The sequence below is a fragment of the Mesorhizobium sp. M1217 genome (genome assembly GCF_040318275.1).
Lineage (GTDB): Bacteria > Pseudomonadota > Alphaproteobacteria > Rhizobiales > Rhizobiaceae > Mesorhizobium.
Genome location: NZ_JAMYMA010000014.1, coordinates 57672 through 171282, shown reverse-complemented (window position 1 = coordinate 171282; position 113611 = coordinate 57672). Strand labels below are relative to the sequence as shown.

The 113611-nt window shown below is 60.1% G+C and carries 103 protein-coding genes, 1 tRNA gene and 10 pseudogenes (1 of these 114 running past the window's edge); 51 read left to right on the top strand and 63 right to left on the bottom strand.

The window, feature by feature from the left end; translation table 11 throughout:
* From NKH37_RS23295 to NKH37_RS23225, 15 genes are all read right to left on the bottom strand, one after another.
* A protein-coding gene (locus NKH37_RS23295) for a glycosyltransferase family protein (protein WP_353041476.1) crosses the window boundary here: on the bottom strand, window positions 1-789 show its 5' portion. The gene continues 192 nt to the left of window position 1, outside the view; the window shows 789 of its 981 coding nt (coding positions 1-789); the start codon lies at window positions 787-789; the stop codon falls past the left edge of the window.
* A 159-nt stretch (window positions 790-948) separates the two neighbouring features.
* The gene (locus NKH37_RS23290) at window positions 949-2247 is read right to left on the bottom strand and encodes an O-antigen ligase family protein (RefSeq protein ID WP_353041474.1); all 1299 of its coding nucleotides are present in this window, start codon (window positions 2245-2247) and stop codon (window positions 949-951) included.
* 170 nt (window positions 2248-2417) lie between these two features.
* On the bottom strand, window positions 2418-3170 hold the full coding sequence (locus NKH37_RS23285; RefSeq protein WP_353041472.1) for a class I SAM-dependent methyltransferase: 753 nt from the start codon (window positions 3168-3170) through the stop codon (window positions 2418-2420).
* 5 nt (window positions 3171-3175) lie between these two features.
* Window positions 3176-4339 carry a glycosyltransferase gene (locus tag NKH37_RS23280; RefSeq protein WP_353041470.1) on the bottom strand — a complete coding sequence of 388 codons (1164 nt, stop codon included), beginning with the start codon at window positions 4337-4339 and terminating at the stop codon, window positions 3176-3178.
* A complete protein-coding gene (locus tag NKH37_RS23275) occupies window positions 4336-5661 on the bottom strand; it encodes a polysaccharide pyruvyl transferase family protein (protein WP_353041468.1) in 1326 nt (441 codons plus the stop codon). Before NKH37_RS23275 ends, NKH37_RS23280 begins: the two co-directional genes overlap by 4 nt.
* A 4-nt stretch (window positions 5662-5665) precedes the next feature.
* A complete protein-coding gene (locus tag NKH37_RS23270; RefSeq protein ID WP_353041466.1) occupies window positions 5666-7213 on the bottom strand; it encodes a lipopolysaccharide biosynthesis protein in 1548 nt (515 codons plus the stop codon).
* A gap of 174 nt (window positions 7214-7387) precedes the next feature.
* Complete coding sequence (locus NKH37_RS23265; RefSeq protein ID WP_353041510.1) at window positions 7388-7885, bottom strand: acyltransferase; 498 nt, start codon at window positions 7883-7885, stop codon at window positions 7388-7390.
* A 104-nt stretch (window positions 7886-7989) separates the two neighbouring features.
* A complete protein-coding gene (locus tag NKH37_RS23260; RefSeq protein WP_353041464.1) occupies window positions 7990-9162 on the bottom strand; it encodes a glycosyltransferase family 4 protein in 1173 nt (390 codons plus the stop codon).
* A gap of 46 nt (window positions 9163-9208) precedes the next feature.
* A complete protein-coding gene (locus NKH37_RS23255; protein WP_353041462.1) occupies window positions 9209-10327 on the bottom strand; it encodes a hypothetical protein in 1119 nt (372 codons plus the stop codon).
* 63 nt (window positions 10328-10390) lie between these two features.
* Window positions 10391-11158, bottom strand: coding sequence for a glycosyltransferase family 2 protein (locus NKH37_RS23250; RefSeq protein WP_353041460.1), 768 nt, complete (start codon window positions 11156-11158; stop codon window positions 10391-10393).
* A gap of 22 nt (window positions 11159-11180) precedes the next feature.
* Window positions 11181-12275 (bottom strand): GDP-mannose 4,6-dehydratase, encoded by a 1095-nt coding sequence (gmd, locus tag NKH37_RS23245; protein ID WP_353041458.1) that lies wholly within the window; start codon window positions 12273-12275, stop codon window positions 11181-11183.
* 100 nt (window positions 12276-12375) lie between these two features.
* The gene (locus tag NKH37_RS23240; RefSeq protein WP_353041456.1) at window positions 12376-13569 is read right to left on the bottom strand and encodes a sugar transferase; all 1194 of its coding nucleotides are present in this window, start codon (window positions 13567-13569) and stop codon (window positions 12376-12378) included.
* Between the two features lie 200 nt (window positions 13570-13769).
* Entirely contained in the window at window positions 13770-15089 is a 1320-nt protein-coding gene (locus NKH37_RS23235; protein WP_353041454.1) for a UDP-glucose dehydrogenase family protein, read from the bottom strand.
* A 147-nt stretch (window positions 15090-15236) separates the two neighbouring features.
* Window positions 15237-15827, bottom strand: coding sequence for a transcription termination/antitermination protein NusG (nusG, locus tag NKH37_RS23230; RefSeq protein ID WP_353041452.1), 591 nt, complete (start codon window positions 15825-15827; stop codon window positions 15237-15239).
* A 356-nt stretch (window positions 15828-16183) separates the two neighbouring features.
* The gene (locus NKH37_RS23225) at window positions 16184-16774 is read right to left on the bottom strand and encodes a biotin transporter BioY (RefSeq protein ID WP_353041450.1); all 591 of its coding nucleotides are present in this window, start codon (window positions 16772-16774) and stop codon (window positions 16184-16186) included.
* Window positions 16775-16888: 114 nt separating this feature from the next.
* Between NKH37_RS23225 and NKH37_RS23220 the strand changes: the two genes are divergently transcribed.
* Window positions 16889-17878 carry an MBL fold metallo-hydrolase gene (locus NKH37_RS23220; RefSeq protein ID WP_353041448.1) on the top strand — a complete coding sequence of 330 codons (990 nt, stop codon included), beginning with the start codon at window positions 16889-16891 and terminating at the stop codon, window positions 17876-17878.
* On the opposite strand, the gene NKH37_RS23215 is transcribed toward NKH37_RS23220, so the two are convergent.
* Both NKH37_RS23215 and NKH37_RS23210 read right to left on the bottom strand, forming a co-directional pair.
* Window positions 17811-18596 (bottom strand): DUF1499 domain-containing protein, encoded by a 786-nt coding sequence (locus NKH37_RS23215; RefSeq protein ID WP_353041446.1) that lies wholly within the window; start codon window positions 18594-18596, stop codon window positions 17811-17813. The genes NKH37_RS23220 and NKH37_RS23215 overlap by 68 nt on opposite strands.
* An 83-nt stretch (window positions 18597-18679) precedes the next feature.
* Window positions 18680-20308: a fatty-acid--CoA ligase gene (locus tag NKH37_RS23210; protein ID WP_353041445.1), complete on the bottom strand. Its 1629-nt coding sequence runs from the start codon at window positions 20306-20308 to the stop codon at window positions 18680-18682.
* A 176-nt stretch (window positions 20309-20484) separates the two neighbouring features.
* Here NKH37_RS23210 and NKH37_RS23205 point away from each other — a divergent pair, with 176 nt between their 5' ends.
* Both NKH37_RS23205 and NKH37_RS23200 read left to right on the top strand, forming a co-directional pair.
* Window positions 20485-20871 (top strand): hypothetical protein, encoded by a 387-nt coding sequence (locus NKH37_RS23205; RefSeq protein WP_353041443.1) that lies wholly within the window; start codon window positions 20485-20487, stop codon window positions 20869-20871.
* A 125-nt stretch (window positions 20872-20996) separates the two neighbouring features.
* Entirely contained in the window at window positions 20997-21386 is a 390-nt protein-coding gene (locus tag NKH37_RS23200) for a DUF427 domain-containing protein (protein WP_353041441.1), read from the top strand.
* Here the strand turns inward: NKH37_RS23200 and NKH37_RS23195 are convergent, their stop codons facing one another.
* Complete coding sequence (locus NKH37_RS23195; RefSeq protein WP_353041439.1) at window positions 21387-22124, bottom strand: polysaccharide deacetylase family protein; 738 nt, start codon at window positions 22122-22124, stop codon at window positions 21387-21389.
* Between the two features lie 139 nt (window positions 22125-22263).
* Entirely contained in the window at window positions 22264-23217 is a 954-nt protein-coding gene (locus NKH37_RS23190; protein WP_353041438.1) for a glycosyltransferase family 9 protein, read from the bottom strand.
* On the opposite strand from NKH37_RS23190, the gene NKH37_RS23185 reads away from it, so the two are divergent.
* Window positions 23196-23453 (top strand): hypothetical protein, encoded by a 258-nt coding sequence (locus NKH37_RS23185; RefSeq protein WP_353041436.1) that lies wholly within the window; start codon window positions 23196-23198, stop codon window positions 23451-23453. The two genes, NKH37_RS23190 and NKH37_RS23185, sit on opposite strands and share 22 nt — an antisense overlap.
* Before the next feature lie 360 nt (window positions 23454-23813).
* Here NKH37_RS23185 and NKH37_RS23180 read toward each other — a convergent pair whose 3' ends face one another.
* The 4 genes from NKH37_RS23180 to ppdK form a co-directional block, all read right to left on the bottom strand.
* Window positions 23814-23987 (bottom strand): hypothetical protein, encoded by a 174-nt coding sequence (locus NKH37_RS23180; protein WP_353041434.1) that lies wholly within the window; start codon window positions 23985-23987, stop codon window positions 23814-23816.
* 164 nt (window positions 23988-24151) lie between these two features.
* A complete protein-coding gene (locus NKH37_RS23175) occupies window positions 24152-24319 on the bottom strand; it encodes a hypothetical protein (RefSeq protein ID WP_353041433.1) in 168 nt (55 codons plus the stop codon).
* Between the two features lie 498 nt (window positions 24320-24817).
* Window positions 24818-25003: a hypothetical protein gene (locus NKH37_RS23170; protein ID WP_254820493.1), complete on the bottom strand. Its 186-nt coding sequence runs from the start codon at window positions 25001-25003 to the stop codon at window positions 24818-24820.
* A gap of 193 nt (window positions 25004-25196) precedes the next feature.
* Window positions 25197-27878 carry a pyruvate, phosphate dikinase gene (gene ppdK, locus NKH37_RS23165; RefSeq protein ID WP_353041431.1) on the bottom strand — a complete coding sequence of 894 codons (2682 nt, stop codon included), beginning with the start codon at window positions 27876-27878 and terminating at the stop codon, window positions 25197-25199.
* 192 nt (window positions 27879-28070) lie between these two features.
* On the opposite strand from ppdK, the pseudogene NKH37_RS23160 reads away from it, so the two are divergent.
* The 7 genes and pseudogenes from NKH37_RS23160 (at window position 28071) to NKH37_RS23130 (ending at window position 35135) form a co-directional block, all read left to right on the top strand.
* Window positions 28071-28408 (top strand): annotated as a pseudogene (locus tag NKH37_RS23160) (VOC family protein).
* Between the two features lie 121 nt (window positions 28409-28529).
* A tRNA-Gln gene (locus NKH37_RS23155) sits at window positions 28530-28604 on the top strand.
* 633 nt (window positions 28605-29237) lie between these two features.
* Window positions 29238-31427, top strand: a complete 2190-nt coding sequence (locus NKH37_RS23150; RefSeq protein WP_353041429.1) for a calcium-binding protein — start codon at window positions 29238-29240, stop codon at window positions 31425-31427.
* 393 nt (window positions 31428-31820) lie between these two features.
* Window positions 31821-32612 (top strand): annotated as a pseudogene (locus tag NKH37_RS23145) (IS630 family transposase); the annotation flags it as partial.
* A 309-nt stretch (window positions 32613-32921) separates the two neighbouring features.
* On the top strand, window positions 32922-33581 hold the full coding sequence (locus NKH37_RS23140) for a TylF/MycF/NovP-related O-methyltransferase (RefSeq protein WP_353041427.1): 660 nt from the start codon (window positions 32922-32924) through the stop codon (window positions 33579-33581).
* A 158-nt stretch (window positions 33582-33739) separates the two neighbouring features.
* Window positions 33740-34012, top strand: a complete 273-nt coding sequence (locus NKH37_RS23135; protein ID WP_353041425.1) for a hypothetical protein — start codon at window positions 33740-33742, stop codon at window positions 34010-34012.
* Between the two features lie 376 nt (window positions 34013-34388).
* Window positions 34389-35135, top strand: a complete 747-nt coding sequence (locus tag NKH37_RS23130) for a hypothetical protein (RefSeq protein WP_353041508.1) — start codon at window positions 34389-34391, stop codon at window positions 35133-35135.
* A 209-nt stretch (window positions 35136-35344) separates the two neighbouring features.
* Here NKH37_RS23130 and NKH37_RS23125 read toward each other — a convergent pair whose 3' ends face one another.
* Window positions 35345-35938: an acyltransferase gene (locus NKH37_RS23125; RefSeq protein ID WP_353041506.1), complete on the bottom strand. Its 594-nt coding sequence runs from the start codon at window positions 35936-35938 to the stop codon at window positions 35345-35347.
* An 81-nt stretch (window positions 35939-36019) separates the two neighbouring features.
* A complete protein-coding gene (locus tag NKH37_RS23120) occupies window positions 36020-36733 on the bottom strand; it encodes a hypothetical protein (RefSeq protein ID WP_353041423.1) in 714 nt (237 codons plus the stop codon).
* A 146-nt stretch (window positions 36734-36879) separates the two neighbouring features.
* Here NKH37_RS23120 and NKH37_RS23115 point away from each other — a divergent pair, with 146 nt between their 5' ends.
* The 10 genes and pseudogenes from NKH37_RS23115 to NKH37_RS23070 form a co-directional block, all read left to right on the top strand.
* The gene (locus tag NKH37_RS23115) at window positions 36880-37044 is read left to right on the top strand and encodes a hypothetical protein (protein ID WP_353041422.1); all 165 of its coding nucleotides are present in this window, start codon (window positions 36880-36882) and stop codon (window positions 37042-37044) included.
* A 722-nt stretch (window positions 37045-37766) separates the two neighbouring features.
* Window positions 37767-38954 (top strand): magnesium transporter, encoded by a 1188-nt coding sequence (locus tag NKH37_RS23110; RefSeq protein WP_353041420.1) that lies wholly within the window; start codon window positions 37767-37769, stop codon window positions 38952-38954.
* 141 nt (window positions 38955-39095) lie between these two features.
* Window positions 39096-39980: a SulP family inorganic anion transporter gene (locus tag NKH37_RS23105; RefSeq protein WP_353041418.1), complete on the top strand. Its 885-nt coding sequence runs from the start codon at window positions 39096-39098 to the stop codon at window positions 39978-39980.
* Entirely contained in the window at window positions 39956-41239 is a 1284-nt protein-coding gene (locus tag NKH37_RS23100; protein WP_353041416.1) for a cyclic nucleotide-binding domain-containing protein, read from the top strand. The genes NKH37_RS23105 and NKH37_RS23100 overlap by 25 nt, the downstream gene beginning before the upstream one ends.
* A 312-nt stretch (window positions 41240-41551) precedes the next feature.
* Window positions 41552-42823, top strand: coding sequence for a tetratricopeptide repeat protein (locus NKH37_RS23095; RefSeq protein WP_023722243.1), 1272 nt, complete (start codon window positions 41552-41554; stop codon window positions 42821-42823).
* A gap of 11 nt (window positions 42824-42834) precedes the next feature.
* A complete protein-coding gene (locus NKH37_RS23090) occupies window positions 42835-43647 on the top strand; it encodes a FecR family protein (RefSeq protein ID WP_031195034.1) in 813 nt (270 codons plus the stop codon).
* Window positions 43648-43737: 90 nt separating this feature from the next.
* Window positions 43738-45708 carry a CHASE2 domain-containing protein gene (locus NKH37_RS23085; RefSeq protein ID WP_353041414.1) on the top strand — a complete coding sequence of 657 codons (1971 nt, stop codon included), beginning with the start codon at window positions 43738-43740 and terminating at the stop codon, window positions 45706-45708.
* 746 nt (window positions 45709-46454) lie between these two features.
* Window positions 46455-46700, top strand: coding sequence for a type II toxin-antitoxin system VapB family antitoxin (locus tag NKH37_RS23080; RefSeq protein WP_023722247.1), 246 nt, complete (start codon window positions 46455-46457; stop codon window positions 46698-46700).
* Window positions 46700-47128: a type II toxin-antitoxin system VapC family toxin gene (locus tag NKH37_RS23075; RefSeq protein ID WP_353041412.1), complete on the top strand. Its 429-nt coding sequence runs from the start codon at window positions 46700-46702 to the stop codon at window positions 47126-47128. The genes NKH37_RS23080 and NKH37_RS23075 overlap by 1 nt, the downstream gene beginning before the upstream one ends.
* Window positions 47129-47285: 157 nt before the next feature.
* Window positions 47286-47950, top strand: a pseudogene (locus NKH37_RS23070) (IS5 family transposase); the annotation flags it as partial.
* A gap of 24 nt (window positions 47951-47974) precedes the next feature.
* Here NKH37_RS23070 and NKH37_RS23065 read toward each other — a convergent pair.
* Genes NKH37_RS23065 through NKH37_RS23035 form a run of 7 tightly spaced genes read right to left on the bottom strand, consistent with a single transcriptional unit; the run spans window position 47975 to window position 54230 of the window.
* A complete protein-coding gene (locus NKH37_RS23065) occupies window positions 47975-48766 on the bottom strand; it encodes a sugar isomerase domain-containing protein (protein WP_023722251.1) in 792 nt (263 codons plus the stop codon).
* A gap of 29 nt (window positions 48767-48795) precedes the next feature.
* On the bottom strand, window positions 48796-49566 hold the full coding sequence (locus tag NKH37_RS23060; protein ID WP_031195039.1) for a GntR family transcriptional regulator: 771 nt from the start codon (window positions 49564-49566) through the stop codon (window positions 48796-48798).
* Window positions 49563-50438 carry an ROK family protein gene (locus NKH37_RS23055; protein ID WP_353041410.1) on the bottom strand — a complete coding sequence of 292 codons (876 nt, stop codon included), beginning with the start codon at window positions 50436-50438 and terminating at the stop codon, window positions 49563-49565. Before NKH37_RS23055 ends, NKH37_RS23060 begins: the two co-directional genes overlap by 4 nt.
* Complete coding sequence (locus NKH37_RS23050; protein WP_353041408.1) at window positions 50435-51172, bottom strand: PIG-L deacetylase family protein; 738 nt, start codon at window positions 51170-51172, stop codon at window positions 50435-50437. The genes NKH37_RS23055 and NKH37_RS23050 overlap by 4 nt, the downstream gene beginning before the upstream one ends.
* Entirely contained in the window at window positions 51169-52002 is an 834-nt protein-coding gene (locus NKH37_RS23045) for a carbohydrate ABC transporter permease (RefSeq protein WP_352593153.1), read from the bottom strand. The genes NKH37_RS23050 and NKH37_RS23045 overlap by 4 nt, the downstream gene beginning before the upstream one ends.
* A 2-nt stretch (window positions 52003-52004) precedes the next feature.
* Entirely contained in the window at window positions 52005-52937 is a 933-nt protein-coding gene (locus NKH37_RS23040; protein WP_353041407.1) for a carbohydrate ABC transporter permease, read from the bottom strand.
* Window positions 52938-52964: 27 nt separating this feature from the next.
* Complete coding sequence (locus tag NKH37_RS23035) at window positions 52965-54230, bottom strand: extracellular solute-binding protein (RefSeq protein ID WP_353041405.1); 1266 nt, start codon at window positions 54228-54230, stop codon at window positions 52965-52967.
* Between the two features lie 328 nt (window positions 54231-54558).
* Here NKH37_RS23035 and NKH37_RS23030 point away from each other — a divergent pair, with 328 nt between their 5' ends.
* From NKH37_RS23030 to NKH37_RS23015, 4 genes are all read left to right on the top strand, one after another.
* Window positions 54559-55851, top strand: coding sequence for an ABC transporter substrate-binding protein (locus NKH37_RS23030; protein ID WP_353041403.1), 1293 nt, complete (start codon window positions 54559-54561; stop codon window positions 55849-55851).
* A gap of 43 nt (window positions 55852-55894) precedes the next feature.
* Window positions 55895-56785, top strand: a complete 891-nt coding sequence (locus NKH37_RS23025; protein ID WP_353041401.1) for a carbohydrate ABC transporter permease — start codon at window positions 55895-55897, stop codon at window positions 56783-56785.
* On the top strand, window positions 56782-57654 hold the full coding sequence (locus NKH37_RS23020; RefSeq protein ID WP_352484392.1) for a carbohydrate ABC transporter permease: 873 nt from the start codon (window positions 56782-56784) through the stop codon (window positions 57652-57654). The genes NKH37_RS23025 and NKH37_RS23020 overlap by 4 nt, the downstream gene beginning before the upstream one ends.
* 167 nt (window positions 57655-57821) lie before the next feature.
* Window positions 57822-58502, top strand: coding sequence for a hypothetical protein (locus tag NKH37_RS23015; RefSeq protein ID WP_352494300.1), 681 nt, complete (start codon window positions 57822-57824; stop codon window positions 58500-58502).
* Window positions 58503-58542: 40 nt separating this feature from the next.
* Here the strand turns inward: NKH37_RS23015 and NKH37_RS23010 are convergent.
* The 8 genes and pseudogenes from NKH37_RS23010 to NKH37_RS22975 all read right to left on the bottom strand — a co-directional run.
* A pseudogene (locus NKH37_RS23010) lies at window positions 58543-59056 on the bottom strand (DUF6088 family protein); the annotation flags it as partial.
* 60 nt (window positions 59057-59116) lie between these two features.
* Window positions 59117-59995: an SMP-30/gluconolactonase/LRE family protein gene (locus tag NKH37_RS23005; RefSeq protein WP_352549452.1), complete on the bottom strand. Its 879-nt coding sequence runs from the start codon at window positions 59993-59995 to the stop codon at window positions 59117-59119.
* 35 nt (window positions 59996-60030) lie between these two features.
* Window positions 60031-60993, bottom strand: a complete 963-nt coding sequence (gene kce / locus NKH37_RS23000; protein WP_352791784.1) for a 3,5-dioxohexanoate:acetyl-CoA acetone transferase — start codon at window positions 60991-60993, stop codon at window positions 60031-60033.
* Complete coding sequence (locus NKH37_RS22995; protein ID WP_352813373.1) at window positions 60990-61937, bottom strand: 3-hydroxyacyl-CoA dehydrogenase; 948 nt, start codon at window positions 61935-61937, stop codon at window positions 60990-60992. The genes kce and NKH37_RS22995 overlap by 4 nt, the downstream gene beginning before the upstream one ends.
* Window positions 61938-61946: 9 nt before the next feature.
* Window positions 61947-62753, bottom strand: a complete 807-nt coding sequence (locus NKH37_RS22990) for an SDR family oxidoreductase (RefSeq protein ID WP_023722268.1) — start codon at window positions 62751-62753, stop codon at window positions 61947-61949.
* A gap of 13 nt (window positions 62754-62766) precedes the next feature.
* Window positions 62767-64839, bottom strand: coding sequence for an ABC transporter permease subunit (locus tag NKH37_RS22985; RefSeq protein WP_353041398.1), 2073 nt, complete (start codon window positions 64837-64839; stop codon window positions 62767-62769).
* On the bottom strand, window positions 64836-66374 hold the full coding sequence (locus NKH37_RS22980; RefSeq protein ID WP_023722271.1) for a sugar ABC transporter ATP-binding protein: 1539 nt from the start codon (window positions 66372-66374) through the stop codon (window positions 64836-64838). Before NKH37_RS22980 ends, NKH37_RS22985 begins: the two co-directional genes overlap by 4 nt.
* 72 nt (window positions 66375-66446) lie before the next feature.
* Entirely contained in the window at window positions 66447-67574 is a 1128-nt protein-coding gene (locus NKH37_RS22975; protein ID WP_023722272.1) for a sugar ABC transporter substrate-binding protein, read from the bottom strand.
* A gap of 232 nt (window positions 67575-67806) precedes the next feature.
* Here NKH37_RS22975 and NKH37_RS22970 point away from each other — a divergent pair, with 232 nt between their 5' ends.
* Window positions 67807-68487: a GntR family transcriptional regulator gene (locus NKH37_RS22970; protein ID WP_023722273.1), complete on the top strand. Its 681-nt coding sequence runs from the start codon at window positions 67807-67809 to the stop codon at window positions 68485-68487.
* 140 nt (window positions 68488-68627) lie between these two features.
* On the opposite strand, the gene panC is transcribed toward NKH37_RS22970, so the two are convergent.
* Both panC and panB read right to left on the bottom strand, forming a co-directional pair.
* Window positions 68628-69587, bottom strand: a complete 960-nt coding sequence (panC, locus tag NKH37_RS22965; RefSeq protein ID WP_352549442.1) for a pantoate--beta-alanine ligase — start codon at window positions 69585-69587, stop codon at window positions 68628-68630.
* A complete protein-coding gene (gene panB, locus NKH37_RS22960; protein ID WP_023722275.1) occupies window positions 69584-70420 on the bottom strand; it encodes a 3-methyl-2-oxobutanoate hydroxymethyltransferase in 837 nt (278 codons plus the stop codon). The genes panC and panB overlap by 4 nt, the downstream gene beginning before the upstream one ends.
* Before the next feature lie 448 nt (window positions 70421-70868).
* Between panB and NKH37_RS22955 the strand changes: the two genes are divergently transcribed.
* Together NKH37_RS22955 and NKH37_RS22950 are read left to right on the top strand one after the other, a co-directional pair.
* Entirely contained in the window at window positions 70869-71180 is a 312-nt protein-coding gene (locus NKH37_RS22955) for a hypothetical protein (protein WP_023722276.1), read from the top strand.
* An 817-nt stretch (window positions 71181-71997) separates the two neighbouring features.
* Window positions 71998-72372, top strand: a complete 375-nt coding sequence (locus tag NKH37_RS22950) for an FCD domain-containing protein (protein ID WP_352593159.1) — start codon at window positions 71998-72000, stop codon at window positions 72370-72372.
* Window positions 72373-72525: 153 nt separating this feature from the next.
* Here the strand turns inward: NKH37_RS22950 and NKH37_RS22945 are convergent, their stop codons facing one another.
* Complete coding sequence (locus tag NKH37_RS22945) at window positions 72526-72828, bottom strand: hypothetical protein (protein WP_352484671.1); 303 nt, start codon at window positions 72826-72828, stop codon at window positions 72526-72528.
* Window positions 72825-73487, bottom strand: coding sequence for a nucleotidyltransferase domain-containing protein (locus NKH37_RS22940; RefSeq protein ID WP_352484673.1), 663 nt, complete (start codon window positions 73485-73487; stop codon window positions 72825-72827). Before NKH37_RS22940 ends, NKH37_RS22945 begins: the two co-directional genes overlap by 4 nt.
* 307 nt (window positions 73488-73794) lie before the next feature.
* Here NKH37_RS22940 and NKH37_RS22935 point away from each other — a divergent pair, with 307 nt between their 5' ends.
* Window positions 73795-74058 carry a hypothetical protein gene (locus NKH37_RS22935; protein WP_023722282.1) on the top strand — a complete coding sequence of 88 codons (264 nt, stop codon included), beginning with the start codon at window positions 73795-73797 and terminating at the stop codon, window positions 74056-74058.
* A gap of 55 nt (window positions 74059-74113) precedes the next feature.
* Here NKH37_RS22935 and NKH37_RS34075 read toward each other — a convergent pair whose 3' ends face one another.
* Both NKH37_RS34075 and NKH37_RS22925 read right to left on the bottom strand, forming a co-directional pair.
* Window positions 74114-74704 (bottom strand): hypothetical protein, encoded by a 591-nt coding sequence (locus NKH37_RS34075; RefSeq protein ID WP_502895956.1) that lies wholly within the window; start codon window positions 74702-74704, stop codon window positions 74114-74116.
* Between the two features lie 229 nt (window positions 74705-74933).
* Complete coding sequence (locus NKH37_RS22925) at window positions 74934-75347, bottom strand: Ros/MucR family transcriptional regulator (protein ID WP_023722284.1); 414 nt, start codon at window positions 75345-75347, stop codon at window positions 74934-74936.
* Between the two features lie 83 nt (window positions 75348-75430).
* On the opposite strand from NKH37_RS22925, the pseudogene NKH37_RS22920 reads away from it, so the two are divergent.
* A pseudogene (locus NKH37_RS22920) lies at window positions 75431-76291 on the top strand (IS5 family transposase); the annotation flags it as partial.
* A gap of 201 nt (window positions 76292-76492) precedes the next feature.
* Here NKH37_RS22920 and NKH37_RS22915 read toward each other — a convergent pair.
* On the bottom strand, window positions 76493-78079 hold the full coding sequence (locus NKH37_RS22915) for a serine hydrolase (RefSeq protein WP_353041396.1): 1587 nt from the start codon (window positions 78077-78079) through the stop codon (window positions 76493-76495).
* Window positions 78080-78633: 554 nt separating this feature from the next.
* Here NKH37_RS22915 and NKH37_RS22910 point away from each other — a divergent pair.
* Window positions 78634-79251 (top strand): alpha/beta fold hydrolase, encoded by a 618-nt coding sequence (locus tag NKH37_RS22910; RefSeq protein ID WP_352958801.1) that lies wholly within the window; start codon window positions 78634-78636, stop codon window positions 79249-79251.
* A gap of 24 nt (window positions 79252-79275) precedes the next feature.
* Here NKH37_RS22910 and NKH37_RS22905 read toward each other — a convergent pair.
* Window positions 79276-79682: pseudogene (locus NKH37_RS22905) on the bottom strand (molybdopterin cofactor-binding domain-containing protein); the annotation flags it as partial.
* Window positions 79678-80094: pseudogene (locus NKH37_RS34070) on the bottom strand (DHA2 family efflux MFS transporter permease subunit); the annotation flags it as partial. The pseudogenes NKH37_RS34070 and NKH37_RS22905, both read right to left, overlap by 5 nt.
* Before the next feature lie 228 nt (window positions 80095-80322).
* On the opposite strand from NKH37_RS34070, the gene NKH37_RS22900 reads away from it, so the two are divergent.
* Window positions 80323-81720 carry a cytochrome B6 gene (locus tag NKH37_RS22900; protein WP_353041504.1) on the top strand — a complete coding sequence of 466 codons (1398 nt, stop codon included), beginning with the start codon at window positions 80323-80325 and terminating at the stop codon, window positions 81718-81720.
* Between the two features lie 56 nt (window positions 81721-81776).
* Window positions 81777-82379 (top strand): DUF4142 domain-containing protein, encoded by a 603-nt coding sequence (locus tag NKH37_RS22895; RefSeq protein ID WP_352885128.1) that lies wholly within the window; start codon window positions 81777-81779, stop codon window positions 82377-82379.
* 344 nt (window positions 82380-82723) lie between these two features.
* On the opposite strand, the gene NKH37_RS22890 is transcribed toward NKH37_RS22895, so the two are convergent.
* The gene (locus NKH37_RS22890) at window positions 82724-83434 is read right to left on the bottom strand and encodes an IS110 family transposase (protein WP_502905998.1); all 711 of its coding nucleotides are present in this window, start codon (window positions 83432-83434) and stop codon (window positions 82724-82726) included.
* Window positions 83435-83951: 517 nt separating this feature from the next.
* Here NKH37_RS22890 and NKH37_RS22885 point away from each other — a divergent pair.
* Entirely contained in the window at window positions 83952-84140 is a 189-nt protein-coding gene (locus tag NKH37_RS22885; RefSeq protein ID WP_023718729.1) for a hypothetical protein, read from the top strand.
* Between the two features lie 313 nt (window positions 84141-84453).
* Here NKH37_RS22885 and NKH37_RS22880 read toward each other — a convergent pair whose 3' ends face one another.
* Entirely contained in the window at window positions 84454-84672 is a 219-nt protein-coding gene (locus NKH37_RS22880) for a KTSC domain-containing protein (RefSeq protein WP_023722567.1), read from the bottom strand.
* A 313-nt stretch (window positions 84673-84985) separates the two neighbouring features.
* Here NKH37_RS22880 and NKH37_RS22875 point away from each other — a divergent pair, with 313 nt between their 5' ends.
* The 3 genes from NKH37_RS22875 to NKH37_RS22865 all read left to right on the top strand — a co-directional run bounded on the left by NKH37_RS22875 (window position 84986) and on the right by NKH37_RS22865 (window position 86423).
* Window positions 84986-85195, top strand: a complete 210-nt coding sequence (locus NKH37_RS22875) for a hypothetical protein (protein WP_023722566.1) — start codon at window positions 84986-84988, stop codon at window positions 85193-85195.
* Between the two features lie 418 nt (window positions 85196-85613).
* Window positions 85614-86126, top strand: a complete 513-nt coding sequence (locus tag NKH37_RS22870) for a DUF2231 domain-containing protein (RefSeq protein WP_023722565.1) — start codon at window positions 85614-85616, stop codon at window positions 86124-86126.
* Between the two features lie 99 nt (window positions 86127-86225).
* Entirely contained in the window at window positions 86226-86423 is a 198-nt protein-coding gene (locus tag NKH37_RS22865) for an RNase H family protein (protein ID WP_352589231.1), read from the top strand.
* Window positions 86424-86518: 95 nt separating this feature from the next.
* On the opposite strand, the pseudogene NKH37_RS34065 reads toward NKH37_RS22865, so the two are convergent.
* Window positions 86519-86723: pseudogene (locus NKH37_RS34065) on the bottom strand (spore coat protein U domain-containing protein); the annotation flags it as partial.
* Between the two features lie 24 nt (window positions 86724-86747).
* Window positions 86748-87401, bottom strand: a pseudogene (locus NKH37_RS22855) (IS110 family transposase); the annotation flags it as partial.
* A gap of 1730 nt (window positions 87402-89131) precedes the next feature.
* Between NKH37_RS22855 and NKH37_RS22850 the strand changes: the two are divergent.
* Both NKH37_RS22850 and NKH37_RS22845 read left to right on the top strand, forming a co-directional pair.
* Complete coding sequence (locus tag NKH37_RS22850; protein ID WP_352589225.1) at window positions 89132-90001, top strand: MBL fold metallo-hydrolase; 870 nt, start codon at window positions 89132-89134, stop codon at window positions 89999-90001.
* 342 nt (window positions 90002-90343) lie between these two features.
* Entirely contained in the window at window positions 90344-90796 is a 453-nt protein-coding gene (locus tag NKH37_RS22845) for a YidB family protein (RefSeq protein ID WP_353041394.1), read from the top strand.
* 187 nt (window positions 90797-90983) lie between these two features.
* Here the strand turns inward: NKH37_RS22845 and NKH37_RS22840 are convergent, their stop codons facing one another.
* Window positions 90984-91169, bottom strand: coding sequence for a hypothetical protein (locus NKH37_RS22840; RefSeq protein ID WP_352494310.1), 186 nt, complete (start codon window positions 91167-91169; stop codon window positions 90984-90986).
* Window positions 91170-91990: 821 nt separating this feature from the next.
* Here NKH37_RS22840 and NKH37_RS22835 point away from each other — a divergent pair.
* Together NKH37_RS22835 and NKH37_RS22830 are read left to right on the top strand one after the other, a co-directional pair.
* On the top strand, window positions 91991-92575 hold the full coding sequence (locus NKH37_RS22835) for a PHB depolymerase family esterase (protein WP_502905997.1): 585 nt from the start codon (window positions 91991-91993) through the stop codon (window positions 92573-92575).
* A 16-nt stretch (window positions 92576-92591) separates the two neighbouring features.
* Window positions 92592-92942: a hypothetical protein gene (locus tag NKH37_RS22830; RefSeq protein WP_023722557.1), complete on the top strand. Its 351-nt coding sequence runs from the start codon at window positions 92592-92594 to the stop codon at window positions 92940-92942.
* Window positions 92943-93128: 186 nt separating this feature from the next.
* Here NKH37_RS22830 and NKH37_RS22825 read toward each other — a convergent pair whose 3' ends face one another.
* The gene (locus tag NKH37_RS22825; RefSeq protein ID WP_352484681.1) at window positions 93129-94211 is read right to left on the bottom strand and encodes a sensor histidine kinase; all 1083 of its coding nucleotides are present in this window, start codon (window positions 94209-94211) and stop codon (window positions 93129-93131) included.
* 398 nt (window positions 94212-94609) lie between these two features.
* Between NKH37_RS22825 and NKH37_RS22820 the strand changes: the two genes are divergently transcribed.
* Entirely contained in the window at window positions 94610-95143 is a 534-nt protein-coding gene (locus NKH37_RS22820; protein ID WP_023723255.1) for an alpha/beta fold hydrolase, read from the top strand.
* Between the two features lie 273 nt (window positions 95144-95416).
* Window positions 95417-96343, top strand: coding sequence for an ArsR/SmtB family transcription factor (locus NKH37_RS22815; protein ID WP_352589216.1), 927 nt, complete (start codon window positions 95417-95419; stop codon window positions 96341-96343).
* A 429-nt stretch (window positions 96344-96772) separates the two neighbouring features.
* Here NKH37_RS22815 and NKH37_RS22810 read toward each other — a convergent pair whose 3' ends face one another.
* Window positions 96773-97696, bottom strand: coding sequence for a glycoside hydrolase family protein (locus NKH37_RS22810; RefSeq protein WP_352589214.1), 924 nt, complete (start codon window positions 97694-97696; stop codon window positions 96773-96775).
* A gap of 420 nt (window positions 97697-98116) precedes the next feature.
* On the opposite strand from NKH37_RS22810, the gene NKH37_RS22805 reads away from it, so the two are divergent.
* The 3 genes from NKH37_RS22805 (at window position 98117) to NKH37_RS22795 (ending at window position 100783) form a co-directional block, all read left to right on the top strand.
* Window positions 98117-99289 carry a glycosyltransferase family protein gene (locus tag NKH37_RS22805; protein WP_352814156.1) on the top strand — a complete coding sequence of 391 codons (1173 nt, stop codon included), beginning with the start codon at window positions 98117-98119 and terminating at the stop codon, window positions 99287-99289.
* A gap of 2 nt (window positions 99290-99291) precedes the next feature.
* The gene (gene glf, locus NKH37_RS22800; RefSeq protein WP_023717096.1) at window positions 99292-100434 is read left to right on the top strand and encodes a UDP-galactopyranose mutase; all 1143 of its coding nucleotides are present in this window, start codon (window positions 99292-99294) and stop codon (window positions 100432-100434) included.
* 259 nt (window positions 100435-100693) lie between these two features.
* Window positions 100694-100783 (top strand): hypothetical protein, encoded by a 90-nt coding sequence (locus tag NKH37_RS22795; protein ID WP_352494395.1) that lies wholly within the window; start codon window positions 100694-100696, stop codon window positions 100781-100783.
* Window positions 100784-100832: 49 nt separating this feature from the next.
* Here NKH37_RS22795 and NKH37_RS22790 read toward each other — a convergent pair whose 3' ends face one another.
* The 3 genes from NKH37_RS22790 to NKH37_RS22780 form a co-directional block, all read right to left on the bottom strand.
* Window positions 100833-101999: a beta-glucosidase gene (locus NKH37_RS22790; RefSeq protein ID WP_023717094.1), complete on the bottom strand. Its 1167-nt coding sequence runs from the start codon at window positions 101997-101999 to the stop codon at window positions 100833-100835.
* Window positions 101996-102268 (bottom strand): cell division topological specificity factor MinE, encoded by a 273-nt coding sequence (gene minE / locus NKH37_RS22785; RefSeq protein WP_353041391.1) that lies wholly within the window; start codon window positions 102266-102268, stop codon window positions 101996-101998. Before minE ends, NKH37_RS22790 begins: the two co-directional genes overlap by 4 nt.
* 293 nt (window positions 102269-102561) lie before the next feature.
* Window positions 102562-103086, bottom strand: a complete 525-nt coding sequence (locus NKH37_RS22780) for a YciE/YciF ferroxidase family protein (RefSeq protein WP_352494317.1) — start codon at window positions 103084-103086, stop codon at window positions 102562-102564.
* A gap of 784 nt (window positions 103087-103870) precedes the next feature.
* Here NKH37_RS22780 and NKH37_RS22775 point away from each other — a divergent pair.
* From NKH37_RS22775 to NKH37_RS22760, 4 genes and pseudogenes are all read left to right on the top strand, one after another.
* Window positions 103871-104797 (top strand): NAD(P)/FAD-dependent oxidoreductase, encoded by a 927-nt coding sequence (locus tag NKH37_RS22775; RefSeq protein ID WP_023717091.1) that lies wholly within the window; start codon window positions 103871-103873, stop codon window positions 104795-104797.
* Between the two features lie 1596 nt (window positions 104798-106393).
* Window positions 106394-106560 (top strand): annotated as a pseudogene (locus NKH37_RS22770) (PIN domain-containing protein); the annotation flags it as partial.
* 150 nt (window positions 106561-106710) lie between these two features.
* A complete protein-coding gene (locus tag NKH37_RS22765; RefSeq protein WP_353041502.1) occupies window positions 106711-106995 on the top strand; it encodes a DUF982 domain-containing protein in 285 nt (94 codons plus the stop codon).
* Window positions 106996-107178: 183 nt separating this feature from the next.
* Window positions 107179-107838: a PTS sugar transporter subunit IIA gene (locus NKH37_RS22760; RefSeq protein ID WP_353041389.1), complete on the top strand. Its 660-nt coding sequence runs from the start codon at window positions 107179-107181 to the stop codon at window positions 107836-107838.
* Window positions 107839-107958: 120 nt separating this feature from the next.
* Here the strand turns inward: NKH37_RS22760 and NKH37_RS22755 are convergent, their stop codons facing one another.
* Both NKH37_RS22755 and NKH37_RS22750 read right to left on the bottom strand, forming a co-directional pair.
* Window positions 107959-108315 carry a hypothetical protein gene (locus NKH37_RS22755; RefSeq protein ID WP_353041387.1) on the bottom strand — a complete coding sequence of 119 codons (357 nt, stop codon included), beginning with the start codon at window positions 108313-108315 and terminating at the stop codon, window positions 107959-107961.
* A gap of 346 nt (window positions 108316-108661) precedes the next feature.
* Entirely contained in the window at window positions 108662-109486 is an 825-nt protein-coding gene (locus NKH37_RS22750; protein WP_353041385.1) for a 5'-3' exonuclease, read from the bottom strand.
* A gap of 829 nt (window positions 109487-110315) precedes the next feature.
* On the opposite strand from NKH37_RS22750, the gene NKH37_RS22745 reads away from it, so the two are divergent.
* Complete coding sequence (locus NKH37_RS22745) at window positions 110316-110603, top strand: hypothetical protein (protein ID WP_352483875.1); 288 nt, start codon at window positions 110316-110318, stop codon at window positions 110601-110603.
* A 153-nt stretch (window positions 110604-110756) separates the two neighbouring features.
* Here NKH37_RS22745 and NKH37_RS22740 read toward each other — a convergent pair whose 3' ends face one another.
* Window positions 110757-111071, bottom strand: a complete 315-nt coding sequence (locus tag NKH37_RS22740; RefSeq protein WP_023717084.1) for a hypothetical protein — start codon at window positions 111069-111071, stop codon at window positions 110757-110759.
* Window positions 111072-111529: 458 nt separating this feature from the next.
* Complete coding sequence (locus NKH37_RS22735; RefSeq protein ID WP_352908438.1) at window positions 111530-113371, bottom strand: HipA domain-containing protein; 1842 nt, start codon at window positions 113369-113371, stop codon at window positions 111530-111532.
* Window positions 113372-113611: the final 240 nt, after the last annotated feature.

The window sequence follows — 113611 nt, the reverse complement described above, 5'->3', positions numbered from 1 at the left end:
GGCATCAGAAATCAGCAGCGCGCCGGCACCCATCGTTTCGAAACAGCGCATATTGCCGCGGTCCGGGCCCGCCATGTCGATTGAGGCGTTTACCACGACCTTCGCCCTTCCGAGTTCGGCATACATGGCGCGGCCGAATACCGGAGGCGCACTGACGGTGCGAATCATGCGCGGCCGGCGGACCGCTCGCAAAGGGCCGAACCAGCCAAGCGGTGTCTCGGCGAGCGGTGTATAGCGCGACAGATCCAGATGGAAAACGACCTTGCGGCGGTCGGAGAGTCGCGCGACGGTTTCCAGAATCTGTCGTCGACGCTGGTGATGGCGGCTATAGCCGCCGAAGAAGAGCACATCGACATCCCTGCTCCGGTTTGCGGCAACGGCATCGAGCTCCGGATCGTGGGCGGGAAAGAAGTGAGCCGTCTTGGCCCCCTGCTCTTCCCAGAGTCTTCGCATTGACGGGAAATTGCAAACGACGAGATCATATCCCGAAAAATCGATCCTGCCAGGCGCAGCGCGCCAGGCAATCTTTCGCTTCACATGCCCCGGCAGCCGACGCACGAAAGAGCCGTCGTAACGAAATGGATCAAGATTGTAGAAGATGTCGGACTTGTGATGCTCGATCTGCGCAAGAAGGATATCGGCCAGCGATGCGTCTTCGCCCAGCCCGTTTTCGATCGCCCATGCCAGTTGCAGCGATTCGTCATCTCCGTTCGTGAAAAACGCTTCCGGGCTGCCGGCGAGCGCCGGCAGCAGAATATGCGACGCCCCGTAGCGGTCGTTCAAAAACACTTCTCTTTGGCGTTCAAATCCGCGAACTCCCTCCGTAAGCCCAGTGAGTCTGGCCCGATAACTTGTCGAGATGCCAGAATTTTGAAAAATACGCATGGCAGTTCCTATTTGAATTTGGTCTCGGGCACGGCATTTAGCCGATATGCCGGAACTTCCACCTTAGTAAGCGCGAATTTCCGCATTGCGAGCTTTGGCCAGGAATCCCTGATATCCATACCAAAACGATATCGTCAGAGCGGAGGTGACCCAGAAAACTGAATTTCCCCATAGGCTGCCGCTTGCCATGCCGGCGATCGCTTCCCTGATGAACAGCACGGCGGCCAGCACCGCAGCGAGCGGGAATTTGCCGGACCGAATGATACCGACCGTCGATCTGAGCGCCAGGACTATGTGAGCCGCAAATGGCAATGACCCCAGCGCGCCCATCGCCATCAGGGATTCAAGATAGATGTTGTGGGGATAGAAGTTGAACTCCATCTCGACTGCATATCGCCCGAACACCGGATTTTCTAGAAACTGTCTCCAGGCTCCAGCGAACAATTGGCTGCGTATCATTGTGGATTGATCGGCATCCACGTTGATCGTCTGAAGTCTCGCAATGACAACGTCGATGAGCTCCACGCCGCTGGTCGCCAAAATTGCCATGGCGACAACCAATGCTCCCAAAACGGCGAACAATCTTTTTGAACCTTTAAGCAATAGTATGTAGACCAATATAGATCCAGCGCCAGAAATATAGGCACCACGAGACTTCGAGAATACAACAACAAGCAATAACATCGGTCCAAGCACTATAGATTGGATCGTCAGTTTTTTTGTCTTTCCCAAGATAAGGAAATAGTATATCAAAAATGCGAAAGCTGTATGCCCCATCGCTATGGGGTTTATTTTGTCTATAGACATCCTCTCGCCTTGGGCCGCGAAGAGCACGTCTCTATTGAGATAGAGCCCAATCAGAAAGACGACGCAAAGCGCGTTCATGACAAGGATCATATCTGTGTTTCTTATGCCCCTATCCATCGATGCGATAATAAGCGTTGCGCCGACACTGGACACCACGAAAACACTGAATACCATCATAGGACCAGGCGATATGTTTATCGAAGACAAGTAAACATTCTCAACAAGTCTGCACAGATAAAGGACAAAAAAGAGCTTCATTGGAAGAAGCGCGGCCGTTGACGACCTCAATTTTGACGGAAGAAGCACATATGAGCCAAACGTTATCAGAACGATGGCTAACCTTACAAGGATCGACCCGGTACTTCCCTCTGGATCAAACCTGTTTACCCACCCGGCAAAAGCGTACACGCCACAGATTGCGAGCGCGAACGCCGTTGCAGGAGAAAACAAAATGCGCCGGTCAACGTAACCTTTCAAATGTGCAAATCGGGGGCCAAACCCTCCTCGAGCGAACCCGGCCGGTGTGTCGTAATGAGTTTTGGCTCTCTGAGTCATGGGACTACTCCACCCACGGCAAACCTAACGCGATTGGCGCACGCAGATTTCTGAATGTCCGCCATGCACGTAACGGAACGTTTGCGTCTCGCTTCTGCGCGGTTGATGAATCGAGCCCGACAGCTGTCGACGACACTGGTCGGAGGCGCAGTATTCGGCGGTTGTGCAATCTAACTTCCCCTCGAAGCCGACGGGGCTGATGGTTTTTCAGCTACCAGTAGATAACCCATCGGCATGCTCTCGCGCGTCGCCAGCCCTAATTTCTCGACTGGAGGCAACGCTCGCATCAGCCTGGTAAGCCAGTAGACAGAATCGGCAATCCAGGGCCGAGTTGACACCGCCTTCGTGGCAAGATCGGAAAGAACATCTGTGACGCCGCCGTAGGATGACAATTCGATTGTGCTTAAGCCAGCCTTCACCGCCATCCGGTCCAATGCAAAGCGTGTATAGCGATGGTAATCATGGGGGACTTCGTGCAGCCAGTAGAGAAAGGGTGCGCCGACTATCAACTTGCCGCCAGGCCTCAAGGCCCGAGCTGCACTGTCGAACAAAGCCTGCGGGGTATGCAGATGTTCGATGACGTCGCTGGCAATCACCGTGTCGAAACTCCCTTCCTCCAAGGTCAATTGCTCATTGAGGTCCGCGAATAGGTCGACATAGGCAAAGCCATGTGTGCTACCCGGCCAATCGACGCAGAACACATCACTGACATAGTCGCGGTAGATCCCGTAAAGCGGAACGGCCCCACAGCCCAAATCGGCGAGACGGCCCTTAGCATGAGTAGCGATCGCAGTGGCGTAGACGGATGCCAATCGATCGGCGATCAAGCGCGACCGCGCCGGTACCTCCTTGCGATTCGAGCGCCAAACTCCTTTATCCGTTCGTTCGAACTTTGTGGGCTTCCACAGGTCGACATTTTTCATAGAACCTAGCCTTCAGCGAAGTCGAGAGGTTTCGCCACGGCCGGCAGCATCATGGCATGTCGAAGGCGATCGCGCGTGTGCCGTTGCGTGAAATGATCCAGCACACGCCGCCGCCCGGCATGCCCCATCTCGGCAGCACGGCGAGGCTCTTCCAAGAGGCTAGCAAACGCCTTTGCCGTGCTTTCGACATCGTGTTCGTCTACAAGTATGCCGGTCTCACCATCGACAACAGCCTCTGGAATGCCGCTGTGACGTGTCGCCACAACGGGGAGCGCGCTTGCCATGGCCTCCAGGATCGATACGGGCAGGCCTTCCATATCCCCATTGCGGGCCGTCACGGAATGTTGCACGAAGATTGCAGCGTCCTGCATCATCCCCTGAACAAACTCTGTGCTTTGATAGCCATGGAAGACGATAGCGTCCGACAGGTTTTCCTGCCTAACCAATGCCTCGCATCGCGCCATGAGCGGCCCATCGCCAACCAAATCAAGCCGTACCCCGGGAAACCTTGAAGCGATCCGGGCGAACGCCTCGATCACCAGGTGCGGTGATTTCTTTTCAACAAACCGCCCTACGAAAAGGAGCCTACGGCTTTCGCGCTTCGATGATGTGAAGCGCTCGGGCAAAACTCCGCATGGACTGACATGCAGTTTCTCATTCGGACAGCCTATTTGAAGCAGGCGATTGGCGATGAAACGTGATGGCGTGATGATCCCGTCAGCGCTGGCGAAGAGACGTTGGTAACGACGTCGCCACAAGTGCTTCCTAGGCATCACGGTAGAATCCGCCCCATGGGCATGGGCGTATAGTCGCACGCCAGCGCGGCGACAAGCGGGAGCAAACAGCGCACCCATCGTCAGATACTCGACAAGGGCGGCCTCCACATTGTGGGCCTTGAAAAATTCAACAACTCTGTCTTCATCCCTCCTCGACATCCCATCACGGACATACGCAAGCCAGCACAGGCGCGTCAAATTGGCGACGCGGGCAGGTAGCCGGCTAAGCGGCGACGGCCCCGGAACCCCGGAAAGAACTGGATAGCCGAACTGATCGGAGCCATCGGGCCCCTGGCAGACGAGCACAGTCTCACCGGGCGCAAGGTGGCGAACATGATCTCGGATAAAGGTCTCGGAAGGCGTATTGAAGAATTGCGAAACAACCGCAATCATGACACCGTCTCCGGCTGCAATTCCACCGGTGCAAATCTGTTTTTGAGAATACCGACAGTGGATTGAGCACTGTCACGCAACTCCAGCGCCCCCCGCCATGATTTTTCTGTTATCGATTCCTGATCCTGCCACCAGAGCTCGACAAGAGCGCGAAAACTATCCGGCTCAATCTTATCGATGAAAGTTATGTATTCCTGCAAATCAAGCGACTGGAAAAGATCCGCGGTTTTCCTCTCATAGCAAATCGGCAAGACTGGAACGCCGCGGCACAGACACAGAATGCACATATGCATGCGTGTGCAGATAGCGCCATCGAATTCATCGATCTTGCGAAGCAATGTTTCAGTGTTCCTGAACTGCGAATCGACGACTACGCTGTCTCGAATGTGATCTGGTACGTATTTCAAGACATCTCGCGCCGTGTCCGAGTCGTTGAAACGATACTCAGGAATCCCCTGACAAGTCGAAACAAACGTCACTTCGGCCCCAGCCTCTTCCACGAGCCACGTTGCGGCCCGAGCTACCGACTGGTGGTACTTCGCTCGGCCAACCTCCAAACCTCGTTCCCCGAAATCCGCCCATGGCCGCACCGAAACGGCGATCCTTGGCCGCCGTCCCGGCGTCGCAGCCCGCGATGCTGCGCGACGTTTCTCGATCTGGTTCTGGTCCGTCAGAACGAAAACGCTGTCTGCCACTGTCTCAATGTTACCTGTGTATCCGGTGAGCTCTTTCGCAAAAGCCATGGATTTTTGGTCTCTGACCAGTATGAGTGGGCTTTTTCTCAGAACGATAGCAAGTCGGCGGAAGATGCGATCGTCGCCAAACGGACCCATAGATTGCGTGAAAAAAATGGGCGGCTTTCCGAGATAAATGTCTCTCGCATATTCTGGCAGACGGAGTGCAACCGACCCTAGATGTTTCTTCGAAAGGTACGTGCCACCCGTCGAAACAATAAGATCTGCGGCGATGTATTCTCGCAAAGCCCGAGCCACCGTTCCTCCATATCCAAGATATTTCAACCATCGAAAATACCGCTCAACAAAAGTCATTGCGATTACAATCGAATAAATCAACTTGAACTCTAGCCGTCCTTTGGTCAATCTATTCACCAACCGAACAGCTATGCTCTTACGAATCTGCGCGGAAGGAAAACAAATAAATTTGCTTTCCGGATAATACTTTGCAGCGACTTTCTCGTCCATGTCCGCAAAAACGACCTCAACATCGTCTCCGAACGCGGTCCTGAGAATGCGTTTTGTTGCGACTTGGATCGCGGCGTCTCCGCCGTTCAAAAAAACCGTTGTTTCAACAATTATTTTCAACGATTTAGGTCCTCTGACGTTCGTCTTTGTCCAGAAAAAGCCGCATGTCCCCTAACATGGAGCCGGCGAAACGATACGGAGCAACGACAAAAATTGCATAGATTGCGATCGTGATTGTCGAGTTCAGCACGATGTTGCCCCCGGCTGGCAGAGATAAGGTGTCAGATGAGAGGCCGAACGAATTCCCCGGAAAGTGAAACAAGGCGACGACCGCAACATAAGCAAAGAAGAAGGGCGCCGCCGCCTTCACAAGGTCCGCAAATCTAAGCTTTGTATCTCTTGTTGCATAAATCCAAAGTACTGGGGTAAATACCCATGACGTGATAGACCACGCAAGCGCAACTCCAGAGGCACCCCATTGAACAGCAAATAAGAAGGCCGCAAAGCGAATAGCCGACGAAAATATAGAAAAAATAAATAGCTCGCGAGCTCGACCCACAGAGATGAGCGCCCAGCCGCCAAACTGACCGGAAATACTTGTAATGAGGGACAACGAAAGTACCATCAAAATAGTGCCGGACTTCGACCAGTTCTCTCCATAAACGAGCGCTACAATTTGTTCCGCATTGATGGTAATGAGGATACACAATATCGTGTTCATCATGAGTGTAAGTCGCATAGCACTGAGGTAGGTTCTAGCCCACTTGTCGGGCTGGGTTTGGAGTCGGCTCAGCATTGGAATGATAACCGAGCCAATTGGTCCACTGACGAGCGTTATCGGCAACATGAACAAAGAATACGCGCGGGTGTAGAATCCGAGTTCGCCGGGACCGGATTTCCAGCCGATCAGTACATTGTCAGATTGGCGGTTGATGTAGTTTGTGAATTGGGATCCACTGTAATGGATTCCAAAATTAATGGCCGATCTTGCATTTTTCCAATTCGCGACCTTGGTCGGACGCCAAGGTGACAGCATCCACTGGGCGACCGTGCCAACCAAAGCCGTGGTGAGCGTCGCCGCAGCGAGGGACCAGTATTTAAAATCCCAGCCCCATGCCATTGCAATACCGACAGCAAATCCACACAAGAGACTGCCAAGATTCACACTTTGCAAGGACATCCAACGCATGTTGCGAACCAACAGCGCTTTGTGCTGCGCACCTGTCGCAGTGATCGGGATGGCTATCGCCAGAACCAGGATAAGGTGAAAAACGCGAGAGTCATTAAAGAGCCAGGTTGCGACCGGCGCCATCAGCCATGTCAGCGGCATGAGAGCGAAACCGACGCCAAGATTGACGAAAAATAGAGCGCTGATGGTGTCATGATCAACCTCCTTGCGCTGGATGGTCACCATCGACAGACCCAAGTCGGCGAAGACTCCGACAAACGCCGTGGCGGATGCTGCCATGGCCACCAAACCGAAGTCATCGGGCTGGAGCAAACGTGCCATCAGCGCCATGTAGCCGATTTGTGTGAGAAGAATTAAAGCCTGGGTGCAGAGGGCTATGATCCCTCCAGATGCCGTGCGTCTCCCGAGATCCCGCGTTAAATGCTCATTAGACAGTGCTGAATCTATCGATGTATCAGAACGATCGGATGGGCCCTTCGTCACAATAACCGTCCACTGCGCAATTGTCGGCTGGCCACGGGGCCATTCGCGTAGCTATGTGGCATATGCCGCAATCTGCTTCGCCCGCCCCCTTTAGCGAAACAACATACTATGGTCATGCAGGACGTTATCACCAAACGTTGCCGGCCATCGGGGCGATGTTGACGAAACAGTTCATCATTCAATCGACCCCGCATGCGCCAGTACCAGGGACCGTATGACCTTGCAGGGCACGCCACCCGCCAGGCAATCCCGCGGGATGTCGGAGGTGACGACGCTCCCTGCCGCAATGACCGAGCGTGCACCAATTCTCACCCCTTTCAGAACGGTCACGTTGGCGCAGAGCCAGACATCGTCCTCGATCACGATTGGCCCGGAAAGAGTACCCCGCCCTTGCCGCCGATCCAGATAGTCGACGGCGTGAAAGTCGGTGTCGAAAATATTGCAATTCACTCCGACCAGAACATTATTTCCAATAGCAATGTTCTCGACACAAAAAATAGACGCTCCAGAAATCCCAACATTGTCTCCTATGGAGAGTTTTCCTGACGACCCAACAACCAGCTGAGTGGGATGATTTATGCCGGCTCGATTGAACCTGGATTTGCTGACGATAGTTACGCGATCTCCGATCTCGAGGACGCCCGCCCCTCCTAGCCCAATTGGCCCGAGCACGGACAAGCCACGAGGCCTCTTCCTGCGCCTCACCGCAAACTGAAGCGTTGCAAGTGCGTTCCAGAACAGGCGCTCACTTCGATCAAGTAACTTAAAGGGAGACATCAACGGCCTGATTCTGACAGATCGCGATAAAGCATTTGAATTGCCGCGACGTTTTGATCGATGTGGAACCTGGCCATTGCGAACTGGCGTGCGCTCCGCCCCATAGCGAGCCGGGTATCGCGCCGGCAGAGTTTTTCGATGGCTTCGAGAAGACCGTCGGAAGAGGACATTTCAAAGCTCAAGCCGGTTCTATCTTCTTCGATCAGCTCAAGCAAATTCGGCAAGCGGGTCACCAAGCCCGGGCGTCCCGCCGACGCTCCCTCGAAAATGCACCGAGCACTGTGACTTGTCAGAAAAGGTGCAATGACGACGTCACTGGCCGTGAGAACGGGAACGATGTCATCTATGAATGGCATGGCGCTGCACCGGCGGCTTGCGTTTATCGCCTCCAATGCTGCTTTTCCATAGCCTTCTTCGTTTTTTCCAAAACCTGCAAATACAAACCGAGCGCATTCGGGAAGGTTTGTCTCAAGCGAGTTGACCGCCTGTACGAACGGCAGAATGCCATTCGACTCCGCAATTCGTGACAGTGAGAGGAATATGACATCGCCATCTCCCCATCCAAATTTCCGCCTCAACTCAGCAACGCCTTCGTCCGGCGTACGGAAGAGACTGCTATCGACACTATTGTAGACAACCGATGCCGGGCTAGCGGAAGCGCCGACGCTATCCAGACCTGCTATATCGATAGCAACGAAATAGTCGACGTGCTTCTTATTTAAGTGGCGAAGAATGTTACCCCACCAGTTGTGCAGGATCGGTTCACGGACATGCGCAATAACGGGGATTGAGGGGTCGGCGCTATGCGCACCCTTGGCGGCGGCTACCATACAGGTGGAGTTCAGGTGAACAATGTCCGGCCGTATGTCACGGACTAGCTTCCTCGCGCACCTGACGAGAAGTGGAAAGGACAGAATCGCGTGTATCCTCGATTTCACGTCCTTGCAGGGCGCGACTGTCGATCCGTGGAAAGGACGAATGTCCCTTTCCTCGATTACCTCTGCCCCAGCATCTTCGAACAGTTGGCGGACGCCAGAATTACCTGGGCGAAGCGGCATCGCAACTATTGGAGAGAATTCTTTGCGATCGAGCGATTTTATCAACAATGCCAAACTCTTCGGCGCACCTCCCAGCGCGGTCGCATGATGAAAGTACAATACTTTCTTCACCATTTATGGGCAGCCACAATGACGCGGTCCGGGTTTGTAAGTGAAGACATCAGGCTTGGTCATGCCGCTCCCTCGAAGAATTCGGCGTCGGTATGCGTAACCCGTCCAAGGCGCGCAATGTGGAGGAGATGAAATCATTGCGCCACGACCCGATCCTGATCTCACGTTCTTTTGCTGCCACCGTTCCCCGGTCTGCCTTGGCAATCTTGTTTAGCTCAGTTGCCGCCGCATCACAGTCGCCAAAATCGATTGCGTGGACCGGAGCGTCTAGCTTCCGAGCTGCCGTCTCGATCAGGGAGCCACGGCGCACGATCGCGGGAACGCCAAATTGCAGCGCCCGGCCAAAAACTCCCGACGCCTGATCGTATCTCGGATCGTAGCAGGCCCACACTGCGTCGGCGACGCCATACAGGCTTTCCCACTCGGCATCGGTGAGCCGCCGGTCAATATGAATTCCCCCTATCGATCTGAACCGTGAAGCCAATGCCTGCTCCGAATTCGCCGTCCCAGCGCTTATGAAACACAGCCGTCGGGCGATATCCGGATTGGCCTCGAGAATTTCGACCATGAAGGCAAAGCCTTTGTGCACCGAGGCGGCACCAAGCCAGCAGACAATTGGCCGACCAGCAGCCAGGCGGTGGACTTCAGTCGCCACCGGCGTATCGCCGGGTTGCCTCAGGATGTAACCGTCGTGCATGTCCCACCACTGCGGATCATGGAGCCCGACATCAACAACGCTGCCGTATTCCGGAGCCAGACTGAGGGGTATGATACTCGCGACCGTGACCTTTGGCGCACGCTTCAGAACAACAAAAATGCTTTTCTTGAAAAACCGCTTGAGGCTGAAGGCTCCGAAGCAGGACTGCGGTCCTAAGAACAATGCAACGGTCGCCCTTCCGAGAGCCGCCCGCCGAAGAGCTATCGAGACAAAAGAAACCAAATCGTCATCGAGGGTCGCAAAAAACAGATGATCGGCCGCCAGCAGTCTTTTTTTAAGAGCCCGTGACATTGGCCCCATTACAGGAGACAGGCCCAAAACCGGTCCCAGCAGGTCAACATAAGACTGCCTGTGTCCTGAACCCGATCTCACATATATGATACCCATGCTTTGGTGGCGAGGCTCTGCTGCACTTCCGATATCTGCATTGGACGGCTTGCTGTCGTTCACGGCGTACCGTCCCGCTTTACTGCGTCCGATAAAATGCCGCCCCTATCGACCACCGCCAGGTCTCTAGCCCTTCGACTTGAGAGGTTGTTTCGACAAGAATTGTCCCAACTTCCGTGCCGGCTTTGCAATAAGCGCATAATCGACCGGACCTGATCCGAGCCACCGGCGTCGGGAACGTAGCGCTTCCAGATTATGCCCGATATGCGAACGGAAGCTCCTTGTGCTGGCGCCTCCGACCATCATGTCGACGAGGATCTGATCGATTGTCGCGATCCTGAATCCATGGAGCTCGACGGCTCTCAGCATCCAGTCGTAGTCGGAGGAGACTTTGAGCGTCAGATCGAACGGCCCGTTCTGTTCGGCAACGGCGCGGCGGACATAGAAGGTCGGGTGGGCAGGCATCCAGCCGGAGCGGAACCCATCACTGGGTCTTGGCTCTGCTCGCCAGCGGCGGACCACTCGCTTGCTTTGATGGTTTTCAACGAAGTCGAGGTGGCCGTGGACAATATCGCTTTCAGCAAGCGCCTCGCTGATCTTGCCGAGCACGGAAGCGTCGTGAAATGCGTCGTCCGCGTTAAGGGCTCCAATCGCCTCACCCCTACAAAGTGCCAGCCCCTTGTTCAACGCGTCATACATGCCGCGGTCGGGCTCGCTGATGACCTGCAACCCTTGCCCAGCATAGGAGCGGACAATCGTGAGCGTTTCGTCGGTCGAGGCACCGTCGACGACGATCAGTTCCTTGTCCTGGTGATCCTGGGCAAAGAAACTGTCGAGCGTGTGACGAATTGTTGCCGCCGAATTCCAGCAGACCGTTAGAACGGAAATCTTCATGTTCGCGGGGGACTCGTCGCGACTACCGGGCCGCTTTGCGATTGTGCTCTTCGTCAAGCCGGCGATGCTCGAATTCGCGCGCCACCACCTTGAGGTCGGATTGAACCATCTCGCGCACCATCAAATCAAGCGACGTCGTCGCCTTCCAGCCAAGGATCCGTTCGGCCTTCGAAGGATCACCGAGCAGCAGCTCAACCTCGGTCGGCCGGAAATAGCGCGGGTCGACCTCGACCAATATCCTGCCGGTTTTCGTGTCGACACCCTTTTCGTCAACCCCGGAACCGTTCCACTGAATGCGGACCCCCACTTCGGCGAAGGCAAGCTCGACAAATTTCCGAACCGAGTTCTTGACGCCGGTTGCCAGCACATAGTCGTCCGGGGTTTCATGCTGGAGGATCCTCCACATGCCTTCGACATAGTCGCGCGCATGCCCCCAATCGCGCTCGGCCGAGAGATTGCCGAGGTAGAGCTTGTCCTGTAGGCCGAGGCTGATGGCAGCGGCGGCTCGGGTGATCTTGCGGGTCACGAATGTTTCGCCGCGCATCGGGCTCTCGTGATTGAACAAAATACCGTTGGAAGCGTGAATGCCATAGGCTTCGCGGTAGTTAACCGTGATCCAGTAGCCATAGATCTTTGCCGCCGCATAGGGTGAGCGGGGATAGAAAGGCGTCGTCTCCCGTTGCGGGATCTCCTGCACCTTGCCGTAGAGTTCGGACGTCGATGCTTGATAGAAACGCGTCTTTTTTGTCAAGCCAAGCAGCCGGATGGCTTCCAGAAGCCGCAATGTGCCGATCGCGTCGGCATTCGCCGTGTATTCCGCGGTCTCGAAGCTCACTTGGACATGCGATTGCGCCGCGAGATTGTAGATCTCGTCCGGCTGCACTTCCTGGATTATGCGGATCAGGTTCGTCGCATCGGTCATGTCGCCATAGTGCAACGAAAAATTGACGCCGGTTTCATGAGGGTCCTGATAGAGATGATCGATACGGCCCGTATTGAAAGACGACGAACGCCGCTTGATGCCGTGGACTGCATATCCCTTGGCGAGCAGGAGGTCGGCGAGATAAGCACCGTCCTGGCCGGTGATGCCCGTAATTAGCGCGGTTTTTCGGCTCATTTCATATCCTTCGGCAGCTTTAAACACATGATGGCCAAGCATTGTCCTGGCGCTGTGTTCGACAGATAAATTTTGATGGAGGCAAAATTCAGCACGGTCTCTATCGAGATCCGAACCCACTTAGCAGAGTCTTCAACGTTCTCAACACGATGACGAAATCAAGCCACGGCGAGAAATTCTTGATGTAGTAGAAATCATAGTGCAGCTTCTCTGTCTCGTCGTCGTCTTCCGACACATATCCTTGATTCACTTGAGCCCACCCGGAAATTCCGGGACGGACGATATTTCGGTAGCGATAGAATGGCAACGCTACCGAATAATGGGATGACAACACTGTCGCCTCAGGGCGAGGCCCGATCCAGCTCATTTCCGAACGAACGATATTTATCAGCTGCGGCAGTTCGTCAATTCTGCTTCTGCGAAGGAAGCGACCTAGCCGGGTAACCCTGCTGTCACCCGGCTTGGTGACGGCGAGACTGCGAACGTTAGCCGCCTCAGGTTCACTGACGGTCATCGTCCGGAACTTGTAGACCGTAAATGACTTTCCGCCGAAACCGAGGCGCTCCTGGCGAAATATGGCGGGTCCGGGAGATTCCAGCCTGATTAACAGCGCGATCAACAACAGGAAGGGCGCCAGCACGATCAGCGCCAACAGCGCACAGACCCAGTCGATCGCCTGCTTGATCTTGATATAGGCCTGGTTGGGATTAATTGAACCCAGCGTGTTTTCGGATAAATGCTCGATTTCAACGCGACCGGTCAGCGATTCAGTGATTTGCTTGACATGGTAGACCGGAACTCCCGCAAGCGCCCGGTCGGCAATGTAGCGCTCCCAATCGTCGGACAGATCCGCGCGCAGATCGGCAACGACGCCGTTGACGCGATCAATGATCATGTCAGGGGAGACAAGCCAATGCCAGTTCACCCCGCCTATCTCCTCCAGACGACCAACGGCGCCGCCTGGAACCACGGCAAGACTGTACGGATCAAGGCGCCGGCTTACGATGGTCAAGACAAAGTACCAGAGAATTGACAACGTTAAGCTGCTGACCGCCTGAAAACCACTATATTCAATCCGAAACAAAAAAATCACCAGATAAACAAACCCATAAGCCAATGCAAATGTTGGAAATATGTAACCAGACGCTGCGATACCCGGGAAATTACCTACACGTCGGAAGGAAAAATAGCCTATTGTATGCGCAACAACGCCTGCGACGATTGTAATCTGTAGGTTTGAATAAAATAGAATTGATGAATCAAATAAAATCCTGGTAAGAACAGGGAGCAACATTGCGAATGCCAAACCGCCCAGGAGTTGAAACCTGACCCTGTGCACAAGGTGCCGCTGTCGCGGCCGATTCATCATGACTATGTTCAAGTTAAAACGCTCTCTTGCGGACTGTCGGGTCTAAGTTTCTGCCAAGTGCGCTCTGGCTGCTTCCGTTGTTTTCTGCGAAACCCAGGCAATTCGAACTCCAGGTAGCCGGACGTTCACCTGACAAGATGCCGCTCTCGGCCAACGCTGGAATAGGTTATCCCTTCCTTCACGACGTCCTCGCCGCGATAGACGTTTCGCAGGTCGACCATCACCGGCGTCGCCATGACTGCACGAAGCCGCTTCAGATCCAGTGACCGAAACGCGTTCCACTCGGTGACGATGACGATCGCGTGCGCGCCGTCGGCCACAGCGTAGGCGCTTTCCCCGAATTCAATGCCCTCGATCATCTTGCGCGCCTGCTCCATGCCGACCGGATCATAGGCCTTGATCGAAGCGCCTGCATCCTGGAGTGCCTGAATGATAGCCAATGAGGGGGCGTCGCGCATATCGTCGGTGTTCGGCTTGAACGTAAGGCCGAGGATACCGACAGTCTTGCCGCGCACAGAGCCGCCGCAGGCCTCAACCACCTTGCGCGCCATCGCCCGTTTGCGCTGGTCGTTTATCGAGACCGTCGTTTCTATCAGCCGCACCGGGCTTGCCGCGTCCTGCGCGGTCTTGACCAGCGCCAGCGTATCTTTCGGGAAACAGGAGCCACCGTAGCCCGGCCCGGCATGAAGGAACTTTGCGCCGATGCGGTTGTCCATGCCGATGCCGCGCGCGACATCCTGCACATCGGCTCCCAACCGCTCGCACAGATCGGCAATTTCGTTGATGAAGGTGATCTTCATGGCCAGAAACGCGTTGCCGGCATATTTGGTAAGCTCAGCCGTACGCCGGCTCGTATAGAATATCGGCGCGACATTCAACGAGAGCGGGCGGTAGATCTCGCCCATGACGGCTTTCGCCCGTTCTGCATCGGTCCCGACAATGATGCGGTCGGGCCGCTTAAAATCCTCGATGGCCGATCCTTCGCGAAGAAATTCCGGATTGGAGACCACCGCAAAATCGGCGGCGGAATTTTGCTCGCGGATGATCCGTTCCACCTCATCACCGGTACCGACAGGGACGGTCGATTTTGTCACCACGACCGTAAACCCCCTGAGCGCACGCCCAACTTCGGCGGCCGCATCGTAGACGAAGGACAGATCGGCGTGCCCATCGCCGCGCCGTGACGGCGTGCCCACGGCAATGAAGACGACATCCGATTGAGAAACCGCATCGGCCAGATTGTCGTCGAAACGCAAGCGGCCTTGCGCGGTGTTGGTGGTGACGAGGTCGTCGAGCCCTGGCTCATAGATCGGTATCTTGCCGAGTTTGAGCATGGCAAGCTTTTCCGCATCACGATCGACGCAGCAGACCTGATGGCCAAAGTCGGCGAAGCAGGCGCCCGAAACGAGCCCCACATAACCGGCACCAATCATTGTTATCCGCATATCGCGTACCCCCAATCAGCGCCGAGGCGATCTCGCCGGACAGCGCCCACTCCCTACCAAAGGACGGCTACCGCACTCCCGGGTGAAAACCCGAGAGCCGATCCTACAACAATTTGCATCGCCTCGCCGCACCCTCGGTGCTTACGACTATGCGATGGCGACGAGATCCCTGGCATCAAGGTCGACAGGGATCTCGCCATTCATGATGGCAACCAGAACCCGGGCCCTTCCGGCTGGATCGAGCCGGTCAAGGCGCCCGATCATTTCCGCGAACGGGCCGGAACGGATCCGAACCGGAGCACCGGCTGCGAGGCCGCCGCTGAAATCGAGCAGGCCATTCCTGCCGGTCAACCCAAGGAGGCGTTCTATCAGACCCGAGGGGACCGGCAAAGGCCGGTCGCCTTGCATGACGAGGGAACGCACACCAAATGTTCCGTTGATCGAGCGCCAACGTTGCAATGCGACGTCAAGGGCGATGAACATATAACCGGGGAAATAAGCCGCAACTCGTGTTTCGAGCCGCCGGGCATGACGCACGGTTTTCTCGCAGCGAGGCACAAAGGGCTGGAATCCCTGGATCCGGAGATGCCGCTCGGCGACATGCTCCTTTCCGGGAAAGACGCTGGCCGCGTACCAGCGAGTTGCCGGCGCAGCGGTCGGCTCAGGCGACAGGGTTGTTGCCTTGCTCGTTGTTTTTTCGACGCTACTCACGTGTCTTCTTTCGGCGGTCTGCGGCATGATCTAAAGGTCAACGGCTAGGACAGTGCGTGGATACCAGCAAGCAACCAAGCCACTAGAGTCAAGGCGGTTGGGTTAAGAATTTCCTACAAATTGTCCGGAAGTTTAGCCGTGCCTAAATAATCATCGGGCCGCTTTCTTTTTCAGCTGGCGAAGATGCTATGTCGAGCAATTTATTTCCATACGTAGGTGCTTGGTTACGCTGGTCGTGCCGAATCGCCCGTTTGTTCTGGTACATAGTCCGTCGACTTGAAGCTAGTGTGACGGGCTCGCCGAGTCATGGGGTTCAGGCGACAACATGGTGACAGCGATGCAACGTGCAGTTCCGTTCTGACGTCAGTTCCGCTCGACCGGCTTCACGACCGCTTCAGCAGCGACCAGACAGCCGGCACCAGGCTCGCCGCCAGCGCAACCTTGATCAGATCGCCGACGATGAAGGGCACCACCCCGAACTGCCAGGATTTTTCCGGGCCGATCAACAGCGCCAGCCAGGCAAAGCCCATTGTCATCATGACGATCTCGGCCACCAGCATGGCATTGAAGAGCTTGATAGGATGGCGATCCCAGCCACGGTCGGCAGCCCAGCCGACGATCGCCGCCATCACGACGAAGCCGGCTAGATAACCGCCGGTCGAACCGAGCATGTAAGCGATACCGATGCCCTTTTCGGGCGTGCTCTGGAAGACCGGAAGGCCCAATGCGCCCTCAGCCATGTAGAGAAGCAGCGTGGCGACGCCTAGGCGCATGCCAAAGGAGGCGGCGATCAGGAAGACGGCGAGCGTCTGCATCGAGATATCGACCGGTCCGAGCATGACCTTGGTGTTGGCAGACAAGATCAGCAGCAGCGTTCCGGCGATCGCCAGCAAAAGCTGTCCCGCCAAGCGGGCCACGCCCTTTTCAGGCAAAGCGAGAGAAATGAGCGGACGCATCGTCGTTGCAATTGCCATGGTCTTCCCCGTTCCGGATTGCCGCCGAACGCGGCCTTGCGTTTTCCTATATTGGCTTCCGTGCTATGCGGCAATCGGTTTTGCCCTCCCCCCAAAAAAGGTCGCGACGTTCACATGGCGCTGAAATTCGATACACGCTTCGATCCGGCCTACGGCAAAGGTGTGACCATTGCGCCCGACGTACTTCGGATCACCGCCAAGAACCCCAGCCCGTTCACCTTTCACGGAACCAACAGCTATATCGTCGGGCGCGAGACGCTGGCGGTGATTGATCCCGGCCCGTATGACGAGGCACATCTTCGAACACTGCTCGAAGCGATCGGGACCAGGCCGGTCAGCCATATCTTCATCAGCCACACGCATCGCGACCATTCGCCGCTGGCGGCGCGGTTGAAGCAGCATACCGGTGCGGTGGTTCTGGCGGAGGGCCGGCATCGCCCGGCGCGGCCGTTGCGCACCGGCGAGGTCAATCCGCTCGATGCCAGCGCCGACACCGACTTTGTTCCTGATATCGCGCTGCCGGACGATATGGTGATCGACGGCGACGGCTGGGCGATCCGGACGGTGCTGACGCCCGGCCATACCGCCAATCACGCGGCCTTCGCGCTGGAGGGAACCGGCATCCTTTTCTCGGCCGATCACGTCATGGCGTGGGCAACCACGATCGTCGCGCCGCCGGATGGCGCGATGGCCGACTACATGACTTCGCTCGACCGACTGATCGAACGCGATGACCGGCTGCTGCTGCCCGGTCATGGCGGGCCGGTGACCGAGCCGCGCAACTTCATGCGCGGATTGAAAACGCATCGCAAAATGCGCGAACGGGCAATTCTGCAGCGGATCAACAGCGGCGACGGGACGATCAAGGACATGGTGGAGGCGATCTATCGAGACACCGACCCGCGCCTGCATGGCGCGGCCGGCCTGTCGGTGCTTGCCCACCTGGAAGACCTGGTGGCGCGCGGCTTGGTCCACACCGATGGCGCGCCGGCTATCGACGGCATCTATTCGCCGGCAACGCAGCACACTTCGGATATCATTCCGCCGGCGCCACGCCCACCTGGCCGGCGACTTCCTGGTCGAGTTCGGCAAGGAAATCGGTGATGCGCGCTGCATTGTCGCCAAGGTCGTAGCGGCCGTAACGCGAGGCCGAGCGCATATCGACGATGACCGCATCGCCGTCGTCGCTCACGCGGATGGCGACATCGGCGGGAAGGCCAAGCAGGAAGCTCTTTGCCAGCGCATCGACCGTCACGTCGCTTTGCCCTGCTGCGTCTGGAAACGGCGCCGTGAGCTGCCAGCCGCGCCGATCGAGTACGGTTTTGACCGCCTCCAGAACGCGATCGAAAGGCAAGGTGTAGCTGCGCCCGGTAACAAGCGGATAAGCTTCGATTTGCAGGCGCTGCTCGCCGGGTGTCGGCGGCAAAAGCTCGTTCATATCCTTTGTCCGGGTAGAAAAATCGAGCGCCGGCGGGTCGTCGAAATCCGTCGAGATGTCGCGCAGCGGCGGATAGGTCGCCGCCCAATAGGCCGCGACAGCGTAAGGGATGAGCACCAGAAGCGCCAGCAAGGCGCCGGCGGTCAGGTCTTGGCCGCCGCGATCACCGAAGTTCCACAATCGCGCAAAGGCAAATCCGGCAAACAGAAGCGCAAACGCTGCCAGCAACGCGACGATGCCGAGCACCCATAGGAAAGCTTGGGTCTCGACGAGGTCATAGCGGTGGCCGATGAGAGCGGTCAGCAGCAGGATCGCCGAAAACGCGCCGGCGCGTCGCGACCAACCGGCAGCCCTCGACGTTTTTCGCTCGGGAATTTCCGTCATTGTTTTCCGCCCTGCCCCAACCCGAACACAGGCATAGTGCCTTTCAGCGGCCGCTTGAAGGCGCAAAGACGCCGCATCTCCGGTCAATCCGTCGGCAGGTGATAGTCCCGGAACTGCTGGCGCAAGGTGATCTTCTGGATCTTGCCGGCAGCGGTGTGTGGGATTTCGCCGACAAAGGCGACGTCGTCCGGCATCCACCACTTCGCCACCTTGCCGTCCATGAAAGCGAGAATATCCGTCTTGGTCGGCTCCCTGCCCGGCTTGCGCACGACCACCAGCAAAGGCCGCTCGCCCCATTTCGAATGCGGAATGCCGATAGCGGCGGCTTCCGCGACGTCGGGATGGCCGACCGCGAGGTTCTCGAGTTCGATGGTCGAGATCCATTCGCCGCCCGACTTGATCACGTCCTTGGCGCGGTCGGTAATCTGCATATAGCCTCCGGGGTCGATGTGCGCGACGTCACCGGTATCGAACCAGCCGTCTTGATCGAACTGTTCGGATCCGATGCCGCCATAATAGGCGCGCGCGACAGCCGGCCCGCGGACCTTGAGCCGGCCGAAGGTCTTGCCGTCCCATGGCAGTTCGTTGCCGGCGTCGTCCGTCACCTTCATTTCGATGCCGAACGGTGTAAAGCCTTGTTTCTGCTGGACGCCGAGGCGAGCCTCGCCCTTCAGCCCGGCGTAGTCCGGCTTCAGGGTGCACAGCGTGCCGAGCGGCGACATCTCGGTCATGCCCCAGGCGTGGACGACCTGGACATCGTAACTGTCCTGGAACTTCGTCGTGAGCGCGCGAGGACAGGACGAGCCGCCGATGACGACTTTCTGCAGATGGGGTAGTTTCTTGCCGGTCTCTTCCAGATGCTGGAGGAGCATCATCCACACCGTCGGCACGGCGGCGCTGAAGGTCACGTGCTCGGTGTCGAGCAGCTCGTAGAGCGAAGCGCCATCCATCTTGCAGCCGGGCATGACCAGTTTGGCGCCGACCATCGGCGCGCTCTGGGCAAGGCCCCAGGCGTTGGCGTGAAACATCGGTACGACCGGCAATATGGTATCGCGCGACGACATGCCCATGGCGTCGGGCATCGCGGCGATCATGGCGTGCAGCACGTTCGAACGATGGCTGTAGAGGACGCCTTTCGGGTCGCCTGTCGTGCCCGAGGTGTAGCACATGCCGGCGGCGGTGTTTTCATCGAATGTCTTCCAGGCGAAGTTGCCGTCGGCTTGAGCAAGCCATTCTTCGTAGGCAACGACATTGGACAGCGCAGTCTCCGGCATATGCGCCGTGTCGGTCAGCACGACAACCTGCTTCAGCGACTTGACCGCGCCGGCGATCCTTTCGAGCAGCGGCAGGAAGGTCAGGTCGACGAAGATCGCCTTGTCCGCGGCATTGTTCATGATCCAGGTGATCTGTTCGGGAAAGAGCCGCGGGTTGAGCGTGTGATAGATGGCGCCGACACCCATGATGCCGTACCAGGCCTCGATGTGGCGCGTGGTGTTCCAGGCTAGGGTCGCGATGCGGTCGCCAAGCCCGAAACCGTCACGCTCGAGCCGCTCGGCAACCTTCAGGGCACGATCATGGATTTCGGCATATGTGCTGCGCACGATTGGCCCTTCGATCGAACGCGACACGATCTCGCGGTTGCCGTGCTGCCGCTCGGCGTTGTCGATCAGCTTGTGGCAAAGCAGCGGCCATTCCTGCATCAGCCCGAGCATCTTGTTCCTCCCGATATTTTTTTCGCCATTGTGGAGCGAACCGGCGGATTGTCCAGTCAGGACCGGGCTGGGGCGGTGCATGGAGCCAAATGAGGCCGAATTCGCCACAATCCGGCCATGCTCGGCGTTAACGTTGATTAACGGCGGGGCGCGATTGGCGAATGAAAGAGGTTCGCATGGACGCGCAGCTCGACGACAAAGCCCTCGAAAATACGCTTGCCGAAAGTCTGGCTGATCTGGTGGCAGCCGATGTCGCGCAGGCCGATCTGGTGCCCGACGCCAAAACCGTTTCCGAAGATGAATTCGTTGAGGTCGTTGGTGGCGCCCTTGAAGCGGTCGGCGGCACGCTCTTGTTCAAGATGTGCGTCGAGAACGAGGGCGAAGGCCAGCACGTCGCTGCCGCCTGCGTCGGCGACGGCGGCAATCGCCAGTTCCTGCTGCTCACCTTGCCGACCAGCGGTGGTGCCCTGAAGGTCGAGACCACCTCGAAAAGCACCAATCCGGTAGCCGGCATTGCCGCCGCCTATGCCGGGTTGATGGACGCATTCCAGGCCGCCGCCTGATTTTAGGCGGGATACCGGAGGAAAGCGCAAGACTGCCACCGGCGGGCGACGCCCGCCGGTGGCTGGAAGGTCTTGCGCAACGCGCCTGCCAGACACATCTTGGGGTTGAGGCAAGGAGATCCGACATGGACCAAATCGCAAATCCATCACCCGGCTTTCAGCGCAATCCGGGCAAGGTCATCACCATCGAGCCTTACAAAGGCACCGTGACGGTGCGCGCCGGCGATGTCGTCATCGCTTCGTCCAGCAAGGTAAAAGTGCTGACCGAATCGCCGTATCCCCCGGTTTTCTACATTCCGTTCGGCGACATCGACTTCAAACAGCTTGGCAAGACCGAACACTCGACCCATTGCCCCTACAAGGGCGACGCCAGTTATTGGAGCGTGCTGCCCGCCGGCGATGCAGGCAAGGATGCGATGTGGGCCTATGAGCGGCCTTTCGACGAGATGGCCGATATCCGCGATCATGGTGCGTTCTATCCAAACAAGGTGACCATCGAGGCCACGCCCGACTGATCAGTCGGTGGTGCCTTCATCGCCGACGCCGTCGGCATCGTCGAGCCGCACGAAGGTGAGGCCCTTGGCCTTCAGCGCCAGAAGTCCCTGCACAACGCCTTCGCCGGCGGCATGGGTCGGCTGGTTGATGTGAGCGATGATGACGTCGCCGTCCTCTGCCGCGGCAATGCGCCGGGCGGTCTCTTTTGCGCCGAGCAATGAGCCGCCGTCGCCGTTGACAGAGAATCCGGCGATCTTGAAACCAAGCTTGCGTATCATTGCGATTGCCGACGGGCTGTATTCGGCGGTTGCGCCGCGAAACCATTTCGGGGCCGGTTCGCCGGTCACGGCAAGAGCGGCAGCACCCGATTCGACCTCGGCCAGCACGGCCTCCGGGCTGCCGGCACTGCGGATACCGTAGATCTTTTGCGGCGTGTCGACGGCCGGGATGTGGCGGCCGCCATGGTTTTCCAATTCAAACAGTTCGGGATGCGCCCGCATGATCTCGACGGCGGCGGCGTTGTGCTTCAGCCAGATGCCGGTGACGAAAATGGTGGCAGGAATCTTGTTTTCCACCAGCGCCGAGAGAATCCGTGCGTCGGTCCTTCCGCCGCACGCATCGAGCGTCAGCGCGACGCGGCCGCTGCCCGCCTCGGCCCTGATGTGCAGCGTCGGTGCGACGAGCAACTGGGCGTGGCCAGGGGAGACAGCCCACAGCGATATCGCAATGGCGCAAAAATACTTTTGGAACGGGCGCATCGATTATTTCCAGGCCGGCCGGATCAAAGTTGAAGCGGCGACCCCAAGACCGGCATCAAGGCGGAAATCGGGACGATGCCCCTGCAAAAGCGTCGGCAGCGGCAATTTGACCGCCGGCCTGACCTTTGGCAAGCCGAGATCACAATGCGTGCTCCACGTCCTTAACCGTACGTGAAAGGATCGCGCGCACCGCGTCGACCACCGCTTTGACCTCAAGTCGCCAGACGCAGCAAGTCTTGCTCGGATCGGGGCGGCGGCACAGGTCCCTGGCTATGCATTCGCAAGGCATGGAGGGCCGCAGCGTAACACTGGCCACGCCGACAGGACCCCAGACGGCGGGGTCGGTCAGCCCGAAGAGGCCGACAACCGGCGTTCCCGCGGCGGCGGCCATGTGCATCGGGCCACTCTCGTTCCCCAGAAACAGCCGTGCCTGGCCAAGGACCGCCAGCAGAGTTGCCAGCGACAGCGCCCCGACTACGTTGACGACCGGCGAAGCGGCCTTGGCGACGATGCGCTCGGCAGATGCCCGCTCACCGGGGCCGCCGACAAGCAGGAAGTCCAAGCCGGTCTGTCGCGAGAGCTCGTCGATCGCCAGCGCAAAACGTTCCGGTTGCCATTGCCGCCCCCGGAAGCTCGCTCCCGCATGAACGGCTATGAAAGCGTTGCGCCGGAGATGATGCCGATCGAGAAGCGCCAATGCCTTGGCGGTCTCCAGCGGCAGCGGCTCAATCTTTGGGACCGGCGCACGTAACTCCACGCCAAGCGCCTCAAGCGGCGAAAGATAGCGATAGAGATAATGCTGGCCACCAAAGCCAAACGGTTTGGCCAGGATGTTGGCGGGCTGGCGTTCCAGCCAGCGCAATGGTTTTTCTGGAGGATCATATCCGACGCGGGTCTTGGCGTTGACGAGCCTGACGATGATGCGTGAGGTTTTGGAATCGGCTAGGTCGATGGTCAGGTCAATCGGAACCGGCGCAGAGCGCGCACCATCGCGTAAAGCTCGCGACCACGCTGCACAGGGGTGCCACGCATCCGTGCACGATGGAACGCCACCACGTCCGAGGCGATGCCATGAGCCATCAGGTACCGGCAAAAGTCCGCCTCGCAAAGGAACACGATCCTGGCCCTTGGATATTGGAGGCGCAGGTTACTGGCGAGCGCGGAGGCGAGGACAAGATCGCCGATGAATTCGTCTGGAGGATGAAAAACAAGCCGACGTGCGTGGGCGGGTCTGCAACATCTGTTTCTGGCACCGGGGCGGCTTCGGGAGCCGGAAACTGGGCAGAAACGATGTCGGGATTTGGAGCCGTCACGCGCACGTTCGCGTGAATTTGGTAACAAATCGGTAAGGTCAGATGCTGGCGGACTGCAACTCTTATCTGCGGCCGTTCTTTGTAGCCTGCAGCGCCGCTTGCGCGGGGCATCTATCGGTTCCAGATCGACCAGATTAAGTCGAGGCGGCGATCCAAGACTGGCATCACGGAACCAGGTTATAGTGCGTGCTCCATCTCCTTGATCGGTGAAAGAGCTTACGCAGTGCGCCACAAACTGCTTGACCTGTTCGCGCTCAACCAGCGGCACTGTTCTTTGGCGACACAGTTAAAAATCGCTCGTGCGTGGCTTCACGACAGGCCTTGCTCGAACTCTGACTTCCGCCCAAACACTGATCATGGTCAGAACGAGGTGGATTCACCGGAGGTTGTCCCGCGGCTTCTGCTGAGGTTCCTGGCTTTTCGACCACCAGACAAAATACAGCGAGCCCATCTTCATCACAGGCACGCGGCGGTCGCGTTCCCGGGCTCGCAACTCACGATAGGTCTTCATCTTCAGAGTGCCGCCCGGCAACCTGATACGCACCGCCATCGGTCCAACTCCCGTTGTGCAACGCAGCAATTGTGTGCAATGCGGTAAGTAGAGACCTTCCGTAACGGAAGAGTCAACAGCAGCATCATCAACTTATTTTGCGAGCTGGCCGGCGGAGGCTTCGCGGTGCCGGGCGGGCAGGCGCATGCCCGGACGAAGGAGCTTCATCCTGGCGAGTGATCGTCAATCAGGCGCTGGCGGTTCGACCACCAGGTGAAATAAAGCCGGCCGATCTTGACGACGGGTATGCGGCGGGCGCGCTCGCGGTCGCGCAATTCGCGGTACACTTTCACTTTCAGTGTGCCGCCCGGCATTCTGATACGTACTGCCATCGCTTCCGCCGCCCCAAATTGTGCATTGCAGCATCAAAGACCTTCCGTGGCGGAAGAGTCAACGCCCGCCCGCCGACTTTTTCTGGGACTTGGCGAGCGGTCTTCGGAGGTTAGGCGCGCAGGTGGTGATCCCTTCACCGAGGGTCATGCCCAGCCGGGATCGTCCGGTGCGCGGGCTATTTCCTGGGCGAGGATTTGTTGGGCGAGGATGGGCGATCGGACATCCCGCTCGGCCACCAGATGAGGAAGTAATTGCCGACCTGCCAAACCGGCACCTCGCGCTTCTGCTCGCGCCGCCGCAGCTCGTCCCTTTTCTTGATCTTCAAAGTCCCGCCCGGAAGCCTGATTCTTATCGTCACGTGTCCTCCCCCTACCCCCAAGGTACGAACGATAGACGGGAACGGTTTCATCCCGGCTAAGCAATTTCATCCAGGTCGAGCAATTTCGGGCGCGGTGGACGCAGGTACCGGGACCGGAGCGACATCGCCGGAACCGGCTTCATTTGAAGAAATCCGCAATGCCGTTGATGGCCAGCACCGCATAGACGATCGGTCCGGCGATAAACGCACAATAGAGGCACAGGATCGCCGCCAGTACCAGCAGCAGCGGCTTGTCGCGCCCGACGGCGCGGAGCTCTGACTTCACCGTCCAGCGCGCCGCAGCGGTTTGTTCATCATCAGACATGCTCACCATCCCGCGGCCATTTCACACGGCGGGCCGAAAACATCAACCTTCCTTGGTGCGCGGAAGAATCCATTAGCCAGTGCTGCAAATAGACCGCCACGCTCGCGGCGCGTGCCATGTTCCGATGTCAGGCGGCGGACATTTCTAGGATCGATGGTTTGTCAGCGTCTCTGTCCGACATCTTCGGTTTGGTCTATTCACGCGCCGGCTTTTTTGCAGCCTGCACTGCTGCTTGCGCAGCAGCCAGCCTGGCGATTGGCACGCGGTAGGGTGAGCACGAGACATAGTCGAGGCCGACCTTCTCGCAGAAATGGATCGACGCCGGGTCGCCGCCATGTTCGCCGCAAATGCCGAGCTTGATGTCGGGCCGCGTCGCCCTGCCCTTCTCTGCCGCCATCCGCACCAGCTCGCCGACGCCGTCTATGTCAAGCGACACGAACGGATCCTGCTCGATGATGCCTTTTTTCCGGTAAGTCTCGAGAAACGAAGCCGCATCGTCGCGCGAGATGCCAAACGTAGTCTGGGTCAGATCGTTGGTGCCGAAGGAGAAGAATTCGGCCGCCTCGGCGATGACGTGGGCGCGGATCGCGGCGCGCGGCAGTTCGATCATCGTGCCTGTCAGATAATCGATCCTGACGCCGGTCTCCTGCATCACGCTTTTGGCGACGGCGTCGATGCGAGCCTTGACGAAGTCGAGTTCCTTCACCAGCCCGACCAGCGGCACCATGATCTCCGGCACCACCAGCGCGCCGGCCTTCCTGCCGACCTCGATGGCCGCCTCGAAAATGGCGCGCGCCTGCATCTCGGCGATCTCGGGATAGGAGACGGCAAGCCGGCAACCGCGATGGCCGAGCATCGGATTGAACTCGTGCAGCGCCTCGGTGCGGCGCCGGAGCTTGTCCGGGGACACGTTCATGGCAGCGGCCACCTCGGCCACCTCCTCTTCGGATTTTGGCAGGAATTCGTGCAGCGGCGGATCGAGCAGTCGGATCGTCACCGGCAGCCCCGCCATGATCTCGAACAGTTCGAGGAAATCCGAGCGCTGCATCGGCAACAGCTTGGCCAGCGCCGTTCGCCGGTCCTTTTCCGTATCGGCGAGGATCATCTCGCGCATGGCAATGATGCGATCGCCGTCGAAGAACATGTGCTCGGTGCGGCAAAGCCCGATGCCTTCGGCGCCGAAGGAGCGCGCCATGCGCGCATCGACCGGCGTCTCGGCATTGGTGCGCACCTTCATGCGGCGCGCGCCGTCGGCCCATTCCATGATGGCGGCGAAATCGCCTGAGAGTTCGGGCTGCAGCATCGGCACGGCGCCCTTCAGCACCTGGCCGTTGGAGCCGTCGATGGTGATGATGTCGCCCTTGCGGAAGGTCGCGCCCATCGCCATCAGCGTGCCGGCCTTGTAGTCGACGCGCAGCGAGCCCGCGCCCGAAACGCAAGGCTTGCCCATGCCGCGCGCCACCACGGCGGCGTGGCTGGTCATGCCGCCGCGCGTTGTCAGGATGCCTTCGGCCGCATGCATGCCGTGAATGTCCTCGGGGCTGGTCTCGATGCGCACCAGGATCGCCTTGCGGCCTTGCGCCTTGGCCTCCTCGGCGTCATTGGAGGAAAAGACGACCTCGCCGGTGGCAGCACCCGGCGAAGCCGGCAGGCCGACGCCTATGATGTCGCGCGCCGCCTTCGGATCAATCGTCGGATGCAGCAACTGATCGAGCGAGGCCGGATCAATGCGGGCGACGGCCTCCTCCTTCGAAATCAGTCCATCCCTGGCCATGTCGACGGCAATCTTCAGCGCCGCTTTGGCGGTGCGCTTGCCGGACCTGGTCTGCAGCATCCATAATTTGCCGCGCTCGATGGTGAATTCGAGATCCTGCATGTCGCGGTAGTGCTTTTCCAGGCGGTCGGAGATACTGACGAAAGCCTGGAAGGCGTCCGGCATCAGTTTCTGCAGCGACGGCTTGTCGGAGCCGGCCGCAATGCGCGCCGCCTCGGTGATGTTTTGCGGCGTGCGGATGCCGGCAACGACATCCTCGCCCTGCGCATTGACCAGGAACTCGCCATAGAGCTGCTTTTCGCCGGTCGACGGATTGCGCGTGAAGGCAACGCCGGTGGCCGAGGTATCGCCCATATTGCCGAAGACCATGGCCTGGACATTGACCGCAGTGCCCCAGCTTTCGGGAATGTCGTGCAGGCGCCGATAGGTGATCGCGCGGTTGTTCATCCAGCTGGAAAACACCGCGCCGATGGCGCCCCAAAGCTGCTCGTGCGGATCCTGCGGAAACGGCTTGCCGAGCTCCTCCTCGACCTTCGCCTTATAGAGCGCAATCACGCCTTGCCATTCGACGGCTGTCAGCTCGGTGTCGAGCTCATGGCCAAGCCCGCCCTTCTGGTCTTCGAGGATTTCCTCGAACACCTCATGGTCGAGGCCCATGACGACATCGGAATACATCTGGATGAAACGGCGGTAGCTGTCATAGGCAAAGCGCGGATCGCCTGAATCGGCGGCCAAGGCTTCGACCGTCTCGTCATTCAGGCCGAGATTGAGCACGGTGTCCATCATGCCTGGCATCGAGGCGCGCGCACCTGAGCGAACCGACACCAAAAGCAGTTTCGAGGGATCGCCGAAACGGCGCCCGGTCAGCCGACCGACATGTTCGAGCGCGACCGCAACGTCCGCTTCGAGCGAAGCCGGGTACGTGTGGCCGTTGGCGTAATAGGCGTTGCAGACTTCGGAGGTGATGGTGAAGCCCGGCGGCACCGGCAGGCCCAGGCTGCACATTTCGGCCAGGTTGGCGCCCTTGCCGCCGAGCAGATTGCGGTCGCCGGCACGGCCTTCCGCGGCGCCGTCGCCAAAAATGTAGACCCACTTGGTCATGCTTGCTCCCCGGTTGCAGGAGATTGGAAATACTGGCAAATCGAGCGATATGATGCTGCAGTGCGAAAGGCAAGGCATCGACCAAGCCGGCCGGCCTCTACAATCGATTAATGAAAAGCGGCGTCGAAAAGACTTGCTTTTTGGAAGGCTTTGTTGTAGAACATAAGGAGAACAAATGGCAGAACGACGAGAATGACCGGCAAGCTCGATTATCTGGAAATGCCAGCGACAGGCGGAACGCTGGACAGCTTGAAGGCTTTCTACAGCGCGGCCTTCTCATGGTCGTTCACCGATTACGGCCGACCTATTCAGCTTTTGCCGAAGGGCTGGACGGCGGTTTTCAGGCGGATGGCCAAGATGCGCCGGCCAAGCCGCTGCCCGTGCTCTATTCCGAAAGGCTGGAGGAAACATTAAGCGCCGTCGAGAATGCCGGCGGCACCGTCGTCAAGCCGATCTTTTCATTCCCCGGCGGCAGGCGGTTCCATTTCGTCGATCCGGCCGGCAATGAAATGGCTGTCTGGGGTGAATAGGTCCGTCAAAGTGACGATTGCAAAACTGGTGAATCGGTCGCGCATAGTCGATATGTCGGCATTGAGCTTTCTCCCGGCTCGTCCTATAAGGCCGCGCGCACAGCGGGCACGCTCCGGCTGTTGGGGCGTCGCCAAGTGGTAAGGCATCGGTTTTTGGTACCGACATTCCCAGGTTCGAATCCTGGCGCCCCAGCCAGTTCTCCAATTCTGACGATCCCCCGAGTCGTAATCTCAGTTGCAGACACCTTGGTCGCGGACTGGGATCTGCGGTATCTGTCCACAACAAATTGGTGTCTCCGGCAGAGAGCGCGATCCGGCTGGCATCTTAGTTAATGTCGGCTCAATTGGCCGGCAGTCAAATGCATCTTGTGGAGAAAAGCAGTTTTTCTACCCCGGCTTGGCGTTCGATCTTATAGTTTAGACTTTTATAATCCAAAACATCAGATTTTTTCGTTTTTCTGAAGAGTGTCAGCACCTCCAACACGTCTTCATTGATAATATTCATAGTCGTAAAGTAATTTTAATAAAAATTTAAATTGTTTGTTAAATAAACTATTGAGTATAATTGTGTATTATCGGCGATAGATAAGATGTCATCAAAATATCGACAAACATCCCTCAGAAACAACGTGAGCATCTCTGCAATCAAATTCGTTTTTTATCCCACAAGGCCGACTATCCGGAAATATATTTTTCGACGCAATGTGACAATCCGGCCACCGATCAACCATTCTATCAGGGCGTGCAGGTATGTGATTTGGCGCTAATATACACCTTCTAGTAGGCAGACATTCGCGGGGCGCTATCGAATCAAAATGAGGGATTATGGATGGCGACTCTCCATTACACGTCGGGCGGATCCGGCACGGACATTGCAAAAGCCGGATTCAATCTGGCTAGCGTGCAATATGTTGACCAAGTCAACGAGCTGCCAGAGGGCATGAAAGGCTTGGTCTACCTCGACGAGGCCAACGGCGTAACCCAATCCTTTATCGACAAGGTTACTCCTTTCCTCGGCAATCCGAACGTATTTGGGTTCTTCCTGGTTGACGAGCCGGATCCCACCGGCCAATGGGGTACCTACGCCTCCGCAGCGAATCTGAAGGCCGAATCCGATTGGATCCATGAGCATTTCCCAGGCGCCAAGACCTACATCACAATGATGAGCCTGGGGACGTCGGCGAATCCGGATTTTAGGGGCACGTACAATCCCGCCAATACGGGTATCGATTACTACGGCATAGATGTCTATCCCGTCCGCACGGATGGCCCGGTCGACTACAACATGATCGATAAATTCGTCGCCGCCGCTCAGGCATCGGGCATCCCGACGAGCCAGATCGTTCCGGGCTACCAGGCGTTTGGAGGTGGCGAGTATAACACCGACATGGGTGGCAAATATGTGGTGCCCACCGCCGCCCAGATGCAGACCATGATGGAGCACTGGGCCAAGCTGGTTCCGTCACCCGCCTTCGACTACGCATACGCCTGGGGTTCGCAGCGAGGCGACACAGCGTTGGAGAGCTCTTCGGAACTGCAGGCCGTTTTCCGGGAACACAACCTTGCAACGACGGGGACCACTCCGCCTCCCGTCGACACAAGCGACACCCTGTATGGCACCAGCGGCGACGATGTGTTTCACGGGGCCGGCGGCCACACAATGATCGGCTATGGCGGCAATGACACCTATTATGTCGATAACATCCGCGACAAGGAGATTGAGGCAGCGGGCGGCGGTACCGACAAAGCATTCGCCTCCGTAAGTCATGCGCTTGCGGCCGGCTCCGAGATCGAGCTTCTCGCCACCAACAATGCATCAGGCACGGCGGCAATCAACCTCACCGGCAATGAGTTCGCCCAGACCATCCAGGGCAATGCCGGCGCGAACGTCATCAACGGCCTCGGCGGCGCCGACACCATGACCGGCTATGGCGGCAACGACACCTATTATGTCGACAATGCTGCCGACAAAGTGGTCGAGGCCGCCGGCGGCGGCTCCGACAAGGTGCTCGCCTCGGTGAGCTATGTCCTTTCGGCCGGCTCGCAGATTGAGCTCCTCGCCACCACGAACCCGTCCGGCACGACGGCGATCAATCTGACGGGCAACGAGTTCGCCCAGACCATCCAGGGCAATGCCGGCGCCAATGTCATCAACGGCGGACGCGGCGCGGACACCATGATCGGTTATGGCGGCAACGACACCTATTATGTCGACAATGCTGGCGACAAAGCGATCGAGGCGGTAGGCGGCGGCACCGACAAGGTGATCACTTCAGTGAGCCATGCGCTTACCGCCGGCTCGCAGATCGAGCTTCTCGCCACCAGCAACCCGTCCGGCACGGCGCCGATCCACCTCAACGGCAACGAGTTCGCCCAGACCATCCAAGGCAATGCCGGTAGCAATGTCTTCAATGGCCTCGGTGGTGCCGACACGATGGTCGGCTATAGCGGCAACGACGGCTACTATGTCGACAATGTCGGCGACAGAGTGATCGAGGCGGTAGGCGGCGGTCGCGACAACATAGCCACCACGGTGAGCTATGCGCTTGCGGCCGGCTCGGAGGTCGAGCTTCTCGCCACAAGGTATCCCTCCGCCACCACGGCAATCAACCTAACCGGCAACGAGTTCGCCCAGACCATCCAGGGCAATGCCGGCGCGAACATCATCAATGGTGGCGGCGGTGCCGACATCTTGACCGGTAACGGAGGCAATGATGCATTTGTGTTCAACAGCGCTCTTGGAGCCGGCAATATCGACAAGGTCACCGACTTCAACAAGCTCCAGGACAAGATCCAGCTCGACGACGCCGTTTTTGCCGGCCTTAAGTTGGGCGGCCTTTCATCCGATGCTTTCTTTGCTGGCACGGCTGCGCATGACAGCTCCGACCATATCATCTACAACAGCTCAACCGGGGCGCTCTCTTTCGACAGCGACGGGATCGGTGGCGCAGCTCAAATACAGTTCGCCACTCTCTCTCCAGGTCTGTCGCTTGCAGCAGGTTCGTTCCTTGTGATCTGAACGACCCGGAACGGCGGCCCTTCGAGCCGGTCCGCCGCTCTATCTTTGTTCAAGCACCGGATTCAAAGCTGGGCGCCCATTCCGGGCCGACGTTTACGCCCGGAAACTCCATCGGAGCACCCGCTCAGCCGATCCAGTCGCGCCGGCGATCCCGAGGACCACTCTTGGTTGAAAGTTGAGGGTTTCTGCTGAAACAGCAAGTGGTGGATGCGTCTTCGTACCTCGCCTCTATCTTCGTCTTTCAGACGAGACAGCAGCGAGCCCGCCGCCTGCGGAGCTTGGGCCGCAACTCGCCGTGACGGAGCAGCTCTGGCATTGTTTGCCAGTGGATTGATCGATACGGAGGAGTTCGGTTTTGGATTCCCCTTTGCGCTGGTCGTGCGAAGCTTGTGAATGCGCACGGGTATCAAGATCGACGTCACAACCTTTGACAAGAAGCGGCTTGAGGCCATCACCGCCGCGCGGAGTTCGCCTCAGAAGCATGTTTGGCGCGCGAAGATCATCCTCCTGAGCGGGGATGGCTTGGGAACCGTGGCGATCATGGCGGCGACCGGAAAGTCGAAGACCTGCGTCTGGCGGTGGCAGGAGCGCTTCATGACAGAGGCGTCGAAGGCCTCCTGCGCGGCAAGACCGGGCCCCCCGGGATCGCGCCGCTGGACAAACGTCTAGTCGACAAGGTCGTGACGTTGACGTGGAGCCGCCGAAGCGGGAAGCGACACTGGACCGTCCGCGCCATGGCCAAGGCGGCGGGTATCGCCGCGTCGTCGGTCGTGAAGATCTGGCACGATCATCGCCTTGCGCCGCACCGCTGGCGCAGCTTCAAACTGTCGAACGACAAGGCCTTCGCCGAGAAACTGCACGATGTCGTCGGGCTCCACGTCTCGCCGCCGGCCCATGCCGTCGTGCTATCGGTTGACGAGAAGAGCCAGATCCAGGCGCTCGACCGAACCCAGCCGGGGCTGCCGCTGAAACCGGGACGAGCCGGTACGATGACGCATTGACTGTAAGCGCAACGGCACCACCACCCTGTTTGCCGCACTCAATGTGCTCGCCGGCTCGGTCATCGGCCGCAATATGCAGCGCCACCGCCATCAGGAGTTCATCCGCTTCCTCAACGCCATCGAGGCCGAGCTCCCGCCCGACAAGGCCGTCCACGTCATCCTCGACAATTACGCCGCCCACAAACCTGGGGCCAGGCTGTCGGGCTGCTCGTTGCGCTAGCGGAGTCCAATTTCCATAAAAAGGACGGTCCCAGCCAAGAAGACCAATTGCAGCCCAGCCCGGCACATCCGTGGACGCTCACCAGCGGAGCAATTGTTGCGGCCGGCTCGGCCCGAGCCGACATCGTGTCGGATGGCTGCCGTCTCCGATCGAACCGCTGCGGCTCACTTTGCCTCTCCGGGGGTGCTTGCGAATCCCGAGGCTGCTGTCTAGCATCGTACGATGTTATCAGGACTCACCCGACACCTCGTTAAGAATGCGAACAGGCTTAGAGTGCCGGCCATCGCCCGCTCGGTGCAGCGCGCCCGTCTGACGTATCTTTCGGACGCAAAGTTTATTAGCCTTCGCGATGCAATCAGGCGGCTGAGGCGTGAAAAGGTCCCCGGCGATTTCATCGAATACGGTATCGCACTCGGTGGCTCCGCAATCTTCATCGCGTCCGAACTCGACGGAGGCCGTCATTTCCACGGCTACGATGTGTTTGGCATGATTCCGAGCCCGACTGAACAGGACGACGAAAAATCCAAGGCCCGCTACGAGACCATCCGGTCGGGACGATCCAAAGGCATTGGCGGTGATACCTATTACGGGTATCAAGGCGACCTATTCGATAAGGTGAGTGCCAGCTTCAAGGACTTTGGCGTCCCGGTCGATGGCGAAAAGATCGTCCTTCACAAGGGCTTGTTCGAAGACACGGTGCACTTTCATCCGGAAACCAGAATAGCCTTGGCCCATCTCGATTGCGATTGGCACGATCCGGTCAAATTCTGTCTTGAGCAGACCCTAGAGGTGTTGAGCCCAGGCGGGCTCATGATCCTGGACGATTACAATGACTACGGCGGATGCCGGACGGCGACCGATGAATTCGTTGCTGGCCGCGCTGACTGCCGTCTGATACGAACCCTCCCTCACGCCGTGATCCAGCGATTATAGGTCGCGTCCTGGTTTGCGCAGTTCACCTCGCCGAGGCCGATCCGGGCGCCGAGCCTTGGCATGTCATCAGGCGCCGGGCGACGCCCTGGAACCTCATGTCCATAGCCGACGCTAGGGCAGGTTGATGTTTTCGACCCGCCGTACGAAATGGTCGCGGGATGGTGCGCATGTCTGATGATGAACAAACCGCTGCGGCGCGCTGGTCGGTGAAGTCCGAGCTCCGCGCCGTCGGTCGCGCAAGCCGCGGCTGGTGCTGGCGGCGATCCTCTGCCTCTTGTGCGTTTATCGCCGGACCGATCGTCTGTGCGGTGCTGGCCATCAACGGCATTGCCGGACTTCTTCAAATGAAGCCAGTTCCGGCGATCTCGCTCCGTTCCGCCGCGCCGCGTCTATCGGCCCCGAAATTGCTTGAAGAGGAAGACCTATCGTGAGTTGCGAACCCGGGAACGCGACCGGCGCGTGGCTGTCATGAAGATGGGCTCGCTATATTTTGTCTGGTGGTCGAAAAGCCAGGACCTGCATCAGAAGCCGCAGGACAGCGGACGGTAGCGCCGGGAATTGGGCCGACGTCTCGGCCTCGACGATCAACCCGAGCCGAAACACTCTCTCCCACAGGATTTCTGGTCGAATTGCCGTGCCATGTTGGTGCGACCTCGAGCGGCTCCCGGCAGCAATTCTTATGACGCCTTTTCGGCGATTTAAAACGGCGTCCAGAGTGGCGGACGCGGGCGTTTTGCAAGCTTGCAAACCGCCGCCGCTTGCCGCAAATAATTGGCCGCGGGCGGGCGATCAAGGAGTCATCCATTGATGAATGTCCTGTCGCGCACGCATGCTTTCCTTCGCTCAAGCCCGCTCCGCTATTATTTTCACCTCGCAAAGGCTCGCCTTGCCGGGTCTCCGCAATCGGACGAAAGTGCGATCCTGTCGCAGATTGCTGGCCAAAGCCCGAAAACGTTCTTGGAATTTGGTTTCCATCCGACGGAATACAATTGCATTGGGCTTAGCGAATTCAGAGGTCTGCTGGTCGACGGCGACGCAACGACCGTGCGGTTGGCGCGCTCGCTGCTTCCAAAGCGGATCGAAGTGCGCCAGAGCTTCATTGATCTCGACAACATCAAAAGTCTCGCCACGCATTTTCCGCAGCTTGGCGTGCTTTCCGTCGACGTCGATGGAAACGACTACTGGTTTCTGCAAGCCTTGTTACCAGTGCGTCCGGCCGTTATTGTCGTGGAATACAACGCCAGTTTTGGCCTCAATCCCGTCACAGTGCCCTATGATCACGCGTTCGATCGCATGGCCAAGCACGACAGCGGCTGGTATCATGGCGCGTCGATCACCGCCCTGACGAAACTCTGCAAGGATCACGGATACAAACTGGTCGCGGTTTCGGCCGCTGGCGGCAACGTGTTCTTCTTACCTGACGGATCCGACATGCCGGGACTGGAGCCCGCCCAAGCCTATAGAGAGAGCGCACTGCGCAACCGCTGGTCCGGAACTACGGCTAAAGACCAATGGGAGCGTATCAAGCACATGCCCTTTATCGAAGCCCCGTAGACCGAGACGAATAGATGTACACTGGACCACCGCTTCGCTTCACCATCAACGCGATTGATGACGAGCGCCAGCTTTCAATGCCCATTGCGACCAGCGCAGACGAAACAGAGATGCGCGAGCATTTCAAAGAGATTTGCTCGAAAATGCCTCAAATGCATGTCGCGCTATACGATGGCATAGCGCTCCTAGATGAACGGTACCCAAAGGCATCATTTCACTAGGTCGGCCGGGCGCACCAACGCGTCGGCCGGGACGTTGGATCGAACAATCGACCCGGCCGAGATAATCGCCCGATCGCCGATGGTGACGCCCTTCATAATCATGGCACTATTGCCGATCCATACATCATTCCCGATCGTGATAGGAGCCGAACGGATCCCAGGGTCGATGCGCGGGTGACCTTCCCTGAAAATGGCCTGCATCTGCGCAAAACGCTTCTGGGGGTCCATCGGATGCGAATTGGTGTCGTGGATCGCGACGCCCCATGAGACGTGCACCCGCTTCCCGATCTTGATCCCCACCGGGTCCGACGACCAAATCGTTGAGCCTGGGCCAAGATAGAACCAATCATCGATTTTGATCCGACCCTCGTGGGCAAAGACCTGCAAATGTCCATCTAAATGGCTGTCCGCGCCGATCAAGACGCGAGACCGGTCGCCGCGGATATTGAAGATTTCCGCCCCAGCGCCGAACTTCGTGCGCTGCCCGATGACGGCATTTTCCCTAGCAGCGCCCGTGGCGATCCATGACCAAAAGCGGCGGCGAAGACCTAAAACGGTGGAGAAGACGCGCATCGCGAACATCTGCCACACGGGATCATTCCAGTCTAGGGCTCCGAAGAAGCCCTGGCGCGCCGGGCAGTTTGACCCTCGTCTTGCCCGGGGTCATCCGGAATGATGGAGAGTTTCAGTTTGGTCATGACGGATCCTTCGACGACGCTCCCGGTCAGCATCAAAGCGTCCGACGATGCGCACTAAATCGCGGAAGGCTGAGCGGATTTGCGGCCATGGGAATTCGGAGTATTCCTCCCAGGCTTCGCCCTCGCGCAACACGGCATCGAGCTTTCCTGCCACACCGGCGAGACTCGTGGCGGCAGTCGTTGAGAACATTTTCAGCAGCTCCTGCGCCCGCTCGCCAGCCTCGCGCTCGGCCTTCAGCAGTGCGGTGTAACCGGTCCCCTCGGCAGCCGCAGCCCAGCGTGCCTGATGCAGGGCGAAATCAGCCTCGGCCTTCTTGCACAGAGCCGCTGAATTTCGGTCTTTGCCGAGCACGTCTTTGAGCGCCTCGACAGAATGGACCGTCAGTTCCTCGCCCGTGGTTAAGCGGACGGTCGCGCAGGGAAAGCCGACACTCTCGACGAGCTCCGCTTCCAAACGCTGCTGCCCGCGGCAAAGGCGCTCGGTCAGCTTGTGGGCTTCCTCCCATTCCCGCCATAGCTCCAGCGCCGGGTCAGAAGGCAAATTCGTCCTTCCGGTTCCAGCGTCGCCTGCGCACGCGCTACCTTCAAGGACCAATGCCGTGCTAGCCACCACTGTTCCCGCAAGTAGTCGCCTGCGGGTGACGTAAGGCAGAGTCGTGGTATTGTCGGAATCACCCATAATCCGAGCTCCAATCAGCTTGGGTTGTGGTCAGGCTGACTGGAGTGTTGGCGCACTCTGGTCAGCCGTTGAACGTGCCGTGCACGTGCGATGCACGTGCATATATATGCGCCTTTTGAAACTAAATATCAAGCCGCAGAGCGAAAATGACGAAAAAACCGTTCACCACCCGCCTTGACCCGCCGGTGCTGGTCTTGGCGCAGCAGCTTGCAGAAGCGGAGCGGCGTTCTGTTACTTCGGTGATAGAACTTGCGTTGATCGAGTATGCGGAACGGCGCGGAATCAAGATAAGCGGGAAGGAAAAGGATTAGTCAAAGCCAACTGGCGGACGCCGGCTATGAGGTCGAGGGTCTTCAGTCACAGTTCGACAGCTCGACGCATCCCCAATACGGGTGGCCTGTCAGGTGAGATGGCAATTGCCGAGCCGATGCCACTCTCGAAACGAGTCTTCGTTCGCCCCCAGGTGCGATCGAGCGGTCTACCGCTGTGATCAGTGGGCCTACGTTAACGCGGACGGACCGAAACGACGTCGAGTCTCACAAAGCAGGCTGCCTGCCCCGGACCTGCAAGCTCTCAAGAGCACCTCTCGTTCCGGACAGACTTCATACAGAGAATCCTTTTCTCAGGCTAAACTATTACGGCTTCACGCAAATCACCTTGTCATCCTGGCGAATTCATCAGCCTCAGAGCTGGTGGAACTGGCAAGATGCGCCGCATGAGGCAAATCATTCGAACGTCAGAGGCCCTGCCTCTGCAGAGTTTCCGGGTTTTAAGTTTCATTGGTGCGGCGTGCTCGCAGAGCCTACGAAAAGACCGGTGAAGTTCGCAACACGTTGAATTCTCGGCGACACGCAGAGGTTACAGCCCGCCTGTATGCACCCGCAATGGCTCAGATTTGTCTGGGTACGGTCTACTCGGCGCCTGGAGAAGGCGAAGATTCCCAGATCGAGGCGCTTAGGCCACTGCGCCAGGGCGGAGCGATCAGATTCGTGTCATACCGTCAGAGGCAAGACACTCGCAATTGGGGGAACAGATGAAGGAAGAGAACGACGTTGAGAAGCTGGTGCGCACGCTGCGTGCTCGAGCACCTGATGACGCGGCGGTATTGCTGGCCCGAGAGTCTCCCGAGTTCATTCGGGACACACTAAAGTTGTTGCCGGACCGGCACGCCCGTAAGGTGGCGGAGCATTTACCGCCGCATATGCGGCCTATCAAGCCTCATGGCGATGGCAAGGACCTCGCGATCCCCGAGTCGCTCGTCGAGCTGATCGACCCGATTCCCGCCAGCGTTCCTGTCGGCACGACTGTAGCCGCCGCAGTGGAGGCCGTCAGACGCACCCAGGTGCCGACCGAGCTCACTTATCTCTACGTCACCGACCAGGGCGACAAACTGGTTGGCCTCGTAGTCCTGCGCGATCTGATGCTGAGCGAACCCGACGCAACCGTGGATCAGATCATGCTGCCAAAGCCGTTCGCCCTCCCCGTCGGTCTGTCCTTGAGCGACGCCTGCAAGGCTGCGGTACGCCGGCACTACCCTGTCTATCCAGTGGTGGACGCGGAGGACCGGCTGCTCGGGCAGGTCCGTGGCTGGCGCTTGTTCGAGCAGCAAATCATCGAGATTTCTGCCCAGTCGGGCCAGATGGTGGGTGTCCAGAAGGAGGAGCGTTCTTTCACGCCGCTGTTTTCAGCCTTCCTGAAGCGTCATCCGTGGCTGCAGCTCAACCTGCTGACGGCCTTCATGGCCGCTTTCGTGGTCAGCTCGTTCACAGGCACGATCGAGAAGATTGTCGCTCTGGCGGCATTCCTCCCGGTCCTGGCCGGGCAGAGCGGAAACACCGGCTGCCAGGCACTGGCTATGACGCTGCGTGGCCTTGCCTTGGGCGATGTGGATAAACGACCGAAACTGCACCTGGTGATGAGGGAGGGTGCGCTCGGGATCGCCAACGGCGTGCTCGTCGGCCTTGTGGCGGCTGCGGCCATGTGGTTCTACGCCTCGCGGCAACCGGAGTCGGCGGCCCAGGCGCCCATGCTGGCACTTGTGATCCTGCTCGCAATGTCCGGATCGTGCCTCATGTCCGGAATCTCCGGCGTGCTGATCCCGCTGGGCCTGCGCCGGGTCGGCGCCGATCCGGCCGTAGCTTCGGCGATCTTTCTCACCACCGTGACCGATATCGTAGGCATGGGCCTGATGCTCGGGCTGGCCACCATGCTCGTGCTGTAGTTTGAGCGTGTCCGCCGATGCGCGTCCTACACAAGGACGCGGTCGGCGGGATCACCACCGTGAGATCTTGTGGGGCTTTGAAACGCCGTGACTGAACAGGTTGCGATACAGACGGATTTTGCGCGTAATTTAAGCGCAGGGATGGGCTTTCTGGCCCAGGAACTCACCGCGGGCGTGACGACCGCGGGCGTAGCATTGCCGATGTGCGTCTCCTCCGGCGTCCTTGCCCTATCACCGCTCGGCGCAGATCGGGTGGCGGAAGGCGCCCTTGCCGGCGTCATCGCTGCCATTGTCGGCGGCATTGTCGCGTCCGCATTTCAACGGTCGTGCTTCGTGACGACCATGCCCAGCAACTCGCTGATCCAGGCGAGCCTGCTGGGATCCCTGTTGGTCGCTCTCGACGGCAACACGACACAAGCGCTGCTTGCCTTCGTCGGTTGCGTGATGCTGACCGGCCTATGGATGATGCTTATCGGCGCAACCGGACTCGCCCGGATCGTCAAGCTTGCCCCCCATCCGGTTGTCGCCGGGTTCGTCTCGGGCGTCGGAATCCTGGTCATCAAGAGCCAGACGCCGATGCTTCTCGCGGTCTCCTCCTGGAGCGGCATCGTGGCGGCGGATTTCAGCCTGGCCACGGTCACAAGACTTCCATTCGGTCTTGCGCTGATCGCGGCCATGGCGATGATCACGCGGCTTGCGCCCAAAGTTCCGGCGCTGCTTGCCGGCCTGATCATCGGCTATGTAATCTACCATGCTGCCCGTCTGTGGGCGCCCGACATTGAGCTCGGGCCCGTTATCGGATCGATCGATATAGAGGGCTGGGCACCGGTAAGCATGATCGAAGCTGCCTCAACGCTCCGGCTGGGGCTGAAACATATCTGGTGGACCATGATTGCGGGCTCGTTGACCTTGGCGATCGTGGGAACGCTCGACACCGTCTTTACCCTGCGCCCTGCGCGCAATCTGGCCGACATTCAGGCCGCGCCCTTGTCGGGCTGGGCATGGCCAATCTTGTCTCTCCCATGATGGGCGGGCTGTTCGTATCCACGTCGGCCGCGCTGACCGCCGCCAACTACCGTGCCGGCGGGCGCATGCGCACCTCGACGTTTGCGAGCCGGGCGGTGCTGCTTGCGGCCATCCTTGCGTTCCCGAATCTGATCTTCTCGATGCCGCTGGTTGTGCTGTCCGCCATTCTGGTCTTCGTCGGCATCAATACCATCGACCGTTGGGCACTGCGGACGGCGCGGCAGGCACTTCTCGGCGACAGCGCGGTGGGCCGCAGCCAGGCACGGCGCAATATGGCCGTGGTCGCCGCTGTGGCGCTCGCCACAGTCCTTGGCCAACCCGTTATCGGCGCCGTGGTCGGCGTGGCGCTGGCCTGCATTGTCTTCATGATCGAAATGAGCCGACCGGTGGTGCGGCGCAAGGAGATCGTCGGCAAGACGCGCTCCAGGCGCATCCGCTCCACTGCTCAGACCGAGTTGCTGGCGATTCACGAGCGCGAGCTGGCGGTCCTCGAGCTGCAGGGCGTGCTGTTCTTTGGCAATGCCGATGAGCTCGCGGAGGAAATTGACCGCCTGCCCAGCGTGGTGCGAGTGATCATTCTCGATTTCCGCGCCGTCAGCGACGTCGACGCCTCCGGCGCATTGACCTTGCAGCAGATCTCCGCTCGCAGCGCCCGGCGTGGTCAGCGATTGTTCTTCAGTGATCTCGGGGATGCCGAGGCCCTGGAGGAGTTTACGTCACAAAGCGATGGGCCCAACATCTACCCCGATCTCGAGGCAGCGCTGGAGCGCTTCGAGGAGGAAATCGTCGAGTGCACGGACAGTACTGCCCGCTCGGTGATAGCGGTGCCGCTCGAGCGCACCGATTTCGGCATGACCATGGCGCCGGAAGATTTGAAGGTGCTGATGAGCTATCTCGACCACGTCGAGTTCCCCAAAGGCGCCGTGCTGTGCCGCGCTGGCGATCAGGCGGACCGACTGTGGATGCTGACGCGCGGTTGTATCAGCGTCTGGGTGGATGCGCCGGGCGGACGGCGGCGGCTGGCGAGCATCGGGGCTGGATGTACTGTGGGGGAAATGGGCTTCCTGACCGAGCGACCGCGCTCGACCGACGTGATCGCGGACGAGGACGTTGTTGCCTATGAGCTGGCCTCGTCTGCCGCCAACAAGATATCAAAGGCCAAGCCGCATATCGCGCAAGCCGTGTTGAGAAGCATTGCCCGCCAGCTCTCCGATCGCCTCCGCAATGCGACGGAAGACCTTCGGATGAGCCATATGTGACATCGATGGGGCAGGCAGCGCCCAAACGCGTGCAGAATCACGCGAACTATATTGATCTTGAAGCACACTAGTTTCGTTAGCGGGCGATGAGTTTTGTTAGTTTCTATCGCTACGGAATACTTCAACCGATACAGCAACGCCGATAAGATGTTTTGGCAAGCAGCGCAGCCGAAATACGAATTAACTCGATAGTTTGTTGCGCGGCTGCAACAGCTGTTGAAAACTCGGACGATTTCGTCACAGGTCAGTCGCCTTTTTCTTGTAGTCGTGCTAAATCGTTCGCACTAGTCGGGTTTGGGGTGGGTTCTCGGCATGCAATCTTCGTTTCGGACGATCGTCGGCTGCGCCGCAGCGCTGCTTTGTACCGGCGAATTGCCGGCCGGCGCGCAGGGTCTTTTTTCGGCCTATGAGGATGCTTTTTCAGCCCGCATCGCCAGTCCGGCCGACAACGGAACGCTCGCCCAATTCGTCACGGTTGCCGTTAACGCCGGGCAGTACGATCAGGCGATCTCGTCAATCGAGCAGTATTTGATCAAATATCCCCGCGATGCGCGCGCCCGGCTGGCGGCCAGCCGGTTGTACTATCATGTCGGCTCCTATGAATTGGCTCGGCGGCAGGTGCAGTACGGCATGGAAGTCGGCGGCCTGACCGCAAGTGAGCAGCAGGAAGCTGTTCGCCTGCTCGCCCGCATCGAGCGCGCGTTGCGTGGCGTCACCTGGGAACTCGCCCTGACCGGCGGCGTGTTCAGCGCATTTACCGATTTTGGGCCCGGCGGGGCGCAGGACGACGACAGCTTCGTCTCGCCCTATGGGCGGGCGGAAGGCTTTGTCCGATGGGACCTCGGCACGCCAAGTGCCGACGCTCTCGTTCTTTCGGGGTCATTGACGGCGACACAGCGCTTTTTCACGCCAGACCTGTCGGTTCCGGGTGGCAAGGAGACCTTCATCCACGGCAACGCCGCGATCACCTGGGACAAGGGATTACCCAACAGTGGGATCGATTCGCTGCGCCTGCTGCTTTCGGCGTTCACAGTTACGGATCGCTTCGACAGCGATATCCAGGAAACCGGCATCGGCGTCAGTGGGCGCTTTCTTGTGCGCCCGACGGTCGAGACGACGCTCTTCGCCGGTGGCGGCTACATCGATCTAGGCGCCTCGCAAGGCATTTTCGCCGATAGCAGGCTTTTCTATGAGGCAGGCGGCAGCTACCGCTTCCGCAATGGCCAGGCGCTCGGACTGCGCTTTGTCGGCTCGAATGACTTCGCCTCCGGATCTGAAATCGGCCGCAGCTACACGGGCGAGGTCCGCTATGGCGGCCTGTTGATGAACGTACCGGATCTTTTCGCATGGTCGCACCAGGTCGCTTTCTCGGCCGGACATAGCGACGCTCCCGATCTGTCCATCGGCATCGGCACAAGTATCAAGAGCGACTTCTGGCGCATTGCCTCGGAAAGCGATTTTCAGCTGACGGAGTCGCAGAAGATCAGCGTCGATCTTGCCTATCGCGAAACCAACTTCGACATCGCCAGCCGCGACCGAAAATCGTTCGAAATGCTCATGAGCTACACGTTGACGCTCAATTGAAAGAGGCCGCGATGAGGACCCCGTACCGTCAGATCGCCATTTTTGTCGCCTGCCTTGCCTTTGCGGCACCATCTGCCGCTGAAACGGTCGGGTCGATGACGGCCTACCAGACCAACATCGTCCGCAACAACGGCGGGACAATGAACGTCGGCGCGGGCGTCGAACTCGGCGACCAGCTGCGCAGCAATCCCACTGGTCTTGGAATGCTGGTGTTCCGGGACGAATCGAGCGCCAAGATTGGTCCGAACACCAGCCTGACGATCGATGAATTCGTCTACAATCCGGGATCCGGATCGGGAAAGATCGACATCGGGATGAACAGCGGCCTGGCCCGATTCTATGGCGGCCAGGTTTCGAAAGGCGGCGTCATGCAGGTTGCGACGCCGCACATGGTGCTCGGGGCCAGAGGCGGCATCATCGAAGTGCTGGTGGCAGCCGGCCAGACCGTCGGCATACTGCGCGCCGGCCGCATGACCTGCACGATGAATGGCAAACGGCTGGTCATCACAAACCCGGGCTTCGCCTGCACGTCGGAAAATGGCAAGCTGCTGACCGGCTACGGCGGAATCGACACCTTCCCGATATTGGACAGCATCGACCGGATTGCCGGCACCGGCCTGCCAGGCGCACCGGGTCCGGGATTGGACGTAAGCGCGCTTTGTGCGTCGGCACTCGGCGGCTCGCTCAAGGTCTGCGAGTCCAGCGATGGCGCATTGCCAGGAGTGGTCATGGAGTTCCCCGACAGCCCAACGCCACCTGCCGGGGGCGGGGTGAAGGATGAGGGCGATGGCGATGGCGAGGGCTGCGACTACTACTGCAATTAGGCCCGGCCGCACGACATGAGCCTTTTGGCCGGTTGGCGCTGGGCTGATTGGCGGCAAGCTGGCAGGCGCAAAATATCCGGCCTTGTGGTCGTGCTCCTGCTGCTCGCTTGCCATTTGACTTTTGACGGGCCGTTGTCGCGCCTGCGTGAGCGGACGTACGACTTCTACCAGTTTCTCGCCCCACGCCAGGCGACGAGCAATCCTGTCGTGATCGTCTCGATAGACGACGCCAGCCTCAAGGCACATGGGCGATGGCCCTGGAACCGTGGCCTCTTGGCCGATCTGGTCGATGGCATCACCGCATCCGGCGCGGCGGTGGTCGGGCTTGCGCTGGTACTCCCCGAGGCCGACACCTCGCCTGAGGGCATCGGCGGAGACAAGCGCCTGGCAGCGGCGCTGGCGAAAAATCGAACGGCGCTTGCCGTCAGCCTAGGCAATGAGGCGACGGTTTCAGAAGCAGAACCCAAAGCCGGCTGGTCGATCGTCGGGCAGGTACCCGATACACTTCCCGGCTTCACCGGCCTGACCGGCTCGCTTGCCGAATTCTCGAACGCCGCCGCGGGCCTCGGCGTGATTCGCACCTTGCCCGATCCCGACGGCGTACTGCGCCATGTGCCGCTGCTGTGGCTTCGCAATACCGCTCAAGGCGTGCAGCTGTGGCCGTCCTTCGCGCTCGAGCTTCTGCGCCTTTACGCCGGGCAGGACGGCTACATAGCCCGGATGAATGCCGCCGGGTTCGACGCACTCAGGATGGCCGGCGCCATCGTGCCGCTCGAGCCGGAGGGGAGCATCCGCCTCTGGGAAACCGCCACGGATACGCCCCGTATATCTGCCAGCACTATCCTTTCGGGCGGCAGTGATCCGCGGCTGCGGGACGCCATCGCCATTGTCGATCTGTCGGCCGTGGGACTGACGCAGTACCTGCCCACCCCGACACGTCCAGCGCGACCAGGCGCGGACATCCACGCCGATGCAATCGGCCAGATGCTTGCCGGGCGCTACCTGGCAGAGCCAACGCACGCGCGTATGCTCGAGCGGCTCTGGTTTGTCCTCAGTGCCGTCGTTTTCATCGGGCTTTCCGGAGTGCTCGCCGGGCGCGTCGTGCTTGGTGCCCTGGCTCTCGTGCTGCTGGCCGTCACGCCGTTCGTGTTCGGCGCTCTCGAATACAGCCTGCAGGGTGCACTCTATGACCCGCTGCAGCCGGCGCTTGCGACGATCCTGGTAGCCGGCTTCGAAGGCTATGTTCTCTACAGGCGCAGCGAGCAGCGCCGGTCCACCCTGGCACGGCAGTTCTCCCAGTATCTGTCGCCCTCCGTGGTGCAACGCCTCGCAAGCTCGGACACCGAAGCGATCCTGTCCGGCGAGAAGCGCGAGATCACGATCCTGCTCAGCGACATACGCGGCTTCACGACGATGAGCGAACAACTCGATACCCAGGAAATCGCCAAGGTGGTCAATCACTTCCTCGGCATTGCGACCGATGAGATCCTCAAGCGCGACGGCACTATCGACAAGTTCATGGGCGATGCGGTGCTCGCCTTCTGGAACGCGCCGCTTGATCAGCCGGACCATCGCGAGCGCGCGCTCGACGCGGGGCTTGCCCTGATCGAACGGGTGAAGCGTGAAGACGCCGCCTTCGCCGCGGACGGCCACCCCTCCATCGCAATCGGCGTCGCCATCGAGACCGGCATCTGCTCGGTAGGCAATTTCGGCTCCGAACGGCGCTTCGATTACACCGCGATCGGCTCCCCGGTGAACCGCACGGCACGGCTCGAGTCGACGACCAAGAAGCTGGGCATCCCCCTGGTGCTTGGTCCCGGCTTTGCGGCAGGAGCATCGATGCCGGTCGTCCAGGCAGGCGCCTTTGAGCTCCAGGGTTTCAAGGGCGAGGTGCCGGTTTTCACCGTTCCGGAGATGCAAGCTGCTCACCAAGGTTTGAGCCGCGAAGTAGAGAGCCAACGTGGTGAGCAATCTGGCGCCCCTGCCGTGGTGGTTGGTTCGCCGCCATCCGTGCAAATGGCACCGCCTGATCTTGCACCCCGAACCCGAAGCACACGCTGACCGGATCCAGCGGATCGCAGGGGTGCCGACCTGCTTTGTGAACTAATACTGCTGGGGAAGCCTAGGTGTCATCAAACGGCCCTTTAATTGCGGGTGGCTGTCAATCCGGATCAGCGCGACAGCCGATGAGACGCGGATAGACGGCGAAGGGATCCGTCGAGGTAACCCCGGCAATGATTGTCGAGGCCGCCGAATTTTCGAGCGAGAAGATAGGCCGTGTTATCCAGTTCACCACGAATGGCAGCACGGCTTCGTTGAGTTAGCCGACGCCATCATGTGGAGGCAGCGCGTGGTTCCGATTGTTTATCCTCGCCGCCGGATCATGCGCTCGGGATGTTCCCAAGAGCATCCAGCCGTAGCACTCCCCGAGCTGCCCTAATGAGAGAGTTCGCTGGGCCGGGATTATGGCCGTTATGAACCTGACGCAATCGATGCAGCGCTGGCCTCGTCCGGGCGCGTGGGCGGTCTATCGACATCAATCGGTCGCCGCGGATGTTGGGATGCGCAGGCGTCGGCGTACGTAGCACCGATGCGCCTTGGGCATGTGGGCGTTGACAGTGACATGGCCGCAGCGACGTGTTTCAGACGCCGAGCAATTCCAAGGACTGAGCACCAGAACCGAACCTTCCGACGGATTTTCGCGAGCTGCATTCCTCCCTCCCCTCCTTATCAAAACCGCCGCTCGCGAATTCGCTGGCCAGTATATCTGCGATATGATATACATATATCACTCAGAGGATATACAAATGCCGCTCTTCATTCGCGATCCCGACGTCGATGCCATGGCCGTCGAGCTGCAGCAGATTACCAACGCGCGCAGCAAGACCGAGGCCGTCAGAACCGCGTTGCGCCATGAGATCGAGCGCAACCGCGGCAGCGTCCCGCTGCGCGAGAGACTTGCCAAAGTCAAGGAAATGGCGCGGCGGATCGGGCCGGCCAACCCTGATTTCGATATGAAGAAATTCACCGACCAAATGTGGAGCGACGACTGATGTTCGTCGATGCCTCGGTGATCGTTGCCATCCTGAACGAGGAACCTGGCGCGGAAGAACTGGAAAAGCGGCTCGCGGCCGCGACCAAGCCGCTGTATATCTCCCCGCTCGTCCGGTTCGAGGCAGTCCAGGGTCTCGCGCGAGCATCGGCCGAAGCCATCAAAAAGAACGCCAAGCCCACGGCCGACATGCTGGCGCAAGCCCGTGAGACCGTCGACGCCTTTTTGATCGAGATCGCCGGCAAGGAAATCATGATATCCGGCGACATCGGCGACCGGGCGATCGAAGCCAGCATGAAATTCGGCAAAGCAGTCGGGCACAAAGCCGATCTCAATTTCGGCGATTGTTTTGCCTACGCTTGCGCGAAGGCTCACCGGCTTGCCCTGCTTTACAAGGGCAATGACTTTTCACAAACTGATCTGGCGTAAGGCTTTCCTGGCCTTGCATCGCGGCGCGAGAGCCGATGGGCCCTTTTGCATGCTTTGGGCGAATCGTCGTCTTTCATGGTTAAATGCAATATTACGAGGAACGTTCGCTGCAGCACTGGTTTTCTTCGGCACGATCACCGTCCAGGCACAGCGGGCAGACGGCATCTTCTGGGTGCTGCGATCGGGTGCGCCATGCCGCGATCTTCCAGGGGGCGATACGGCCCACGCACCACCTGCTACAATCGCTTCGTTCGATGGCGGAAAGCAGGTGTGTGGGACCGCCTCATGCATGGCATCACCAAAGCCCACGATGCAACGGTGCAGATGATCGATACCTCCATTGTTCGCGTCCATCAGCAAGGCGCGACAGCAAAAAGGGGGATCGAGATTATTGTCTCGGTCGTTCCCGATGCGGGCTGACGACCAAAGTCCATGCTCTTGTCGACGCCGAAGGCAGGCCGATCAAGCTGACGCTCACGGCAGGTCAAATGAGTGACATCGCCTACGCAGCGGACTTGATCAAGGATTTGCCCGAGGGTGCCATGCTGCTCGCCGACAAGGGCTATGATGCCACGCCTTGCGCAATGCCGTCACCGAGCAAAAGGCATGGGCCAACATCCCGCCCAAGGCCAACCGCAAGGACCCGATGTGCTTCAGCCCCTTTCTCTACAAGGCCCGCAACCTCGTCGAACGTTCTTCAACAAGGCCAAGCAGTTCCCTCGCATCGCAACTCGATATGACAAGCTGGCAGAAAACTACCTTGCTGCCCTGAAACTCGTGTCAACTCGCATCTGGCTACGCGGTGATGAGTCTACGTCCTAGCGTTTTGCGTGCCCTGCCCGGTTGTCATTCGCCGCGCATGGTCGCCTGGAACGTCGGCAGGTGCTTCTTCTGCGCCTCGAGCATTTTCTCGCGATAGACGCCATAGATGACGTCGGTGTCGTGCAGTGTGACGCCGGCAATTGTCGGCGAGGCAAAAACCGGCAGTTCGATGCCGCGTTTCGAAAGCGCCTCGGCGGTGCGCGCGATCAGCTCATGCGCCAGGATCATGGCAAGCACGGTCGACGAACCGGAGACCGGCCGGCTCCAGCCCTCGACCGGCACGATGGCATCCTCGATCGGCGAGCAGGTGTCGATGACAAGGTCGGCGGCATCGGCAAGCCGTTTGCCGGAAGAGTGCGTCGCCGGCTTGTCGAGATTGTTCTTGCTAGTTATCGCAACGACGAAGATGCCGCGTTTTTTCGCATAAAGCGCGGTGTCGATGCCGGACGAATTGCGGCCGCTGTGGCCAAAGATGATGATCGAATCGCCTTTGTTCAGCGGCTGGTGGTCGAGGAATTTCTCGGCGTATTTCTCGGTCCGCTCCAGCCACAGAAGTTCGCGCACGCCGCCGGCGCCGAGCACGTTATGCCACATGACACGCGGGTCGGTCAGCGGATTGAAGCCGACATAGCTGCCGTAGCGCGGAAACACTTCCTGGACCGGCAACACCGAGTGGCCCGAGCCGTAAAGATGAACCAGCCCGCCGCTCTCGAGCGTGTCGGCAAAGCGGCTGGCCGCTTCGCCAAAGGCTTCGGCATTGGCTTTCGAGGCCTGTTCGATGAGGGCGGCAAGGCGGGGTATGTAAAGATCGGACACGTCGGTACTCCTGTTATGGGTCGGCTGGCTCAGCTTCTTGCGGTTGGCGCGGCGCGACCGGCACGCAGCGTCGAGCGGATTTCGTAGCGGTCGCCACGCATCACCGAGACGGTGAATTCGAACGGGCCGCGCTCGTCGGTGGTGATGCGCTCGACCACGAAAGCGGGGCTCCCCGCAGGCAGATCGAGCAACTCGGCATCCGCCGCCCCGACAGCGCCGACACGGTAGTTTTCGCGCGCTGCGACCGGCACGATGCCGTAATGGCGTTCCAGCGCTTCGTAGAGCGAGCCTTGCAGCAGGCCGGCATCGAGAAAGCCCGGCACGCGCGCGGCCGAGAGCTGCGCAGTCTGAATACCGATCGGTTCGTTGTTACCGAGCCTGAGCCGCCGGATGCGCACCACCGGGTCGCCCTCCTCGATCTCCAGCGCTCCGGCCGCGGCGGCATTGGCGGTGGTCAGGCTGCAGTCGAGCAAGCGCGAGCCGGCGACCACGCCCATATTGCCCATTTCCTGCGTGAAGCTGGTGAGTTCGCGGGTGCCGGCGACCAGCGTGGTGGAGCGCACGAAGGTGCCACGGCCATGTTCGCGCCTGAGCAGCCCGTGCTCCTCAAGATTGCGCAAGGCGTGTCGCAGCGTGATGCGGCTCACCCCGAACAAGGCGCACAGTCTGTCTTCGGCCGGAATCTGGTCGCCGGTCGCCCACTCGCCACTCTTGACGATGGCGCGGATGGCCTCTTCCACCTGATACCAGAGCGGCTCGGGCCTTCTGCGGTCGGGCAGATGGAAGCTCGCTTGACTCATCTTATCTGCCTCCACTGTGCTCCGGCGAGACCAGCCAGCGAGGCGCCGACGAGACCGGCGCGGGAGCCGAATTCGCCGGACCGCAGAACGACGTCGCGCAGATGCGGCGGCAACTGACGCCGCAATGCCGCAAGCAGCGGCGGCCCTATCACGTCCAGCGCATCGGCAAGCCCGCCGGAAATCAGGATCGCCTGCGGATCGAGCAGCGCGACCGCACCCGCAAGGGCAGTGCCCAGCCGGCGCGCCGGCAGCTCCAACGCGTCAAGTGCGGCCGTCTTGCCAGCCCGCGCGGCCTCGATCAGCCTGCCGCCATTGGCCAGCCCGATCTGGCGCGCCGCGGCGTCGAACGCCCGCCCGGAAGCGAAGCGCTCCAGCCAGCCGCTACGGTCCTCGCCTTCATCCTCGATGTCGGCGCAGGCCCAGCCGAATGAGCAGGCGCCGCCATATGCGCCGGCAACGATGCGATTATTGGCCAGAACGGCGGAGCCGATGCCGGTGCCGATCGCCAGCAGGATGGCATCGGACAGGCCCTTTGCGGCACCTTCGATCGCTTCGGCCAGCATGGCGATCTGTGCGTCATTGGCAACGGCAACGCGCAGACGAGGAAACAAGGCCGCGATGTCGATGCCGTCGAGATAGGGCAGGTTCGGAATCCAGCGGCAGACCGAGCCCTCGACAAGTCCGGGCACCGCGAGCCCGAGGGCGTCGACCGGACCGGCCTCGGCGCGCAAGGCACCGATACGGGCGACGAAGGCATCCAGGCTTGTCGGCGCAGGCTCGCGGCTCAGCATCTCCAGCCAGCGAACATCGCCGCTATGGATTGCGGCGCGCAAATTGGTGCCGCCAAGATCGATAGCCAGAATGCGTGTCATCGAGAGCCGCTCCGATTGGCCGGCGCGAACAGGCCACTGCCGGCTTGCCAGGACTGCGGGGCCGCCGCAAAACCCTGCGCGTAGCGCGTGCCGCGCAGGCAGCCGCGAAGCCGATAAAGCGCACTGTAATAATCGACGTAGGGGAAACTGCTCAGGCCGCGTGCCAGTTCGTATTCCCGCACCGCCTCGCTCCAGGCCTCGAAGCCGTCGCTGACGTCGACGAGGTGTTCGGGGCGAAAGCCTTCGTCGTCCTCCCAGTTTTCGCCGAACAGCAGCAGTTGCGGTGTGTGTGCAGCATGGTCGCGCTTCAGCGTCGGCAATGCCGCAAAAAAAATACCGGTCTGTGTCAGTCGGGCCGCGGCGCGATGGTCCTTGTGCCAGCTGCCATGCCAGTGAGTGATGACGATTTGCGGCTTCAACTCGCGCACAACATCGCAAACCTTGAGCGCCGTCTCGTCGTCGCAAGGCAGGAAGGCGTCGTGCAGCCCGAGACTGCGCATGGCAACGCCCAGCCTGGCTGCGGCCTTTGCGGCCTCCTGCTCCTTCTGGACGCAATAGTACTCGGGGGCGAGGCTTGGATGGCCCTGCTCGCCCATGCTGAGATGCAGGAAGGTGACTTCGGCACCGCCTTGCACCGCCGCCGCCGCCAGTGGACCGGCAATCACCTCGGCATCGAAGGCATGCGCCCCGACGACCAGAATCGAGCGTGCGGCATAGACCTTGTCCTCGATCATTTCGCGCCTCCCCCGGAGCCGACGCCCTCGCGAATCTGGCGGGCAAGCAGACAGTACATGATCAGGATGGGCGCCATGGAGATGGCAAGCGAGGCGAACACGAGGCCCCAATCCGTGCGGAACTGGCCGACAAACACGCTGATGGCCAGCGGCACGGTCTTGTAGCGGTCGTCGAAGATGAAGATCAGCGGGAAGAAGAAGTCGTTCCACACGGCGATAGCGGTGAAGATGGCGACGATCGATACGGCTGGCTTCACCATTGGCAGCACGATCTGGAACAGAATGCGCGCCTCGCCGGCCCCATCCATGCGCGCAGCCTCGTCGAGCTCGGACGGCAGTACCCGCATGAAATTTGCGAAGATGAAGACGGCGAAGGGAATGCGGATGGCCGAATAGACAAGGATCAGGCCGATCAGCGAATCGAGCAGGCCAAGGTTGCGCATCAGCGTGAACAGCTCCACCGAGGCAAGCCGGATCGGCAGCATGATGCCGGACAGGAACAGGCCGAGCATGATACCGTTCCAGCCCAGCCGATAGCGGCTCAGCGGATAGGCGGCCATTGCCGACACGATAATCGTCAGGATCACCGCACCGCCGGTGACGATCAGGCTGTTGATGAAATTCTGGCCGAGATCGGCGCGCGTCCAGGCCGCAACGAAATTGTCGAAGGCAAAGCTTTGCGGCAAGCCGAGCCTGTTGTCGTAGATCTCCGCCGTGGTCTTGAAACAGGAGACGACGAGAATATAGAGCGGCAGCAGCACCGCTGCGGTCCACAGGACCAGCGCCGTCCAGCCGGGCAGCCGAACAAGCTGTCGAGGGATGGCGAGCATATTCACAGTTGCACCGTGCGGCGGTCGAAGAAGCGCAGCATCACAAGCGTGCCGATGCTGAGGATGAGAAACAGCAGCGTTCCCAGCGCAAGCGCCAGGCCTATATCGGTGATACCGACCGCGCCTTCGGCGCCGAAAGCGAGCCGGTAGAAATAGGTCACCAGCGTGTCTGTGGAATAGCTCGGATTGCCCTGCACGCCTTGCATGACATAGACGATGTCGAACTGGTTGAAGGTGTTGATGAACGACAGCGTCGTCAACGTGCCGACGGCCGGCATCAGCAAAGGCAGGGCAACCGAGACCAGCATGCGGCCGCTGCCGGCGCCATCCAGCCTGGCAGCCTCGAATATCTGGGACGAAATCTGCCTGAGGCCGGCGGTGTAGATCAGCACCGGCAGGCCCATCCAGTTCCAGGCGTCGACGGCGATCAGCATCACGAGTGCCGTGTGGCTGTTGCCGAGAACCGTCAGGCTGCCTTGATGCAGGCCAAGGCCGTTGAGCATCCATTCGATGGTGCCGCCGGGCGCCAGCAGCAGCCGCCACAGGGCGCCGACGATGACCGGGCTCAGCACCGCCGGGAAGAAGAAGACCGACTGGAAGAAGGCCGCCCCTTTGGCGCGCAGGAACAGCAGCCAGGCCAACAGCAGACCAAGGCCGTTCTGGAAGAGCATGACGCCGAAGAACCAGGCGACGTTGTGCCAGAGCGCTCCGTAGAGCCGCCCACCGCTCGGGAAAACGAACAGGCGGGTAAAATTCGACAGGCCGGCGAACTCCAGCATGCGCAGGCCCCTCCAGACGAAGAAGCTGCCCCACAGCGACATCAGCAGCGGATAAAGGACAAACAGCGCATAAACGGCCAGTGCCGGCACGATGAACAGCACGGCCATGCGCTGCTGGGTGCGCTGAAGGCTGCTTTTGCGGCGACGGGCGATCATGTGCTGTTTCGCGCAGGGTGTGACGGCCTACTGCTTCGGCTTGAACCAGCTGCTGACGGCGGCCTGCATGTCCGCCGCCAGCTTCTGCGGCGTGATGTTGCCTTCGACCATGTCGATGATCTCGGACTGCAGGATCGAGGAGGCCGTAGGCGTCTGCCAGCGGAAGCCGACAAGCGTCAGATAGGGTGTGGAATTCTTCGACATCTCCATCATCGTGGCGAGTACCGGGTCCTTCACGGTGACGTCGGTACGGGCCGGCGGCCAGCCCAACTCGTCGGCGAAGAGCTGCGCGAACTCGGCCGAAGCCATGAAGTTGAGCACCTTGATCGCTGCCTCCTTGTTGGTGCTTTCAGAGACCAGACCATAGGAGCCGTCTGAAAAGGCCGAGGTGTAGAGCTTGGTGGCAGGATTGTCGGCGGGGAACGGGAAGATCGAGAATTTCAGCTTCGGGTTCTGCGCCTTGAAGCTGCCGTTCTCGAACGAGCCGCCGAAGAACATGGCCGCCTTGCCGCCGATGAATTGCTGTGTCGAGGTGGTGTAATCGACCCCGGCAAAGCCGTCGGAGAAATATGGCTTCAAGTCGGCATAGCGTTTCAGGGCAGCCACGTAGCGCGGATCCTCGAAGGTCGCCTTGCCGCTCATCATTTCGTCGTAGAAGCCCGGGCCATAGATGGTCGGGCCGACAACACCGACGCCGATCTCCAGCGCCCAGGCGGAGCCGTTGGCACCGCCGGCGGCTATTGGCGTTATCCCCGCCGCTTTCAGCTTCTCGCAGGCGGCGACGAAATCTTTGTAGGTCTTGGGAATGTCGATGCCCTGGGCGGCGAAGATGTCTTGATTGTAGAAGACGCCCATCATCGGCACCGAATAGGGCACGCCATAGATCTTGCCGTCGGCAACGCCACGAGCGCCGCCCAGCGCGCTATCGGGCATGTTCTTCAGCTCCGGCACGCTGTCGTCGAGCGGGTCGAGATAGCCACCCTCGATGAATGGTTGCAGTTCGCCGTAAGCCTTGAGCTGAGCGATATCAGGCCCGCGGCCGCCACGCAGCGCCGTACTCAGCCGGTTCTGGTAGTCGGCGTCGGGGGTGAACTGGATGTTGACCTTAATGCCGGGAGTCTTGGCCTCGAAGGCGTCGAAGATGCGGCGCATCGCAGCCTCGTCCTCGGTGCGCCAGCTCCACAGGGTCACGGTGTCGTCGGCCTTGGCCGGCAGTGCGGTGAAGACCCCAGTGCAGACCGCGGCAAACCCGCCGATCAGGCCGAGTGCGGCGCGTCGATGAATTGAAAGCATGCTCAGTCTCCCATTCTTGTCGATATTGTCATCCCCACGGCGGTTCAAAAGCCGCAAGGCAGTCATAGCTTTTCTCATGTCATTATAACGACATGACTTGGACCGCAAGTGCCTTGCGGTATGTTCGGGCATGGCCGGCAGCGGAGAATCATCTCGAACTGTATCAGATAATTTCTTGTTTTCACGATGTAATCTTGCATGCTTGGTTGACCGCAGTAAGAAAACGCCGCAACACAGGCAGGAGCTCTCCACGAAGATAGCGCTTGCATCGTTGCTTCAACTTGTCATAACGTCATGGACGTCGCTGTGTGGCTATGCGGAGGGTCGGATGTCTTTGGCTTGGATTTCGAAACTGGCGCTGGCTGCAGGGTTGTTGGCCTCGCCCACCATTGGTTGGACCCAATCGGTCAACATCTCCTATCTGACCCACTGGTCGCCCGAAACGGTCGCTTTGCTGGACGCCGCGGCCAAGGACTACGCCAAGAGCAATCCGGATGTGACCGTCACCGTGCGCGCGGTCCCCTTCGGCGATCTCCTGACGACACTGCGTTCCCAGGGCGGCAGCTCGGACGGGCCGACGATCGGCGGCATCTATGATTTGTGGCTGCCCGAACTGGCGCGAGACAAGCTGGTCGCGCCGGCCCCCGATGCGGTTGCCGGCGAGGTCAAGAGTGCGTGGCCGGCCGGTGTCGTCAGTGCGGCCTCTGTTGGTGGCACGCTCTACGGCATTCCAAACGAGATCGACGTCTATGCACTGAACTACAACAAGGAGCTGTTCAAGCAGGCAGGCATTACGGCCGCGCCGAAAACCTGGTCCGAATTGAAGGATGCGGCCCAGAAGCTGACCAGGAAAGATGCCGGCCAGCAAGGTTTCGGCATGATCAATTCCTGGGCGGCGGGCGTCGTCCATCCCTTCGCCTCGCTGCTGGCCTCCAATGGCGGCGAGCTGGTCAAGGACGGCAAACCGGTGCTCGACAGTCCTCAAGCCGGCGAGACTTTCCAGCTCTACGAGGACCTGATCAAGTCCGGTGCCAGCGATCCGGCGATGGCCACGGCCGACGCCAACACAACCGGTCCCTTCCTCGACAATTTCGTTTCCGGCAAGACCGGCATGATCATCATGGCCAACTGGTGGGAAAGCGCATTGAAGAGCGGCATGGGCGACAAGTTCTCCAACATCGCCACCGCACCCATCCCGGTCGGTCCGAGCGGCGACAAGCCGCACTCGATCTCCTATTCGTGGATGGCCGTCGTCAACGCCAATGCCGGTGAGGCCGAGCAGAAAGCGGCATGGGATTTCCTGGTATGGCTGAACAGTCCGAAGTCCGGCAAGAACGGCGCATCGGCAATGTCGGATATTCTGATGTCGATGGGCATCCTGCCGACGCGGACCTCCGACATCGAAGCCCATAAGGACAAGCTCGGCTCCGAGTTCCTGTCCGGCTATGTCAGCGTCCTTGCCGACGCCAAGCCCTTCCCTGTCGTGCCGGGCGGCCAGGAGTTCAGCGAATCGCTGCAGCAGACGCTCGAGGCGTTGCAGTATGGTCAGCTCTCGGCCAAGGATGCGCAGGCGAACGCGCAGGCCGATGCCGTCTCGATCCTGGAGCGTGCCGCCAAATAGCGAAGGCGCTGTTTCGAGAGCCCGGCGCTTTGGAAGCAGAGCGATGATCAAGACCTATCGTGCCTCGGCGGGCATCATGCTGGCGCCTGCCGTGACATTGATCGGTGTTTTCATCCTGCTGCCGATGCTGCTCACCATCTGGCTGTCATTCCAGGACTGGTCGACGCAGACGCCTTTTTCCAATGCGAGCTTCATCGGCTTCGACAATTTTCGCGAAATATTCGGACCGACCTCGGTCGGGCGGGATTTCAAGCGAGCACTGCTCAACACCGCGATCTACACGGCATTGTCGGTGATGCTCATCCTGCCCCTTTCGGTCGCGTTCGGTTTGATGGTCTACCAGCGCGATGTCGCAGGCGGCACGGCGCTGCGGACCGTGTTGTTTTCCACCTACATGGTGCCGATGATCGCCGTGACGCTGGTCTGGTCGAAGCTTTATTCGCCGAGCGAAGGGCCGCTCAACCAGATGCTCGGCCTCGCCGGCATCGGCCCGCAACCCTGGCTGTCCTCGCCAAGATCGGCGTTGATCTCGATCGTCGTCCTCAATGTCTGGCAGCAGATCGGCTATTTTACCGTGCTGGCCGTTGCTGGGCTGACTCAGATCCCGGGCAGTCTTTACGAGGCGGCGACTCTGGACGGCGCCACCCGACGCGAACAGTTCCGCTTTATCACGTTGCCGCTGCTGCGGCGCACGCTTCTGTTCAGCGCCGTCATCGCCATCATAAACGCCGTGCAGGTGTTCGAGCCGGTGGCGCTGATCACCCAAGGCGGGCCGGTCGGCTCGACCAATGTGCTGACCTATCACATCCGCCGTGTCGGCATCGAGCGCGCGCAAGGCGGATTGGGATCGGCCATGGCACTGATGCTGATGTTGGCGCTGATCGTCGTTGTGTGCGCGCTGTTTGCATTTGCCAACCGGAAGGATGACGAATGAGCGCGCCGGGCCGATCAGCATCGAGCCGGTTGGCGCGCAAACGCCTGGCGGGCCGCAGAGCACTGCTCGCCACGCTGATGCTACTGGTTGCCGTGGCCTCCGCCTTTCCGCTGTTGTGGATGGTGCTCTCCAGCCTGAAGACGCCGGCCGAAACCATGCAGGTGCCGCCGGTGTGGATACCGCGCACGCCAAGCCTCGAAGCGTATGAGAAAGTGTCCGGCGTCATAAATGTCGGCCGCTCGATGTGGAATTCGCTCGTGATCGCCACGATCACCACCACCGGCATTCTGGTCACCAGCATGATGGCTGGCTACGCCTTCGCCAAGCATCACTTTCCCGGCCGCTCACTGCTGTTTTCGGTGCTGATCGCCACAATGTTCCTGCCGCCGATCGTGACTTTGGTCCCGCTGTACCGTCTCGTCGGATCGATCGGCCTGAATGCCAGCCTTGCCGGCATCATCGTGCCCAACCTCGCCAATGCCTTCGGCATCTTCCTGATGCGCCAGTTCATCGCCGGCGTGCCGGACGATTTGATCGACGCGGCACGGATGGATGGGGCGTCGGAACTTGTGATCCTGTTCAAGATCGTCGCGCCGAGCGTGGCGCCCGCGACCGCGGCATTGGCGCTGTTTGCCTTCGTCTATCATTGGAACAGCTATCTGTGGCCGCTTACCGTGCTGCAGGGCAATGCGGAAGATTATCCGATCGTCATTAGCCTCAGCCGCCTGCTCAGCTACAACAGAGGTGCGCTCAACACCGGACTGGTCATGGCGGGCGCCACTCTTGCCGTGCTGCCGCCACTGGTGCTGTTCGTTTTCCTGCAGCGCTTCTTCGTGGATTCGATCGTCGGCTCGGCGATCAAGGGATAGCGTCGGCGGCACTGCCGGCTTACGCCCGGCTGTCGTCGGAACGCGCCCTGAAAGCTACCAAGCCATCAGCGAACTTGGACGCCAAATGCCACAGCTTAGCTGCACCTGTGATACCGGTTGTTGTGCTACATATGTAACCATGCTCATCGCCCCAGGAGCGGGAGATCATGGCACTTACCCATGAGACTATTGAACTGTCGGGATTTGGCGTCCTCACCGGAAAGCCGAAGGAGGTTGGTGACCGACTTGATCGCCTAACTGCCGAGCTGGTCATAGCAGTAACGGTCGAGCATGGGAGTGAGCCTGCTGTGCGCGGCCTCGCGGACACGCTCGTCAGCATTGCGCCTCTGGTGCGTACGATCCTGATGAGTCGCCAGCGCGAAGCCATAAGCACGATAATCGACGCCCTGGTCCCTGACGTGCCGCCTCCGCAACACATGCTCATAGAAGCGCGGATGGCGGCCGAGGCGAGAAGAGAAGTATTGGAAAGCGGCGATTGGCTGACCGCTCCTCAAGTCGCGACAATGGCAGGGTTCAGCACGAGCAACCCACGTGCGCAGCCAAACAAGTGGAAAAAACAAGGCCGCATCTTCGCAGTTCGGCATCGGGGCGTAGACTATTTTCCCGGCTACGCTCTGGATATTGCAGCTGGATATCGGCCCGCTAAACCGCTCGCTAAGGTTCTGAGTGTGTTTCGCGGGAAAAAGGATGCCTGGGGGCTCGCCTATTGGTTTGCATCGATCAATAGCTTCCTTGGCGGCAAACGTCCGCAAGATGTGCTCGCCTCGGACCCCGAACGCGTTCTTTCAGCTGCCGAGGATGAGTTAGCACGCGCACCACATGGCTAATCGACGCTGCTTGGCGCGCGAAGCTATGGTGAGCCGCATCCGATGGTGAGTCGCCCATGGCGCATGGTATCGGACGCATCCAGGCCGGCGCCTGTATGGCGGTCGAGACGTGTCTCTTTTTTGTCACTCAGGGACAGTTGGCGCGACGCGATCTGAACGACATCGGCGGCCCGTGATGGCTCGAGATGCCGCAACGCCTGAACGACTGTTCCCGCACCACTCCCCGGTGCTATCAGGTGTTTGGGCGACGCATGGCGCAGGTCGATAACACGCCTTCCGAGCACCACGCGACGGGATGAACCGTCCGTGAGATATGAGATTCGGGCGGGAACTTGGCTGGTCAGACCAAGCGCATTGGCCGCATGCGTCCCGGCGACCTGCACATGAGAGCCCGTCTCCCTGGCCAGACCTGGGCAACATCATCGGGCGACGGGGAAAGCGCCCAAGTTTTGGATGCAGTTTCGGGAAATCGTAAAGTCCGCGGGCGAGACGCCGCAACCTACCTCTTTGATGAGGCGCGAGAGCGCCTGATCGATCGCTGACCGTCCCGCCAGATCTTGCGGAAGGCTGCCCCGGAGGAGGACAGCGACTAAGCGACGGCACGATGCCGAGCTTCACGCAGCAAATCTCGGCTCCGGAACTCCCGTTACTCCGAGGCCGGTGATGGCAAAAAGGCTGCCGCGTAAAACTCCGTCGCCCGGAAAGCGCGGCAGCGGCGGCTTGGCCATCGACGTGACGTAGAGGGTGTCGAGCTTCGGCCCGCCGAACATGACGCTGGTGATCTTCTTGACGGGCATGTCAATGATGCGATCAACGCTGCCGTCGGGCGCGTAACGCACCAGCCTGCCGTCATAGACCAGCGCGTTCCAGAGGAATCCTTCCGAATCGACAGTTGAGCCGTCGGCCGCCCCTCCCCGGCTGGTATCGACGCGCGTGAAAGTGCGCCGGTTATTGGCGGCACCGGTTTCGATATCGTAGTCGTAGGCCCAGATCTCGCCGGTCCAGGTGTCGGCGAAATAGAAGGTGCGGTCGTCTGGACTCCAGCACGGGCCGTTCGAGCAGATGATGCCGGAATCTATCCTGGTCACGGAGAAATCGGGATCGAGCCGGTAGAGCCCTCCGGAGGGTCCCTCTTCCATCGTGTCCATTGAGCCCGCGAAGAAGCGGCCGCGCCGATCGACCTTGCCGTCATTGAGCCGGTTCATCGGCCGGTCCGGCTCCGGATCGTGGATCGGCGTCACCTCGCCGGTGGCGAAATCAAGCAGATGGAAGCCGCGCTGCAGCGACACCACCGCGCCACCGCCGTCCTTGCGCAACGCCATCGAGCCGATCTTCATCGGCACGTCCCAGCAACGGATCTCGCGGCCGTCGGCGGTCGCCCGAAACACGCGCCCATCGAAACTGTCGATCCAGTAGAGGCGCTCCTGTTCAACGTCCCACAGCGGTCCCTCGCCCAGCGTGGTTTTCACGTCCACCACGACCTCGATCTTCATGCCGTCCTCCTCTGTTCGAACCTTGCAGAAACCGGTCAGAACGCGACCTGGTCGCCGCCCTTCAATGACAGGATTTCGCGAGCCTCGTCGGGCGTCGCCACTTCCATGCCGAGGCCTTCGATAATCTTACGGGCAAGCACCACCTGCTCGGCGTTCGATTTGGCAAGCTTGCCCTTGCCGGCCCACAGACTGTCTTCGAGCCCAACGCGAATATTGCCGCCAAGCGCTGCCGATTGCGCGGCAATGCGCAGCTGGCTGGCGCCGGCACCCAGCACCGACCAGCGGTATTGATCGCCGAACAGGCGATCGGCGGTGCGCTTCATATGGGCGACGTCTTCCGGGTGCGTACCGATGCCGCCGAGCAGGCCGAACACGGACTGTACGAAGAACGGCGGTTTCACCAGCCCGCGATCGGCGAAATGCGAGAGGTTATAGAGATGGGCAATGTCGTAGCACTCGAACTCGAAGCGCGTGCCGTTGTCGTAACAGGTCTCCAGTATGTACTCGATATCCCTGAACGAGTTGCGGAAGACCAGGTCACGCGTCGCTTCCAGGTGCGGCCTTTCCCAGTCGAACTTGAACGTTTCGTATTTGTCTACGAGGTGATAGAGCCCGAAATTGATCGACCCCATGTTGAGCGAGGCGACTTCCGGCTTGAACTGGGCGGCGGGCCGCACACGCTCCTCCACCTTCATGTAAGGACTGCCGCCGGTGGTGATGTTGATGGCGGCATTGGTGCCTTGCTTGACGCGCGGCAGGAAACGCGCGAACGCCTCCGGCGTCTGGTCGGGCTTGCCGGTCTCAGGGTCGCGGGCATGCAGATGCAGGATTGCCGCACCAGCCTCGGCCGCCGCAATCGCCTCCGAGGCGATCTGGTCTGGCGTGATCGGCAGATAAGGCGACATGGTCGGCGTATGGATTGCCCCCGTCACCGCACAGGTGATGATGATCTTGCCCTTGGCCTGCGGGGCGCCGGGCTTGCGGCTTGTTTCCATCATCGTCCAAACTCCTGATCCGATTTTTTCTTGTGCGCCGCTAGCGCCATCAGCCGACGGTCGCGCCAGACCTGCCGTTCGCCGAGTTCTTCCCGCGGCAGGCGCTTGCGGCGCTCGGCCTCGACCGTCTCCATGACCTCGCCGGCCCAGTCGACCCGACGCAGCATCTGCGGGAAGATGTTGGAATAGATCGTCTGGTAGCGCTCTACATAGTCGCGCACACCACCAGGCGCGTTGAGGTCGATCGTTTCGAACGGACCCATGAACGACCAGCGCAGCGCCAGCCCCTCGCGCAGGCCCGTGTCAACGTCTTCAACGCTGGCGTAGCCGTCGGCGACGAGCCGGAACGCCTCCTCCAACAGCGCGCCCTGCAAGCGGTTCATGATGAAGCCGTCGAGTTCGCGCTTCATCACCAGCGGCGCGTGGCCCGCTTCGACAAGAAAGGCGCGGGTTCTTTCCACCGTTTCGGCGGAGGTCCATGGCGCCGGCACGACTTCCGCTGCCGGGATGAGATAGGGCGGATTGATTGGATGTACGACGAGGCAGCGATGCCGCGCCTGCAGATGATCGGTGAATTTCGACGGCAACAGCGCCGAGGTGGAACTGGCGATCACCGCCTGCGGACCGGCAAGGGCGTCGATCCGGGAGAACACGTCACGCTTCACCTCCAGGTTTTCGGGTGTGTTCTCCTGGACGTGGACGGCATCGGCCAGGGCCTCGCCAAGCTCCGCCACAATGGTGATGCGGCCAAGCACGGCATCGACCGCCTGTCCCCGCAGCAGATCGTTGGCGGCGAGGTCGCCGAGCACGCCGGCGATATAGTCGCGCGCATCGCTGGTCGCGGCCGGCGCCTGGTCCCACATCCGCACATCATGCCCCGCGCGAGCGAAGCTGATCGCCCACGCTCGCCCGATGAAACCGCTTCCGACAATTGCTACCTTCGCCATGATTGCCCCTCAGAGTGTCTCGACATTGCCGTCGACGCCAAGCGATTGGCCGGAAATGTTGACGCCCGCATCGGAAAGCAGGAAGGCCACCATCGCCGCGACATCGTATGGGCTGGTCATCCGGCGCAGCGAGATGTTCTGCAGATAGCGTTGTGTCATCTCCTCGTTTGACACGCCGAGCTGCTTTGCCCGGTCGGCAATGACCTTGTCGATTCGCGGCCCTTCGATGATGCCGGGCAAGATGGCGTTGACCCTGATCCCATGCGGTCCGAGTTCCTTGGCAAGACTCTGGGTCAGGCCGACAACGCCGAACTTGGCAGCCGAATAGGGGGTGCGGAACGCGTAGCCATGGCGGCCGGCGGCCGAAGACATCGAGACGATCGAGCCGCCGCCCGCCGCCTTGATCAGCGGCACGGCACGCCGCGCGCACAGGAACTGGCCGGTCAGGCAGATATCTATGCAACGCCGCCAGTCTGCCGGATCGATCTCGTCGACGCCGCCGGTTGGCCCGGCAATGCCGGCATTGTTGATCAGGGCGTCGAGCCCGCCGAGCTTCTCCTTGACGATCTCGAACAGTCGGTCGACATCGCCGTCGCGCGAAACGTCGGCCTTGACTACGGCGGCGAGCGTAATTCTCTCTGGAGCAGCGGCCAGCGCCTCGTCCGAAATATCGCAGATCGCGACGCGTGCGCCGAGCCGCGATAGCGTCTCTGCAATGGCAAAGCCAATGCCGCCAGCGCCCGCCGTGACCAGCACGCGCTGGCCTTTGAGCCCGGTCAGGAATTCGTCCGCCGATGCCGGTGAGCTTGAGCTCATTGTTCCATCCCTTTCACTGAATCCGCCTTTCGCGCAGCGCCATGACGGCACCGAGCACCACCAGCCCAAACAGAATCGCCCGCGTCGCATAAGGCAGCGTCGTGCCGGCGAGCAGCATCTGCAACGCGGTCAGGAGCAGCACCCCACCCAGCATGCCGAGATAGTGGCCACGCCCGCCGGTAATCAGCGCACCGCCGACCACGACGACGGCGATGGAGGGCAGTAGATAATCGTCGCCCATGCCGAGGCTGGCCTGGCCGGAAAAGCCGGTCAGCATGATGCCGACGATCGCCGCGCAGACCGCCGACAGCACATAGACGAGGATGAGCGTGCGACCGACCGCGATGCCGGAGAGCTGGGCTGCGCGCAGGCTGTTGCCGATGCCATAGACGCGGCGGCCGAAAGCGGTGCGGCCGAGCAGCAGTACGGCAAATACGACGAAGGCGATCATGAACAGCACCACCGGCGTGATGGCGAATATTTTGCCGGTCATGAACCAGCGCAGCATCGGCGAGGAGAAGCCGGCCGGCGTGCCTTGCGAGTAGAGCAAAGCGAAACCTTGCAGAATGCCGTTGGTGGCCAGCGTCATTACAATTGGCGAAATGCCGAGGAAGACGATGCCGATGCCGTTGGCGAGACCGATCAGGCAAGCGATGAGCAGCACCGCCGGCAGCGCATAGGCAAGTGCAGCATCCGATCCGTTGACCATGCCAGCAAGCAGGATGCCCGAGAGGCCGATCGTCCACGGCAGCGACAGGTCGAGCCCACCGGTGAGGATTACGCTGCCCTGCCCAAGCGCCAGGATGGCAAGGAAGCTCGACAGCACGAACAGCGAGTTCCAGTAGTTGAAATTGACGATGGCGCGTCCGAGCCAGATCTGGGTGACAATGACGACGATGGCAAGACAGACATAGGCCGGCAGCGCATAGCGCAGCGTCTCGGCGTTACGGACATGGAAGGCAGGCCGCCGCGCCTGCTGCTCGCCGGCGCTGCCTCGCGCGATTCTCAGTCGCCGGTCGGTGCGATCGATCTGCGAGGGCAGCATTCCGGCGCGCCAGGCGGCCAGCCGAGCCCGCAGCGCACGCAGTTGGCGGGCAAGCACGGAGCCATGCGACAGCGAGCCGGCAAGCACGGCAAGGATCAGGATTGTGCCCTCGGCGATCGTCGAATAATAGGCCGAGACGTTGAGCACGAGCAGGATGTTGACGACCATCATCAGGATGTAGGCGCCGAAGACGGTGCCGACTGGCCCGCCTTGACCGCCGCCCAGCCTTGTGCCGCCGACGACGACTGCCGCGAACATCGACAGCAACAACGGGTTGCCGACCAGCGGATCGCCGCTGCCGGTCTGGGCGCTGATGAAAACGCCGGCAAGCCCATAGCAGCCGCCGGCAATGACATAGACCAGGAAGCGTACGAGAACGACGCGCACACCGACCGCGGCGGCGGCATCCGGGTCGCTGCCGACCGCATAAAGCGCCGTCCCGAAGCGTGTTCCTTTGAGCCAGAACCAGCCGAGCAGGACGACGCCGATGACCACCAGCGGCATCGGTATCCAGCCGGCAATGGCATCACCGAGATAGAAGGCGCCAAGATCGGGCGAGACGAAACCGCCCGGCTTGTCCATGACCAGCAGCGTTACCCCCTGCAGGATGAACATGGTCGACAGTGTGACGACGATTGGCTGCATGCGCAGGACGGCGATGAAGAAGCCGTTGAAGGCGCCGACCAGCATGCCGACACCAATTCCGGCCAAGGTCCACAGCGCGACACTCGTGCCGGTTGCCATCGGATCCATGCCTTTTGCCAGAACGACATTGACCAGCGAGATCACCGCGCCCGCGGACAGGTCGAAACCGCCGGACAGGATGACAAGGGTCTGGCCGATCGCCGCCAGTGCGGAAGTGGCGCCGCCGCTCGATAGGAACGAAATGTCGAAATAAGTGAGCCGCCCGGCACTGACCAGATCGACGATCAGCAGGAGCGCCGCAAAGACGATCGCCGCGATGATGGCGCCGCGATGCCGCGCTAGGAGCCGCGACAATGTCGCGGCCGGTGCCGCGGCGGCCAAGCTCGTCACACTCATTCCGCCGCCTCCCGGACCATGTCCCGGTGGCCAAGCGCCGGCCGCATGATCGCGCCTTCGGTGATCTCGTCGCCGGCAAGCTCCGCCACGAGATGGCCGTCATAGAGAACGAGCACCCGGTCGCATTGATGGACCAGCTCGGGAATTTCGGTTGAATGCAGGAGGATCGAGCCGCCGGCCGCCACATAGTCGCGCATCATCACATAGAGCTCGTGCTTGGTGCCGACGTCGATGCCGCGGGTCGGATCGAAAAGCAGCAGGATCCGGCTTTCGGCGACCAGCCATTTGGCAATGGCTATCTTCTGCTGGTTGCCGCCAGAGAACGCCCCTGCCCTCGTCCATAATGCACTGCGGTCGACCTCCACGGTCGAGAAGGCGGACTGTACGGCCTTTGACTCCTCGTCTGTTCCAATCAGGCCAAACCGGGTGAAGCGCGCGACGACCGGCAGCGATGCATTCTGCCGGCCCGAGAGCTTCAGGAACAGGCCCTCCGTCTTGCGGTCCTCCGGCACCAGCCCGATTGCCATATTGGGCTTGAGCGCATCGGCGGGCGAGCCGAGCCATACTTTGCGGCCGTCGACCAGGATATGGCCGCGCTCGATCTCGGCCATGCCGAAACAGGCGAGGAACAGGTCGAGCTGACCCATGCCCTGCAGCCCGGCAATGCCGAGGATCTCGCCCTTGCGCAGGTCGAAATCGACGCCGTCGAGCTTCCTCCCCGTCTTGAGATCGCGCACACCGAGCACCGGCGGACCGAAGGCGGCCTCACTTTGAGGTTTCGGCGGGAAGGTCTGGGCGATGCTGCGGCCGATGATCTTTTCGATCACCTCACCATCCGAAACATCGGCAACCGGCGCGGTCACGATGTGGTGGCCGTTCCTGAGAATGGTCAGCGTGTCGCAGAAAGCCCGCACCTCGCGCATGCGATGGGTGATGAACACGACCGTGGTACCGGCCGCTTTCAATTGCGCGATGATGGCGCCCAGCCACTCGACATCGCCGCCCGACAGCGTCGAGGTCGGTTCGTCGAGCAGGAGGATGCGCGGCTTGCGATAGAGCGCGCGCGCGATTTCGATCTTCTGGCGCACGGCAAGATCGAGCGTCGCCACCTCGGCATCGAGATCGACCGAAAACCCCAGATCGGAAATGTGCTTGCGGACTGCCTTGCGTGCCGCCGAGCGCCTGATCAGGCCGATCGGGCCGGCGGGCGCGTAAGGCAGCAACATATTGTCGAGAACGCTGAGATCGCGTACCAGCGTCATTTCCTGGAAGGCCGTCTGCACGCCCTTGGCGTGTGCGGCGCGCGGCGAACCGAGGGGTGCGGGTTCGCCAAGAACGGTGATTTGCCCTTCGTCGGGCCGTACCAGCCCCGACAGCAGCTTGACGAGGGTCGACTTGCCCGCACCGTTCTCGCCAAGCAGGGCATGCACGCTGCCGGAAGCGATCTCGAAGGAAACGCCATCGAGGGCAACTGTTGCGCCAAACGCCTTGCGGACGCCCTCTATGCCGACAGCTGTCGAATGCGCTGACATCATGATCTCAGTCCCAGCCCGCATGAAAGCTGCGTGGAGCGCCTCGAAAGCACCCCACGCCCCACTTCGGAAGGCCTACTCCTCGGGCTGGCCTACAAGGGCGGCCGCGAGACCGATCTCAGGTGTCTGATCGGAGAAGATCGAGGCGAACCAGCCTGGGTTCGAGACCAGCGACGGTTTGAACGCATTGCAACCAGCCTTCATCTCCGCCCAGGTGCCCTCGTCGCAAAGCTTTATCGTCTCGTTGGTGACGACCGGCAGCGGCAGGATCGTCTTCTTGGCAACGTGCTTGCCTTCAAGCGCCTCGACGGCAAGCTTGAGAGCGAGCGCCCCGGAATAAGGCGGCGAGGCGTAGGAAATGCGCGGCGCGCCGAGCGGCGCATAGGGAGAGGTTGCGCCCTCGACCTCCGTGCCCTCCGGCAGCATCTGGATGCGCCCGCCATTGGAGCCCTCGCCGGCGCAAGGCAGGAGTTCGCTGACCTTCTTGCCGGCCTCGAGCTGCATGGAATTGGCAGTGAAGCAGCCTACCTGCATCCACAGCCCATTTATGTCATCCCAGCTGCGCGTCGCCAATATCTTGGACAGTTCGGTACGGGCCACCGCCTGGCTCCACATGCCGACAGCTTCGCCGACGATCTTGATGTCGGGATGCTTGGCAAACACCTCCTTCGCGGCCTTGGTGCGCAGATCATCGACCGACGTGCCGGGAACGCCGGTCACCGCGATGATGTTGCCCTTGCCATTAAGTTTCTTGACCAGCCACTCCGCCGTCACCCGGCCAGCCTCTTCCTGGTCGATATGGACGTTGTAGGCGCAGGGCTCGGTGATCTCGGCATCATAGGCAAACACCTTTACCCCCTTGTCGCAGGCGTTCTTCACCACCTGGTTGAGCGCTGTCGGCGAGATCGGGAAAATCACGATGGCTTCGGCGCCTGCCTGCACCATCGCGTTGATCTGCTGGATCTGGCGCTGTGCGTTCGGCCCCGCCACCTGAACCTGGAGGTCGACCTTGTCGGCCATGCTCTTGTGCGACGCCATCGCCTTGAGCATGTTGGCGGCCTCGGCCTGCCAATCATTGCCGATGAAGCTCATGCTGAGAAATATCTTGTGCTTTCCGGCCGCTTCGGCGGCGGACGTACCACAAACGCAAACAGCCATGCCGGCAAGCAGCGCAAGCCGCCGGGCTTTCGATCCGATACCCATTCGAAACTCCTCCCAGTTCAGACGACCGAATGCCTCCCAAGGGTACGAAACGTACTCCTTGTCATTCGATGCGGCTGACCGTATCATGATTTGATCAAAGATCAATGATGAAATGGCTAAGAGGGAAAAGTCGGAAACGCGGGCGCTTGACGCGGCAATCCGAACCTTGCATTCCGGACACAGGCGCCGGGTATGACAAGAGCGTCGCCCGAATGGGGGAAGGTTGACAGAAATGGCTGGGGCGGCATTCAGGAAGCCGGGCGTCGAGATCACGCCGCTGTCCAGGGAAACCCTGCAGGACAGGGTTTACCGGCACGTTACCGAGTTGATCCTCGACGGCAGCATCGTTCCAGGTGAAATGGTGACGGTGCAGAGCCTCGCAGACGCTTTCGGCGTCAGCCCGATGCCGGTTCGCGAGGCTCTGAGGCGTCTGAGCGCGGCCAACGCCTTGATGGTGGTTTCGGGCCGTTCGATCGGTATCCCGGCATTAAGTCGTGCGCGGCTTATCGATCTTAGGAACGTCAGGTTCGAAATCGAGGCGATCGCCGCCGCATGGGCCGCAGAACGCATTGACGATCACGGCGTGATGCTGCTGGGCCAGCATCTGGAGGCACTCGAGCAGGCCAATGCCGCTGGCGACGTCAAATCCTATCTCAGGGCCAATTACGCCTTTCACTTTTCCATCTACCGGGCCGCGGGCTCGGAAAACATGCTCAGCATCATCGAGAACCTGTGGCTGCAGATCAGCCCCTATTTCAACATGCTGCACGATTCCGGAAACTATTCGACCGCCAACCAGCACCATCAGGAGATGTTTGCAGCGCTGCGAGACCGCAACGCGGAGGCGGTCCGGGCTGCGGTTCGCGCTGACATCGACGCGGCTTTCACTGTCCTGATCAAACTGCTGAAATAGTCGCAGGTCGCCAAGCCCGACATGGCGGGACGGTGATGCTCACCACGAACCGAACCGCCGAGCATCAGCGGGCATTTCCGGCGCCTTGCTGCGGTGATTCATCCAGAGGGGACGATCCAGCGCTCACAGGGCCGAGTTGGTCAGGGGTAGCGCTTGCCAGAGCCTACAAGCTCATCCTTGAATGCTGGCGTTGCGGTGTGACCGTCGGCACGGGTGAAGGCATGCCCGAGCGGCTTGTCAACAAGAACGGGAGACGGCAGTGTTCTGACGTTATCAATGAGCCGCGTTTCGCCGAGCCAGGCCGCTGCAAACAGGCGTGCCGGCCGATCCAGGCTTGCTATCGGTTGCAGATCTGCCTCGCCACGGAGTTCCAGGTACTCGACCTCGCGATAGCCCGCGGACAGGATCGCTGCGCGCGCGTCGGCAAGCGTTGGCAGGACGGGAGAGCCGTTCGAGAGCCCCGCCGCCGTATCGAGTAGGACCGATGCTAGCCTTGGGGCGACGGCGCGCTCTGCCGGCGAGAGCCGGACATTGCGCGATGACAAAGCGAGACCATCGGCTTCCCGGACTGTCGGACAGGGGACGACGGTGATCGGAATATCCAGGTCCCGGACCATGCGCCTGATAAGTTGAAGCTGCTGGAAGTCCTTCTCTCCGAAAAAGGCGAAATCAGCGCCGGTCTGCAGGAAGAGTTTTGCAACGACGGTCGCCACCCCATCGAAATGGCCGGGCCGGAACGCACCGCAAAGGCTTTCACTGACGCCGGACACGGACACGGTCGTGGCGAAGCCGTCAGGATACATCTCAGTCGCATCCGGAACATAAAGCAGGTGGGCGCCCAGCCGCGTGAGCTTTGCAGCGTCTTCGTCTTCCGTGCGGGGATAGGCGGCAAGATCCGCCGCACTGTTGAACTGCTTGGGATTGACGAACAGCGTCACGATCACGCGATCGGCCTTTTGAAGCGCAGAACGCACGAGACTCAAATGCCCTTCATGCAAGGCTCCCATCGTAGGCACCACGGCGATATTGGCACCAGAACGGCGCCATCCCGCCACAACGGTACGAAGCCCGGCAATGGTGCGGACGATCGGCACGCTCACGCGGTTTCTCCGGCCTGCGGCGCGTCGGCGAAGAGATGTTCGGCCGCCGGAAAGCGCCCTCCCCGCACATCAGCCGCATAAGCCGCAATGGCCGCTTCGGCCTCTGAGCCCAGTTCGGCATAGCGCTTGACGAATTTCGGACGAAAACCGGTGAACATGCCCAGAATATCGTCGACGACCAGAACCTGGCCGTCGCAGGCGGCGGAGGCGCCGATCCCGATGGTTGGAATCGTAACCTCCTCGGTTATTCTTCGTGCGAGCGGCTCGGCCACCTTTTCCAGCACAACGGAGAATGAGCCGGATTCGGCAACAGCAACAGCGTCCCGCAAAATCCTGTCGCCGTCTCGGCCCCTGCCCTGGACCTTGTAGCCGCCAAGCACATTGATCGCTTGCGGTGTCAGCCCGACATGGCTCATGACGGGGATGCCGCGGGCAATGAGAAAGCGGATCGTGTCAGCCATGCTCTCGCCGCCCTCCAGCTTGACCGCGGCGCATCCGGTCTCCGCCATCAGCCGGGCGGCGTTGCGAAAGGCCTGTTCGCAGCCCTCCTCATAGGAGCCGAACGGCATGTCGACGACCATCAGCGCCCGTTCAAGACCGCGGCGCACGGCCTTGCCGTGCATGATCATCATCTCCAGCGTAACTCCGAGGGTTGACGTCAGGCCATGAAGCACCATGCCGACGCTGTCGCCGACCAGGACCACGTCGCAATGCCTATCGGCGAGGCGCGCAACCGGCGTTGTATACGCTGTTAAGCAGACAATCGGCATCTTGTGCTTTCGGGCCGCAATGTCCGGCGGCGTCAGCGCCTTTGTTTCGACCGCCACACTCATCGGCACATTCCCTTGGGCCAAGTTCCAGCGGTGACGGTTTTGCATAGTTCTGTGCAGGTGCGAAGGCCAAAACCGCACTGCATCAGAAAAGTTTGTGCGTCGCGAAGCAGGCTCTCCGCAAAGCAAAGACAGAGGGCCAGCGTTTCTCTGCTTCGGTGATCCTGCGCGACAACCGTGTTGCTGATCGGCTGAGCAATCGGGCTCCGGCCGTTTTCAACTCGAACAGTTCAACTGCCGCACGGCGGTTCACGCCAGAAGCGACCTTGGTTGCAAGCCTACCCGAAATGCGTTGTGACGGAAGCATGCGCCCGCACTCCAGACACTACGATTTGAATCAAAATCGCTGGTTCGACTCAGTTCCGAAACAAGGTGCACGCTGGCGGTGTTGGCATCTTCCGCATATTAGCAATCCCTTGACTACCGTCAAAGCCGCTCCAGAATCAGGGGCATGGCTTGGGAAATTGCGGACATCAATATCGGCGATGAGGTGGCGATCACCGTGACGGTGCTGAAGCTCCTGGACGACGGAAGAGCTAGCGTCAGCATCCCCTCCTATGGTTTTCCGCATTCGATCCCTGCTCCTAAAAAGTCCAAACCAGGTGACGAGCTCCAGCTCACTGGCGAGGTCACGCGGGTCGACGAGGAAAATCGAAAGGTGACCGTGAAAGCTGGCGGGCTAATCACCGTCGATGCTGATACGATCATCGACTGGACGCCTGTCCGCCGCAAAAAGATGTCGCTCAGAGATGAGGCGGATTAGCGAACGCAGATCAAACCATCGATGCCGAAGACAAGTCCGCAAGGCCTGGCCGCCCTTGCTCTGGTGCGCGTGGCATCGAGGAGACCTGCCCGGCCGGCGTGCTGCCGATCGAGGAGGCTGTCTTCCTGCTCTTATGGCCAAGAGCCCATGCATGAGGGTGAGGCGCTTGCCAGGGCTATCATTGAAACAGTTGAACGGCTAACTGCTTGCGGAAAGGCAATCGGCCCCAGGTGGCGCACTGTACGAAAATTACCAACTTCGTTAGCCGGGAACAAGCACTCTACATCAAACGTTTTTTGCGCGAGAACTCTCCTCCGTTCTCCAGTCTGGCTGTAAAGGCCCGCTGCTCTGCACGGGCAGCGGGCCTGAGGGTTCGCACATGCCGCAGCGCCAGCGTACCAATCGCACCTGCCTTAGTCCTCATGATTTGGCTATTTGCCAGCGCGTTTTCGATCAGATTTGCGCAGACGAAGACCTCGACCCTTTAAGCCAACAGGGCAAAATCCTGGCGGAAACGGTAGTGGCGACTTTTCGAAATGCTTACACTGACGAGCGGGAACTGCTGAAGGCAGTCAGGTCTCATCGAGGAAATTGAGCGGCAAAATTTCACCCGACCGACAAGGTCGGGCTTGACCCATTCGGCCTTGTCCCCGGAGCAGGCCCGGAAGCTAACGAGGCCCTAACTGCCAACAAGATAGGCGTCACCGATTGCGGCGTCGCTGTGTTGACGGTCGTTTTGCGCCCTCATCATTCCGCTCTTGCATAGCAGTCCCAGTCTTCAGCCGCTGTTCCCGTAGTCTGGCCGTTTTTGCGTCCCGTGCCGTACGCTCAGTGCGGTCCTTGCTTTCCTGATGAGCAGCCATGCTTCACCTACGTTTTTTGCTGGTGCCCAAACCTTCGTCAAAACCCGCTGTTCCACTCCGGATCCTACCTCAGGGCTAACTACGCCTTTCATTTCTCCATCTATCGAGCCGCGGGCTCGGAAAACATGCTCAACATCATCGAGAACCTGTGGCTGCAGATCAGTCCCTATTTCAACATGCTGCACGATTCCGGAAACTATTCGACCGCCAACCAGCACCATCAGCAGATGTTTGCAGCGCTGCGAGACCGTAACGCGGAAGCGGTCCGCGCCGCGGTTCGCGCTGACATCGACGCGGCTTTCACAGTGCTGATCAAACTGCTGAAGTAACATTCAGGTCGCCGTAAGCGACATGCCGCCTCCATTGCTGATCAGACTTCCAGTTCTTTTTCCGCCCACTCCGCGAACTTTTCCAACTTGTCGAGCAAGCTCTCCGCTTCGGGTAATGATTTTGCCCTGATTCCGTATTGAGTTTCGTCCTTCTCATCGAGGATGCTCCGCAACCTGCTGGCCTGCGCTGCAGGAAGGCGATTTCCAAGCGCGTCGCATGGTTTTCACCACGGCCGCATGATCCGCGCGGTTGATCTTTCCTGCAAATCGGGCAGTGAGCGCATCGGCGTATGCTATTGCCGCATTCACGATCTGCGACATAGCCGGATTTCCGATGTCACCCGTTCCGGACATTGCCACCTCTAAACGGGCAGCCTTCAAATATGAGCGGGCGATGCGCAATCGCCCCTCGCCAAAGCCTGTCTCGACTGCTTTCGTCGCACCTCTTCTGGTCATGCCAACGCCTGCCGGCGAGTTTTTGTTGCGAGTTCGTCCGGGCGTGAACCCAAGACGAGCAGGGCATTGGCTTCGACCCCGCCCCACCACGGGTCTCGCGTGCTCGACAGCCTTGCCACATCCTCCGGAGTGAGTCCCACGACCGAGGGATTGAAGCCAAGCTTTTGACCTTGGGTCACCAGTGCCTCACGGATTTCTTGGAGCGCGCTATCTAGCTTTTCGGATGGCGTAACCACTGCGATGTCGAGATCGCTGTCTGGACGGTCCTCGCCCCTCGCTACGCTGCCGTAAATCCAGGCCGCGAGTACTTTCGGCCGAACTGCGGAGACCGCCTCAGTGATTACGGCGCGAATATTGGAATACCGAAGCGCCTCCTGCTCGAAGAGAGCTTCCAGTGATGTCGCCAGCGGATGGCGATCATTCAACCGGTAAAGACGAGCCCTGCCCGTTCCCTCCGAAGATACGATGCCAATCCCTTCCAAGGTTGCGAGAGCAGACCACACGCTTGCCCTTGCAAGCCCGCTACGAGTCGCAAGCAATGGAGAAGAAAGCAAGCCGCCGTGGCGCGACAATTCCCGGAGCAATCTTACGCTTGCTTCGGTGCCGAGCATAATGGTGAGTGGATAGCGCAAAGCGCTTTGAGCGGTCGAGCGTGCCATGCGCAAGTTCCTTCTGCTGTGGACTCATAGCACATCAAATCGTCGGATATCAAATCGGATGTTTTGTTTTCTAAACGAACGTCCTGTTGTCTGAATCCTGGGCGGTTGCTGCGCCACGTTTGCATCTGGACCTGATGCTGGTCGCCGTCGGCCATCTGTTCAGAGGATATCGGCGGCTTGGGCAACCCGCTCCAAGTGTAGATAGTGTTCCGCGACCTGCACGGGCTCCTCAAAACGGTGGTCTTGCATGCGCACCTCCCGAGTCTCGAACACGACTCAATCCTCGGTCATGTGACAGGTTCCTGCCATGTCTGATCATATTCTGCCCGGTCAAAAGAAGCCCAAGCTAATCGTCGTAGTGGCGTTCGATCGTGGCGAGGACGGCGAACTGTTTCCCGCCTTTGGTCCCGCCGATCAGCAAAGCGAGGAACGCGCAATCCGCACCGGTCAGGCGCTCGCAGGGAAGCACGTTGGCGTAATCGCATGGAGCCGCGACGCCGACCCGGCTATTGGCGACTATGGCCCGCCGACCGTGCTATTCACCTGCGGTGACGTGCCGGATATGGAGTAAATTCAGCCCCGAGATTCCATTTCGCGGCGTTCGGAGAACTCCCCTTCACTGCCCTTCACTGGGTATTTTGTGAATCATTTATTGGGTAACGCCGCTCTTGGCGATGCGCTCTTCGAAACTCGGGGCCGGCCCGACGTGCTGAAGCACTGGCCAGCGTCCATCGCGGCGGCAGCTTCTGGGCTAAGCGGATGCCTTCTGTTACTTGCGGACGTTTGATGTGGCGCAAAGGATCAGCAGAAGCTAACATATCTTGTTCTTGGAGGCTGTCGTGCGTACGAAACGTTTCAGAAAGCCCGTCATCATTCAACCCGGCCGGATCGATCGCGACAGAGTTGTTGCGTCGGTATCCGACGCGGCCGAAGTTCTGCTGAAGGATTGGCCGAGGCCGGAGGGCAAGTCGCGGCGCGCCGCAATCGAAGCATGCCTTGCCGTAATCCGTGGAGAAAAACCACCAAGGATAGCACGCCAGGCGTTCATCGCTGCTGCCAAGGAGGCCAGGATATTGCTCGGGGAAGAAATTTAGGCTTACCCAGCACCCGTATGGCCATGCCCTTGAAGCACGGAGCGCTGCTGGATTCAGCGGCTTTGTTGCTTTGTGGCATCGAGCAGAGCTTGATGTATCGATGTAGTGCGATTTTATCGACATGATTTGATTATCTGTCGAGGGCGACGATGTATCAGCTCGACTTGTCGATCGCACATTGATCGACCTCTCCTGCCCCCGCCAGGATACGAGGACGTGAAGACGCAAGCAGTGCTGAAGCTTGTGTTGTGGCGTGAGCGGCGCTTACTGAACTGCGAAGCCAGGCAGCTCATTCCCAGCCACGCCACCTGGACCATCTAGACCTGATGGCATGGCCCGAATTCGTGCACTGTCAGGCTTTGGCCTTGCGCTTTGCTGGTGCTTTCTTTGGCGGCGTTTTGGCAACCGCCCTGCGGCCGAGACCGGCAGCTTTGGCCAGCGCAGACCGCTGAGCCGCATAGCTTGGCGCTACCATAGGATAGTCCCGCGCCAAACCCCACTTGGCTCTGTACTCATCAGGTGTCATGCCAAGCAAGCCCAGGTGGCGCTTCATCGACTTGAACTTGCGCCCGTTCTCAAGGCTTATAATGTATTCGGGAAAGATCGACTTCTTAGGATTTGCCGCGGGCGTAAGTATTGGCGATGGTGCAGCGACCGGCTCATCGAGGCCAGACAACGCAGAATTAACACTGGCGATCAAATTCGGCAGATCCGCCACGGGCGTTGCGTTGCTCTGGACATAGGCTGCGACGATATCTGCTGTCATCCCTAGCAGGCTGTTGAAAAAGTGGCTCGCAGCGAGGACGTGAGCGTGATTCAGTGTCTCCGGAGAGATTCGGAGAACGAGGCATGCGCGGTGGAGACGAACGGTCTGGCGAACTGTTCAGTTATGTTGATCTCGAGGCTCGGGTGCGGCGCGATCATCCGTTGCGGCGCATTCGGGCGATTGTGAACGAGGCGCTGGCGGCGTTGGAGCGGGACTTGGCGGCGCTGTATTCGCCGATGGGGCGGCCTTCGATCCCGCCGGAAAAGCTGCTGCGAGCGATGCTGCTACAGGCGTTCTACTCAATCCGCTCGGAGCGGCTTTTGATGGAACGGCTGGAATACGACCTTCTGTTCCGCTGGTTCGTCGGCATCGGCGTCGATGACGCGGCCTGGGACCATTCGGTGTTCTCCAAGAACCGCGACCGGCTGCTGGAGGGCGACATCGCCGCAAAGTTCCTGAGCGCGGTGCTGACGCAGCCCAAGGTCAAGAGGCTTCTGTCAACGGATCACTTCTCGGTCGACGGGACGCTGATCGAGGCCTGGGCGTCGATGAAGAGCGTCAAGCCGAAGGACGGCTCGGGCGAGCCGCCGGCTGAAGGGGGCGGGCGAAACGCGGAAGCGGACTTCCATGGCCACAAGCGCTCGAACGACACACATGCCTCGACCACCGATCCGGATGCCCGGCTCTATCGCAAGGGCAAAGGCAAGGAGGCCAAGCTGTGCTTCATGGGACATGGCTTGATGGAGAACCGCCACGGCCTGCTGGTCGACGCCTGCCTGACACTGGCCGACGGACATGCTGAGCGGGTGGCCGCACTGCACATGATCGAACCTCGAGCGGAGCGGCCACAGGCGATCACGCTCGGCGCCGACAAGGCCTACGACGCGGAAGACTTCGTCAATGAGCTGCGCTCGATGAGGGTGACGCCGCATGTAGCGCAGAACAAAGCTCATGGCGGAGACCGGCTGATGGCCAAGGTCAGGGCCACCGCCGGTCGGTGGCCACCACCCAGGGTGGTTTTGATCCCAACGAGACGAGGCGCTTTTTAAGACACTGCGGCTCTGTCTGGCGAGCGCCCACGAGGCTTTGAAGCGTGAGGTCGACCGACGGCATGGGGTGTATGAAGCACTCGACGCCTTCACCCCCTACCTCTGAAAATGCCCCAACTCGTTCTCATTCAGATAGTCCACCGTCATCACCCGCGCGCGAATGCCGCCGGGGGAACCGACGAACTTCACCGATGACAGCGAGCCGGTCGGCGCGTTCTCTCCGCGGGGCGTGAGGGCGTAGGTGTCGCCGTCCCAGTGCTCGAGCGTGAACTGCATGGGCTTGGGGCCGAGTTCGAGCATCAGCTTGTCGCCATCGGCCCGCACGGTGGCGGTGTCGAAATAGTTGCTCGTATATTGGCCCTCGTAGAAGGATGGACTGCGCGCCTTGGCGGGGTTCGTCGGCTTGACCTTGCCGGCGAGGTCGCCCACCGGCTTGTAGTAGCCCATGAACCGCGGCTTCATGTAGGGATACCAGTCGCGGGTGATCTGGCCATATTGCACGATGTCCATGAAGCTGGCGGCGACCGCCTCGGCGGCGCCGACGGGGGAGCCGTTGGTGAGCACGACGATGCCGACGTCGGCCGAGGGCAAGATCTGGAAGGTGGTGCCGGCGCCGAGCAGGAAGCCGCCGGAATGGCCCATGGTGGTGCGCCCATTGGCGTTCACCCCCACATTGAAGCCATAGCCATAGGAGCTGGCCCGCGTATCGGGCGTCTCGCCGCGGTAGGTCACGCTCTGCGGTGTGATGGCGGGCTGCAGGATCTTCGGGTCGATCATGGGCTGGCCGTTATAGGTGCCGTCGCCAAGCAGCAGGATCATCCACTTGGCAAGATCCTGCACGCTGGAGGAGACGCCGCCCGCCGGCGCCTGCTGGTCGGGATCGCGGTCATAGAGCGGCTCGAACACATTCTCCGCCACGCGCGCATGCAGCAGGGCGCGGTTCTTGCCGGCGGCCATGAAGTCCTCGTGCCGATAGCTGCTCGAGCGCATACCGAGCGGATCGAACAACAGGCTCTTGGCCAGCGGCTCCCAAGGCTGTTTCTCGGCGTGGGCCACTGCCTCGGCGCCGATCGTCGTGCCGAAATTGGCGTAGTGATAGGAGATGCGGAAGGGATCGAGCGGCACCATCCACAGGCCGCCGACGATCTGCTTGCGCTGGAAGCCGAGATCCTCGAGCTCATCGCCAGCCGCCATTGGCAGGCCCGAGCGATGGGCGAAGAAATCGCCGATGGTGGCGTTGCCCGAGACATAGTCGAGATTGAGGCGGAAGCCGTCCCAGACCTTGCCGACCGCGGTATCCCAGTCGAAGCTGTGGTCCTTCGTCATGGCGATGGCGGCCACCGTGGCCGAGATCGATTTCGACACCGAGGCGACCTGGAAAATGGTAGTGCTGCTGACCCTAGAAGTGTCGTCCCGGTTGTCGCGAAGGCCATAGCCTTCGTCAAAGATCATTTTGCCGCCCTGCACCACCGCCACGGCGAAGCCGGGAACGTCGGATGCTTCCTTGACTTTCTTGACGATGTCCGACAGGGCGGCCACAGCCTTCTCGACACCGCCGGGATACAGCTGCACAGCATCCTGCGGCGGCGACGGCCCAAGCTCCGGCACGTAGGACTGCGCGGCTGCCATTGCGGGCAGCATGGTAACGAGGGAAAGTACCAGGAGAGCAGCGGCCTTCTTCATTGCATGTCCTCAAACTTGCACCGGCAGATGATCGGATCATACGCGGCAAGATGAAAGATGGTTACAGTTATTTCTACTGACATGTTTAAGTCCAAAGATCAGACAGCGACCGCGGCTGCACGCATGTGATTGCGGGACCTGGTGAAGTATCCGCGTTACCTACGCGGGCGGCAATTGGATGGGACTGCGCGGGAGAACGTCACGTTCCAAGGCCGGGCGGCAAATGGCATCTAATCAGGAGTTGTTCGCCAACGGGCTGGCGGCCAACCAGAAAGTCATGGAAGCCAATTATATGGCCCATCGCGAGGCCCTACGGCCTGCTGCATGGGGTCCGATGGCCGAGGGGCCGGGACGCTTCGTCTTCACCGATCTTGCCTGCGGCACGGGGCCCGTTTGCTGTCCGTCCGGTTATTGCCGCGGGACCAGTTAAAGCCGCCATTCGGCTCACGACCTCTTCTCGGAAATACGTGGCAAGTTCACATCCCGCGGAAGCCGACATTGAACTGCCTCTCCCGTTTACACGTTTGGCAAATGTTGCGAATGGAGGGAGTTGCATGTTTGAAGGTTTCTCGCTGGAGCAGATCAAACTTCTGGATGCGACGCTCAGAGTGCGGGTTGGTGGAAGGGGCCCACCGCTTCTGATGCTGCACGGTCATCCTCGCACCCATGCCACTTGGCATCGCGTGGCGCCGATTTTGGCTGAGGAATACACCGTAATTTGCCTGATCTTCGCGGTTTCGGCCAAGCCCTTTGACATGCCTGACCATTCGGGCTCGTCTAAAAGGTCCAATGCCCGCGATTGCTTAGCCCTTATGTACTATCTGGGCTTCGATCTCTTCGGACTTGCGGGTCAGGACCGTGGGGCGTACACCGCATTTCGGACAGCAATGGATCATCCGGCATCCGTCAGCCGGCAAGCCATTCCGATCGGCATGCGCTGGCGCGATGTGACGCTCGGTTCGCATCGGCTTGGTGGCATTGGTTCTTCTTCGCTCAGCCTGAAAAGCCGGAGCAGGCTATCCTTGCCAATCCAGACGCATGGTACGGCGGTGATCCCGCGGAGATGGGCGCGGAGGCTTACGCTGATTTCTCGCCTCGATCCACGATCCGGCGACGGTCCACGGCGTGATCGAGGACTACAGGGCCGGGTTAGGCATAGACCGACAACATGACGAGGACGACCGAGCCGCAGGCCACGAGCCGGTCTCGGAATCCACCTCGATATGGCAGATATGGGTGGCGAAGGAGACGCCGGCGCCGTGGGCGACGAGCTCACTGTGGCCGGCGATCGGTCCGCCGGTCTTCCCCGACGCGGCGTCCTCCAGCGACAGCGGCGAAAGGCCGTGCGTCGCGCCCCTGGCGATCGCGTGGCCCTTTTCCCAGGCCAGGTCGTCGACCGGGATGTCTGCGTGGCGCGGTCCCGCAGGATCTTGATGGCGCTGCGGGCGGCGGAGATCGCCGCCATCGAAGACGAGAAGGCGCCGCGGCTGCCGTCCGTCATATCGTTGTAGCCGAGGCTGGAGGTATCGGCGACCACCGCCTTGACCTGCTCATAGGGGATACCGAGTTCCTCCGCCGCCACCAGCGAAATCGAGGCGCGAGCCGCCGATGTTGCGGGCGACGTTGATCAGCGCTGACGCCTGATTGGTCTTTGCGCAGGGAGACCGACGTAAGCCGCGGTCGAAATAGGGATGATCAGGAACGCAGTCCGATCATCAGGAAGACGCGCCCAAAAGGCAAAAAGTAGTAGCTGGCGTCGGGGTGAGCGACGTCATATGCCATAGGGCGAACGTAGCCACCCACATACCCGCAGCATGGCGATGCCGCCCGGCATTATCGAGAGGCCCGACAGCGTCCCCTGTGTAGGCCAATGCCGTTTGTTGCAGCTGTGGCATGATCTGCGTTGTGCTGAACATGACGGCGCCGACTGCCATCATAACCAAGAAACATGCACCAAATTGGCGAGTGAACAGCAGGCGTATGTCGACGGTCGGATCGCCGCGGCCAATATCCCAGAAATGACTGCAAACGTCGTGATGAAGCTCGACACGAACCAGCCGTTGCGTTGGCCTTGGTCAAGGAGGATTACCGCTCTGCAATTCCAGTCGTCTTACTATCACGGCGGCTCGCCCGAGCTCATCAACGACGCGGTCCGGTTTGGTTGGAGTCACGGGAACAAACATCGCACGTGGGAGTTGGGGCGGTCTGTTCGTATTGAGACTTTCATAATCTTGGGAGGGGATATGTCACGTGTCTTCAACCTTGGCTTGCCGGCGCTGCTTGGCGCCGCCGCGGTCACGCTTACCGCTGCTTCCGATCCGCTGCCGCCAGATCTGACCTATCGTCTATTGCCAAGCCTGCCCTTTTCTGCGGTGAAGGAGAATGACGAAGCGCAAAAACCCGCCGTGATCGAGCGGCAGCGCAAGTTGCTCGAAAGCCGTTACAACCTGGCGGACCGGCCGATGCGGGGCGTCACGATGTCGGGCGGCCGGAAAGTGGTGCAGGAGGGCGTCAGGGTCAAACTCCCGGCAGGCGAGACCTGGGACAGCCTGGCCGCCAAGACTCCCCAAGAAATCCGCGACCGTGGTTTGTTGCCGAACGGCTTCCTGCCGCTGCCGCACGTCAAGCAGGCGACCGGAGGCCAGGTCTTTCCGGAAAACCAGATCAGAGAGATCGGCGCCGATGAAGGGCGCGATCTGCGGCGCTTCGACGTCGATTTCGACCTGCCCGACTATCTTACGCCGGAATTTCCACCTCCGATATTCCTCACCACGCATCCCGAACTGGGGGATGTGTCGCGCGGTGATCTGCTGACCATCCGCAACTTCTACGAATATATGAACGGCATCATCACACCCGTACAAATGGAAGGACTGCGTCTGCTGCTGACGCCCTTCCCGCAGGAGGAATTCAATCAGACCGAGGACAGAAAGGTCGCGATGCAAAGCATGGGTGTGGCATGCCTCGACTGCCATGCGAATTTCCATACCAACGCAGCCTTTCACCTGACGCCGGACGTCCGGCCACAAGCCGAGCGCTTTCGGCTCGACACAACCAGCCTACGCGGCCTGTTCAATCAGCAGATTCATGGCTCCAAGCGCTCGCTGCGCTCAGTCGAGGACTTCACGGAATTCGAGCAGCGCACCGCCTACTTCAACGGCGATCACGTGAGCGCCACCCGCAAAGGGGTGAATCTGCCCGACCGCACGAACCAGGTGGCGATGATGGCGCAGATGCAGAATATCATCGATTTTCCGCCGGCGCCGAAGCTCGACCCGTTCGGGCGGCTTGACCCGGCCACCGCAAGTGCGCAGGAACTCAAGGGCGAGCAGGTGTTCATGGGCAAGGGCCGCTGCGCCGAGTGTCATGTTCCAGGGTTGTCATTCATGGACAACAACATGCACGACCTGAAGCTCGAGCGGTTCTACAAGATCGGCGAGACCTTCAACGACCAGGTCGCCATACCGGATGGGCCGATAAAGACCTTCACACTGCGCGGGATCAAGGATTCTCCGCCCTATCTGCATGACGGCCGCCTAATGACGCTTGGCGATACCGTTGAGTTCTTCAACTTGGTGCTCGGAACGAAGCTTGACCAGCCGGAAAAGGATTCACTCGTGGCTTACCTGCTCACTCTCTGAACGAGCGAAAGAGCCGCTGCCGGGGGCCCGCCTTCGGCGCGGAATGGAGGACACTCATGCGTGCTGCCGCAATCACCTTCGCCGTGGGGCTGTCGCCTTGTTGTGCGTTGGCGCAGATCGGCAATCCGGCCGGCCTTGCTCCCGACACGAGGATGGAGAAGCCCGGAGTTCCAGCGCCGAACCAGACGAATTATCAGGATCGGCTTTTCGCCCAGCTGGTCACGGCTGGCGGCAGGGCCGAGGTGGAACTGGGTCGGCTCGCGGCCGAAAAGACAAGCCATGATGGGGTGAGCGCATTTGCAAATCGAATGGTCGAAGATCACGACGAGGCAAATAAACAGCTGAAATCCGTCGCGGACAAGAGCGAGATTCCGCTTCCCGAAGAGCTCGACCCTGATCATAAGAAAATCCGCGCTGATCTCGAAAAGCAGGACGGCGTCGCGTTCGATCTTGCTTATCTGGCTGCGCAGATCCTCGACCACCAGAAAACAGCGCAGCTTCTGGCTTGGGAGATTGGCTCCGGCGAAGATCCAGAGCTCCAGCACTTCGCCTCAGACAACCTACCAAAGGTGCTCGAGCACCTCGATATGGCGCGCACGCTGCACGCGGAACTGGCGGGACAAGCCTTGCTCGCAGCGGAAGCGCAAAAGAGCAAATAAACTGCCGGCCACATCTGCAACGTGAACAGTGCTTACGATTGCACGCGAGCCGCCAAACGCGTCAATCTTAGCTGTTGTGGCCATTCGGCGAGCTCCGCCTGTCAAACGGCCCTTTAATTGCGGGTGGTTGTCAATCCGGATCTCGCACTGCCAGCGCCGGGGTCATGGTCCTTTCCGAGGTCGAGTGCCTCATGATGATGTTCGGGTCGGGCGCCTCAACGTTTCCAACGAGATGCAGATGAACTGCTGTCAGCCGTTTGACCGAGGTCGCCGCAACCACCGTCCCGGCGGGGGACATCACGAGTTCCGCAAAGGGCCCGCGATTGGGATCGAGTGCGGATCTGTTACGCCATCTTTTCGCTGCCCCACTCGAAGCTGGTGCCGTCGACCCAAATGCAATGAAGCAGAACCGCGATCTTCCGTGCGACCGCCACCTTTGCCTTCTTCAAGCCGATCCGCCTCGACAGACGCATCCCCCAGGCTTTCAGCGTGGACCATTTCTTCGTCCGGTGCAGGAGGACACTGGCTGCTTCGTAGAGATAGGTTCGCAACAGTCGATCGCCCCAGCGTGAGACGCGGCCATTGATATCCGTTTCGCCGTCGTCTTCACGAGCGAGATGCCGGACTTGCCGATCGAGCTTCTCCTGTTCACAGCAGACCTGCTCGTGGACAGATAGAAGGGCCTGAACCAACGACCGAAGCGGATGCCCGTCAGCAACCAGCTCCCAAACCTTTCGCCGGAACTGTGACCCAATCGATCGACTGAACTGCAGCCCGTATTCCTTCAGCATGGACCGTGTCTGGTTTTCGAGATCGCGCCGGACCTCAACAAGTCTTGACCGTGCGACGAGCATGGATCTGGTGGCCTGACTCTCCGCGCTTTTGACCTTCACTTCCCGATACCAACCGACGTGAACCAGCTCGGCCAGGCCGCGGGCATCGTTCTCATCACTTTTGTTCATTCGAACTGAAAGTGCCGCCTTCGCATGCCGAGCATCAATGCAGACGACCGGCAATCCGACCCGCTTGAGCTCATGCCAGAGCCAGTTGGACATGGCCCGTCTCGAATCGGATGCGCTCGGCGTGAGGTGCCCGTTTGCGGAGCAACTCGGTCAGTGCTCCCGGATCGGACTTCACCTTCCCTTGGAAGATAGGCCTTCCAGCATCATCGTCGACGCAAACGCTGGTCTCTCGCTGCGACACATCCAATCCGACATATTGCTTCAGCCTTAGGATGGCTGGCGTATATTAGAAGCCTCTTGAAGAAGACACTGCCCGCACCAGAATCCATGGCATGGCTCGGGGAATAGGCATTGGTGACCAAGTGGCGATTACTGCCACGGTTCGAAGGCGGATAACAGAGGACCGCGTAAGCGTCTCTATCCCAGGTTACGACTTGCCACATTCCATGATCGACCACATCAAGGTGAACCGAGGCCAGCAAATTGACCTGAAAGGCGAGGTCACGCGCATCGACGAGGACACCGTGACGATCGACCTCGGGCCACTAGTCACGGTCGACCGTGACAAGCGAGAAATATCGGCCGCCAAAACGACCAAAGGCACTTGTCGATGCCCCGGATTAGAACCGACAACATCGCCACAGGCTATAAGGGCAGGCCGCATGACGGGCCGGTAGAGGACGAATCGAAGCACTTTATCTACTGCCCAGTCTGCGGCCAAACGTTCGACGCGCGCGATCTTGGACAGGTGTTCCACCACGCTGAGCCGCAGCACGAGCCGCTTCCGGTCGAGCAATAGTCCACTAGTTGAGCTCCGGCGGCAAACCGACGTTGAGACCCTTCAGCGCCAGCGACGTACGTTGGATGAGAAAAGGGTGCTGCGTGCACCGCGCCTTCCCCGCGCGCCGATGTTCCACCTGGACCGCAAAAAGTCCCGCCGCACTGCCAGAACGGCGGGACCGATCAAACGCTTTGCACCAGGCGGGGGGATGCGGGGGGGTTGGGCTTGCCAAGTGAGCGCGGACCGTAACCAACCCTAAGCGCAACAGCGGCAACGCGTCCACCAACCGCCGGTTGGAGCGACAGGACGATTGAGCCGCCGGCAGGTCAGGTCATCCCGGGTCGCTATCGCTCGCAACCAGACGGTAGCGGAAATTGTTGCGGATGTGGTCGTTGAAATAGCGGCCCTTGGCGAACGCGGCCCGGAACGCGGCAAAGGTTTCCGGCGGTACCCCCTCAAACTCGTACCGTTTACCGCTGGCGACGAACCACACCGAGAGGGTCCTTCTATCCAGATCATATTCCATCTTGCGGATCGAAGTAGATGGCATGAGCACCACAGGCCGAGGCCCGCGCCCTTGCGGGGAGCGCGGGCCGATCGGGATACCGATCTGCAGCAATACCTGGAGGGGAGGGTTCGCTGCGTGCACCGAACTTTCGCGGCGGTCCCGTGTTCCCAATCGAGATACACAAAAAGGTAGCTGCACCTTTCGGCATCACGCGCACGTTGGATTTCTGAGAAAGCGCGAGCGTCAATACTAACAATGCGGCTGGTCTCGAAGAAGCCGCCCATGACATTGCCGCTCGGGCGTCAGCCAAATGGGATTAGTTGCGCAGCATACTCATCCGGCGTGGGAGGGACACATGCCGATCCACCGAAAAGCTGAAGAGGCAGGCGTCTTCAATCCATCCGAACTCGCGTTGCTGGGCCGCGTGTTCGATCGGCTCAAGTTCGAAGGTCAATCTGAACAGCGGCGCGAAGCGCTGGCGTCTCGTATCCTTGCAAACTACACCGCTGGAATTACACACGAGGAAGAACTTGTTTCAACGTCGAAACTACCGCTGGCGCGCTAGGGAGTTGGCTTGTGTGGCGGGCCAGATCCCGCCGCGAAGGTGCGCCTGGCTTTTTGGCGTTTGCGGGCGTGCGCTCGTCAATCTAGAAACGTTGAATGTACCGCCGTCGGGCCTTTGCCCGCACCAGGACAGACCGACGGGAAGACGTATCGGCTTGTAAGCCCAGCGGCCCGCCCTTTTCCACGGCGTCGGCGGCGTCATCGTCGAGACCCACCGCGCGAACGCAGCAAGTTCTGACAGGCCGCAGGATCGGCATTTCCAAGGCCGCCGAGGCCGAATGGCGGTTCGGCTGCGCGGCTCGGAATATTTAAGTCGAAGGTTTTCATCCTGCGCATCGCGCCGCTGAGAACAACTTTCGATAGCGACTGATTGCTGCTGTTCGCCTGGAACCCCCGGGCCGCCTTCAACGTTGTTGGGCATGGCTGACGATCGCGCAAATCATCTGCTGGGCGTTGCAACCACCGCAAAGATCGGCAGCCATCCGATTCACCCCATGCTGATCCCTTTCCCGATCGCATTGCTCGTGTCGGTATTCCTGTCGGATTTAGTGTTCTGGTCGACCGGCAATGCATTCTGGGCCGAAGCATCCTTCTGGCTGCTCGGCTTTGCCCTGTTGATGAGCGCTGCCGCGGCGCTGGCCGGCTTTGCCGATTTTCTTGGAAATTCAAGGGTGCGGTCCATCAATGCCGCGTGGCACCATATGGTCGGCAACGTCGTGGCCGTGGTGCTGGCGCTGGCCAGCTTCATCCTGCGCCTAAGCGCCGGTGCCGCCGAGGGCGCCTTGCCCTGGGGCCTGGCGCTGTCGACGATTGTCGTTCTGCTGCTCCTTTATACCGGCTGGAAAGGCGGGACGCTTGTCTACGAACACAGGGTAGGCGTCCATCCCGAAGAGGGTGAGGACGTCAACTCCCGCCCGGAACTATCCCGATAGGGTTGACGAATGGCCGACCTGCCGGGAGCCGTCGTCGTGGTCACCGGCGTTGTTTCGTGTCTCTGGGATTCGTCAAATACCAGGGAGACACCATGAGTTTTGAGTTGCAGAGCCAAGGGCTGGCGCAAGGCTCAACGCAAGCCAGTTCTAAACCGTAGCCTGTGGGAGGAACTAGAAGTCCTCGTTGCCGGCCGCGATATCACCTGGGAACGGGTGCGTGGCCACAATGGCGATCCATTGAACGAGGAGGTCGACCGGTTAGCCAATGAAGCTGCTCGGTCGGCTAGGTTCTCATAAAATGCTCATTGCTGTCGGATTGGCGTTCGCGTCCATTGTTGCTTTAGCCAGGCTGCCCAAGTAAACATCGCTCCCCGGGCCGCATCGTGTCCCACTCAGTAAGTGACTGTGACGACGACAGTGTCGGTGTAAACACCGGCCGACGGCATGGCCTGCGGAGGCACCCGGCCATAAACGGTCAAGGCTGGGGTGTCCGGTGCCAGTTCCCGTCACCATGCTGCCAGCCATCGACGCATCACCCCAAGGCTGAGTTCGGGCAATGTCCTTGTAGAGCCCGTAAGTCACGGTTCCGCCCCCTTTGACATTTGCGGCTGCGGGGGTGAACCGGCGGTCGAGGCTGCCCAGTTCCGGCATTTCGGCGATCAGGCTGCGGGCAACGACAGGACCGACACCCGGCACGGAGGAAAGCAGCTTTTCGTTGACCCGCCAGACTGGGGACTTGCGGATATGATCGTCCATGCCCGCATCGAGGCTTGCCAGCTCAGGCCGAAGCGCGACGAGCAGCCGGTGGATGCTCTTTTGCGCCTGTTTCGCGATGACCGTGCGAGCACGGTTGTCCTCCGCCACAATCATCTGCACGATCTGACGCCGGCGGGCGACGAGCTCGGCCAGGGCCTCGGTTTCGGCGTCGCGCAATGGCCGCAATTGCGGCCTGGTCGCAGCGATGAAAGCGGCAATGACGGCAGCATCGATCGGGTCGGTCTTGGCCCGCTTGCCGAGTGCATTGGCATAGGCGCGCACCTGCGCCGGATTGACCACAACAATCGCCAGGCCGGCGCCTGCCAAGGCGGCGACCGCCCGTCTCTCGAAGCTGCCTGTCGGCTCCAATCCGACAACGGCCGGCGAAAGGGCTGCCAGCCGCCGAACCAGATCCTCCACCCCGGCGTGGTCATTCTCCACCGAGAACGCCTCGCCGGACGGCAAAACATGCACGTCGAGCCGATCCTTGGAAACGTCGATGCCAACAATGATTTCCATCCTGTCCCATCCTTGCCTAATCGGGCTTCGCTTGCGGCCCAGGCGACTGTTCGGGTTCGATGGAACGGCGGACGAAGACCCTTGCTCTCCCACGGCCTCGATCACCCAAAGATGCTCCGGTCTCCGGTCCGCCACCGCACCTGCCTTCATAGCACAGTCGGCAAAAAACGATACACGTTGGCCTCCTTGGCAGCCGCCTCAAAGGCTGACGACCTCTTGGGGGAAGACTCTGTCCTCGAACGCGTCCACGCAGGATTGGACCGCCTTGGTCCACTTCGGACTCTTTGTGTCCCACGCCATGAGTTCCTCGGCGGCTCCCTCGACGTGGCTGACCCCATTGCGAATGCCCGGACGTTTCGTTTTCACGTAGACCGGAGGGTTGAACGAGAGGGGAGCCATGAGGGGGAACTTAGAGCGACAAGAGCCCGCTGACCAACCCAGTTGTAGCCGCAGCCAAGGGAACGATGTAGGCCCTCGCGGGTTTAGAGGTTGCAGTGGTCCTTCTCGGATGTGCAGCCGCTGTGGCGGGGTCCGTCGCCTCCCCTTGCTGGCGGCGGGCTCCTTTCGCGAAGGCGGTGTTGGTCAGAGACACCTAGAACCTTATACCGCATCCAATTTAGCTAGTTGTCATTGGGGGGAGCAATGTCCCCTCCTCTTTTGCAGCAGCTAGGAATGCCTTGCGGGCCTCCTCAGGTTCCATCTCGTCGAAAAATTACGGCCATGCAAACGCGCACCGCGAGGTCCCACCAAGGACCACGCTTGGTCCACTTCATCAGCTCCTCGCCGGCTGCCTCGGCGTTGTTGACATTGCGGATGATCCCGGGACGCTCGGTCTTGACGGGGACCGGAGGGTTGAACCAGTGGAGAGCCATGCGGTCACTCTTTGTCGACCTTATCAAGTTCCTCCAGCAAATACCTTTGCTCAGCCCGCAGTTCCCGTTCTACAGGCAGATATAGCAGGTTGCGAAGGTAATTACGGATTACCTCTGACTATTGAATGCGCAGGACGGCGCGCTTCCGTTGCGATGCCACAGCGGCTGAAGTTGGCTGACAGCTACTCGCGACCGTCAAAAGCCACGCAGAGGCCCAAGGCAGTTGCTGCCTCGACGATTGCCTCGGTTAGTTCTTCGTCGGAGGCCACCAAATAAGGCGCAGTCTCCCGAGCTTCGCGTAGTGCCGCTTTGATCGAGACGGTGTCGCCACGGTCCGTCGCGGATGGTGCGAAGGCCGAGTTCGGCGCAGCCGCGGTAGGCGCCCAGGGCATGCAAATTATGCGAGGTCGCACGAATAAGATCGAGGCGAACCCCGTCCTTGCGCCGGTGCGAGGAGCACTCAAAGCCTGCCATGAAAAACTGGCGAAGCGCGAAGCTTGCGGAACCGGAGCCTCCAGAACCGGAGCCTCCACCTGGTGCTCGTCCCTGCGCCCCACTTCGCTCATTCGAAGTCTCCTTTCAGCAGTCGGCTTCGAACTCGGCCGCCTTGTTAGGACCGGGAACCGCGTTGGCGAAATACCGCATCCAATCGGGCGCGCGCCATCTTCGTTGCTCAGTCCAGCTCGTCCTTGCGTGGCCGGGTAATGCCGAACCGATTGGTCGAGCCTTGTTCCTGTGGTGGACTGTCCGGAGCTGGGGGCGAATGAGGAACAAGGGGGGCCGTGCCAAGTTCGGGGCGATGTACCACCGCCGATCGACTCGAGCGGCTGCTCAGCAACAAGAGAGGCACGGGATCACATGACCGTTCAGATTCGACTTTCCGAGATCGACCACGCCAGGCGCGAGGATCGTGGCGACGGCGCTTGGAGCATCGCACCGGACTTGGGCTATTTGCGGCTAGCAATCGTCAATGTCGTGTTCTTCGGCGCACCGGGCAGCGGAGATCGGAACTGGGTGCTGATCGATACCGGGTTGCCGACGTCCCGCAGCAGCATTCTTGCGGTCGCGGAAAGGCGGTTTGGCACGAACGCACGGCCGGCCGCGATCATCCTGACCCACGGCCATTTCGACCATGTGGGAACGGTTCTAGACCTCGCAAATAAATGGGACGTGCCTGTCTTCGCGCATCCACTCGAGCACCCCTATTTGGACGGAACCGCATCCTATCCGCCACCCGATCCCTGGGTCGGGGGTGGACTGATGGCGCTGCTGTCGCCGCTTTTTCCACGCGGGCCAATTGATCTTGGCAACCGTTTGGAACTCTTACCTGCCGACGGATCGATCCCCGGAATGCCCGGATGGCGATGGTTACACACACCCGGGCACGCGCCTGGGCATATCTCGCTCTGGCGCGAGAAGGACCGTTCGCTGATCGTAGGGGACGCTTTCATCACCACCGGTCAGGAGTCAGTCTATGAGGTCGCCGTTCAGGATCTTGAGATGCACGGTCCGCCGCGCTACTTCACGCCGGACTGGGATGCGGCGGAAAGATCCGTGAAGCACCTGGCTGCCCTGAACCCGCAGATGGTCATCAGTGGACACGGTGCGGCTGCTGCGGGAGTGGGCATGCGTCACGCTCTTGACAGCCTGGCTGAGCGGTTCAGGGTGTTCGCCGTCCCGCCGAAATTGAAATTTGTGCGCGAGCCGGCGGCAGTCCAAGGTAGCTGAGGCTAACCGAGCCGCCGCCGTTCTGAAGTATGGTCAAGTTGGGCAGACGCTATTTCTCGAGCCGGTAGAGTTACCCGTCGGGTCGTGCCCCCTACCGTCGCCGACAAACTCTGACAAGCGGAACAAACCCGGAAGGCGCCGGGTTAGGGCGTTCGATCGGCGCAGGCGACAGCGGCCAAGCGCCCCGAAGTTCTGCGTCAGGAGAAGACGTCAGATGGAAAAGAGTACCCGAGGACGCGCCCTCTCCGCCGGCGAGCCGACCGGCAAGAAGTTGTTCGAGCCCACACGCGTCGGCATCCGCCGAGACTTGGCTTCGATTCGCTCAACCGTGGAGGAGACCAAATGGCAAATCTGGGAAGATTGGCGATCGCCATGCTTGGCGTTCTGGCATACCAAAATCGCGACAAGCTCTGTGAATTGATTCCGGGAGCGGGGTATCTTAACCCAAACGACCCGCAACGCAGAATTCTGGCTCAGATAACGAATGGCGTGTCGAGGGCTGACCTTGGTGAGATCCTCGACCGGTTCAGGGAGGTGGGGGCAGGATCGAAGGTCGACTCGTGGGTTGGCAGCGGGCCAAACCAACCGATCGAGCCAAGGGAGGTCGAAGCGGCAATGGACGAAGGTACACTCACGTCCATTTTGATGCACACGGGTCTTTCGCGCGACGAGCTAATCAGAAGGATTGCGCGGGATCTACCCGAGACAGTCAACGAGATCACGCCGAATGGTGAATGGCCGCCTGAGCCGACACAAGGCTTGGATAAGTCGACGCTGCTCGACAATGTATCGTAGGGGACGCAGCCAGGAATGCAGCCGGCCAAGGCGAGATCCAGTACTCTACACCGGGGAATCCAATTGCTCGGACGCACCCAGTTGGACAGCCCGCCAGCCGCAAGTTACCGGCCTTGGGAAGGCTCGTCGGTCGTGTCCCATCAGGTGGTGTAGCTCGGCGGTTACGAAGCCGCTCGCGAGCGCGCCGTCAGTAGCGAGTGGGGCGGCCGAGGTCGCGGGGCAGCGGTGGTCCAAGCATCGGGGGCTTGGGCTTGATCCCGGAATAGTCCTTAGACAGCCTTTCAATTGCCTCCGTGGTTGGCTTCCGCTCAGTGTTGTAAAGCTCGTCAGCCTGCTCTTTGATGCGCAGCGCCGGTCCCTGCAGCGCCATCATGGTGACGCCTAGCTAGAACGGTGCCGGAAGCAACAGCTGCAATGGCGACAATAATGCTGCGCTTGAAGCGCACAGCGCGGCGAGGCGAGGCCCGCAGCTGCAGCTGTTCTGGATCGAGTTTCGGTGTAGCATCGGAGCGGGGAGTATCCGTCATGGACCGCATCCCGTTCATCGAGATCTCCAGCCCCACACGATCTGAGAAGGCGGCCGGGAGATGGGGCAGAAGTCGGGTGCTCCGCGTTAAGTGAAGCATGCGGCAACGGAGGCACGCCTTGCGAAGCTCGCCGGTCACTGTCGTGTCATGTTCCCGTAGACCTCCGGAGTGCGCCACCGTCCGCCCATCACTTGGTTTGTCTTGGCGGGGCGGTTGCGGCAAGCGCGTCGGCCGACAAAGCGTCTGTTGAACTGCTACGCCCAGAATACATCGCCATCGCAGCGGCAGCGCAGGGCGGCAAGCGGCACCGCGACAAGGAAGCGGTCTGCCCACCATCAGGTTTCCTCCAAGCCCAGCTCCAGGGCTCGGCCGGACTTTGTCTCCCCACCTACCTTGCTATTGTGCAATGCGGCAGCGATATTGCTGCGTATGCGTTGCGCGGATCGAGGTCCATTCGGGCATCACAACCGGAGGCGGCTCGATTGCGAAAAAAATCCGATACGTCGCAAGTATCGCCGCGTTGTAAGCGCGATATGCGTCACATACTCCCAAACGTAGCGGGTCGAACCATCTGCAGACGCTGGCCGAGTTCGGTACCAAACCCGGCGCGTTGGGGGCCACGTTTTATCTTCCCGATGAACTGCCCAAAGGCGCTCCGCTCGTCGTCATGCTGCATGGCTGCACCCAGACTGCGGCAGCGTACAACCGTCACTCCGGATGGTCGCGACTTTCGGACGAAACCGGGTTCGCCCTGCTCTTTCACGAGCAGCAACGCGGCAACAATCCAAACCTCTGTTTCAAATGGTTCCAGCCTGACGACGCCAAGCGCGGTTCGGGCGAGGCGCTTTCGATCCGCCAGATCAAGACGATGGTCGTCACCCACGGTATCGACCACGGGCTTTTCGGCTGGAGGCGCAATGGCAGCGGCCATGCTGGCGACATATCCGGAAGTATTTGGAAGGCTGTGCGATATTGCCGGCCTGCCCTACGGCAGCGCAACGACACACCGGACGCGTTCGATAGAATGCGTGGACATGGCGGCCCGTCGGAACAGGATCTGCAACGAACTCCGCGGCGCGTCGCATCATCGAGGACCGTGGCCGAAGATCTCAGTTTGCCACGGCACCGCCGACCAGACGGTTTCGCCTTCCAACGCCGAAGCGCTCACGAGCCACTGGCGGGAGGTCCATCGGGCAAAAGCGCTAACGCATCTTTAGGCTGCCGGCCAGCACGCAAAGCAAGTTTGGCGTGATGGCGCGGGAGAAGTCTTGATCGAGGTCAACATGATCGCTGGGATGGGCCACGGTACACCGCTCGGCAACGGCCTCGGCGCTCCGGGACCCTTTATGCTTGATGTCGGCATCTCTTCCACTCAGGAGATCGCGCGGTTCTGGGGCATCTTGGTAACGGAGAAGGGTGTCTCCACGACATCGAGGCCAGAGTTGCCTGCTCGCCAGCACGTGCCATCCCGTTTGGAGATACCAGCTATGGAAAAGGCGAAGACGGCGTCCTCGGAGTCAACCGCCACCCTCCAGTCCCCGCGTACTAACGCATCGGGCCAGCCGGGCGTGAAGAACCTCATCGAGCACGCCCTTCGGACAGCGGGCCTTATGCGCTAACCCAAGCGAGCGCACCGCCCCCACACGTCGTCCCTGCTTCCCCGCCAATAATAATGCGGCCCTTCGACCGGGAAATTTGGACCGCGTGATGGAAGCCGTCTCGAAGACCTCGGGCCTATTTGCAAGCACACTGTTCAAGGCCGCGATATGAACGCAACCCAGTGCAGTATGTTCGACGGCAATTTTTCAGCTTGCTGCCGCCGATCGTTTGAAGATGATGGTCACCTTCGTCCCTTTGCTAGCGCTAGAGTCGACTGCGAACTGCGCCTTGGCGTTCTCGGTCAGCGAGCGCGCGATCAGCGCTCCGAGCTTGCCTGGCTTGGGCCACGTCTCGCCTTCCGGCAGGCCGATTCCGTCGTCCGCCACTATAACCCGGCAGCCGTCGCCATTGACGATGCTGTGCAGCGTTATCGTGCCGCCGTCGCGTCCCCGGAACGCATGCTTTAGTGAATTGGTCAGCAATTCGTTCACGACCAGTCCCGCCGGCATGGCGACGTTTATTGACACGGGATATGTATCGACCTTCATATCCAGGCGGATCCCCTCGACTGCATGCGAACTCATCACCGCGGACGCGATCTGGCTGAGATAGACGCCAAGATCGACCTCCTCCTTCGGCTCGTCGGCCGTTAGCGTCTGGTAGAGGATCGCCAGAGCGTCGACGCGACCGGCGAGCCGCTCAAACCGTCTCCGGTCGGCCTCGGTTGCGTTGCGGCTTTCCAGCCGGATCAGTGCAGTGATCATCTGCAGGTTGTTCTTTACCCGGTGCTGCAGTTCGCGTAGCAGCGTGTCTTTCTCGCTGACACGCTCCTCCACCGAGCGCTCATCTCCCGCCTCGCCATGGGCCGATACGTCGACCAGCGCCACCAGCCGGAAGCACATCTTGCCGTTGTCGTCCTCGATCACGTTGGAATAAACGTCGACGATCGCCGGCTTGTCCTCGTTGCGCTCCAGCCTGTAGGTGCCGACTAAATCGGTTCCCTCGACCACGGCCTCGGCAAGCGGCCGGTCCTTCTGCTCGTGGAGGCCTTTGCCCAAAAGGGCTGCCCAGTTTTCCCGGGTGAGCCTGGCGGCCATCAGGCCTGAGAGCTTCTCGAATTCGGGATTGGCGTAGACCACACGCTCCTCAGCGGCAAGGTCGGAAACGGCTATGGCGATCGGCACCTGGTCAAGGAATTTTTTGAACTGTTCGCTTTCCAGTGCGGTTGCAAGCTCAGGTGTATCCAGCAACTGCTCGACCGCCGCGGGCTTCTCTGAATCAGATGTCATTTGCGCGCCTGTTCCGTGCGTACAATATCAACAATCCAGCGCCCTCGCCATCGCCAAAGCTGGACACTGCATTTTCATGCGCCGCGTATAGGCCTCGAGGAACAAGTCGCCAGTCAGCTGGACTTCATGCGGGCCGAGAACGATAGCGTGAATGCGATCACGCAGATGACCACCGGCCAACTGAACCAGCTACCTGAGCATCACGATAGCTTATCTATCTTGGCCCGGCCCTGCCCGGCCTTTACAGACGTGCGCTGACGCGATGGTCGAGCCATATCGACTCGCCTACATCGTATGTTCACGACAGCGGAAATCGCCTGTGGGCAATGCAACCAGGCAGATCATCGAAGATTGCCCGGGACATCACGTCGCCGAGGGAAACCGGGCATCGTATTCGCATGCTGATGCGCGAGGTCAACCATCGCGTCAAATCAGTATTCGATCATCATTTCGATCCGCGAGACCAACAAGCGGGCCGAAAGCCCGGCCGCATTGGAAGCGCATTGTGTCACACATTTATGCCACTCCTTGTCAGGCTGACTTGGCCGCTGGCAGTGCCGAAGATATTTGGGCCGGCTGCAGTGTCGACCGTCTCCGCTTCGGCTATGAAGGAACTTGCAAGCCGTCCCTCGCAATTGCGGTCCACCTCAGCGGAATCGGGCTTACTTGTTCCGTCGGCGCTGCTTCGCTCCAGCTATAAAGAGGTATCGGTGCCTGCCGGAATCCTAGCCGGCGATGGTGACCGCCTGCTCGATGCGAAGGGGCAGGCCCACCGCCTTCATGCTGATGTGCCAGGTTCGCTGATTCATATCGTGCAGAATTCCGGTCACATGGTGCACCACAGCGCGTCCCAAGCCGTCCTTGCCATGATCCATACAGTGGTCGCCACGGCGGGAGCGAACGATGAAGCATTGCGGCGCACCCATGACTAGCCCCCCGCAACGCTACCGGTGCGACTCGCGGCTTGCTGCAATCGATGCGTGCCTTGCCGAGCTGCGCGGCAAACAATTTAGACCTGAGCCAAACATCCTTGTTGCGGTGTGGCTTCAAATGCGTACCGAACGTGGAGCCGCTTGCATGTAACCAAATTGCCGGCTCGGCGTTTCCTTCGACGCCGTTGCAACGGTCCCGCCCACCAACGCAAGCTTACAGAACACGAATTAGCGAGGCGATAGCTTCTTCCACAAGTATAGACTGGCAAATTCATGGGTCGTAATTTTCTGGTGATTGAACCTGAGGAAGGCATTGCCGTGCTCAAGGGGCTTGCCTCCTCGGCGCGTATCTCGATGCTGAAACTGCTGCATGAGAAGGGGCCGATGAATGTCAACGAAATCGCCGCCGTGCTGTCGCTGCCGCAGTCGACCGTCTCGACCAACATCCAGGTGCTGGAGGATGCGGGGCTGATCCGCACCGAGCACCTGAAAGCGAAGAAGGGCAGTCAGAAAATCTGTTATCCGACGGCCGAAGAAGTGCTCGTAGTGTTCAAGGGCGAATATCGTGCGGTCAAGAACGACGCGATCGAAGTGTCGATGCCGATCGGGCTTTACACCGGCTTCGAGGTTACCGCGCCCTGCGGCCTTTGTTCGCCGGACGGCATCATCGGTCTGCTCGATGTTCCCAACACTTTCCTCGATCCGGATCGTATGAAAGCCGGGCTGTTGTGGTTCACCCGCGGTTTTGTCGAATACCAGTTTCCCAATAATGCCAAGCTCGCCAATGCCGAGATCACCGAGCTCGAAGTGGCGATAGAGCTGTCTTCGGAAGTGCCGGGCACCAGCGCCGATTGGCCGTCGGACATCACGCTGACGATCAATGGCGTCGATGTCGGCACCTGGACGTCGCCGGGGGATTTCGGTGACAAACGCGGCGTCTTCACGCCGTCCTGGTGGAAACTCAAGGGTTCGCAATACGGCAAGCTCAAGAACTGGCGAATTGCCAATGACGGCACCTATGTCGACGGCCTCAGGATTTCCGAAACCGGCCTCGCCGCACTCGATCTGAAGAGCCATCATTCAATCCGCGTCCGTATCGGCGTCAAGGACGACGCCAAGCGCCCTGGCGGGATCAACATTTTCGGCAAGGGCTTTGGAAATTACGATCAGGACATCCTGCTCAGGATCAAAACCGGTTGATATCATCGATCCCGGTTTGAAAAATAGTGAACCCAATTTCAGCTGCTTCCTTTCATCTAGCCAACTCGCATCCAATGGTCAGACTTACGGCTATCTTGTCACCGGCGCTGAGAAACCGATTGGCACGACTGGTCTCACCGAGGAGTTCGAAGAGAGAATTTAAATGTAGTATCTGACGACCAGCTTACCTTGATCCATTTTATACTCTCAACCTGCCTCGTCGCAGGCTTCGCCGACTGCCTACGTCATCCGCCTGGGACATCTAGCCCATCCGTTATCGCTTGACGACCATTGATCCGAAACGGCGACTGGCAGCACCATTGTGATGAGCAAGCTTAATCTGTGCCTTTCTTGGGTTTTGTCGGCGTCCGTCGGCAATGCGACCTGGACGAGGTGGGTAGCCCAGCGGCTACGATTGGATCACGTTCTCTAGGCTACTCTGGAAAGTATGTGCCGATCCAAGTCGCACTTGGCCAAGCCATATCGCCAGCGGTGGTTCGTCGTCTCGCGTCTGCTCTGGTAGAACAAAGTCAATTGCCGGCCTTCGATCATTACGGTCGAATGGCCATTCTCGCCGGGCTCACCAGGGTCGAGAACGGGGCCAACGGAAACGTAGGGACCCTTGACGTCATCGGCGATGGCGAAGAAGACGCGCTGCCGGCTGCCGCGCGGACCTTCGGGGAGGAAGCAGGTGGCGTTAAGAAGCACACGACCGTCCGGGAGCTCGACGAGCTGCGCGCCTTCGATCCCCCATTCGTAATCCGGGTGTTCGCGCGCATTGTGATGCGGCACGTCGAGATGATCGAGTATTTTGCCGAGACGTTTCCATGGCCCGAACCAGGAATCGGATTGGCTGCGCGCCAGATAGACATCAGGCTGGGGCACCTTGGTGAATTTGGGCATGCCTGAATAGACGATGTAGCGCTTGCCGTCGACGATTGCCGGATGGGGATCGTAGATGCCGTCCTCATCGGTGTCGGGCAGCGACAATATCGCCGGATTGAGCACCACCCAATGAAAGCCGTCATTGGAGACCGCGTGCTCGCAACGTCCGCCGGACTTCATGAATTCGGTCTGGATGAACATATGGAAGACGCCGCACTCATGAATGACGCCGGGCGCCGCAATGCCCGATCCGGTTACCGGCAAAACGATCGCCTCGTGCTCTGTCCAGGGTCCATAAAGATCCGGCGCTGTGGCGTGGAGGATTTTCCAGCTCTCGGTTGTGACGGTGCCGCTGGAGCCGAAGACGTGCCAGAGCGTGCCATCGAACACCGGACAAGGGTCCTTCAGATCATCCACCGCCTGCGGGTGAAACAGTGGAAAGACGTTGGTTTCAAAGTCGATCTTCATTCGCAAGCATTCCCGCGATTGTTTCGCGGACCCCTTTCATTTGGACCGTCTGCGTGACTCAGCCGAATCGATTCGCAGCCCTCATTTATAACTCCGCCCATGAACGGTTGTTGAACGATTGAACGATTTCAACCGTTCTGTGGCAATGCGCCACATTTTGGGTGAGGTCACGCACGGCGCGGGGCTTCAGCTTCTGGAGCGGCCATCATGTCAGCCGGATGCAGGGTCGTTCGGCTTGACCTTCTCTGTTGAGCCATGGCCGGAATGGAGCGGACCGCTGGCCTCGCCCGAGACAGTTTGGAACTATGGAACAACTTACTGGGATGAAAGTTATATAGATGGCTGCGAATTTCATTCGAAGCTGCCTCGATTAACGTATGTTAGCCGAGGCAATTTCTAATTGTAACGAAGGATTTCTATATGGAAATGGCGGTGGGCACCTCCCTAAAACCAAACACCACCGTACAGTCGTCAATTTTACTTTGCTTTTCCCACCTCCGATGGAATTTTGTATTCCAAAGACCGCAACAGATTCTGACGCTCGCCTCAAAACAGCAGCAGCTAATTTATTTCGAGGAGCCGATCTTCGACGAAAGGCGCCACGCTTCGACGCGGGTGAACGATGTTTCACCTACGATCAGGATTGTGACGCCGCTGATCCCAGTTGGTACTTCCGCGACCAGGGCGAACGCGATCCAGCGCAGGTTCGTCGATCAGATCCTCGCCTCCACGCCGCATGACCGATTGACGACCTGGTATTACACGCCCATGGCGCTACGCTTCAGCGATCATCTCGCCTGTGACGTCTGCGTCTACGACTGCATGGATGAACTCTCCGCGTTCAAAGACGCTCCCGCAGAGTTGACGCAGTTGGAAAAGGCGCTGTTGCAACGTGCCGATGTCGTCTTCACGGGCGGGCAGAGCCTTTACGAGGCCAAGCGAAGCCTGCATCGTTCGATCTTTGCTTTTCCAAGCAGCATCGACGTTGCACATTTCCATCAGGCGAGAGAGCCGGGTGAGGACCCACTCGACCAGGCCAACATACCTCACCCGAGAGTGGGGTATTTCGGGGTCATTGACGAGCGGCTCGACGTCGAATTGGTAGCGGAGACGGCTGCAGCAATGCCGGACGTGCAATTCGTCATGCTCGGCCCTGTGGTCAAGATCGATCCGGCGAGGCTGCCCACGGCAAGCAACCTGCATTGGCTGGGCGGCAAGTCCTATGCCGACCTGCCACGCTACCTCCGGCATTGGAGTGCCGGCTGGATGCCTTTCAAGCTCAACGAGGCGACACGCTACATCAGTCCGACAAAGACTCCTGAATTCCTGGCGGCAGGACTGCCGGTGGTTTCGACAGCGATCGTCGACGTCGTGCGCACCTACGGCGCCGAAGGCCTTGTCGACATTGTCGACGCCGAGGATGTCGAAGCCAAGCTTCGATCCATCCTGGCGCGTCCTCGCGATTTCCTGGTGGAGAAAGCCGACGCCTACCTCGCCGATATGTCCTGGGACAAGACCTGGAATGCGATGGCGGCCCACATCCAGCGCGCCCACGCGATGAAGAGCGTCGTGCCGTTGCTGAGGGGAGCGTGAGCATGTTCGACTGGCTGATCGTCGGCGCCGGCTTCGCCGGCAGCGTGCTGGCGGAACGCATCGCATCGCAGCGACAAGAAAGCGTCCTGATCGTCGACAGACGAAATCACATCGGCGGCAATGCGTATGACTGTTATGACGAGGCAGGGATCCTGATCCACCGCTATGGGCCGCACATATTCCACACCAACGCCCAATCGATCGTCGACTACCTGTCGCAGTTCACCGAATGGCGGTCTTACGAACACCGCGTGCTGTCGCTGGTCGACGGAAAGCTGCTGCCGATACCGATCAACCTAGACACCATAAATCGCCTTTACGGCCTTAAGCTGACATCCGAGCAGCTGCAGGAGTTCTTCGCTTCCCGGCGAGAGACGGTGGAAGAAGTCCGCACAGCCGAAGACGTCGTCGTGAGCACCGTGGGCAGGGAGCTCTACGAGAAATTCTTCCGCGGCTACACGAGGAAGCAGTGGGGTGTTGACCCTTCCCAGCTGAGCAAGTCGGTGACGGCGCGAGTCCCAACCCGGACCGATCGGGATGATCGCTACTTTGGCGACACTTTCCAGAAAATGCCGGCAGGCGGGTATACGCGCATGTTCCAGCGCATGCTGGATAATCCCAAGATCAAGATCATGCTGCAGACCGACTACCGCGAAATTCGCGACAAGATCCCCTTCCAGCGGATGATCTATACCGGTCCGATCGACGAGTATTTCGACTGGAAGCTTGGTCGCTTGCCCTACCGTTCGCTGCGCTTTGAGCACACGACGCTTGATTGCGAGGAGTTTCAGCCGGTCGCCGTCGTCAACTATCCGCAGACGGAAAACTACACCCGCATCACCGAGTACAAGCATCTGACCGGACAGAAGAGTCCGAAGACCAGCCTGACCTACGAATACCCCTCGGACATCGGAGATCCCTATTACCCGGTGCCGCGGCCCGAAAACGAGGCGTTGTACAAGAGCTACGAAGCGTTGGCAGCGGCGTGCCCACAGGTCTGGTTCGTCGGACGTCTGGCGACATATCGCTATTACAATATGGATCAGGTCGTCGGGCAGGCTTTGGCGACGTTCGCGCGCCTTCAAAACAGCATGCCGGTAAACGGCATCGGGCAGATGCCGAGGCAGCGCGAGGCGGCGGAGTGAACGATGCGCCGGGATTAAGCTGCATTCGCGGTGACCATTAACATTTGAGATGGCGCAAAGATCAGCCGAAGCTAATATGCCGTTGGAGGGGTCGTGCGTACGAGACGTTTCACAAAGCCGATAGTCGTTCAACCGGCCGGATCGATCGCGACAGGGTTGTTGTCTCGGTAACGGACGCGGCCGAGGTTCTGCTGAAGGATTGGCCGGAGCCGGCTTGCAAGCGTCGAGACTCGCAACAATCGAGGCGTGCCTTGCCGTCATGCGCGGTGAAAAGTCGCCAAGAGTCGCACGCGAGGCGATCATCGCTGCGGCCAAGGACCCCAGGATCTTTCTCGGTGGACAGATTTAGGCTTACCGCGTTGCCGATGCAGTTAAAGCGCGGCGCACTATCGGCGGGGCTATACCGCGCCTGCTGGCTCGTTGTCGAAGGCCTCGAACAATCGGCGTTGGCGCTCCAACTCGTCGGCAAGCGGCTTGTGAAGAGTGCGCGAGCCGTTCGCATGAATGGTGGAGAACAAGCCTACTTCGGCGTGGCGCGAATTGTCCCAACCGGGGTAGGCCGTCACCGGGTACAGGCATATGCCCTGAATAGGTGCGCCGAGGCTCATCGCATCGCGCACTTCGTCGCAAACATAATGGAGCCAAGCCGGCCGTCCCGACCCCTCGGCGCCGGTCTCGGCAATAATCATCGGCTTCTTGTAGCGCTCGTCGACCTCGACCAGCATTTCCGAAAGCGCCCGGTATTCGTGGTGTCCCATCGGTATCGTTGGCCCATTCAAGTACCATTGGTTGTGCGGATAGAAGTTGAGGCCTATGACGTCGACAAGGTCCTCGCTGCCACCCAACTCCGGCTCAGCGCGCCCGACCAGCATGTCGTAAGCCTCGAACTGGCCCTGACGAGCATTTTCGGCGCGCCGCCGCTCGGCGCGACTGCGGTCACGAGGAGCAATATGGATGAGCGGTTCAGCCCAGATGAACCTGCAACTGGGTTCGGCCTCCCGCATTGCTCTGATCCCGGCGATCGCTGCCCTGACAAGGTGGCGTTTGAACCATCCGCGCTTATTCTGCCCGGCGCGCGGGAAATAGCCGACCTCCACCGCCCACGCAAAGAAAGAAATTTCGTTGATCGGACACACCAGGGGAGCCACTCCGGTGGCTAAGCGATGAACCCGAACAGCTTCCGCGGCGAAACGGACATAGGCCTCGACAAAGCCGGGGCCACCTTGGTCGACGTGGTCTGGCGAACCATAGTGGAAGATATCCCAGATGACCTGCACCCCGGCCGCCTGGGCTGCTTCGATCACCAACATCCAGCTCGACCAGTCAAAGACTCCCGGCGCTGTTTCGATCAAGTGCCAGCGCAAGCCGTCGCGGATCGTGCGAAGCCCAAGCTCGGCACAGTGGCGATAGTCGCCGGATGCATGGGTGTCATGTGAGGTCGCACGGATCAGATCAAGGCGCACCCCGTCGGCACGTCGATGCGAGGAACACTCGAAACCAGCCATGAAAAAGCTCTCGATGCCAGAAGGATCTGCCGCGGGCCGACGAGCCGGTTCCTCGTTCATACCGGCATCCTGTCGGCCAGGGATGGCGCAAGTACTTGCGTTCGGCGACCGCCCTTTGCCAGGTTCGGTCGCCTCTTCGATTTCGATGAGGCTGCCGTCACGTCGAGGTGTTGGCCTTGCCGGGCGATCACCGCCATGATCTCCTCGCGCAACACGGAGACGAGATCGGGCTGGTTGCGGCTTCGACGCTCGTAAGCCAACAGCAGTTGCAAGCGCTCGCGCGCCACGGGCGCGCTGCCGCGGCGCTTGAAGATATCGAGCAGGTTCATGCTGCCCTCCTTCCCAACAGCCGGTCGAGGAGGCCCCTCCGCTCGAAAGGCAGAATGACCGGGCCTCGCCCTCGAGTCTTCTTGCTGCGTCGATACAGGCGCGTGCGGCGGGGTTGGTGTTTTTGCATAACCGGCGCGCCCACATTGGTGCGCGTAGTAGTACAATGCGGTTAGAGCCAAAACACGTGTGCTCGACGGGCAAGCGACAGAGGAAATGGCCAAATCCGAATTCGCCCATTGCGCTGCTCACGAAGATGCAAATTTCGGATTGGCCACCCCAGCAATGCGCGACCTCACGCGGCCTGCTGCATTGCCCGTTCGTTGACGCCAGTTTCGCCGAGTTGGGTGAGCGCCTCATCGGTGGCTTTTTCTTCTTCGAGAGTCTGTTCCAGAAGTGGGACTGCGTCTCGTAGGCCGAGCAAGCCCGCCCACGTCACAAGAGTGCCGTAGCGCGCGATTTCATAATGCTCGACCGCCTGGGCTGCAGCCACGAGCCCTGCGTCCAATGCTGGAGCGTCTCCGAATTCTTCCAAAATCTCCTGCCCCTCCTCGATCATGCCATCGATCGCTGGGCACGTCTTACCCTGAGCCCTCTTGCCAAACGCGTCGAAAACCTGCTGCAGGCGCTCGATTTGACCTTCTGTCTCGTCTCGATGCTTTTCGAACGCGGCCTTCAGCTCTTCGGACTCTGCGCCCTTTGCCATTTTCTTTAAGGCGGTCAGAATCTTCCGTTCGACGTAGTAGATGTCCTTCAGACCATCGTAGAAAAGGTCTTCCAAGCCCTTGGAACTGCCCTGTGATCTTCGCGTCGTCGCCATTCTCATCTCCTGTTGAAAGCTATCGATGGATGTACGGCTCTAACGAGGCCAGTGCCTTGTTGTTCCTTCACGATGGCCCCACTGACGCCGACTCATGGTGGCGAGCGGCGTCGCTTGCAGGTCATCAAGATGCGTGGGGCATAAATACGCGGCGGCTACCACGACTTCGTCATCCAGCCGGACGTCGTTACCGTCTTTGCGCGGCTGGTAGCCGCCGAGCACCCTAAAGCCGAACACGGCTCGCCGGCCTTAAGCGGAAATTCCGTGGACACTCTGATCGGCGGCCGCCTCGATCGGGGCACAAGCTCGCTCTTGATCGGCCCTCTCAGGTGTCGGGAAGTCCACCATCGCTTGCTGCTACTCTCACGCGGCGCTCTCAAGGCCGCCTCAAGGTGCGATGGTGGATCCGCGGTTCCGCGGCTGAGCAGGTTGTTTACCTCGACCGGCAGGAGCGAAACGGCCCCGCCGTGGAGCCCCTGAAGCGGCGAGGCTTTGGAACGACATTGCTGGGAAAGGTAGTTGCCGTGCATTGCAATGCAAAGATCGAATTACACTACAACCCCGAGGGACAATCCCGAGGGCCTGCATTTCACCATGGCGTTGCCATTGCGCGAGCCAGGCTCGTGCCAGCATACTCCTGAGCGCCGGGTCGAACGCAACGTGGGAAGCATGCAGCTATGCCCCAGCAACCAATACTTGGTAACCAAATTGGCGGTTCGGCGTTTCCTTTCAACGTGGTCCACGGTGCACTCACGGTGCGGTTTTGCAGTGTCAGGATTTCTGAATGGTCGACAGAGACAAAGCGCGCCGCGATCGGATGTTTGACTCGCTGGTTGTGGGCGGCGGGCCAGCAGGCCTCGTGGCCGCGACCTACCTTGGACGTTTTCGGCGTCGGGTAGTTGTCGTCGATGCAGGTCAAAGCCGGGCAAACTGGATTCCCTTGACGCGCAACTGCCCGGGCTTCCCGCGCGGAATCACCGGCCCTGACCTGCTTCACCGCCTCAAACTGCAGGCCACCCGGCACGGCGCAGATTGGGTGTGCGATACGGTCGTGGGCATTCGCATCGCGGAGAATGGATTTTTAGCGCAGGCTTCATCTCCCATTCATGCCCGCTCACTGCTTATTGCCACTGGTGTCGTCGACAGCCTCCCCGACGTTCCGGGCACCGCCGACATGATTAAAGCCGGAGCCTTGCGATTGTGCCCTGTCTGCGACGGCTATGAGGTCATTGACAAACGGGTGGCCGTCATCGGACCGGCCGAACACGCAATGAAAAAGGCGCTGTTCATGCGGACCTTCACTCGAGACGTAACTTTGCTGATTGCTGATGCAGCCCAGCCCAGCCCGGATGACGTTCTTAGGCTAAAAAGGGCTGGAATCGAGTTCGGCGCATGCGCCCGAGACGCAATTTCAGCTGAGGGCCGTCGGGCAGTTGTCGAACTCGTCGACGGCAGGACGCTCTCGTTTGACACCATCTACCCTGCGATGGGGTCGATCATCCGCTCGAGGCTAGCGACCGACCTTGGTGCAGAATGTGACCGAGCCGGCAATCTTGTCGTGGATTCGCACCAGCGCACCGCCGTGCCGGGACTCTATGCAGCTGGAGATGTCGTCGACGAGATCAACCAGCTTGCCGTCGCGTTCGGGCACGCAGCGGTCGCGGCAAGTGACATGCATAACTATCTTGCGAATGGCGAAGGGGAGCACTGATTGCAGGCTGAAAACACCGCGTAGTGACAGTCCTACGCGAACGGCGTGCCCGGCGCTGACGTTAAGATACCGACAATCACAAACCATTGGGCTGCTGCCATATGTGTCTCTTTCCGATCCTGCTGCCTCGCGCGAACAATTCCGGCAGACCGTTCCCCAAGCAGGAATTCGACCCGACAAGGCCGAGCTGGCTAGCCGTTCGCCGGCGTCATGGCTTTTCTGCAGTCACTGGCCGAAGGGGTGTGGCGGCAAGGCGGCCATTCCAACATTGACGACCTCGTCATGTTGGAGATGATGACGGACGAGATCGACTTGCCGCGCGGAACTCGAGCGGCGATTTCGCCAGGACGAAAATGACCATCCGTTCCCTATCGATCTGCGTCGTGTAGCGCACGCAGCGCTTCGGTTCGACCACGCGTGCTTGCCGTTCCGGCTCCTCTTCGGTGTCGGTTGCACAGGGGTGCCCCTTGCAGCCTCCAAGCGCACTCCCCGATCCGAGCGGTCTTTGCATCTCGTGCTGCGCGCTCAGCCTCGATCAGTGCTCGTACAGCATCGATGTTCGGTTCTCTCTCACTTGTCTCTTTTCTCAGTAGCCAAGCCGCGCTCCCCGCCTAGTTAACCGAACCATCGTCGCAAACGGGTGTTCCACCACGACAACAAAAAGCCCGCCGGCCGGAACCGGCGGGCTAAGTGACCCAACAGCGGAACACAATTGCTAGGGGTCGGTGGAGTACGAGATTCCAACCGACGAATGCGCAGAAGGTTCCGCAACTGCTAATGTAACGTAGGAGGAGTTGGGGGAACTGGAATTCCGGTCGTAGACCTGTTCGTATCCGAGCTGCTACACCCGGCCAACGAAGCCCGTCAATGAACGATGGCGGAGCGTGCTGCCCTGCTCCGGCGCACGGCGGCAACAATCAAGACTATCAGCCTGACCGACTATTCCGGATCTCAGCCAATGACAGCGCCTCAGGCGTGTAGCTTTCGACTTTGAGTCGATGGCGGTTGTAGTGGCGATTTTCCGGCCACCAACACGCGAGCTGGAGGCTGGTGAGTGCATCAAGGCCGGCAGAGCGCTGTTGGGCCGAAAGCTGAAACTCCGCCGCCGGCTCAGTACGGCCCACCGCCGAGAGGTATTTATAGCCGCCGGTGGTCGTCTAGCGAGCGCGTGCGAGATGCACTTCCCAAACACGAACGCCCGCTCGGAAACGACGGCTGGATGCTCTGCATAGCCAACGAGATCACAATCTGCGGGCTTCGGGAGCGGGGCTAGTCTCCATGACGTCAGGGCACGCCGCCGCTTCCGGTCTGTCAGCTTGGTGCATGTGTCAACAGTTCCGAGCCGAAGCAGTGCGCCGCCCTCCCAGCCAAAGAAAGTTGGCTCGCCCGACTGGCAGAAGAAGGCCCCGATGCTTCGCGCCTTCGCGGGGCCGTCAGCCAGACCATCGTCGGTGAGCCGCCGAAGGAACATGGCATCGTTGCCGCGCTGCGCCGATCCCGGCTGCCGGAGCCGATCTCCAGGTCAAGATCTGATGCGACATCTGCTCGATACAAACCGACTCGGAGCCCCTGCTCTAAAGGACAGCCGAACGAAACGACCATAACCTTTTCATCTCCTCCCTCACAGTCGCCGAATTCGTCGCGGTGTACTTGAGAAGCTGTCGGGCAAGCGGCGTGACGAGCTCGAAAAATGGTTCGCGGCGTCGGACGGTGCGCAGATGCTTTTTGCCGGTCGGGTCCTGTTGTTCGACGAGAAGGATGGTCCGGCGAGGCAAAGTGCCGGACCCAAGGAGAGCCTGCTCAGCCTCAATCGCATCGGCCAGCGCTTCTTTGAATTCGCCGTGATCCACATTCATGCAACCACTGCCCTTGTCTTCGCGTTTAGCCGCGTTCAATCGTGGGGAGCGACAAGAATGCGGGCCTTCAGTCCAATTACAATTTGCCTCAATCGCAACCTGACGGTGGTCGCGTCCATAGCCGACGCAATGAAGGTGCTTCAGCAGCCATGGCCTAGAATGGGAAAGCCGGGGCGGCTCAAGGCGATCCGAATGGTCGAGGAATCGCTCGCCGGGCATTGCAGCCAGCAAGCTGCGTTCGAGGCCTTCAAGGCGGCCGCGGCTGAACAGGGACTCCTTAGAACAAGAGGGACCAGCACAGGTCTGGGGAAATGTGCGCGGATGGTTGAAGACCTGATGTGAGGTCATGCCGGCCTCGCTAACACTGAAGAGCCACCCCACCTGAAGCCCGAAATACTGCCTTCTCCCGCGAGAGCCGAAACGCCTCAAAACGGGCTATTAGCCCGGACGCGAGAAGGCCCTGGCTTCGCGTCCGGGACAGCCAGGACCCACTTATCCGACGGTGAATTCTGCGCTGGCCAAGCAGTGCGCTGCACCCCATTTGCGATCGCGTTTGGAATCCACATTGAGGTTACTCTGACGGTCTGCCCCATCTTGTCAGAAGAAGACATTTCGCTTGACCTTGCGACTAAAGGAAAGCAATCAGCCTTGACAAAAATCGCGATCAGAATTGCGCGAAGAGCCGGGCTTGACGAGCAGGTGGTTCTCCGTAGTGTCTTCGACCGCGAGGATTTCGGCTCGACGGGCATCGGTCGTGGTGTCGCGATCCCTCACGCTCTACTGGGTATGATCTCTTCGCCTGTCGCGTCTCTGACACGCTTGGCCCAGCCTATCGATTTCGACGGCCCCGACGACGACCCAGTCGATCTCATTTACACTGTACTCTGGCCGCGCTCTGCTACTTCCGCCTTCCTCCCTGCCCTTTCGCAAATATGCCGGGTGCTTCGGACATCTCAAGTTCGGGAGCGACTCCGACAGGCACAGTCATCCGATGAGGCCTTGGCGATTCTCGAAACTGAGCCGCTTCCGAGAATTTCACCAAATTTGCATACTTGCCGCGTCGGGCCTGGCGCTGTGATACCTAAGCAGTTCAGCAATGCCTTAGAATCCAGAGGCGCGGCGCATACCGCAGTCAACTATGGGGGCTCGCTACCAGCCGATGAGGCGGTCTTCGCGGGGGATTGACGCATCTTCGGGTTCCTTTTCTGCGCGGTAACCCAAACAGAATGTCTGCGTCGTCATTACTCCGAGGCCGCGCCGCGCTCCGGCAACGCGCGGTCTGGTCCCCGCGGGTACTGCGATCGATCAGCCCCGCATCGTTGAGCGTAGGATGGCCTGCATGTGCTCTTTCAAGTCGAGTTCGCCTCGTGCCTCAACAGTCAACAGGTACTCGGCCTTGACCCGGCGGTCGCCTCGGCTGGTCGCAGGATAGGAACAGATGGCCAGCAAGGCTTGCTCTTCAATTCGGTCTGCCGTCTTGCGGTCGTGCCAGTTGCTGCCCGCTCGACGAACAACCCTGTGGAGCGCGGCATAGGCGGTTTCATGCCTTGCGATCAGCGCCTGCAGTTCGCGCGAGATACCTTCGCCTTCAGCAAACGTCGGTTCAATGACAGACGCAACGGCGGTGAACGCAAGAAGTGTACGGCGGGTGACTGCGGGCATGCCTCATATCCTTGCCGTCTGATGAGTGCGGGCACACCATAGCACCGGCGCAGCGTTCGGAGAGATGCTTTGCAACATGACCCTATTTTCTGCTGACAAAACGTTTCCGATCCCGCGGCTGCTCCTCCTGCAATGGCTGGCAGCTTCAGTCTCCTGAAGGTCCCAGGTGGACGCTAGTATGCCATTGAACGCCACCCACAACTCAGATGCTGTGTGAGCGCCTGCCCCCAGCCGGCACATTTGCCTGTGTCTTATTCCAGACTGTTCCCGCGTGCACAGTGCCCCTGTGCGATCGGGAATCGACGCTGGCCTTTTAAAGGCCGCTTCCAGATCTCGCCTCCCGAAGTCAGTTTCGGCGAGCGTTGAGAGCACGTGCGAGGAGCCGGGTGTCAGTTAGCTGGATCACGCACGTCTCGAACGCTTTGGTCGGGCCGCGCCAGCGCAGCTCTTCGACGTCATCGAACAGCCGAGCGTCCGTGCGAAGCATCGCGAGATTTTTGAATAAAAGCGCGAGCTCTCTACGCTTGCCGAGGGCTTCAGGCGGAAAGCTTTCAAGAGGGCCGTAGCGGCCAAGCAGCCGGGCGGCCGAGACCAGGCCGATGCCTTCGAGACCCGGATAGCCATCGGCGGCATCACCGACGAGCGCGAGGAAATCTGGAATGAGGGCCGGCTCAACTCCGAACTTCTCGCGTACACCCGCGGCATCGCGAATTTTCTGGGTCCTGCGGTCTACCTGGACCACATGGTCACCGCGCACACACTGCGCGAGATCCTTGTCCGGCGTCCAGATGCACACCTTCTGCACGCGCCCATCGGCAGCCGCGCTGTGCGCCGCGGAGGCCAGCGCGTCGTCGGCTTCCAGCTCGATCATCGGCCAGACCGCCACTCCCATCGCCGCCAAGGCTTTCTCGAGGGGGTGAAACTGCGCGAGCAATGCCGGCTCGATGCCATCCCCGGTCTTGTAGCCCGGCCAGAGCTGATTTCTGAACGATTCTACTACATGATCGGTAGCCACCCCAATGTGTGTGGCGCCATTCTCGATCATCTCCAGCACTGTGTTCAGCACGCCGACGACGGCGCCAAACGGCTTGTCTTGGCCGTTGTTGAACCGGCGTTGGCCGTAGAAGTGGCGAAACAGTTCGTATGTGCCGTCTACTAAATGTACGATCATCGCAATCCTCGAGAAACAGCATCCGGCCCCGTCTGCAAAGCTAGACCGACAGTTGGCCTTCTCCAAACCTTCAAGTAGGTGCGCTCGGCCGTGCCCGTACGCCCACCGCAAGCCATGCCTCTCACCGGCACTTAGCAACAGCTTACCTTCAAGGGCAGGCGATATTTCTCGCCCCGCCGCCTCGCTTTTGCGCCAGGCGGCCATTTGGTTCGCGAGAGTATCCCTTCTTCCAAACGCAGCGAAAAACGATTTGGCGATGCTGTCGCGACTAGCGCCGGCCGCGCAGGAGGCAGCCTGGGCCGATATTGCGACCAGCTTGCGATGTGGGGGAAGCCCGGACGGGTGGGTTGGCCCGAACACACTGCTCCTGACGACAGAATGGAAATGACGACGTTCAGACGCTCCGATCTGCGGCGGCAGTTCCGTCATGACGATGATATGGAATGCATGCCCCCGGTTTTGGGGTTCTCATTCCTGTGACGGCCGGCGAGGCGCACCCCGCCTCTTGAAACCTTCAAACATTTTGCAGTTGTTAGGACTCACCTCGTTGACGCACTTCGACACAAAACCCGATGTCGGTAAATTGCGCAGCTTCGGAGGTGGGCACAAGGCGCAGCCTCTAGCACCTAGTCTGTGATCGGTCGGGTCCCAAGCCAATTTCCGCCTGCCGCGCTTCACGCTATTGCAAGACGTTCAAATTTCAAATTTGAGCTTCCGCACTCATGCTTTGTCGAGAGTATCTCTTAAAGTCACTTAAACCTTCTGCGCAGTAAGTTTTAGCCGTTCTGAATCGCCGTCGGCGACGATGACGATGAAATAGGGGGACGCAATGGCTCGCAGTCACGTTGAACGTCTTGGTGAGTTCAGGGAAATCCTGGTCGCGACTCGACGCGAAGGAGTCCGTAACGTGCACCATACTCGCGACGCAATGCGGGCAAGTGGCTTTCAGATCGGGGACAGCGACGGCTCCAGCTACGGAGCCGAGATGAAGGTGCTTCAAGAGGAAATTGAGGCAGTCGATCGCGCCATCGAAGACGAGAAGCGGCTGGCTTTGGCCATCGAGGGCGCGGCTCAACCCCGCCGACCGACTAAACCGAGAATCGTGAAGGGAACATAGAGTCAGGTACGGCCCTTGGCGCCGTCGCGTCGATCGCCTGCGGTATGGTGTCGGGCTCGTCGCCGCCGTGGTGCAGCACCCTGACGTCATCCATTGCCATCAAACGTCAGGAAGGGACGGCCGAAGCCGCCCTCTGCCGGCGTCGCTGACTGCTCAGCTTTCATCTTCCCCGTCGATTTCGCCGTCTCCATCGTGACGATGCTTCGCTAATCTCGTGAAGGCGTTCTTCAGGTGTCCGAGTACGGCCTGAAACGCGACATTTGGACACGAAATCACGGAGGTCAGCTTCGAGGCGCGAAGCGGGGCGTGGCGGTGGAATATTGCGGCGAGCAGTTCGATAACGATGGCAGCATGGTCTCTGCAATCCTCAAAAATATGAAACGGGTGATGGCAAGCGAGTACAGCCGCGAGCTGTCCCCAAAGGTCTCCAGAGCGCAGCTGCAGCAGGCTCGTCTCGGATTCAGCCAAAGGGGGACCCGTGCCCTACGGCGTCCGGCGAATGTTGCTGGATAAGGATGGGGAGCCCCGTTACGTTCTCGGCTCTGGAGAACAGAAAGGGCTCGCTGGCGAACGTGTTCTCCTTGTCCCTGGCCCGCCAAACGAAATCAGGCTTGTGAGGGGCATCTTCAACATGTTTGTTGCTGAAGGGCAGAGCATGGCTGGTATATCAGTTCGTCTGAACAAAGAGGGAGAGCCGTCCACATACGGCGATGTGTGAACGCCTGCCCGAACAGCCCGCCGCCGACGATGAAGTTGTTGGGGCTATGAAGCTTGAAGAGAAACAGTTCGCCCGGTTGGAGCGCTCGGAACTGCGACCGCCCCCCCGGGCTGCCAGAAGTTCACCTCGTCAACGTCCTGGCGGCGCGACAGAAATTCGAACCAATCTAGATCGGTGACGCCGACATAGATCTTGATCCCATGGGTGCTCATGAAAACGCCTCAGCGCGGTCGCGCACGATCGCCTTCACTCGCTCCGCCGCTGTTTGAGCGGGATCAGCCCGTTCGGCAAAGGACGGCAGAGCGAGCATGCGCGCTGCTTCGCGCAGGGCAGCGGCGATCGAACCTATCGCTTCTTCCGCGCGAGTGACCGGCAACTCGATCGTGCGCGCGAGAGTTAGGAAGTCCTGCCGTGTAAGCCGGTCGTCCTTACCGTTGAGCTTCAGCGCCATACGATCGCCACCAAGCCCCGGAAAGACGCGGGTCGTCACGGCGTCGTAAAGGGATGCGAACCGGACGGTCTCGAACCGCTTGGAGCCAGGGCCTGCAATCTTGAGGAGCGCCAGGTTCTTGAGATGCATGTCCCCGTCGGCGATCAGCCACGCGAAAAACGCCCGGCGGAACAAGGTCTCGATATCGGCGGCAGGGTCGGTCGAAAGCGGCCGCAAACCGCGCGCCATGCGTTCGATTGGGCCGTCGTATTTGGCTGAGGTCGGCAGATCGAGAACCGAACAGAAGTCCTCGAGCGCTAGGAAGCGTCGATCATCGGGCCCGCGTCGCACGTCGAATCGCTCGACGACCAATGCAGGTGACATCCCATCCGGCATGTCGATGAGCGCGGCGGCCGGAACCTCGAAGCCCGCTGCGCGACCAAGTTCAAGACAAAGCCATTCGACGACCGGCAGCATTTCGAAGCCCGCGGTTCCGGCCGGCTTAAGGATGTGAGTGAATGGCAGATCGATCGCGGGTAGCAGCGCGCCGTCCGATGCCAAATTCATCGGCGCCTTAATCTGGACACCCGATAATCTCGGCATTTCCGCGCGCGCAAACAGCTGAGCCAAGTTGTGCTCGAACGTCTCCTGGATCTCGCCTCGCGACGGGCCGACGTATCGACCAGTGAAGCGCCCATCGTCGGTGAACGCGACAAGTTTGGTGTCGAGTTCGTCTCGCGGCAGGACGTTAAGCTCGGCTTGGCTCTCGACGACCGCGATATTTGACATGTAGCGCTTGCCGCTTCGCAGCGCTTCGCGTTCATCCCGCTGACGGAGCACTTGCGCGAGCCATCCTTCTGGGAGGAGCGACTCGATGAAAGCCGGCAGCTTGCCTGGTGCAGTCTGTCGAACGAGTGGCGGGCCGCTGCGCCTCACAGGCTTCCAGCGCCACTCGAATCCATCGTGGATTAGACGACCGAGAGGATCCCCATGCCATGCCACAAGGAAATCCAGGGCCGCCTTGTTAACGGGGCCCTTGGCCGCCGCCGGGCGCGCAATCAGATAACGCTCAGCGCCCTCCCCTTCGCGGTACCATCCGTTCTCGCGGGCCAACGCCCAGACCGCGTCAGCGGCCACCTGTGGCGAACCGTGTTCTTCTATGAGTCTTGCCGCCATGTCGGCCCGCATCAGTTCGGTGATGGCGCTAGCATGCTCGCTCCGCAAGCGGAATGCTTCCAGGAAGCGTTGGCGCGGCGAGGAAACGTCAACTCGCAGCTCGCCAAGATCGTCCCCTACCACCGCAGAGGCAGTCGAAGGATGGGGAGGCGCCTCGTTTTGGATTATTTCGAGCGTCCGTAGCCGGGTTCGTTGATTACGCCGACCGCTAACGAACAGGCGGCCGTCAGGTGTGGGAGCAAGAAGTTGGGCAGAGGCCGATGATAGATAGGCAGTAGGATAGAGGTAGCGCGCGATGCGTACGGCGTGGCCTAAAACTGCTTGCTCAACGTCGTCGCCTGATCGTGCATAAACACCGCGGACGAGCGGGACGAGTTCCCCTACCACCGCTAGCGCATGCGCACGTCTCTTGTCTATTGTCTCTCCAACCAGCAGTATGGACACGGACTTTCTCGCATTTCAGATGCGCAAAAGTCCGCTAATAGGCGTCAAGAGTCAAGGACTTTCTCGAATCTGAAATGCGAGAAAGTCATGCCTGTCTACGGGCGTCGCCAGTCTGCTCGGCCGCATTCTCGATCTGCTTTTGCCGAATGCACTGGTATTACGGTCGAGCAATGGAGCCCCGTCGAATGAGGGCTCGCGCCGAGCGGAAGCGACCAGTCCAGTACGGGTCATGCCCCTGCC

Bases quoted from the DNA above. Each gene is read 5' to 3' on its own strand.
- NKH37_RS22805 (WP_352814156.1), top strand. From the start codon at position 98,117: ATGGAAATGGCGGTGGGCACCTCCCTAAAACCAAACACCACCGTACAG.
- NKH37_RS22815 (WP_352589216.1), top strand. From the start codon at position 95,417: ATGGGTCGTAATTTTCTGGTGATTGAACCTGAGGAAGGCATTGCCGTG.
- NKH37_RS23020 (WP_352484392.1), top strand. From the start codon at position 56,782: ATGAGCGCGCCGGGCCGATCAGCATCGAGCCGGTTGGCGCGCAAACGC.
- NKH37_RS22835 (WP_502905997.1), top strand. From the start codon at position 91,991: ATGCTGCATGGCTGCACCCAGACTGCGGCAGCGTACAACCGTCACTCC.
- NKH37_RS23025 (WP_353041401.1), top strand. From the start codon at position 55,895: ATGATCAAGACCTATCGTGCCTCGGCGGGCATCATGCTGGCGCCTGCC.
- NKH37_RS22810 (WP_352589214.1), bottom strand. From the start codon at position 97,696: ATGAAGATCGACTTTGAAACCAACGTCTTTCCACTGTTTCACCCGCAG.
- NKH37_RS23035 (WP_353041405.1), bottom strand. From the start codon at position 54,230: ATGCTTTCAATTCATCGACGCGCCGCACTCGGCCTGATCGGCGGGTTT.
- NKH37_RS22885 (WP_023718729.1), top strand. From the start codon at position 83,952: ATGCCCCGGATTAGAACCGACAACATCGCCACAGGCTATAAGGGCAGG.
- NKH37_RS22990 (WP_023722268.1), bottom strand. From the start codon at position 62,753: ATGAGCTCAAGCTCACCGGCATCGGCGGACGAATTCCTGACCGGGCTC.
- NKH37_RS23175 (WP_353041433.1), bottom strand. From the start codon at position 24,319: ATGGCAGTACGTATCAGAATGCCGGGCGGCACACTGAAAGTGAAAGTG.
- NKH37_RS23075 (WP_353041412.1), top strand. From the start codon at position 46,700: ATGTTCGTCGATGCCTCGGTGATCGTTGCCATCCTGAACGAGGAACCT.
- NKH37_RS23100 (WP_353041416.1), top strand. From the start codon at position 39,956: ATGGCCAATCTTGTCTCTCCCATGATGGGCGGGCTGTTCGTATCCACG.
- NKH37_RS23005 (WP_352549452.1), bottom strand. From the start codon at position 59,995: ATGAAGATCGAGGTCGTGGTGGACGTGAAAACCACGCTGGGCGAGGGA.
- NKH37_RS22910 (WP_352958801.1), top strand. From the start codon at position 78,634: ATGTTTGAAGGTTTCTCGCTGGAGCAGATCAAACTTCTGGATGCGACG.
- NKH37_RS22880 (WP_023722567.1), bottom strand. From the start codon at position 84,672: ATGCCATCTACTTCGATCCGCAAGATGGAATATGATCTGGATAGAAGG.
- NKH37_RS22900 (WP_353041504.1), top strand. From the start codon at position 80,323: ATGTCACGTGTCTTCAACCTTGGCTTGCCGGCGCTGCTTGGCGCCGCC.
- NKH37_RS23120 (WP_353041423.1), bottom strand. From the start codon at position 36,733: ATGGGTGATTCCGACAATACCACGACTCTGCCTTACGTCACCCGCAGG.
- NKH37_RS22975 (WP_023722272.1), bottom strand. From the start codon at position 67,574: ATGGGTATCGGATCGAAAGCCCGGCGGCTTGCGCTGCTTGCCGGCATG.
- kce (WP_352791784.1), bottom strand. From the start codon at position 60,993: ATGATGGAAACAAGCCGCAAGCCCGGCGCCCCGCAGGCCAAGGGCAAG.
- NKH37_RS23235 (WP_353041454.1), bottom strand. From the start codon at position 15,089: ATGCGGATAACAATGATTGGTGCCGGTTATGTGGGGCTCGTTTCGGGC.
- NKH37_RS23240 (WP_353041456.1), bottom strand. From the start codon at position 13,569: ATGTTGCTCCCTGTTCTTACCAGGATTTTATTTGATTCATCAATTCTA.
- NKH37_RS23030 (WP_353041403.1), top strand. From the start codon at position 54,559: ATGTCTTTGGCTTGGATTTCGAAACTGGCGCTGGCTGCAGGGTTGTTG.
- NKH37_RS23280 (WP_353041470.1), bottom strand. From the start codon at position 4,339: ATGATTGCGGTTGTTTCGCAATTCTTCAATACGCCTTCCGAGACCTTT.
- NKH37_RS23135 (WP_353041425.1), top strand. From the start codon at position 33,740: ATGGTGCGCATGTCTGATGATGAACAAACCGCTGCGGCGCGCTGGTCG.
- NKH37_RS23050 (WP_353041408.1), bottom strand. From the start codon at position 51,172: ATGATCGAGGACAAGGTCTATGCCGCACGCTCGATTCTGGTCGTCGGG.
- NKH37_RS22945 (WP_352484671.1), bottom strand. From the start codon at position 72,828: ATGACCAGAAGAGGTGCGACGAAAGCAGTCGAGACAGGCTTTGGCGAG.
- NKH37_RS23170 (WP_254820493.1), bottom strand. From the start codon at position 25,003: ATGTCTGATGATGAACAAACCGCTGCGGCGCGCTGGACGGTGAAGTCA.
- NKH37_RS23220 (WP_353041448.1), top strand. From the start codon at position 16,889: ATGGCGCTGAAATTCGATACACGCTTCGATCCGGCCTACGGCAAAGGT.
- NKH37_RS22895 (WP_352885128.1), top strand. From the start codon at position 81,777: ATGCGTGCTGCCGCAATCACCTTCGCCGTGGGGCTGTCGCCTTGTTGT.
- NKH37_RS22795 (WP_352494395.1), top strand. From the start codon at position 100,694: ATGCGCGGTGAAAAGTCGCCAAGAGTCGCACGCGAGGCGATCATCGCT.
- NKH37_RS22955 (WP_023722276.1), top strand. From the start codon at position 70,869: ATGGCTTGGGAAATTGCGGACATCAATATCGGCGATGAGGTGGCGATC.
- NKH37_RS23225 (WP_353041450.1), bottom strand. From the start codon at position 16,774: ATGGCAATTGCAACGACGATGCGTCCGCTCATTTCTCTCGCTTTGCCT.
- NKH37_RS23185 (WP_353041436.1), top strand. From the start codon at position 23,196: ATGAGCCATCAGGTACCGGCAAAAGTCCGCCTCGCAAAGGAACACGAT.
- NKH37_RS23015 (WP_352494300.1), top strand. From the start codon at position 57,822: ATGGCACTTACCCATGAGACTATTGAACTGTCGGGATTTGGCGTCCTC.
- NKH37_RS23125 (WP_353041506.1), bottom strand. From the start codon at position 35,938: ATGTTCGCGATGCGCGTCTTCTCCACCGTTTTAGGTCTTCGCCGCCGC.
- NKH37_RS23105 (WP_353041418.1), top strand. From the start codon at position 39,096: ATGGGCTTTCTGGCCCAGGAACTCACCGCGGGCGTGACGACCGCGGGC.
- gmd (WP_353041458.1), bottom strand. From the start codon at position 12,275: ATGAGCCGAAAAACCGCGCTAATTACGGGCATCACCGGCCAGGACGGT.
- minE (WP_353041391.1), bottom strand. From the start codon at position 102,268: ATGAACCTGCTCGATATCTTCAAGCGCCGCGGCAGCGCGCCCGTGGCG.
- NKH37_RS23080 (WP_023722247.1), top strand. From the start codon at position 46,455: ATGCCGCTCTTCATTCGCGATCCCGACGTCGATGCCATGGCCGTCGAG.
- NKH37_RS23055 (WP_353041410.1), bottom strand. From the start codon at position 50,438: ATGACACGCATTCTGGCTATCGATCTTGGCGGCACCAATTTGCGCGCC.
- NKH37_RS23195 (WP_353041439.1), bottom strand. From the start codon at position 22,124: ATGCGCCCGTTCCAAAAGTATTTTTGCGCCATTGCGATATCGCTGTGG.
- NKH37_RS22890 (WP_502905998.1), bottom strand. From the start codon at position 83,434: ATGTCCAACTGGCTCTGGCATGAGCTCAAGCGGGTCGGATTGCCGGTC.
- NKH37_RS22980 (WP_023722271.1), bottom strand. From the start codon at position 66,374: ATGATGTCAGCGCATTCGACAGCTGTCGGCATAGAGGGCGTCCGCAAG.
- NKH37_RS22750 (WP_353041385.1), bottom strand. From the start codon at position 109,486: ATGATCGTACATTTAGTAGACGGCACATACGAACTGTTTCGCCACTTC.
- NKH37_RS23060 (WP_031195039.1), bottom strand. From the start codon at position 49,566: ATGAGTCAAGCGAGCTTCCATCTGCCCGACCGCAGAAGGCCCGAGCCG.
- NKH37_RS23215 (WP_353041446.1), bottom strand. From the start codon at position 18,596: ATGACGGAAATTCCCGAGCGAAAAACGTCGAGGGCTGCCGGTTGGTCG.
- NKH37_RS23090 (WP_031195034.1), top strand. From the start codon at position 42,835: ATGAGGACCCCGTACCGTCAGATCGCCATTTTTGTCGCCTGCCTTGCC.
- NKH37_RS22925 (WP_023722284.1), bottom strand. From the start codon at position 75,347: ATGACAGCAGATATCGTCGCAGCCTATGTCCAGAGCAACGCAACGCCC.
- NKH37_RS34075 (WP_502895956.1), bottom strand. From the start codon at position 74,704: ATGTCGATAAAATCGCACTACATCGATACATCAAGCTCTGCTCGATGC.
- NKH37_RS22970 (WP_023722273.1), top strand. From the start codon at position 67,807: ATGGCTGGGGCGGCATTCAGGAAGCCGGGCGTCGAGATCACGCCGCTG.
- NKH37_RS22765 (WP_353041502.1), top strand. From the start codon at position 106,711: ATGCGGGCCTTCAGTCCAATTACAATTTGCCTCAATCGCAACCTGACG.
- NKH37_RS22755 (WP_353041387.1), bottom strand. From the start codon at position 108,315: ATGCCCGCAGTCACCCGCCGTACACTTCTTGCGTTCACCGCCGTTGCG.
- NKH37_RS22775 (WP_023717091.1), top strand. From the start codon at position 103,871: ATGGTCGACAGAGACAAAGCGCGCCGCGATCGGATGTTTGACTCGCTG.
- NKH37_RS22985 (WP_353041398.1), bottom strand. From the start codon at position 64,839: ATGAGTGTGACGAGCTTGGCCGCCGCGGCACCGGCCGCGACATTGTCG.
- NKH37_RS22995 (WP_352813373.1), bottom strand. From the start codon at position 61,937: ATGGCGAAGGTAGCAATTGTCGGAAGCGGTTTCATCGGGCGAGCGTGG.
- NKH37_RS22840 (WP_352494310.1), bottom strand. From the start codon at position 91,169: ATGATGGCGCTGCAGGGACCGGCGCTGCGCATCAAAGAGCAGGCTGAC.
- NKH37_RS23115 (WP_353041422.1), top strand. From the start codon at position 36,880: ATGACGAAAAAACCGTTCACCACCCGCCTTGACCCGCCGGTGCTGGTC.
- NKH37_RS23210 (WP_353041445.1), bottom strand. From the start codon at position 20,308: ATGCTCGGGCTGATGCAGGAATGGCCGCTGCTTTGCCACAAGCTGATC.
- NKH37_RS23285 (WP_353041472.1), bottom strand. From the start codon at position 3,170: ATGAAAAATGTCGACCTGTGGAAGCCCACAAAGTTCGAACGAACGGAT.
- NKH37_RS22820 (WP_023723255.1), top strand. From the start codon at position 94,610: ATGCTGATGCGCGAGGTCAACCATCGCGTCAAATCAGTATTCGATCAT.
- NKH37_RS22745 (WP_352483875.1), top strand. From the start codon at position 110,316: ATGGCTCGCAGTCACGTTGAACGTCTTGGTGAGTTCAGGGAAATCCTG.
- glf (WP_023717096.1), top strand. From the start codon at position 99,292: ATGTTCGACTGGCTGATCGTCGGCGCCGGCTTCGCCGGCAGCGTGCTG.
- NKH37_RS23250 (WP_353041460.1), bottom strand. From the start codon at position 11,158: ATGAAGATTTCCGTTCTAACGGTCTGCTGGAATTCGGCGGCAACAATT.
- panB (WP_023722275.1), bottom strand. From the start codon at position 70,420: ATGAGTGTGGCGGTCGAAACAAAGGCGCTGACGCCGCCGGACATTGCG.
- NKH37_RS22845 (WP_353041394.1), top strand. From the start codon at position 90,344: ATGGCAAATCTGGGAAGATTGGCGATCGCCATGCTTGGCGTTCTGGCA.
- NKH37_RS22850 (WP_352589225.1), top strand. From the start codon at position 89,132: ATGACCGTTCAGATTCGACTTTCCGAGATCGACCACGCCAGGCGCGAG.
- NKH37_RS22940 (WP_352484673.1), bottom strand. From the start codon at position 73,487: ATGGCACGCTCGACCGCTCAAAGCGCTTTGCGCTATCCACTCACCATT.
- NKH37_RS23095 (WP_023722243.1), top strand. From the start codon at position 41,552: ATGCAATCTTCGTTTCGGACGATCGTCGGCTGCGCCGCAGCGCTGCTT.
- NKH37_RS22790 (WP_023717094.1), bottom strand. From the start codon at position 101,999: ATGAACGAGGAACCGGCTCGTCGGCCCGCGGCAGATCCTTCTGGCATC.
- NKH37_RS22915 (WP_353041396.1), bottom strand. From the start codon at position 78,079: ATGAAGAAGGCCGCTGCTCTCCTGGTACTTTCCCTCGTTACCATGCTG.
- NKH37_RS23205 (WP_353041443.1), top strand. From the start codon at position 20,485: ATGGACGCGCAGCTCGACGACAAAGCCCTCGAAAATACGCTTGCCGAA.
- NKH37_RS22875 (WP_023722566.1), top strand. From the start codon at position 84,986: ATGCCGATCCACCGAAAAGCTGAAGAGGCAGGCGTCTTCAATCCATCC.
- NKH37_RS23150 (WP_353041429.1), top strand. From the start codon at position 29,238: ATGGCGACTCTCCATTACACGTCGGGCGGATCCGGCACGGACATTGCA.
- NKH37_RS23260 (WP_353041464.1), bottom strand. From the start codon at position 9,162: ATGGTGAAGAAAGTATTGTACTTTCATCATGCGACCGCGCTGGGAGGT.
- NKH37_RS23290 (WP_353041474.1), bottom strand. From the start codon at position 2,247: ATGACTCAGAGAGCCAAAACTCATTACGACACACCGGCCGGGTTCGCT.
- NKH37_RS22870 (WP_023722565.1), top strand. From the start codon at position 85,614: ATGGCTGACGATCGCGCAAATCATCTGCTGGGCGTTGCAACCACCGCA.
- NKH37_RS22780 (WP_352494317.1), bottom strand. From the start codon at position 103,086: ATGGCGACGACGCGAAGATCACAGGGCAGTTCCAAGGGCTTGGAAGAC.
- NKH37_RS22825 (WP_352484681.1), bottom strand. From the start codon at position 94,211: ATGACATCTGATTCAGAGAAGCCCGCGGCGGTCGAGCAGTTGCTGGAT.
- NKH37_RS22935 (WP_023722282.1), top strand. From the start codon at position 73,795: ATGTCTGATCATATTCTGCCCGGTCAAAAGAAGCCCAAGCTAATCGTC.
- NKH37_RS23200 (WP_353041441.1), top strand. From the start codon at position 20,997: ATGGACCAAATCGCAAATCCATCACCCGGCTTTCAGCGCAATCCGGGC.
- NKH37_RS23130 (WP_353041508.1), top strand. From the start codon at position 34,389: ATGAATGTCCTGTCGCGCACGCATGCTTTCCTTCGCTCAAGCCCGCTC.
- NKH37_RS23040 (WP_353041407.1), bottom strand. From the start codon at position 52,937: ATGATCGCCCGTCGCCGCAAAAGCAGCCTTCAGCGCACCCAGCAGCGC.
- NKH37_RS23180 (WP_353041434.1), bottom strand. From the start codon at position 23,987: ATGGCGGTGCGTATCAGGTTGCCGGGCGGCACTCTGAAGATGAAGACC.
- NKH37_RS23045 (WP_352593153.1), bottom strand. From the start codon at position 52,002: ATGCTCGCCATCCCTCGACAGCTTGTTCGGCTGCCCGGCTGGACGGCG.
- nusG (WP_353041452.1), bottom strand. From the start codon at position 15,827: ATGCCGCAGACCGCCGAAAGAAGACACGTGAGTAGCGTCGAAAAAACA.
- ppdK (WP_353041431.1), bottom strand. From the start codon at position 27,878: ATGACCAAGTGGGTCTACATTTTTGGCGACGGCGCCGCGGAAGGCCGT.
- NKH37_RS23110 (WP_353041420.1), top strand. From the start codon at position 37,767: ATGAAGGAAGAGAACGACGTTGAGAAGCTGGTGCGCACGCTGCGTGCT.